At 69.7% G+C, this 109,313-nt stretch carries 116 protein-coding genes, 8 tRNA genes and 1 pseudogene (1 of these 125 only partly in view); 46 read left to right on the plus strand and 79 right to left on the minus strand.

Features of this window, described 5'->3' with window-relative positions:
* Positions 1-599, minus strand: partial view of a DNA-directed RNA polymerase subunit beta gene (locus C3K08_RS03440; protein ID WP_104990048.1) — the 5' end (the start) only. 2,860 nt of this gene lie to the left of the window's left edge; the window shows 599 of its 3,459 coding nt (coding positions 1-599); the start codon lies at positions 597-599; its stop codon lies off the left edge, out of view.
* Positions 600-849: 250 nt separating this feature from the next.
* On the opposite strand from C3K08_RS03440, the gene C3K08_RS03445 reads away from it, so the two are divergent.
* A complete protein-coding gene (locus tag C3K08_RS03445) occupies positions 850-1,644 on the plus strand; it encodes a hypothetical protein (protein WP_104990049.1) in 795 nt (264 codons plus the stop codon).
* A gap of 60 nt (positions 1,645-1,704) precedes the next feature.
* Here the strand turns inward: C3K08_RS03445 and C3K08_RS03450 are convergent, their stop codons facing one another.
* The 13 genes from C3K08_RS03450 to C3K08_RS03510 all read right to left on the minus strand — a co-directional run bounded on the left by C3K08_RS03450 (position 1,705) and on the right by C3K08_RS03510 (position 7,478).
* A complete protein-coding gene (locus C3K08_RS03450) occupies positions 1,705-1,968 on the minus strand; it encodes a cold-shock protein (protein ID WP_104990050.1) in 264 nt (87 codons plus the stop codon).
* 197 nt (positions 1,969-2,165) lie between these two features.
* On the minus strand, positions 2,166-2,531 hold the full coding sequence (rplL, locus tag C3K08_RS03455) for a 50S ribosomal protein L7/L12 (protein ID WP_104990051.1): 366 nt from the start codon (positions 2,529-2,531) through the stop codon (positions 2,166-2,168).
* A 54-nt stretch (positions 2,532-2,585) separates the two neighbouring features.
* Positions 2,586-3,098 (minus strand): 50S ribosomal protein L10, encoded by a 513-nt coding sequence (gene rplJ, locus C3K08_RS03460; RefSeq protein ID WP_104991888.1) that lies wholly within the window; start codon positions 3,096-3,098, stop codon positions 2,586-2,588.
* Positions 3,099-3,286: 188 nt separating this feature from the next.
* Positions 3,287-3,988: a 50S ribosomal protein L1 gene (gene rplA, locus C3K08_RS03465; RefSeq protein WP_104990052.1), complete on the minus strand. Its 702-nt coding sequence runs from the start codon at positions 3,986-3,988 to the stop codon at positions 3,287-3,289.
* The gene (gene rplK, locus C3K08_RS03470; protein WP_104990053.1) at positions 3,981-4,415 is read right to left on the minus strand and encodes a 50S ribosomal protein L11; all 435 of its coding nucleotides are present in this window, start codon (positions 4,413-4,415) and stop codon (positions 3,981-3,983) included. The genes rplA and rplK overlap by 8 nt, the downstream gene beginning before the upstream one ends.
* A gap of 145 nt (positions 4,416-4,560) precedes the next feature.
* Positions 4,561-5,133 carry a transcription termination/antitermination protein NusG gene (gene nusG / locus C3K08_RS03475; RefSeq protein WP_104990054.1) on the minus strand — a complete coding sequence of 191 codons (573 nt, stop codon included), beginning with the start codon at positions 5,131-5,133 and terminating at the stop codon, positions 4,561-4,563.
* Positions 5,130-5,309, minus strand: a complete 180-nt coding sequence (gene secE / locus C3K08_RS03480; protein WP_027459996.1) for a preprotein translocase subunit SecE — start codon at positions 5,307-5,309, stop codon at positions 5,130-5,132. Before secE ends, nusG begins: the two co-directional genes overlap by 4 nt.
* Before the next feature lie 89 nt (positions 5,310-5,398).
* Positions 5,399-5,566, minus strand: a complete 168-nt coding sequence (gene rpmG, locus C3K08_RS03485; RefSeq protein WP_012692576.1) for a 50S ribosomal protein L33 — start codon at positions 5,564-5,566, stop codon at positions 5,399-5,401.
* Positions 5,567-5,761: 195 nt separating this feature from the next.
* Positions 5,762-6,979, minus strand: a complete 1,218-nt coding sequence (gene tuf / locus C3K08_RS03490) for an elongation factor Tu (protein WP_104990055.1) — start codon at positions 6,977-6,979, stop codon at positions 5,762-5,764.
* A gap of 134 nt (positions 6,980-7,113) precedes the next feature.
* Positions 7,114-7,188, minus strand: a tRNA-Thr gene (locus tag C3K08_RS03495).
* Positions 7,189-7,198: 10 nt separating this feature from the next.
* Positions 7,199-7,271: transfer RNA gene (locus C3K08_RS03500), tRNA-Gly, on the minus strand.
* A 3-nt stretch (positions 7,272-7,274) separates the two neighbouring features.
* Positions 7,275-7,360: transfer RNA gene (locus C3K08_RS03505), tRNA-Tyr, on the minus strand.
* A 42-nt stretch (positions 7,361-7,402) separates the two neighbouring features.
* Positions 7,403-7,478 (minus strand) — tRNA-Thr (locus C3K08_RS03510).
* A 331-nt stretch (positions 7,479-7,809) separates the two neighbouring features.
* Here C3K08_RS03510 and C3K08_RS03515 point away from each other — a divergent pair.
* The 8 genes from C3K08_RS03515 (at position 7,810) to C3K08_RS03550 (ending at position 18,099) form a co-directional block, all read left to right on the plus strand.
* On the plus strand, positions 7,810-9,732 hold the full coding sequence (locus C3K08_RS03515; protein WP_104990056.1) for an ABC transporter ATP-binding protein: 1,923 nt from the start codon (positions 7,810-7,812) through the stop codon (positions 9,730-9,732).
* Positions 9,729-11,606: an ABC transporter ATP-binding protein gene (locus C3K08_RS03520; protein WP_104990057.1), complete on the plus strand. Its 1,878-nt coding sequence runs from the start codon at positions 9,729-9,731 to the stop codon at positions 11,604-11,606. The genes C3K08_RS03515 and C3K08_RS03520 overlap by 4 nt, the downstream gene beginning before the upstream one ends.
* Before the next feature lie 115 nt (positions 11,607-11,721).
* On the plus strand, positions 11,722-12,756 hold the full coding sequence (pstS, locus tag C3K08_RS03525; protein WP_104990058.1) for a phosphate ABC transporter substrate-binding protein PstS: 1,035 nt from the start codon (positions 11,722-11,724) through the stop codon (positions 12,754-12,756).
* A 120-nt stretch (positions 12,757-12,876) separates the two neighbouring features.
* Complete coding sequence (gene pstC / locus C3K08_RS03530; RefSeq protein ID WP_104990059.1) at positions 12,877-13,884, plus strand: phosphate ABC transporter permease subunit PstC; 1,008 nt, start codon at positions 12,877-12,879, stop codon at positions 13,882-13,884.
* Positions 13,881-14,747 (plus strand): phosphate ABC transporter permease PstA, encoded by an 867-nt coding sequence (gene pstA / locus C3K08_RS03535; RefSeq protein WP_104990060.1) that lies wholly within the window; start codon positions 13,881-13,883, stop codon positions 14,745-14,747. Before pstC ends, pstA begins: the two co-directional genes overlap by 4 nt.
* Before the next feature lie 37 nt (positions 14,748-14,784).
* Positions 14,785-15,546, plus strand: coding sequence for a phosphate ABC transporter ATP-binding protein PstB (pstB, locus tag C3K08_RS03540; RefSeq protein ID WP_104990061.1), 762 nt, complete (start codon positions 14,785-14,787; stop codon positions 15,544-15,546).
* 40 nt (positions 15,547-15,586) lie between these two features.
* Complete coding sequence (locus C3K08_RS03545; RefSeq protein ID WP_234009147.1) at positions 15,587-16,264, plus strand: PhoU domain-containing protein; 678 nt, start codon at positions 15,587-15,589, stop codon at positions 16,262-16,264.
* A gap of 50 nt (positions 16,265-16,314) precedes the next feature.
* Positions 16,315-18,099: a M3 family oligoendopeptidase gene (locus tag C3K08_RS03550; RefSeq protein ID WP_199776981.1), complete on the plus strand. Its 1,785-nt coding sequence runs from the start codon at positions 16,315-16,317 to the stop codon at positions 18,097-18,099.
* A gap of 68 nt (positions 18,100-18,167) precedes the next feature.
* Here the strand turns inward: C3K08_RS03550 and C3K08_RS03555 are convergent, their stop codons facing one another.
* The 4 genes from C3K08_RS03555 to C3K08_RS18235 form a co-directional block, all read right to left on the minus strand.
* Entirely contained in the window at positions 18,168-18,584 is a 417-nt protein-coding gene (locus C3K08_RS03555) for an OsmC family protein (protein ID WP_104990062.1), read from the minus strand.
* A gap of 19 nt (positions 18,585-18,603) precedes the next feature.
* Positions 18,604-20,211 carry a S49 family peptidase gene (locus tag C3K08_RS03560; protein WP_104990063.1) on the minus strand — a complete coding sequence of 536 codons (1,608 nt, stop codon included), beginning with the start codon at positions 20,209-20,211 and terminating at the stop codon, positions 18,604-18,606.
* A 5-nt stretch (positions 20,212-20,216) separates the two neighbouring features.
* Positions 20,217-21,026, minus strand: coding sequence for a group III truncated hemoglobin (locus C3K08_RS03565; RefSeq protein ID WP_104990064.1), 810 nt, complete (start codon positions 21,024-21,026; stop codon positions 20,217-20,219).
* 61 nt (positions 21,027-21,087) lie between these two features.
* Positions 21,088-21,717, minus strand: a complete 630-nt coding sequence (locus C3K08_RS18235; RefSeq protein WP_199776982.1) for a hypothetical protein — start codon at positions 21,715-21,717, stop codon at positions 21,088-21,090.
* Between the two features lie 153 nt (positions 21,718-21,870).
* Between C3K08_RS18235 and C3K08_RS03575 the strand changes: the two genes are divergently transcribed.
* The gene (locus tag C3K08_RS03575) at positions 21,871-22,698 is read left to right on the plus strand and encodes a helical backbone metal receptor (protein WP_104990065.1); all 828 of its coding nucleotides are present in this window, start codon (positions 21,871-21,873) and stop codon (positions 22,696-22,698) included.
* On the opposite strand, the gene C3K08_RS03580 is transcribed toward C3K08_RS03575, so the two are convergent.
* From C3K08_RS03580 to C3K08_RS03610, 7 genes are all read right to left on the minus strand, one after another.
* Positions 22,595-23,188, minus strand: a complete 594-nt coding sequence (locus C3K08_RS03580; RefSeq protein WP_104990066.1) for a TetR family transcriptional regulator C-terminal domain-containing protein — start codon at positions 23,186-23,188, stop codon at positions 22,595-22,597. The two genes, C3K08_RS03575 and C3K08_RS03580, sit on opposite strands and share 104 nt — an antisense overlap.
* Positions 23,189-23,232: 44 nt before the next feature.
* On the minus strand, positions 23,233-23,694 hold the full coding sequence (locus tag C3K08_RS03585) for a hypothetical protein (protein WP_104990067.1): 462 nt from the start codon (positions 23,692-23,694) through the stop codon (positions 23,233-23,235).
* A gap of 120 nt (positions 23,695-23,814) precedes the next feature.
* A complete protein-coding gene (locus C3K08_RS03590; RefSeq protein WP_104990068.1) occupies positions 23,815-24,423 on the minus strand; it encodes a GNAT family N-acetyltransferase in 609 nt (202 codons plus the stop codon).
* 74 nt (positions 24,424-24,497) lie between these two features.
* Complete coding sequence (recR, locus tag C3K08_RS03595) at positions 24,498-25,157, minus strand: recombination mediator RecR (RefSeq protein ID WP_104990069.1); 660 nt, start codon at positions 25,155-25,157, stop codon at positions 24,498-24,500.
* Positions 25,158-25,182: 25 nt separating this feature from the next.
* Positions 25,183-25,473, minus strand: a complete 291-nt coding sequence (locus tag C3K08_RS03600; RefSeq protein ID WP_104990070.1) for a YbaB/EbfC family nucleoid-associated protein — start codon at positions 25,471-25,473, stop codon at positions 25,183-25,185.
* A gap of 69 nt (positions 25,474-25,542) precedes the next feature.
* The gene (locus tag C3K08_RS03605; protein ID WP_104990071.1) at positions 25,543-26,220 is read right to left on the minus strand and encodes an NUDIX domain-containing protein; all 678 of its coding nucleotides are present in this window, start codon (positions 26,218-26,220) and stop codon (positions 25,543-25,545) included.
* A 96-nt stretch (positions 26,221-26,316) separates the two neighbouring features.
* Complete coding sequence (locus C3K08_RS03610) at positions 26,317-28,290, minus strand: amylo-alpha-1,6-glucosidase (protein WP_234009148.1); 1,974 nt, start codon at positions 28,288-28,290, stop codon at positions 26,317-26,319.
* 109 nt (positions 28,291-28,399) lie between these two features.
* Between C3K08_RS03610 and infC the strand changes: the two genes are divergently transcribed.
* From infC to C3K08_RS03635, 5 genes are all read left to right on the plus strand, one after another.
* Entirely contained in the window at positions 28,400-29,020 is a 621-nt protein-coding gene (gene infC, locus C3K08_RS03615; protein ID WP_104990073.1) for a translation initiation factor IF-3, read from the plus strand.
* 114 nt (positions 29,021-29,134) lie between these two features.
* Positions 29,135-29,380: a glutaredoxin domain-containing protein gene (locus C3K08_RS03620; RefSeq protein ID WP_104990074.1), complete on the plus strand. Its 246-nt coding sequence runs from the start codon at positions 29,135-29,137 to the stop codon at positions 29,378-29,380.
* A gap of 139 nt (positions 29,381-29,519) precedes the next feature.
* Positions 29,520-29,942, plus strand: a complete 423-nt coding sequence (locus C3K08_RS03625; protein WP_104990075.1) for a DUF805 domain-containing protein — start codon at positions 29,520-29,522, stop codon at positions 29,940-29,942.
* Positions 29,943-30,178: 236 nt separating this feature from the next.
* Positions 30,179-32,128 (plus strand): threonine--tRNA ligase, encoded by a 1,950-nt coding sequence (thrS, locus tag C3K08_RS03630; protein ID WP_104990076.1) that lies wholly within the window; start codon positions 30,179-30,181, stop codon positions 32,126-32,128.
* 128 nt (positions 32,129-32,256) lie between these two features.
* Positions 32,257-32,976, plus strand: coding sequence for a triacylglycerol lipase (locus tag C3K08_RS03635; RefSeq protein WP_104990077.1), 720 nt, complete (start codon positions 32,257-32,259; stop codon positions 32,974-32,976).
* A gap of 10 nt (positions 32,977-32,986) precedes the next feature.
* On the opposite strand, the gene C3K08_RS03640 is transcribed toward C3K08_RS03635, so the two are convergent.
* Positions 32,987-33,856, minus strand: coding sequence for a glycerophosphodiester phosphodiesterase (locus C3K08_RS03640; protein ID WP_104991891.1), 870 nt, complete (start codon positions 33,854-33,856; stop codon positions 32,987-32,989).
* Positions 33,857-33,960: 104 nt separating this feature from the next.
* Here C3K08_RS03640 and C3K08_RS03645 point away from each other — a divergent pair.
* Positions 33,961-34,034: transfer RNA gene (locus C3K08_RS03645), tRNA-Cys, on the plus strand.
* Positions 34,035-34,071: 37 nt separating this feature from the next.
* Positions 34,072-34,146: transfer RNA gene (locus tag C3K08_RS03650), tRNA-Val, on the plus strand.
* Between the two features lie 90 nt (positions 34,147-34,236).
* Here C3K08_RS03650 and C3K08_RS03655 read toward each other — a convergent pair.
* The 3 genes from C3K08_RS03655 to C3K08_RS03665 form a co-directional block, all read right to left on the minus strand.
* Positions 34,237-35,625 (minus strand): sugar ABC transporter permease, encoded by a 1,389-nt coding sequence (locus tag C3K08_RS03655; protein WP_104990078.1) that lies wholly within the window; start codon positions 35,623-35,625, stop codon positions 34,237-34,239.
* A complete protein-coding gene (locus C3K08_RS03660) occupies positions 35,622-37,028 on the minus strand; it encodes an ABC transporter permease subunit (RefSeq protein ID WP_104990079.1) in 1,407 nt (468 codons plus the stop codon). The genes C3K08_RS03655 and C3K08_RS03660 overlap by 4 nt, the downstream gene beginning before the upstream one ends.
* Before the next feature lie 187 nt (positions 37,029-37,215).
* On the minus strand, positions 37,216-38,397 hold the full coding sequence (locus C3K08_RS03665) for a maltose ABC transporter substrate-binding protein (protein ID WP_104990080.1): 1,182 nt from the start codon (positions 38,395-38,397) through the stop codon (positions 37,216-37,218).
* Positions 38,398-38,706: 309 nt separating this feature from the next.
* Here C3K08_RS03665 and C3K08_RS03670 point away from each other — a divergent pair, with 309 nt between their 5' ends.
* The 3 genes and pseudogenes from C3K08_RS03670 to C3K08_RS03680 all read left to right on the plus strand — a co-directional run bounded on the left by C3K08_RS03670 (position 38,707) and on the right by C3K08_RS03680 (position 42,098).
* Positions 38,707-39,951 carry an MFS transporter gene (locus tag C3K08_RS03670; protein ID WP_104990081.1) on the plus strand — a complete coding sequence of 415 codons (1,245 nt, stop codon included), beginning with the start codon at positions 38,707-38,709 and terminating at the stop codon, positions 39,949-39,951.
* 52 nt (positions 39,952-40,003) lie between these two features.
* Positions 40,004-41,281, plus strand: coding sequence for a transcription antitermination factor NusB (locus tag C3K08_RS03675; RefSeq protein WP_104990082.1), 1,278 nt, complete (start codon positions 40,004-40,006; stop codon positions 41,279-41,281).
* A gap of 43 nt (positions 41,282-41,324) precedes the next feature.
* Positions 41,325-42,098: pseudogene (locus tag C3K08_RS03680) on the plus strand (IS982 family transposase).
* A 74-nt stretch (positions 42,099-42,172) separates the two neighbouring features.
* On the opposite strand, the gene deoD reads toward C3K08_RS03680, so the two are convergent.
* The 8 genes from deoD to ftsE all read right to left on the minus strand — a co-directional run bounded on the left by deoD (position 42,173) and on the right by ftsE (position 49,725).
* Positions 42,173-42,880, minus strand: a complete 708-nt coding sequence (deoD, locus tag C3K08_RS03685; RefSeq protein ID WP_104990083.1) for a purine-nucleoside phosphorylase — start codon at positions 42,878-42,880, stop codon at positions 42,173-42,175.
* Positions 42,881-42,942: 62 nt separating this feature from the next.
* Positions 42,943-44,322 (minus strand): tRNA (N6-isopentenyl adenosine(37)-C2)-methylthiotransferase MiaB, encoded by a 1,380-nt coding sequence (gene miaB, locus C3K08_RS03690; RefSeq protein ID WP_104990084.1) that lies wholly within the window; start codon positions 44,320-44,322, stop codon positions 42,943-42,945.
* Between the two features lie 107 nt (positions 44,323-44,429).
* Entirely contained in the window at positions 44,430-45,233 is an 804-nt protein-coding gene (locus C3K08_RS03695; protein ID WP_104990085.1) for a hypothetical protein, read from the minus strand.
* Between the two features lie 23 nt (positions 45,234-45,256).
* Entirely contained in the window at positions 45,257-45,724 is a 468-nt protein-coding gene (locus C3K08_RS03700; RefSeq protein ID WP_104990086.1) for a hypothetical protein, read from the minus strand.
* Between the two features lie 96 nt (positions 45,725-45,820).
* Complete coding sequence (rpsP, locus tag C3K08_RS03705; protein ID WP_104990087.1) at positions 45,821-46,069, minus strand: 30S ribosomal protein S16; 249 nt, start codon at positions 46,067-46,069, stop codon at positions 45,821-45,823.
* A gap of 131 nt (positions 46,070-46,200) precedes the next feature.
* On the minus strand, positions 46,201-48,057 hold the full coding sequence (locus tag C3K08_RS03710) for a peptidoglycan DD-metalloendopeptidase family protein (protein WP_234009149.1): 1,857 nt from the start codon (positions 48,055-48,057) through the stop codon (positions 46,201-46,203).
* Positions 48,054-48,917 carry an ABC transporter permease gene (locus C3K08_RS03715; RefSeq protein ID WP_234009150.1) on the minus strand — a complete coding sequence of 288 codons (864 nt, stop codon included), beginning with the start codon at positions 48,915-48,917 and terminating at the stop codon, positions 48,054-48,056. Before C3K08_RS03715 ends, C3K08_RS03710 begins: the two co-directional genes overlap by 4 nt.
* 124 nt (positions 48,918-49,041) lie before the next feature.
* A complete protein-coding gene (gene ftsE / locus C3K08_RS03720; RefSeq protein WP_234009218.1) occupies positions 49,042-49,725 on the minus strand; it encodes a cell division ATP-binding protein FtsE in 684 nt (227 codons plus the stop codon).
* A gap of 158 nt (positions 49,726-49,883) precedes the next feature.
* Here ftsE and C3K08_RS03725 point away from each other — a divergent pair, with 158 nt between their 5' ends.
* Entirely contained in the window at positions 49,884-51,200 is a 1,317-nt protein-coding gene (locus C3K08_RS03725; RefSeq protein WP_234009151.1) for a S41 family peptidase, read from the plus strand.
* Positions 51,201-51,271: 71 nt separating this feature from the next.
* Here the strand turns inward: C3K08_RS03725 and C3K08_RS03730 are convergent, their stop codons facing one another.
* The 6 genes from C3K08_RS03730 to C3K08_RS17830 form a co-directional block, all read right to left on the minus strand.
* A complete protein-coding gene (locus C3K08_RS03730; protein WP_104990089.1) occupies positions 51,272-51,889 on the minus strand; it encodes a hypothetical protein in 618 nt (205 codons plus the stop codon).
* Between the two features lie 10 nt (positions 51,890-51,899).
* Entirely contained in the window at positions 51,900-52,457 is a 558-nt protein-coding gene (locus C3K08_RS03735) for a GNAT family N-acetyltransferase (RefSeq protein ID WP_104990090.1), read from the minus strand.
* Between the two features lie 26 nt (positions 52,458-52,483).
* Positions 52,484-53,047 carry a GNAT family N-acetyltransferase gene (locus tag C3K08_RS03740; RefSeq protein WP_104990091.1) on the minus strand — a complete coding sequence of 188 codons (564 nt, stop codon included), beginning with the start codon at positions 53,045-53,047 and terminating at the stop codon, positions 52,484-52,486.
* Between the two features lie 64 nt (positions 53,048-53,111).
* Positions 53,112-53,588: a GNAT family N-acetyltransferase gene (locus C3K08_RS03745; RefSeq protein ID WP_104990092.1), complete on the minus strand. Its 477-nt coding sequence runs from the start codon at positions 53,586-53,588 to the stop codon at positions 53,112-53,114.
* Positions 53,589-53,690: 102 nt separating this feature from the next.
* A complete protein-coding gene (yidD, locus tag C3K08_RS03750; protein ID WP_104990093.1) occupies positions 53,691-53,999 on the minus strand; it encodes a membrane protein insertion efficiency factor YidD in 309 nt (102 codons plus the stop codon).
* A 55-nt stretch (positions 54,000-54,054) separates the two neighbouring features.
* Positions 54,055-54,972 (minus strand): hypothetical protein, encoded by a 918-nt coding sequence (locus C3K08_RS17830; RefSeq protein ID WP_158679839.1) that lies wholly within the window; start codon positions 54,970-54,972, stop codon positions 54,055-54,057.
* Between the two features lie 43 nt (positions 54,973-55,015).
* Here C3K08_RS17830 and C3K08_RS03760 point away from each other — a divergent pair, with 43 nt between their 5' ends.
* Positions 55,016-56,242: an FAD-dependent oxidoreductase gene (locus tag C3K08_RS03760; protein WP_158679840.1), complete on the plus strand. Its 1,227-nt coding sequence runs from the start codon at positions 55,016-55,018 to the stop codon at positions 56,240-56,242.
* A gap of 8 nt (positions 56,243-56,250) precedes the next feature.
* Complete coding sequence (locus C3K08_RS03765) at positions 56,251-57,024, plus strand: hypothetical protein (protein ID WP_104990095.1); 774 nt, start codon at positions 56,251-56,253, stop codon at positions 57,022-57,024.
* Here C3K08_RS03765 and C3K08_RS03770 read toward each other — a convergent pair.
* The 4 genes from C3K08_RS03770 to C3K08_RS03785 all read right to left on the minus strand — a co-directional run bounded on the left by C3K08_RS03770 (position 57,011) and on the right by C3K08_RS03785 (position 61,107).
* Entirely contained in the window at positions 57,011-59,227 is a 2,217-nt protein-coding gene (locus C3K08_RS03770; RefSeq protein ID WP_104990096.1) for an AAA family ATPase, read from the minus strand. The two genes, C3K08_RS03765 and C3K08_RS03770, sit on opposite strands and share 14 nt — an antisense overlap.
* Before the next feature lie 100 nt (positions 59,228-59,327).
* Positions 59,328-59,657: an ATP-dependent Clp protease adapter ClpS gene (clpS, locus tag C3K08_RS03775; protein WP_104990097.1), complete on the minus strand. Its 330-nt coding sequence runs from the start codon at positions 59,655-59,657 to the stop codon at positions 59,328-59,330.
* A gap of 115 nt (positions 59,658-59,772) precedes the next feature.
* Positions 59,773-60,663 (minus strand): hypothetical protein, encoded by an 891-nt coding sequence (locus tag C3K08_RS03780; RefSeq protein WP_104990098.1) that lies wholly within the window; start codon positions 60,661-60,663, stop codon positions 59,773-59,775.
* A 57-nt stretch (positions 60,664-60,720) separates the two neighbouring features.
* On the minus strand, positions 60,721-61,107 hold the full coding sequence (locus C3K08_RS03785) for a hypothetical protein (RefSeq protein ID WP_104990099.1): 387 nt from the start codon (positions 61,105-61,107) through the stop codon (positions 60,721-60,723).
* 60 nt (positions 61,108-61,167) lie between these two features.
* Between C3K08_RS03785 and C3K08_RS03790 the strand changes: the two genes are divergently transcribed.
* The 4 genes from C3K08_RS03790 to C3K08_RS03805 all read left to right on the plus strand — a co-directional run bounded on the left by C3K08_RS03790 (position 61,168) and on the right by C3K08_RS03805 (position 64,129).
* Positions 61,168-62,163, plus strand: coding sequence for a DUF1517 domain-containing protein (locus tag C3K08_RS03790; RefSeq protein ID WP_104990100.1), 996 nt, complete (start codon positions 61,168-61,170; stop codon positions 62,161-62,163).
* A gap of 139 nt (positions 62,164-62,302) precedes the next feature.
* Complete coding sequence (locus C3K08_RS03795; RefSeq protein ID WP_199776983.1) at positions 62,303-62,629, plus strand: HNH endonuclease; 327 nt, start codon at positions 62,303-62,305, stop codon at positions 62,627-62,629.
* Positions 62,630-62,660: 31 nt separating this feature from the next.
* Complete coding sequence (locus C3K08_RS03800; protein ID WP_104990101.1) at positions 62,661-63,167, plus strand: PH domain-containing protein; 507 nt, start codon at positions 62,661-62,663, stop codon at positions 63,165-63,167.
* Positions 63,164-64,129, plus strand: a complete 966-nt coding sequence (locus tag C3K08_RS03805; RefSeq protein WP_104990102.1) for a hypothetical protein — start codon at positions 63,164-63,166, stop codon at positions 64,127-64,129. The genes C3K08_RS03800 and C3K08_RS03805 overlap by 4 nt, the downstream gene beginning before the upstream one ends.
* 65 nt (positions 64,130-64,194) lie before the next feature.
* Here the strand turns inward: C3K08_RS03805 and C3K08_RS03810 are convergent, their stop codons facing one another.
* The 4 genes from C3K08_RS03810 to C3K08_RS03825 all read right to left on the minus strand — a co-directional run bounded on the left by C3K08_RS03810 (position 64,195) and on the right by C3K08_RS03825 (position 67,976).
* Positions 64,195-65,829, minus strand: coding sequence for a HAMP domain-containing protein (locus C3K08_RS03810; RefSeq protein ID WP_104990103.1), 1,635 nt, complete (start codon positions 65,827-65,829; stop codon positions 64,195-64,197).
* Between the two features lie 94 nt (positions 65,830-65,923).
* A complete protein-coding gene (locus C3K08_RS03815; RefSeq protein ID WP_104991896.1) occupies positions 65,924-66,361 on the minus strand; it encodes a hypothetical protein in 438 nt (145 codons plus the stop codon).
* Entirely contained in the window at positions 66,358-67,176 is an 819-nt protein-coding gene (locus C3K08_RS03820) for a hypothetical protein (protein ID WP_104990104.1), read from the minus strand. Before C3K08_RS03820 ends, C3K08_RS03815 begins: the two co-directional genes overlap by 4 nt.
* 155 nt (positions 67,177-67,331) lie before the next feature.
* Entirely contained in the window at positions 67,332-67,976 is a 645-nt protein-coding gene (locus tag C3K08_RS03825) for a monothiol bacilliredoxin BrxC family protein (RefSeq protein ID WP_104990105.1), read from the minus strand.
* 73 nt (positions 67,977-68,049) lie between these two features.
* Here C3K08_RS03825 and C3K08_RS03830 point away from each other — a divergent pair, with 73 nt between their 5' ends.
* Positions 68,050-68,280, plus strand: coding sequence for a hypothetical protein (locus tag C3K08_RS03830; protein ID WP_104990106.1), 231 nt, complete (start codon positions 68,050-68,052; stop codon positions 68,278-68,280).
* Positions 68,281-68,283: 3 nt separating this feature from the next.
* On the opposite strand, the gene C3K08_RS03835 is transcribed toward C3K08_RS03830, so the two are convergent.
* The 7 genes from C3K08_RS03835 to C3K08_RS03865 all read right to left on the minus strand — a co-directional run bounded on the left by C3K08_RS03835 (position 68,284) and on the right by C3K08_RS03865 (position 74,885).
* Positions 68,284-69,228 carry a class I SAM-dependent rRNA methyltransferase gene (locus C3K08_RS03835; RefSeq protein ID WP_104991897.1) on the minus strand — a complete coding sequence of 315 codons (945 nt, stop codon included), beginning with the start codon at positions 69,226-69,228 and terminating at the stop codon, positions 68,284-68,286.
* A 79-nt stretch (positions 69,229-69,307) separates the two neighbouring features.
* Complete coding sequence (locus tag C3K08_RS03840; RefSeq protein WP_104990107.1) at positions 69,308-70,225, minus strand: phospho-N-acetylmuramoyl-pentapeptide-transferase; 918 nt, start codon at positions 70,223-70,225, stop codon at positions 69,308-69,310.
* A 468-nt stretch (positions 70,226-70,693) separates the two neighbouring features.
* Entirely contained in the window at positions 70,694-71,692 is a 999-nt protein-coding gene (locus C3K08_RS03845) for an isocitrate/isopropylmalate dehydrogenase family protein (RefSeq protein WP_104990108.1), read from the minus strand.
* A 35-nt stretch (positions 71,693-71,727) separates the two neighbouring features.
* A complete protein-coding gene (locus C3K08_RS03850) occupies positions 71,728-72,696 on the minus strand; it encodes an FAD-binding oxidoreductase (protein WP_104990109.1) in 969 nt (322 codons plus the stop codon).
* Positions 72,693-73,373, minus strand: a complete 681-nt coding sequence (gene mnmD / locus C3K08_RS03855) for a tRNA (5-methylaminomethyl-2-thiouridine)(34)-methyltransferase MnmD (RefSeq protein ID WP_104990110.1) — start codon at positions 73,371-73,373, stop codon at positions 72,693-72,695. The genes C3K08_RS03850 and mnmD overlap by 4 nt, the downstream gene beginning before the upstream one ends.
* A gap of 78 nt (positions 73,374-73,451) precedes the next feature.
* Positions 73,452-73,940 carry a YsnF/AvaK domain-containing protein gene (locus C3K08_RS03860; protein WP_104990111.1) on the minus strand — a complete coding sequence of 163 codons (489 nt, stop codon included), beginning with the start codon at positions 73,938-73,940 and terminating at the stop codon, positions 73,452-73,454.
* 102 nt (positions 73,941-74,042) lie between these two features.
* The gene (locus C3K08_RS03865) at positions 74,043-74,885 is read right to left on the minus strand and encodes a DUF2382 domain-containing protein (RefSeq protein WP_104990112.1); all 843 of its coding nucleotides are present in this window, start codon (positions 74,883-74,885) and stop codon (positions 74,043-74,045) included.
* A gap of 298 nt (positions 74,886-75,183) precedes the next feature.
* Here C3K08_RS03865 and C3K08_RS03870 point away from each other — a divergent pair, with 298 nt between their 5' ends.
* The 5 genes from C3K08_RS03870 to C3K08_RS03890 all read left to right on the plus strand — a co-directional run bounded on the left by C3K08_RS03870 (position 75,184) and on the right by C3K08_RS03890 (position 80,330).
* Entirely contained in the window at positions 75,184-77,187 is a 2,004-nt protein-coding gene (locus C3K08_RS03870; protein ID WP_104990113.1) for a translation factor GTPase family protein, read from the plus strand.
* A gap of 69 nt (positions 77,188-77,256) precedes the next feature.
* Positions 77,257-78,279: a low specificity L-threonine aldolase gene (locus C3K08_RS03875; RefSeq protein ID WP_104990114.1), complete on the plus strand. Its 1,023-nt coding sequence runs from the start codon at positions 77,257-77,259 to the stop codon at positions 78,277-78,279.
* A gap of 29 nt (positions 78,280-78,308) precedes the next feature.
* Positions 78,309-79,259 (plus strand): CPBP family intramembrane glutamic endopeptidase, encoded by a 951-nt coding sequence (locus tag C3K08_RS03880; protein ID WP_104990115.1) that lies wholly within the window; start codon positions 78,309-78,311, stop codon positions 79,257-79,259.
* A gap of 8 nt (positions 79,260-79,267) precedes the next feature.
* Positions 79,268-79,654: a YkvA family protein gene (locus C3K08_RS03885; protein ID WP_104991898.1), complete on the plus strand. Its 387-nt coding sequence runs from the start codon at positions 79,268-79,270 to the stop codon at positions 79,652-79,654.
* Positions 79,655-79,664: 10 nt separating this feature from the next.
* A complete protein-coding gene (locus C3K08_RS03890; protein ID WP_104990116.1) occupies positions 79,665-80,330 on the plus strand; it encodes a YIP1 family protein in 666 nt (221 codons plus the stop codon).
* Between the two features lie 53 nt (positions 80,331-80,383).
* Here the strand turns inward: C3K08_RS03890 and C3K08_RS03895 are convergent, their stop codons facing one another.
* A complete protein-coding gene (locus tag C3K08_RS03895; RefSeq protein WP_104990117.1) occupies positions 80,384-80,884 on the minus strand; it encodes a DUF456 domain-containing protein in 501 nt (166 codons plus the stop codon).
* Positions 80,885-80,942: 58 nt separating this feature from the next.
* On the opposite strand from C3K08_RS03895, the gene C3K08_RS03900 reads away from it, so the two are divergent.
* Both C3K08_RS03900 and C3K08_RS17835 read left to right on the plus strand, forming a co-directional pair.
* Complete coding sequence (locus tag C3K08_RS03900) at positions 80,943-81,533, plus strand: peroxidase-related enzyme (RefSeq protein WP_104990118.1); 591 nt, start codon at positions 80,943-80,945, stop codon at positions 81,531-81,533.
* 11 nt (positions 81,534-81,544) lie between these two features.
* The gene (locus C3K08_RS17835; RefSeq protein WP_158679841.1) at positions 81,545-81,715 is read left to right on the plus strand and encodes a hypothetical protein; all 171 of its coding nucleotides are present in this window, start codon (positions 81,545-81,547) and stop codon (positions 81,713-81,715) included.
* A gap of 57 nt (positions 81,716-81,772) precedes the next feature.
* On the opposite strand, the gene C3K08_RS03905 is transcribed toward C3K08_RS17835, so the two are convergent.
* The 5 genes from C3K08_RS03905 to C3K08_RS03925 all read right to left on the minus strand — a co-directional run bounded on the left by C3K08_RS03905 (position 81,773) and on the right by C3K08_RS03925 (position 85,405).
* Positions 81,773-82,609, minus strand: coding sequence for a 3-hydroxyacyl-CoA dehydrogenase family protein (locus tag C3K08_RS03905; RefSeq protein ID WP_104990119.1), 837 nt, complete (start codon positions 82,607-82,609; stop codon positions 81,773-81,775).
* A gap of 88 nt (positions 82,610-82,697) precedes the next feature.
* Entirely contained in the window at positions 82,698-83,021 is a 324-nt protein-coding gene (locus C3K08_RS03910; RefSeq protein WP_104990120.1) for a YciI family protein, read from the minus strand.
* A 10-nt stretch (positions 83,022-83,031) separates the two neighbouring features.
* Positions 83,032-84,213 (minus strand): acetyl-CoA C-acetyltransferase, encoded by a 1,182-nt coding sequence (locus C3K08_RS03915; RefSeq protein ID WP_104990121.1) that lies wholly within the window; start codon positions 84,211-84,213, stop codon positions 83,032-83,034.
* A gap of 24 nt (positions 84,214-84,237) precedes the next feature.
* Positions 84,238-85,059 (minus strand): hypothetical protein, encoded by an 822-nt coding sequence (locus C3K08_RS03920; protein WP_104990122.1) that lies wholly within the window; start codon positions 85,057-85,059, stop codon positions 84,238-84,240.
* A 37-nt stretch (positions 85,060-85,096) separates the two neighbouring features.
* Positions 85,097-85,405, minus strand: coding sequence for a nucleoside triphosphate pyrophosphohydrolase (locus C3K08_RS03925; protein ID WP_199776984.1), 309 nt, complete (start codon positions 85,403-85,405; stop codon positions 85,097-85,099).
* Between the two features lie 22 nt (positions 85,406-85,427).
* On the opposite strand from C3K08_RS03925, the gene ffh reads away from it, so the two are divergent.
* The gene (gene ffh, locus C3K08_RS03930; RefSeq protein ID WP_104990123.1) at positions 85,428-86,774 is read left to right on the plus strand and encodes a signal recognition particle protein; all 1,347 of its coding nucleotides are present in this window, start codon (positions 85,428-85,430) and stop codon (positions 86,772-86,774) included.
* A gap of 94 nt (positions 86,775-86,868) precedes the next feature.
* Positions 86,869-86,944 (plus strand) — tRNA-Lys (locus C3K08_RS03935).
* A gap of 52 nt (positions 86,945-86,996) precedes the next feature.
* On the opposite strand, the gene C3K08_RS03940 is transcribed toward C3K08_RS03935, so the two are convergent.
* The 5 genes from C3K08_RS03940 to C3K08_RS03960 all read right to left on the minus strand — a co-directional run bounded on the left by C3K08_RS03940 (position 86,997) and on the right by C3K08_RS03960 (position 90,613).
* Positions 86,997-87,899, minus strand: coding sequence for a hypothetical protein (locus C3K08_RS03940; protein WP_104990124.1), 903 nt, complete (start codon positions 87,897-87,899; stop codon positions 86,997-86,999).
* Positions 87,900-87,977: 78 nt separating this feature from the next.
* Positions 87,978-89,057: an LLM class flavin-dependent oxidoreductase gene (locus C3K08_RS03945; RefSeq protein WP_104990125.1), complete on the minus strand. Its 1,080-nt coding sequence runs from the start codon at positions 89,055-89,057 to the stop codon at positions 87,978-87,980.
* Between the two features lie 65 nt (positions 89,058-89,122).
* Positions 89,123-89,836 (minus strand): metallophosphoesterase, encoded by a 714-nt coding sequence (locus tag C3K08_RS03950; RefSeq protein WP_104990126.1) that lies wholly within the window; start codon positions 89,834-89,836, stop codon positions 89,123-89,125.
* An 87-nt stretch (positions 89,837-89,923) separates the two neighbouring features.
* Positions 89,924-90,000 (minus strand) — tRNA-Pro (locus C3K08_RS03955).
* Between the two features lie 103 nt (positions 90,001-90,103).
* On the minus strand, positions 90,104-90,613 hold the full coding sequence (locus C3K08_RS03960) for a RecX family transcriptional regulator (RefSeq protein WP_234009152.1): 510 nt from the start codon (positions 90,611-90,613) through the stop codon (positions 90,104-90,106).
* Positions 90,614-90,810: 197 nt separating this feature from the next.
* Between C3K08_RS03960 and rpsT the strand changes: the two genes are divergently transcribed.
* A complete protein-coding gene (gene rpsT / locus C3K08_RS03965) occupies positions 90,811-91,086 on the plus strand; it encodes a 30S ribosomal protein S20 (protein WP_104990128.1) in 276 nt (91 codons plus the stop codon).
* Between the two features lie 55 nt (positions 91,087-91,141).
* On the opposite strand, the gene C3K08_RS03970 is transcribed toward rpsT, so the two are convergent.
* The 3 genes from C3K08_RS03970 to C3K08_RS03980 are packed head-to-tail and all read right to left on the minus strand — an operon-like array spanning position 91,142 to position 93,313.
* Positions 91,142-91,519: a hypothetical protein gene (locus C3K08_RS03970; protein ID WP_104990129.1), complete on the minus strand. Its 378-nt coding sequence runs from the start codon at positions 91,517-91,519 to the stop codon at positions 91,142-91,144.
* Positions 91,520-91,538: 19 nt separating this feature from the next.
* Positions 91,539-93,002 (minus strand): PLP-dependent aminotransferase family protein, encoded by a 1,464-nt coding sequence (locus C3K08_RS03975; protein ID WP_234009153.1) that lies wholly within the window; start codon positions 93,000-93,002, stop codon positions 91,539-91,541.
* Complete coding sequence (locus C3K08_RS03980) at positions 92,999-93,313, minus strand: hypothetical protein (protein WP_104990130.1); 315 nt, start codon at positions 93,311-93,313, stop codon at positions 92,999-93,001. The genes C3K08_RS03975 and C3K08_RS03980 overlap by 4 nt, the downstream gene beginning before the upstream one ends.
* A 66-nt stretch (positions 93,314-93,379) precedes the next feature.
* Here C3K08_RS03980 and C3K08_RS03985 point away from each other — a divergent pair, with 66 nt between their 5' ends.
* Positions 93,380-94,453 carry a GTP pyrophosphokinase family protein gene (locus C3K08_RS03985; protein ID WP_104990131.1) on the plus strand — a complete coding sequence of 358 codons (1,074 nt, stop codon included), beginning with the start codon at positions 93,380-93,382 and terminating at the stop codon, positions 94,451-94,453.
* 9 nt (positions 94,454-94,462) lie between these two features.
* Here the strand turns inward: C3K08_RS03985 and pgi are convergent, their stop codons facing one another.
* Complete coding sequence (gene pgi / locus C3K08_RS03990; protein WP_104990132.1) at positions 94,463-96,130, minus strand: glucose-6-phosphate isomerase; 1,668 nt, start codon at positions 96,128-96,130, stop codon at positions 94,463-94,465.
* A 212-nt stretch (positions 96,131-96,342) separates the two neighbouring features.
* On the opposite strand from pgi, the gene C3K08_RS03995 reads away from it, so the two are divergent.
* Positions 96,343-97,629, plus strand: coding sequence for a thiolase family protein (locus C3K08_RS03995; RefSeq protein WP_199776986.1), 1,287 nt, complete (start codon positions 96,343-96,345; stop codon positions 97,627-97,629).
* Positions 97,626-98,984 carry a 3-oxoacid CoA-transferase gene (locus C3K08_RS04000; protein WP_104990134.1) on the plus strand — a complete coding sequence of 453 codons (1,359 nt, stop codon included), beginning with the start codon at positions 97,626-97,628 and terminating at the stop codon, positions 98,982-98,984. Before C3K08_RS03995 ends, C3K08_RS04000 begins: the two co-directional genes overlap by 4 nt.
* A 20-nt stretch (positions 98,985-99,004) precedes the next feature.
* On the opposite strand, the gene C3K08_RS04005 is transcribed toward C3K08_RS04000, so the two are convergent.
* Genes C3K08_RS04005 through C3K08_RS04015 form a run of 3 tightly spaced genes read right to left on the minus strand, consistent with a single transcriptional unit; the run spans position 99,005 to position 101,678 of the window.
* Positions 99,005-100,096 carry a transposase gene (locus C3K08_RS04005; protein ID WP_102128614.1) on the minus strand — a complete coding sequence of 364 codons (1,092 nt, stop codon included), beginning with the start codon at positions 100,094-100,096 and terminating at the stop codon, positions 99,005-99,007.
* Positions 100,047-100,976 carry a carboxylesterase gene (locus C3K08_RS04010; RefSeq protein WP_104990135.1) on the minus strand — a complete coding sequence of 310 codons (930 nt, stop codon included), beginning with the start codon at positions 100,974-100,976 and terminating at the stop codon, positions 100,047-100,049. The genes C3K08_RS04005 and C3K08_RS04010 overlap by 50 nt, the downstream gene beginning before the upstream one ends.
* Before the next feature lie 9 nt (positions 100,977-100,985).
* Positions 100,986-101,678: a TetR/AcrR family transcriptional regulator gene (locus C3K08_RS04015; RefSeq protein ID WP_104990136.1), complete on the minus strand. Its 693-nt coding sequence runs from the start codon at positions 101,676-101,678 to the stop codon at positions 100,986-100,988.
* A 228-nt stretch (positions 101,679-101,906) separates the two neighbouring features.
* Between C3K08_RS04015 and C3K08_RS04020 the strand changes: the two genes are divergently transcribed.
* Positions 101,907-104,177, plus strand: coding sequence for a bifunctional (p)ppGpp synthetase/guanosine-3',5'-bis(diphosphate) 3'-pyrophosphohydrolase (locus C3K08_RS04020; protein ID WP_104991901.1), 2,271 nt, complete (start codon positions 101,907-101,909; stop codon positions 104,175-104,177).
* Positions 104,178-104,281: 104 nt separating this feature from the next.
* Here the strand turns inward: C3K08_RS04020 and C3K08_RS04025 are convergent, their stop codons facing one another.
* Positions 104,282-105,070 carry a phosphatase PAP2 family protein gene (locus C3K08_RS04025; RefSeq protein WP_104990137.1) on the minus strand — a complete coding sequence of 263 codons (789 nt, stop codon included), beginning with the start codon at positions 105,068-105,070 and terminating at the stop codon, positions 104,282-104,284.
* A gap of 64 nt (positions 105,071-105,134) precedes the next feature.
* Between C3K08_RS04025 and C3K08_RS04030 the strand changes: the two genes are divergently transcribed.
* The gene (locus C3K08_RS04030) at positions 105,135-106,736 is read left to right on the plus strand and encodes an ABC transporter ATP-binding protein (RefSeq protein WP_104990138.1); all 1,602 of its coding nucleotides are present in this window, start codon (positions 105,135-105,137) and stop codon (positions 106,734-106,736) included.
* Positions 106,737-106,803: 67 nt separating this feature from the next.
* On the opposite strand, the gene C3K08_RS04035 is transcribed toward C3K08_RS04030, so the two are convergent.
* On the minus strand, positions 106,804-107,370 hold the full coding sequence (locus C3K08_RS04035; RefSeq protein WP_234009154.1) for a hypothetical protein: 567 nt from the start codon (positions 107,368-107,370) through the stop codon (positions 106,804-106,806).
* Between the two features lie 123 nt (positions 107,371-107,493).
* On the opposite strand from C3K08_RS04035, the gene C3K08_RS04040 reads away from it, so the two are divergent.
* From C3K08_RS04040 to C3K08_RS04050, 3 genes are all read left to right on the plus strand, one after another.
* Positions 107,494-108,492, plus strand: a complete 999-nt coding sequence (locus C3K08_RS04040) for an alpha/beta fold hydrolase (RefSeq protein WP_234009155.1) — start codon at positions 107,494-107,496, stop codon at positions 108,490-108,492.
* Between the two features lie 47 nt (positions 108,493-108,539).
* A complete protein-coding gene (locus C3K08_RS04045; protein WP_158679842.1) occupies positions 108,540-108,713 on the plus strand; it encodes a hypothetical protein in 174 nt (57 codons plus the stop codon).
* A gap of 77 nt (positions 108,714-108,790) precedes the next feature.
* The gene (locus tag C3K08_RS04050; protein WP_158679843.1) at positions 108,791-109,036 is read left to right on the plus strand and encodes a hypothetical protein; all 246 of its coding nucleotides are present in this window, start codon (positions 108,791-108,793) and stop codon (positions 109,034-109,036) included.
* A gap of 71 nt (positions 109,037-109,107) precedes the next feature.
* On the opposite strand, the gene C3K08_RS17840 is transcribed toward C3K08_RS04050, so the two are convergent.
* The gene (locus C3K08_RS17840; RefSeq protein WP_158679844.1) at positions 109,108-109,275 is read right to left on the minus strand and encodes a hypothetical protein; all 168 of its coding nucleotides are present in this window, start codon (positions 109,273-109,275) and stop codon (positions 109,108-109,110) included.
* Between the last annotated feature and the right edge of the window lie 38 nt (positions 109,276-109,313).

Raw genomic sequence — 109,313 nt, forward strand, 5'->3', positions numbered from 1 at the left:
GGGAACTTGCGCTTGTTGACCTTCATCTCCAGCACGCCGCCCGCGAACTCCAGCTCGATCCAGGGACCGCGCTTGGGCATGGGGATGATCGCCGCCGTGTACAGCTTCTTGATCCCCTTGTAGGAGGACGTGAAGTACACGCCGGGCGAGCGGTGAATCTGCGAGATCACCACGCGGTCGGCCCCGTTGATGACGAAGGAACCGTCGTCGGTCATCAGCGGCAGGTCGCCCAGGAACACCTGGTCTTCCTTGATCAGGCCGGAGTCCTTGTGGATCAGTTGCAGCTTGGCGTACATCGGGGCCTGATAGGTCAGGTCCTTCTCGCGGCACTCCTCCGGGGTATAGGGGGCCTCACCGAGGCGATACTCCAGGAAGTCCAGCACCAGCCCCGTCGAGCGGCCCTTCTCGGTCTCGTCGATAGGGAAGACCTCACGGAAGGCGCTTTGAAGCCCCGCGTTGTCGCGCTGGTCGGGGGCGCGGTCGTCTTGCAAGAAGGCCTTGAAGGAGTTGACCTGCACCTCGGTCAGTTCGGGAAGCGGGATCACTTCGGTGATCTCACCGAACCGCTCGATGCGCGGTTTCTGATTCGTCAGGGTCATTCACACCTCGCGCACCCTGGGCAGAACTGCGGCCTTCCGGGGCGGGAAAAAGGCGCAGCCGGGACCACAGCCTCTGTGTCGGCCGTGTCCCGCGTTGAAACTTCAGTTGTGGAGTCTGCTACGCGGCAAGTCGCTCCTGCCCGACCCATCGTGGTCGGCCACAGGCCAGTATAGAGGCCTGCGGCCGACCAGGTCAACAACCGTCTGGGCCGTTCCAGAGCGGCCGAAGCCCCTGCTCTAGGATGGAGGCGTGGACGCCCTGCAACCTTACCTCCCCCTGATCTTCAGCGTGATTCGTGGCCTGGCAGTGGTGGGCCTCGTCCACGCCATCATGACCCGGCAGCCGATTTTCTGGATGTTCCTGCTGGCATTCGGGGCGCTGTTTGGTCAAATCTATGGCCTGATTGGCGCCGTGCTGTACACCTTCCTGGTCTTCCTGCCGTGGCTGCGGGGTCGGGGCCGGGTGGCGGGGCAGGCGGTCGCCCGTGGGGTCGAGGCCATCAAGCCGCTGGACATCCGCATTCGTGAGGCGCGGGAACGGCTCTCGGAGAGTGACACGCTGGCCCACCGTACCGATCTCGCCGCGCTTCAGGCCCGCGCTGGGCGTCCCGACGAGGCCCAGGCGACGCTCGCACCTCTGCTGGGGGGGATCTATGCCGACGATCCGGTGGTGCTGCTGACGAGCGCTGAGCTGGAGCTGGCCCGCGAGAACCCCGGCGCCGCAGAGATCCTGCTGGAACGCGTCGACCTGCGGACCAGTGCGGCCACCCGCACCCGTACGCTCACCCTGCTCGCCCAGGCGCAGGCGGCCCAGGGGAAGAGGCCGGAGGCCGACACGACCTACCGCGAGGCTATGACCGCCGCGACCACCGAGGAACCCCGCGCCCGTTACGCCGCCTTTCTGCTGGGGCAGGGGAGACGTGACGAGGCGGCAGCTCTTCTGGAGGCGATGGAGAAGACCGAGCGCCGCGCCACTCCCCTCTACAAACGGCAGGAGCGCGAGTGGTTCCAGATGGCGGCAGGGTTGCGCCGGGAGTTGAGATAGCCCAATTTCGCAATGAAAACCCCCCGGCCCGGAGGCAGGGGGGTCAAGATTTGGGGAAAATTACCAGCGGTCGTCGCGGCGCTGGGGGCGGTCGCCGTAGGCGGGGGCCGGAGCGGCCTTCGTCACGACGATGTTCTTGGCCTGGGGACCCTTGCCGCGCTGGCCGGCTTCAATCTCGAACTCGACCTCATCGCCCTCGTTGAGCTTCTTGAAGCCCTGAGCCTGGATGGCGCTGAAGTGCGCGAACACGTCCTCGCTGCCTTCCGTCTCGATGAATCCGTAACCCTTTTCCGCGTTAAACCACTTCACTCTGCCTACTGCCATGGTGACTCCTGGCTGTTTTCTAACCGACAGAAACGGAAGCGCGCACTGTTTACCGCGCCCCGCTGAGGAATCTGCCTGGAAAACAACTCGGCTACTATGCCGCGGGACTTCGCCAGGAATCGTAATGCCCATCACGTAGAGACCAAAGGAAAACCCCCCGCTCTCGCAGGGGGCTGCACTCCCGGTGGGAAGGGGACTTACTTCAGTTCGACGCGGGCGCCAGCGGCCTCGAGCTGCGCCTTCATCTTCTCGGCGTCGTCCTTGCTAACGCCTTCCTTGAGGGCGCCGCCCTTCTCGCTGAGGTCCTTGGCTTCCTTCAGCCCCAGGCCGGTGATGGCGCGGATTTCCTTAATGACGTTGATCTTGCTCGAGCCGGCGTCGATCAGCACGACGTCGAACTCGGTCTTCTCCTCGACGGGCGCGGCGGCAGCGGCGCCGCCACCCGCGACGGCCACGGCGGCGGTCACGCCCCAGGTCTCCTTGAGACCGTCGATGAGGTCGGCGAGTTCCATGATGGTGAGGGTGCTGAGCTGGTCGATCAGAGCCTGCTTGTCGTAAGCCATGGTGATGTCCTCCGGTGGATGAATTGGTGAAAAGGGGTGGGAAAAGAAGGGGGTTTAGCCCTGGGCTTCGGCGTTGCCGCCGCCGCCCAGCTTCTCCTGGTAGGCTTCCAGGATGCCGACGAAGCTCGACAGGTGGCTGGAGAGCACACCCACGAACTCGCCCTGAAGGCTCTGCTTGCTGCCCAGGCTGGCCAGGCGCTCGATGACCGCCACGTCCACGCGGCGCCCCTCGACGAGGCCGCCCTTCATGGTCGGGATGCCGCGGTCATTGCTCTTGGCCGCGTCGCTCAGGGCCTTGGCAACCCCGGCGGGATCGTCCTGCGCGAGGACGAGGGCACTCGGCCCCCGCAGGGTCTCGCTGAAGTCCTGACCGCCGCCCTGCAGGGCGAGGTTGATCAGGGTGTTCTTGGCGACGATCAGTTGACCGCCGCGCTCGCGGATGTCCTTGCGCAGGCGGCTGAGCTGCCCGGCGGTCAGCCCCTGGTAATCGACGACGTAAAACGTCTCGATGCCGCTGAGGCTCTCCTGAAGGCTGCTCAGGTTCTGCTGATTGCGTGCGTTCGCCACGTGATGGACCTCCTTGGTGGTGAACAAGTCCAGGTGCGCTCCCTCGCGCCCTGACAACTCGGCGGGATGTTTAAACCTGGCAAGGGTCCCCGCTGTCTACGATGCCGGAATTGGAAAGGTGGGCCGTGGGGCGCACCGGGGTGCTGAAGTCAGGGGGGAGGAAGCGGTGCCCCCTCCCCGGAAGAAGCTCAGGCCTGGGCCTGGCTGCTCAGCGTGAGGGGAATGCTCGGCCCCATCGTGCTGGTCAGGTACGCGCTGCGCAGGTACACGCCCTTGGCGCTGCCCGGCTTGGCGGCTTCGAGGGCCGACACCAGCGCCTGGTAGTTGGCGCTGAGGTTGCCCGGCTCGAAGCTGGCCTTGCCGATGGGCGCGTGCACCACACCGGTCTTGTCGTTGCGGAACTCGATACGCCCAGCCTTGAGGCCGCGCACCATGCCCGCCACGTCGGGACCGACGGTGCCGCTCTTGGGGTTGGGCAGGAGGCCGCGCGGCCCGAGCAGACGCGCGAGCTTCTGGCCGACCTGCGCCATCATGTCGGGCGTCGCCACGACGGCGTCAAACTCCATGAAACCGCCCGCGATGCGCTCGATCAGCTCGTCGCTGCCGACCACGTCGGCGCCCGCAGCCTCGGCGGCAGCCACGTTGTCACCCTTGGTGATAACGGCCACGCGCACCGTCTTCCCGGTGCCGTGGGGCAGGGCCACCGTGCCGCGCACGTTCTGGTCGCTCTTGCGCGGGTCGATCCCGAGGCGGAAGTGAACCTCCACCGTCTCGTCGAACTTGGCGGTCGCCAGTTCCTTCACGAGCGCGGTGGCCTCGTCGATGGTGTACTGCTTGCTGCGGTCGACCTTGTCGGTCAGGGCGCGGTAACGCTTGCCATGCTTAGGCATTGGGAGCCCCCTCGATGGTCACGCCCATGGAACGGGCGGTCCCGGCCACGGTGTTGGCGGCGGCTTCGACGCTGCCGGCGTTCAGGTCGGGCATCTTGGTGCGGGCAATCTCCAGCACCTGATCCCAGTTCAGCTTGCCGACCTTGGCCTTGTTGGGGGTCGCGCTGCCCTTCTGGAGTCCCGCCGCCTTGCGGATCAGGTAGCTCATCGGGGGGGTCTTGGTGATGAAGGTAAACGAGCGGTCCGCGTAGATGGTGATCTCGACGGGGATGATCGCGTCACCCTTGTCGGCCGTCTGCGCGTTAAACGCCTTCGTGAACTCCATGATGTTCGCGCCGTACTGACCCAGCGCGGGACCAACGGGGGGCGCCGGAGTGGCCTTGCCCGCGGGCAGCTGGAGTTTGACCAGCCCTGTGACTTTCTTCATGTGTCCTCCTTAGCTCCCCCGGCTGGCCGCAGCGGGCAGCGGGGTGCTGGCGCTAAGTGCCGCTCCCGGCCACGGTGGGCCGGCGGGGCAGCAACTTTGGCAGTGTACAGGGCGCGGGCAAGTCTGCCAAGCCCACGCCCGGGGATTACTTGCTGACCTGCGCGAAGTCGAGTTCGACCGGAGTCTCGCGCCCGAAGATGCTGACCAGCACCTTGACCTTGGCCTGCGGGGCATTGACCTCGCTCACCACGCCGCTGAAGTCGGCGAAGGGACCACCAGTGACCCGGACCATATCGCCGGGCTTGAGGTCGACCTTGATGCGCGGGGCCGTTTCCTCGGGGGCCTGGGCCGCCACGCCGACCGAGGCCAGCAGGCGCTGCACCTCCTCGGGGGAGAGGGGCACCGGGCGGGTCGCCGTGCCGACAAAGCCAGTCACGCCGCTCGTGCCGCGCACGACCTCCCAGGACTCGCCGAGTTCGCCGGGCGCGTCGTCGTCCTCGACATCCATCTGCACGAAGACGTAACCGGGAAAGAGCTTGCGCTCGACCTCGACCTTCTTGCCGCCTTCCTGAAGCTCGACGGCCTTCTCGGTGGGTTGCAGCACCTGAAAAATCTTGGTGTGGTGCATGCCCAGCTTGCGGGCACGCTCCAGCAGGTGCTGCTGCACGCGGTCTTCCTGACCAACGTAGGTGTGAACGGCGTACCACTCGATGCTCATGGCAGCGCCGCCCGCACGAGAAAGCCGAACAGGGAGTCCATCGCGAACACGATCAGGGTCAGGGCCACCACAAAGATCAGCACGGCCTGCGTGCCCTCGATGACTCCCTGGCGGGTCGGCCAGGTGACCTTGGCGAGTTCGGCGCGGGAATCCCGCAAGTACTGCATCAGATTCATGCGCTCACCTTGCCCGTCATGACGTGGGGCGAAGGGTCAGAGCCGAAGCTGGGCGCCCGCCGGGGAGGCGGGCAAACCCAGCCCGAGACTCAGACCTTCTTTTCCTTGAACACGACGTGCTTTTTCGCCACGGGATCGTACTTGCGCAGTTCCATCTTGGCCTGCGTGTTGCGGCGGTTCTTGGTGGTCGTGTAGTAGAAGCCCGTGCCTGCGGTGCTTTCCATCTTCACGATGATGCGCGGTCCGTCTTTCGCCATGGTACTGCTCCTTTCGCGCGCCCCCAGGGGGGTTCTGCGCTCCCAGCCCTCCACCTCTCACGGGCGGCGCTGGTAAAAGCCCGCCTTGTGGCGGGCAACATTGGGATTATAGGCAGAGAGGCGGGCAGTGTCCACCCACAAGGCACAAAAGAAGGAGAAGGCCGCAGAGGGCCTTCTCCCCGGGGAGGCTGGACCTTACTCCAGGACCTTGGTGACGACGCCGGCGCCGACGGTGCGTCCGCCTTCACGGATGGCGAAGCGCAGACCTTCTTCCATGGCGATGGGCTTGATCAGGTCCACCGTGAAGGTCACGTTGTCCCCGGGCATCACCATCTCCACCCCTTCGGCCAGTTCCACCACGCCCGTCACGTCCGTCGTGCGGAAGTAGAACTGCGGGCGGTAGCCCCCGAAGAACGCGCTGTGACGCCCACCCTCGTCCTTGGACAGCACGTACACACTGGCCTCGAACTTGGTGTGCGGCTTGATCGACCCGGGCTTGGCCAGCACCTGGCCACGCTCCACGTCGTCGCGAGCGACGCCACGCAGCAGCACGCCCACGTTGTCGCCGGCCATCCCGGAGTCCAGCAGCTTGCGGTGCATTTCGATGCCGGTCACGGTGGTCTTCTTGGTGTCGCGCAGACCGATGATCTCGACTTCGTCCTGCACCTTGACCACACCGCGCTCCACACGGCCGGTGGCCACAGTGCCGCGACCGGTGATGGTGAACACGTCTTCGACGGGCATCAGGAAGGTCTTGTCGGTGTCGCGCTCGGGGGTGGGGATGTAGGAGTCGATGGCGTCGAGCAGTTCCCAGATGCGGTCGACCCACTGGTTCTCACCGCGGGCGGTCTTGGGGTTGGCCTGCAGGGCTTCCAGCGCCTGAAGGGCGCTGCCCTTGACGACGGGGAGGTCATCGCCGGGGAACTCGTACTTGCTGAGCAGCTCGCGCACTTCCATCTCGACGAGTTCGAGCAGTTCTTCGTCGTCGACCATGTCGACCTTGTTCATGAACACGACGATGTAGGGCACGCCGACCTGACGGGCGAGCAGGATGTGCTCGCGGGTCTGGGGCATGGGGCCGTCAGCGGAGCTGACGACCAGGATCGCGCCGTCCATCTGAGCGGCACCGGTGATCATGTTCTTGACGTAGTCGGCGTGGCCGGGGCAGTCGACGTGCGAGTAGTGGCGGGTGGGGGTGTTGTACTCGACGTGGGAGGTGTTGATGGTGATGCCGCGGGCCTTTTCTTCGGGGGCCTTGTCGATCTGGTCGTAGGCCAGGGTTTCGATGGTGGGGTCCATCGCGGCGGCGGTGAAGGTGATGGCCGCGGTCAGGGTGGTCTTGCCGTGGTCCACGTGCCCGATGGTGCCCACGTTCACGTGGGGCTTGGTCCGCTCAAACGTTCCTTTTGCCATGATTCTTTCCTCCTGAAAGGGGGTGTCTCTGGGACAAGCCAGCCTGCACAGCATACCGGCCGGAGCCGGGGGCATGTAACCCGGAGGGCGTAAGGAAATGCGGCCCGCTTGAGTAAGCAGGCCGCGTTCCCGGCTGGAGCTCTTGGTCGGGATTGAACCGACGACCTCTCCCTTACCAAGGGAGTGCTCTACCACTGAGCTACAAGAGCGGAGTAAAAAAGCGGGAAACGAGACTCGAACTCGCGACTTTCAGCTTGGGAAGCTGACGCTCTACCAACTGAGCTATTCCCGCGTGTGGTGGGCAGGGGCGGATTCGAACCGCCGTACACTTTCGTGAACAGATTTACAGTCTGTCGCCTTTAACCACTCGGCCACCTACCCGTCCTGCTCGTCCCGGCCCGGATTGTCACGGCGAGGGCCGTGTGGAGCCACCCAGGAGAATCGAACTCCCAACCTTCCGATTACAAGTCGGGTGCTCTACCAGTTGAGCTAGGGTGGCACCGTTCCCAAACCTGAGGGCTGAATTTCCTGCCCTGGGTGCGAAAGTTTCGCGCTTGCCGCGCTGACTTCCGGCTGTGAATAGTAGCACCGGCCCCAGGGGGTGTCAACACGGCCGCGCCGCGCTGTCGGGGGTGGAGTTTGGGAAGCATTCGGCGGCGGCCCCTCTGATGAAGCCGGACTGAAGGCAGCTCCCGCCCCACCTCCGCCATATCGCGCATTTGCCGCCCAGCCCATCAGCGTAGACTGACGGCTCTCCGGCCTGCTGAGCTGCCGAAATCTGCCCACCCCCGGCTGTCTTCGCCCTCTTTCCCCCTTGAGGTACCTCTTCCTTGGACAGTTTGCGAACCCTCTGGCCCTACCTGCGGCTGCACCGCCGCCAGTACGTGATCGGGTTGATCGCGGTGGTGATCGCCAACAGCGTGAACCTGCTGCCGTACTACTTCATTCGCCTCACCATCGACGGGGTGACCGGCCAGACCGACGCGGACGCGGCGACGGCGGGCATTACTGCCACCCAGGTGCTGCTGTACGCGTTGGGCATCGTGGCGGCGTCCGCGACGGCGGGCTTGTTCATGCTGGTGATGCGCCGGATGATCGTGATCGCCTCACGCCAGACCGAGTACGAGATTCGCCGCGACATCTTCGGCCACCTTCAGACCCTCGACAAACCCTACTACGACCGTGCCCGCACCGGGGACCTGATGAACCGCCTGACCGGGGACCTCGGGGCCGTGCGGGAAATGTTGGGTTTCGGGGCGTGGCAGATCGTCAATATCGTATCGGGGTTCATCACGGCCTTTGCGGTGATGTTCAGCCTGAGCTGGCAGCTCACCTTGATCGTGCTGGCGCTGCTGCCCATCATCGTGGGGCTGCTGACCTACATGGCGCGGCAGATCAACAAGCGGCACACTTTCGTGCAGGAGCAGAACAGCCTGATCGCCGCCAAGGCGCAGGAGAACTTCAGTGGGGCGCGGGTGGTCAAGGGCTACGCGATTGAGGACCGCGAGATCGAGGACTACCGTGCGATGAACCTCGAACTGCTGCGGCGCAACATCTCGCTGATCAAGGTGGACGGGCCGCTCAGATCGGTGATGAATCTGCTGCTGGGCCTTGCCTTCGGGTTGATCCTTCTCGTCGGCGGGCGGCTGATCCTCAGCGGCGACGAGACCTTCACCATTGGGATGTTCACCCAGTTCGTCGGGACGCTCGAACGCCTCGCCTTCCCCATGCTGATGGTGGGATGGATCACCGGGATCACCCAACGGGGCCTGTCGTCATGGCTGCGCCTGCGTGAGCTGTTCGACGCCCGTGCCCTGGTGCGCGACGAGCGGGGCCGGGTGAACGCTGGCCTCCAGACCCTGCGCGGCGACGTGGAGTTCGACCACGTGACCCTGCGCTACGGCGAGCGCACCGTGCTGGAGGACGTGAGTCTGAAGGTTCCTGCTGGGACGTTCCTGGGCATCACCGGGCCGACGGGCAGCGGCAAGACCGTGCTGGGCCAACTGCTGACCCGTTCGATGGATCCCACGGCGGGTGTAGTGCGGGTGGACGGGCACGATGTACGGACGATCCCGCTGCGGGTGCTGCGCGACCACATCAGCGTGGTGCCGCAAGAACCCTTCCTGTTCAGCGACTCCATCGCCAACAACATCGGCTTCGGGCTGGGCAACCGTGACCTGCCGGAGGTGCCCACCGGGGTCAGCGTGGTGGGGGCGCCGCCTCCCCCCGACATTCCCCCGAACCCCGACATGAGCCGGGTGCAGGAAGCGGCGCGGCTGGCGGGCCTCGCCGGGGACGTGGAGGACTTCCCGCAGGGCTACGACACGGTGCTGGGCGAGCGCGGGGTGACCCTCTCGGGTGGGCAGCGGCAACGCACGGCGATCGCGCGGGCCATCGTGCGTGACCCGGCCATCCTGATTCTCGACGACAGCCTCTCGGCGGTGGACACAGAAACCGAGCGGCGCATCCTCGACGGGCTGCGGGAGGTCGCTCAGGGGCGCACGGTGATTCTGATCGGGCACCGCATCAGCACCCTGCGCCACGCCGATCAGATCGTGGTGCTGGAGGAAGGCCGCCTCGTCGAGCAGGGCACCCACGACGACCTCGTCGCCGCCGGGGGCCACTACGCCGAAATCGAGCGGCTTCAGCGCCTCGCCTCCGACCTCGACGCCGACGACGAACCGATCCGCGACGCGGAGGTCGCCGCCGACGTGCTTGAACACCAGCCCAGACCTCAGGAGGCCGTGAAGTGACCGCAGGTGCTCCCCTTCCCCCCGAACCCAGCAAGGCGGGCTTTGACGCCCAGCTCACCCGGCGCATCTTCCGGTACCTGCGGCCGTATCTGGCGCTGGTGGTGGGCGCAGTACTGCTCTCGCTGGCCTTTTCGGGCATCCAGCCGCTGTTCGGACTCATTCAGCGCTATGCCATCGACAACGCGCTGACGCCCTTCGTCAATGGGGTGACCGCTGACCGCGAGCCGCTGCTGCGGACGCTGACGGTGGCTGCGCTGACCTACATGGGCCTGAAGGTGCTGGAGTTTGCCGTGCAATACGGCTCGATCATGACCATCGGCTACCTGGGGCAGAACGTGCTGCGCGACATCCGGGCGGACGTGTTCACCAAGCTCCAGCGGCTGCACCTCGCCTTTTTCGACCAGAACCCGGTGGGGCGCCTGATCACCCGCGTGACGAGCGACGTGGACGCGATCAACCAGTTCCTGACGGGCGGGCTGGTCAGCCTGATTCAGAGTGCCTTCCTGATCGTGGCCTACGCCGTGATCATGCTCAGCGTGGACTGGCGGCTGGGGCTGGTGAGCTTCAGCGTGCTGCCCTTCATGTACTTCGCGTCCAACTACTTCCGGGGGCACCTGCGCGACGCCTTCCGCAGCAACCGTTTCCAGCAGGCGGTCGTGAACTCCAAGCTCAACGAGAACATCACCGGGATGACGACCGTGCAACTGTTCGGGCGGCAGCGGCGCATGGCGCTGGACTTCGACCACGCGAACCGGGCACTCCTGACCGCCAACGAGAACTCGGTGAAGTGGTTTTCCCTCTTTATGCCCGTGATGGCGGTGCTGGGGCAGATCGGCATTGCGCTGGTGCTGTACTTCGCGGCCACCCGGCTGCTGGGGCAGGACGCCGCCGGGGTCGCCGCCGCGACGGGCGTGACGGTGGGCACGCTGGTCGCCTTTATCGGCTGGACGACGAACCTGTTCCAGCCGATTCAGGACCTCGCGGACGTGTTCAACAACCTGCAAGCGGCGATGGCGAGCAGCGAGCGCATCTTCGAGGTGCTGGACACCGAGGAGAAGATCCAGGACAAGCCGGGCGCGGGGACGCTGGAGCCTTTCGAGGGCCGGGTGACCTTCGACGGCGTGTGGTTCGCCTACGACCAGGACGTGACGGCGAACACGCCCGACAATGACGACCGCTGGATTCTGCGCGGCATCAACCTCGACATTCAGCCCGGCGAGAGTGTGGCACTCGTCGGTGCAACTGGGGCGGGCAAGACAAGCGTGACCGCGCTGGTGAGCCGCTTCTATGACGTGCAGCGCGGGGCGGTGCGGGTGGACGGCCACGACGTGCGCGATCTGGAACAGCACGACCTGCGGCGGCACGTGGGCGTGGTCTTGCAGGACGTGTTCCTGTTCGCCGGGACCATCGAGAGCAACCTGACGCTGAACAACCCGGCCATCTCGCACGAGCGGGTGGTCGAGGCGTGCAAGTACGTGGGCGTCCACGACTACATCGTCTCGCTGCCCGAGGGCTACCAGACCGAGGTGCGCGAGCGCGGCGCGACCCTCTCGACCGGGCAGAAGCAACTGCTGGCCTTCGCCCGTGCGCTGATCCAGAATCCCGACATCCTGCTCGTGCTTGACGAGGCGACCGCCAACGTGGACACCGAGACCGAGCTGCGGATTCAGCAGGCGCTGCTGAAGGTGATGGAAGGCCGCACCTCCATCATCATCGCCCACCGCCTCAGCACCATCGAGCACTGCGACCGCATCGTGGTGATGCGCAAGGGCCGCATCGTGGAGCAGGGCAGCCACCGGGCACTGCTGGACAAGGGCGGCTATTACGCCCGGCTGCACCGCCTGCAATACGCGCAGGGGGACGCGGCGGACTGAGGTTGAGGAGCAAGTCGGGCGGTGGGGGAGACCTCGCCGCCCGACTTGCTTTGGGCTGACCTTCCGCTGACACGGCGGTGACGCCGCCCTGACGTGGGGGGGGCACCCTGGGGCCATGCAGAAGACCTTCCTCCTGGGCCTCGCCCTGGTCACGACCGCCACCGCCTCGCAGGCCGCCGCGCAGACGATCACCGGGGCGGGGGCCTCCTTTCCCTACCCCCTCTACTCCAAGATGTTCGCGGAGTACCGCAAGGACACGGGCGTCAGCGTGAACTACCAGTCGGTGGGCAGCGGCGCAGGCCAGAAGCAGATCACCGAGCGCACCGTGGACTTCGCGGGGTCGGACAACCCCATGAGCGACGAGGCGATGAAGGCCGCGCCCGCGAGGCTGCTGCATGTTCCCACCGCCATCGGCGCGGTCGTGCCCGCCTACAACGTGCCCGGCGTGACGCAGCCGCTCAAGTTCACCGGCCGGGTGCTCGCCGACATCTACCTGGGCAAGATTCGCACCTGGAATGACAAGGCGATCACCGCGCTGAACCCCGGCGTCACGCTGCCCGGCCTGCCCATCACCGCCGTGCGCCGCAGCGACGGCTCGGGCACGACCTACGTGTTCGCGGATTATCTGAGCAAGGTCAGCAACGAGTGGAAGACCAAGGTGGGCGTGGGCAACAGCCTTCAGTGGCCCACCGGCACGGGCGCCAAGGGCAACGACGGCGTGGCGGGCGTGGTCAAGAGCACCCCCGGCGCGATCGGCTACGTGGAACTGGTGTACGCCAAGCAGAACAAGCTGCCCTTCGGGAGCGTGCGCAACCGCGCCGGGAAGGACGTGCTGGCTGACAACGGCCCTGCCTCCGCCGCCGCGCAGGGCGTGGTGATTCCCGCCGACACCCGCGTTAGCCTGACGAACAGCGCGAACCCGGACGCCTACCCCATCACCAGCTTCACCTACGTGATCTTCTACGGGGAACAGAAGTACGGGAACCGCACCCAGGCGCAGGCCAAGGCCCTCAAGAATCTGCTGTCTTGGATGGTCGGCAGCGGGCAGGCCTACAACGAGGGGCTGGACTACGCGAAGTTGCCCTCCACGGTGGCGAGCAAGGCGCGGAACATCATCAATTCCATGACCTACGGCGGCAAGAAGCTCTGATCGCCTGACTCTCCTGCGCAGGGCGGCTCTCCGGGGTGGGGGCCGCCCGGCTTGCTGCGCCCGCCCCCTGACGTGGCCCTGACGCCGCCGCGCTGAACTGTCTCCAGAGGTCATGATCCCATGAGTGAACCTGTGCGACCCCGTCCATCGACCCGCGCCGCCCTGTCGGGCCGGAGCGACCGGACCTTTCAGGGCCTGATTCTCGCGCTCGCCTCGGTGATCGTGCTGGTGTTCGTGCTGAGCGTCTACCAGCTCGGGCGCGAGGCGTGGCCCGCCCTGCGCGAGTTCGGCCTGAGCTTCTATACCGAGCGCACCTGGAACCCGGTGACGGGCCAGTTCGGGGCGGCGACGATGGTGGTCGGCACCCTGGTGACCAGCCTCGCCGCGCTCGTGCTGAGCGTGCCGCTCGCGGTGGCGAGTGCCCTCTTTGTGGCCGAGTACGCGCCGAAGTGGCTGGCGAACCCGGTGGGCTACCTGATCGAACTGCTCGCCGCCGTCCCCAGCGTGGTCTATGGCCTGTGGGCCTTGTTCGTGATCGCGCCCATCCTGGGCCGCTGGCAGCAGGGCTTTTTCGCGGACCCGGCGAACGTCGCCCTGTACACCCGCTGTCAGGACCTGTGGAACAGCGGGCAGACCACCCTGCAATGCTTCTTCGTGCCCAGCGCCTTCGATGGACGGGGGCTGGCACTCGCCATCCTGATCCTGACGGTGATGATCCTGCCCTACACAGCGTCGGTCGCGCGGGACGTGATTCGGCTGGTGCCGCAGGACCAGCGTGAGGCGATGTACGCGCTGGGCGCGACGAAGTGGGAGGTCATCTCGCGGGCCATCCTGCCCTATGCCCGCGCAGGCATCCTGGGCGGCGTGATTCTGGCGCTGGGCCGGGCGCTGGGCGAGACGCTGGCGGTGGCGATGGTGATCGGGGACAGCCAGGACATCATCAAGAGCCTGTGGGGCGGGGCCAGCACGATGGCTTCGGTGATCGCCAACCAGTTCGGGGACGCGCAGGAGAGGCTGCACCGCTCCAGTGTAGTGGCGCTGGGCCTGGGCCTGTTCTTCCTGAGCGTGGCCGTGAACTTTCTCGCCCGTGTGGTGATCGCGCGGCTGACGCCCAAGGGGATTCAATGACCGCCCGCTCGGCCCCCCTCCCCGCCCGCTCCCGGCCCCGCCTCAGCCCGGCCCGCCGTGCCCGTAACCTGATCATGGGCGGCCTGATCGGCCTCTCGACCGTCATCGTGGTCATGCCCCTGATCCTGATTTTCGCCTACCTGCTGCGCGAGGGGCTGGGGGCAATGAACCTCGAATTCTTCACCAAGACGCCCGCGCCGGAAGGGGAGACGGGCGGCGGCCTCCTCAACGCGATTCTGGGCAGCCTCCAGATGCTGGCGATGGCGAGCGTGTTGGGTGTCGGGGTGGGTGTGGCGGGCGGCATCTTCCTGGCGGAGTACCCCCGGCACCGGCTGATGCCCACCGTGCGGATGCTCAGCGACGTGCTGGCGGGCATCCCGGCCATCGTGATGGGGCTGGTGGCCTACGGGCTGATCGTCCTCCAGTTCGGCTTTTCCGGGCTGGCGGGGGCCATCGCGCTGGGCTTCCTGATGATTCCCATCGTGGTTCGCACGACCGAGGAAGTCCTCAAGCTCGTTCCCGTCACCGTGCGCGAGGCGGGCCTGAGCCTGGGGCTCCCGCAGTGGCTGGTCATCCTGCGAATCGTGCTGCCCGCCGCTGCCGGGGGCATTGTGACCGGCGTGATGCTCGCGCTGGCGCGGGTGGCCGGGGAAGCCGCGCCGCTGCTGTTCACAGCCTTCGGGAACCCGCTCGTCAACCTCGATCCCACCAAGCCCATGAGCGCCCTGCCGCTGGAAATCTACCGGGGGGCGACGAGCGCCTACGACGAGAACCAGCGTCTTGCCAAGGCCGGAGCGCTTCTGCTGATCCTGATCATCTTCGCCACCAGCCTGCTGGCCCGCCGGGCGAGTCGGCGGCGCTAAGCCCTTCTCCTCTGCACCCTCCAAGGAGTCCCGACCCATGACCATCCCCCTCCTCACCGCCCAGGATGTCAGCATCTTCTACGGCGACAAGCAGGCCGTGCGCGGTGTGAACCTCAATGTGCAGCGCGGCACCGTGAATGCCCTGATCGGCCCTTCCGGGTGCGGCAAGACCACCTTTCTGCGGGCGATCAACCGGATGCACGACCTGACGCCGGGTGCCCGCGTGACGGGCCGCATCGTGCTCGACGGCGAAGACGTGTATGCCCCCGGCGTGGACGCCGTCGCCATGCGCCGCCGCGTCGGGATGGTCTTTCAGAAGCCCAACCCCTTTCCCACCATGAGCGTCTTCGACAACGTGGTGAGCGGTCTGAAGCTGACCGGCGTGCGCGACCGTGCCCGGCTGATGGAAGTGGCCGAACGCTCGCTGCGCGGGGCGGCTCTCTGGGACGAGGTGAAGGACCGCCTCAAGACTCCAGCGACGGGCCTCTCGGGGGGACAGCAGCAGCGCCTGTGCATCGCCCGTGCCCTCGCCGTCGAGCCCGAACTGCTGCTGATGGACGAGCCGACCTCGGCCCTCGACCCCGCGAGTACGGCCCGCATCGAGGACCTGATGACCGGCCTCAAGCAGGTCACCACCATCCTGATCGTGACGCACAACATGCACCAGGCGGCCCGCGTCTCGGACACGACCTCCTTTTTCCTGAACGGCGACCTTGTGGAGCATGGCGTGACCGATCAGGTCTTTACCAGCCCGCGCGACGAGCGCACCGAGGCGTACGTGACGGGTCGCTTTGGCTGAGCTTGACTCCCCCGTCACCCGGCGGGCCGATACTGTCGTCATGACATTTGATGCGGGGAGGGCAGACGGGGTGGGCACGGTGACCGCCCGCTTCCTGCGGATGCTGAGCCTCGCCCTGGAGGAGCTGGAGGCCGTGCGCGACGCCGCCCGCCGTGCCGAGTACGCCGGACTGACCGCCCGCGCCGGAGAGCTGGAGCGAGAGACGAATGCGCTGGAGCGCGAGCTGGAGGACGCCTGCCTCGCCGCCTTTGCCCGCCCGCTGACCCCAGACGACCTCGCCTTTCACTTGCTGGTCTTTCGCAGCCTGACCAACCTGGAACGGGTGGGCGACTACGCCTTTGGGGTAGCCCGCGACCTGGAGCGGCTGGCCCCGCGCACCCGCTCGGCCACCCTGCAAGACGTGCTGCCGCTGGTAGGCCTCCTGACCACCATGCTCGACCGCCTCGCCTACGCCTTTGCCGAGCGCGACGCGGCGGCGGCCCGCGAGGTCATCCGTCTGGACGAGGAGGAGGTGGACGTGCTGTACGAGCAGATGCTGCGGGCCAGCCTGACCCGCCTCCACGAGCGCCCCGACGACGTGGACATCGCGCTGGCCGCCAACCGCATGGCCCGCAGCCTGGAGCGCCTGGGGGATCATCTGGTCAATGTGGCTGAGCGGGTACTGGCGCTGGTGGAGGGACAGGGGGCCGGGAGAGCGACGGCGGGGCAGCCTTCCTAAGCCATCTGGCCGAGGCCCGGTCCCGGCTCCTCGCCTGCTAGCCTCCCCGCATGACCACAACCGAATCCCGCGAGCTTCCGCGCTGGCGTACCGACGACCTCTACGCGAGCCTGCAAGACCCCCGCTTGGGCGCGGACCTCGCTGCCGTGCGGGACGAGGTGGCCGCACTGGAAGCGACCTTTGACCGCTATGGCGTCCGCAAGGAGGGCGCCGCCGCCACCCCGGAGAGCCTGGAAGCCGTGCTGGGGGGCTTGAATGCGCTCTCGACCCGCCTGACCGCGCTGCGGGGCTTTATCTCCGCCTTCGTGACGACCGACAGCCGTGACGCCCTCGCGCAGCAGAAGATGGGCGAACTGACCACCCTGACCCTCCCGCTGGGGCCGTTGCGCTCACGCCTGACCGCGTGGCTGGGCGGCCAGGACGTGGAAGCGCTGCTGGCCGGGTCCGAGGTCGCCCGCGAGCACGAGCACCTGATTCGCCGCAGTGCGGAGCGGGCGCGGTACCAGATGACCCCGGAGGAAGAAGACCTCGCCGCTCGGTTGCGGCCCAGCGGGGCGGGCGGCTGGTCGAAGCTGCACGGCAACGTCTCCAGCCAGCTTCGCGGCGAGTTCCGGGGCGAGTCGCTGCCCGTGACCGCCCTGCGTGCCCTGGCGACCGACCCCGACGAGAGTGTGCGCCGCGATGCTTACGAGGCCGAGCTGAAGGTCTGGGAAAATGCGGAAGTCGTCCTGGCCGCCGCCCTCAACGGCGTCAAGGGCGAGGAAGGCACCCTCGCCGCCCGCCGGGGCTTCCCCGACGCGGTGGCCCCCAGCCTGCTGACCCACGGCATCGACCGAGAGACGCTGGAGGCCATGCAGGGCGCGGTCGTGCGCTCCTTTCCCGACTTCCGGCGTTACTTCGCGGCGAAGGCGCAGGCGCTGGGCAAGGAACGGTTGGACTGGTGGGACCTCTTCGCGCCCGTGGGCCGCTCGCAGACCGAGTGGACGTACGAGGCTGGGACCCGCTTCGTGCAGGAACAGTTCCGCTCCTACTCCGACAAGCTTGGCGACTACGCCGCCCGCGCCTTTGCCGAGAGCTGGATCGACGCCGGGCCGCGCGACGGCAAGCGGGGCGGGGCCTTTTGCATGGGCTGGCAGGGCGACGAGAGCCGCATCCTGATGAACCACGACCCCAGCCTCGACAGCGTGTCTACCCTCGCGCACGAGCTGGGGCACGGCTACCACAACCTCCTCAAGGCGCCGCGCACGCCCCTGCAACGCGAGACGCCGATGACCCTGGCCGAAACGGCGTCGATCTTCTGCGAGACGATCATCCAGAACGCGGCGCTGGAGCGGGCGACCGGCGAGGAGCGCCTCTACGTGCTGGAGACGCAACTGCTGGGGCACGCGCAGGTCGTCGTGGACATCCACTCGCGCTTCCTCTTCGAGCGGGCCGTGTTCGAGAAGCGGGCGCAGCGTGACCTGACGCCGCAGGAAATCAATGACCTGATGACCTGGGCGCAGCGCGAGACGTACGGGGACGCGCTGGCGAGCACCCACCCCTACATGTGGGCCGTCAAGCCGCACTACTACAGCCTCAGCTTTTACAACTACCCCTACACCTTCGGGCTGCTGTTCGGCCTGGGCCTGTACGCCCAGTACCAGGCGGCGAAGGAGCGCGGCGAGGCCGCCGACTTCCAGCGCCGTTACGACGAGCTGCTGTCGGGTACCGGCCTGGCCGACGCCCGCACCCTGGCCGCCGGATTCGGCATCGACCTGCACGCGCCGGACTTCTGGGAGGGCAGCCTGAACGTGATTCGGGAGCAGATCGCGGCGTACGAGGCGGCGACGGGCTGACATTCGGCCAGGAACGGGAAGGGGAGAGGCGGCCATTCCAAGCTGCCTCTCCCCACTGCTTCTTCCGACTAACTAGGCTCGACCTGCACGTCCGTCAGCGTCACGGGTACCCCGGCCCGGAGGGTGTTCTGAATCTCAGCGACCTGGTCGGTGTGTAGGAGCAGCTCCCGTACCTCGGCCTCGTCGTGCGGCGTGGTGACTCGGACGCGGTAGGTCACGTTCCGGGCCGGTTCACCCTCGCTCCCGAAGTCGCCCGAGACTTCCACCTCCACCCGACCCACCGTCAGGCCGCGCCTGGCTGCCTCCCGGTACACGTCGTTGCAGTAGCAGGTCGCCAGGGCGAGAAACAGCAGCTCGCCGCCATTGACCGCCGAGCCGAAGCCGCTGGGCCGGGGCGGGACGGCCAGGGACTGAACATGCCCCTCCGTCCGCAGGGTGACCTCATGGTGGCCTGCGCTGTTCTGCACCAGGGCGCTGATGTGCATGTCGCACCTCGGGCGCGGATTACCGCACCTTCACTTCCTGATCGAACCACGTCAGCACCCGCTCGCGGCCGAAGGGCCACACGGACACGCGGGCGGCGTCGGCGGCCTCCTGCGCAAACTCGGGGAAGGGGCCGGTCTTGGCGGGGGCGGCGTTCCAGACGGGGGCGTCGTAGGGCAGGCCCGCCAGCTCGCGGGCGCGGGCAAGTCCGGTCTGAAGGTCGCCCAGCTCGTCGATCAGGCCCAGCTCCAGTGCGTCCAGTCCGCTCCAGATGCGGCCCCGGCCGATCTCGTTGACCTGCTCGGTCGTCATCTTCCGGCCCTCGGCCACCCGGCTGATAAAGCGGTCGTAGACCTCCGAGATGCCGCGCTTGACGTGCTCGCGCTCATCCTCCGAAAAGGGGCGCGAGGCCGTGTACATCAGTGCCCGCTCGCGGCCCACCGCCTCGGGCCTGAGGCCGTGGCGGGCATTGAAGTCGCGCAGGACGGGCTTGCCGCTCACCACGCCGATGCTGCCCGTGAGGGTGTACGGGCTGGCGACCACGTGCTTGGCGTGCGTCAGCACGTAATAGCCGCCGCTCGCCGCGTACTCGCCCATCACGGCGACGACGGGCTTGTCGGAGGTTGCCACCTCGCGCCAGATCAGGTCGGAGGCCAGGGCCGAGCCGCCGCCGCTGTCCACGTACAGGACGATGGCCTTGGTCGTCTTGTCCTTCTTGGCGTGCCGCAGCGCCGCGACCACGGTGTCGGACCCCGCCTGCGGGCCGCCCAGCAGCGGCAGAGGGAGGGGATTGTTCTTGCTCTTGCCGGTGACGATGGTGCCCACCAGCGACACGACGGCGACCCGCCCGGCCTTGGGGTTGCTCGGCTTCTTGGGCATCAGCAGGTCGAGGACCGCCGCCATCGGCCGGGTGCCGGGGCCGATCAGGTCGTCTTCGTAGGCCACGCGGTCGATCAGGCCCGCCTCCCGTGCCCCGTGGGCGCTCGTCAGGTCGCCGGTCAGCCACGTGCGGGCCACGTCCTCGCTGACCCCACGGGCCGCCGCGAGGTCACGCGCCCAGGCCGATTCCAGCCCGTGCAGGTACGCCGTGAGCTGCTCGCGGTTGGCGTCGTCCATGTGGTCCTGCGAGTAGCGGGTCAGGGCCGCCTTGTACTCGCGGATGCGCAGGTTCTCGAACTCGATGCCGCTCTTGCGCAGGAACTCGCCCAGGAAGGTCTGCTCCAGTCCGAAGCCCGGCACCATCACGTCCGCCGACTCGGGCGAGACGACTTCACGGGCGCCGCTCGCCGCGATCAGCCCAGTCATGGTGAGCTGCGGCAGGAAGGCCACGACCCGCTTTTCCCCCGCCAGCCGCGAGAGGATGCCCCGAATCGCGTGCGCGGTCGCAGGCGAGGCCGTGAACTCGGAGAAGCGCACGAGGACGCCGTGCAGCCACTCGGCGCCGCGCAGCTTCTCGGCGCGGGCTTCCAGCGCCTCCAGCGTCTCGGTGCGGTTGAGCAGCGCCTGGATGGGGTTACTCGGTTGCCGCGCCGGGTAGCTTCCGTGCAGGTCGAGAATCACCCAGGTCGGCCGGGTCACGCCGTCCGGCAGCGGATCGCCGGACCGGGGCAGAAAGGGAATGTTGACCATACCCCCTAGCCTACGCGCCCCGGCCGGGGACGGTTCCCCAGCCGCGCCCCCATCGCCCCGGCGCGGGTTAAGAGAAGGTCGGTCGCTTCGGGCGGCAGGTGCGCCCGCGCCGCCTCCCCGAACAGGGCCAGCCAGCGCTCCAGATGGGCTCCCCGGATGCCCAGCCCCGCGTGGACATGGTTGAGGTTCCCCCGCCACGCTGGACCGCCCCCCAGCATCGTGACCCAGAAGGCCGTCACGCGCTCCAGGTGGGCGTCCCAGTCGGTGACGTGCGCGGCGAAGATCGGCCCCAGCAGCTCGTCCACCCGTGCCCGTGCGTAGAAGTCGGCCAGCAGGGGCCGCAGCGCCGCCTCGCCGCCGACCGCCTCCAACGGGGTGGCCGGAAGGCGGGGGGAGGCCTCGTCCAACGCCGCCAGAAACGCCGCCTTGCGTTCGGGCGGGAGGGTCGGCCCGGCCCAGGCGGTGAGGGCGCCGTGGGTCCAGTGGAGGGGCAGTTCTCCCTCCCAGGCGTGGACGACTGCCCCGCGCGGTGCCCCCGCCCATTCCCCGGCGGGGCTACCAGGCCACACCCGTGTCCCCAGAACCCGGCCTGCGAGCGCCGCCCCAGTTCCCCAGGCGAGGGTGGGCACGCCCCGGCGCCGGGCCTCCGACGCCAGCGCCAGCAGCGCCCAGCGGTCGGGCCTCTCCCGCACGTCGGCCACCGGCTCACCGTCGTGCGGGAGCAGCAGACCCGCCGCACCCGGCAGCGCCTCCGGGGTGGCGGGCTCGGTGGGCCAGTCCGGCAGTGGGAGGGAAGAGAGCAGGGCACCGGGCATGGGGCCAGGATAGGGAAGACCCCCGGCGCACAGGGTCCGGGGGTCACCTTCGGGGGATGGGTTACTCGTTGGTGTCGGTCGGGGGGGTCGGTGTGCCCTCGTCCGCGCCCCCACCCTCGCCCTGCTGCCCGCCGGTCTGCTGCCGGGGCGGGGCCTCGTTGTCGTCGCGGTTCTCGCCGCCCAGCGTGTCGGCGATGTCGGCGGCTTCCGAATCCTCGATGGTGGGGTTGGCCGCGCTGGACTTTTCGACGTTCGAGGCGCCGGTCTGGCCCACCTCGGTCTGCTCGTCGCCGCCCTCGGGGGCGGTGGGCGAGGGCACGCCGCTCGTCTCTTCCTGGCCGCCCACGCCGTCGCCCTCGGGGGTGGACTCCTCGGTGCCGCCGCTCTGCTGCCCGGCGGGGGCCGCCACCGCGCCGTTCTCGCCGGACTGCTCGCCGCCCAGCGTCTCGGGGCGGGTGTCGCCCTGCGGCTGGGTAAGCTGGTCGGAGCCCTGGGTCGCGGCGCTCTTGGGCGAGGGCGCGTCCTCGCTCTTCACGTCCTGCGTGGTGGGGTCACCGATGCCCTCGGCGCCCGCCTTGGCTTCCTCCTCCTCGGCGTTGTGCGGGGTGGTCGCGATGCGGTACCCGGCATACGAGCCGCCCAGCGTGAGCGCCAGCAGCAGCGTCATGGTGACGGCAAAGGTGTTCTTCATAACGCCCCAGCCTACCATGCGGTCAGGGGCCTTTGGCCCGCGCTCAGCGGGAAAGCGGTGAGGGTTGACCCGCGCCGCCTTTACCCTTTTCGGGCGCGGCCCTCCCGCCACCTCAAGGTGCAGGGTGGGGCTTCCCCTGGGCTACCCTGGGGCGTGCGCCTCGCCTCCCTGACCGCCTCCAACTCGGACATTCTCGCGGCCCTGGGCGCGGCGGGACAGGTCGTCGCCGTGGACAGCCACAGCGACGCGCCCGGCTTGCAGGCGGCCGTCCGGGTCGGCCCCGACCTCGACATCGACGTGGGGGCGGTCGCGGCGGCGCGGCCCGACCTCGTGCTCGCCAGCCTCAGCGTGCCGGGGATGGAGCGGGTGGTCGCGGAGCTGGAGCGGGAGGGGCTGCCCACCCTGGTCCTCGACCCCGTGAGTGTCGGGGATACTCTGGCCGACATCCGGACCATCGCGGCGGCCATCGGCTGCCCGGAGCGGGGCGCGGCGGTCGCGGATGCACTGAGGGACGAACTCTCCCGCCTCATCCGACCCTTCTCCCGGCCTCCCCGCGTGCTCGTGGAGTGGTGGCCCCGGCCCATCATCGCGGCGACCCGCGAGTCGTGGGTGACGGACCTGCTCGCCGGGCTGGGCGCCGTGAACGCCCTGGGGGACCGGGCGGGCCGCAGTTCACCCCTCACGCTGGAGGAGGTGCGGGCGGCGCAGCCCGACCTGATCGTCTGCTCGTGGTGCGGGGCGAAAAAGCTCCGCCCGGAGGTGATCGAGGCGCGGGGGCTGGGGGTGCCGGTGGTCGCGGTGCCGGAGAGTGGGTTGGGTCGCCCCGGTCCCCGGCTGGTGGAGGGAGCGCGGCAGATCGCGGCGGCGCTCGCGGCCTTTAGCGAGCGGGAAGCCAGCCCAGCAGCGCCCGCAACCCCCGCAGGCACTCAGCCCGGTACGCCTCCAGGTCCGGCTCCGGGTCGGCCAGAAAGCGCACGCTGAGGCCCTCGACAAGCGCCCGCAGCAGCCGCGCTCGCTCCCCGGCCCCTTCCTCGCCGCCCAGCCGCGCGAGTTCGAGGTCGAGGGCCAGCGTCTCGCGCAGAAAGTCGCGCTGCACGGCCATCAGCTCGGGGTCGCGGGTGGCGGCGGCCAGAAAATCGAGGGACACCGTGTAGAAGCGCCGGGTGTTCTCCACCCCGTAGAACTGGTTGTCCACGTAAGCCCGCAGCTTGGCCTCGGGGGAGGGGGCCTGACGCAGCGCCCGGCGGGTGGCGACCGTGACCGTGCGGGTAAAGCGGCGCATGACGGCGGCGAGCAGCCCCGCGCGGCTCCCGAAGTGGTAAGCCAGCGTGCCCTTGCTGACCCCCGCGTGCCGGGCGATGTCGGCCAGCGTCACGTCCGCGTAGCCGCGCTCGTAGATCGCAAAATACGCGGCCCGTTCCAGGGCGGCGCGGCGGGCGCGGTCCTGAATCGGGTTGACGCGGCGGGCCATGAGGGGCAGGGTAGCGGGTCCGGCGGGGCGCACGCCTCTGCCCGCTACTTCGCCCCGTGCCGCAGGAACTCGCGCATCTCGTTCACGCAGGGGCTGGCCTCGTGCTGGGCGCTGCTGCCCGTCACGGTCCGCAGCAGGCCCGCGTCGCTGAGGTAAAGCTGGCTGATGCGGTACGCCACCCCGTTCGCCTCGTGGGTGTAGGCGGCAAGGACCCCCCAGGTGCCCCCGCGTTCCACAGGTTGCGTCACGACCTCGGCCACGGTCTTCTGGCCGCCCAGCGTGCGCTGAAGCCGCACGGCGAAGGTCCGCGCCGAGGCCTGGGTGCGGAAGGTCGGCAGCGCCTGCCCGTGCCGCTCCTCACGGATCAGGCACGCGCCCGAGGCGTCGGCCCAGACGGCGGCGTTGCCGTTCACCGGGGTCCAGCCCTTCATGGGGACCACCAGGGCCAGGGCGGAGGGGGCGCTCAGGGCAAAGACCGCGCCGAGCACGCGCAGAGGGGCAGACATGCGGCCAGTGTACTCACAGCGGTGGCCCCTCATGTGGCCCGAGCGGAGCGAGCAACCGTGAGCGAGAGGGGTCCCTTCCTCCACTCGACGGAACGGAGCACCGCGCTCAGGCGGCGGCCCTCACCGCGAGGCCAGCCGCGCCTCTAACCCCGCCCGCACCCCCGGCCACTCCGCCCTCAGCACGCTGAACACCACGCTGTCGCGGGCAAATCCATCGGGTCGCACCTGGTACTGCCGCAAGGTGCCCTCGCGCACCGCGCCCAGTTTCTCCAGCGCTCGCAGGCTGCGGGTATTGCGGGCGTCCACCTTGAACTGCACCCGGTTCGCGCCCAGCTCCCCGAACGCGCGGGCCATCAGCAGCAGCTTGGCCTCCGGGTTGGCGGCGGTGCCTTGCGCGGCGGGGACCAGCATGGTGCCGATCTCGACCCAGCGGTCGGCGGGCCGGACCTCGCTGTAGCTGATGCGGCCTGCGGCCCGTCCGTTCATCAAGACCGCCCAGTTCAGGCGGGCGGGCAAGGCGTTGAGCCGGGTGATGTACTCGGCCCACCCCTCCACCGTCTGCGGTTCCGGCCCACCCCGCGAGAGCAGCGCGTAGGTCCCCTCGTCCGCCCCCGCGTGGAGGTCGGCGGCGTGCGCTTCCGTCAGCGGCACCAGCGTGACGTGCCGTCCAGAGAGGGGCACGGGCCGGAACCACTCGTCGGTCGGGGCGGGCGTCACCGGGGCGTTCATCCCCCCACCGTACCCGGTCCAGAAGCAGAAGAAGCCCCGCCGGGGAGATCCAGGCGGGGCAGGGCAGAGGTGGGTCAGAACGGGGCGGAGGTCGGCTCGGGTCCCTCGTCTTCCGGCTTGCGGAGCGGGGGCGCGGTGGCCTCGCTGACCCGGCGCCGTCCGCTGAGTGCCCGGCCCAGCGTCACCTCGTCGGCGTATTCCAGCGCCCCGCCCACCGGGAGGCCGTAGGCGATGCGGCTCACGACCGCGCCCAGCGGTTCAAGCAGCCGCTGAAGGTAGAGCGCGGTGGCGTCCCCCTCCACGGTGGTCCCGGTCGCCAGGATGACCTCCATGCCCTGCTGCACGCGTGGCAGCAGGGGCCGGATATGCAGCCGCTCGGGGCCGACGCCGTTCATCGGGCTCAGGACCCCGTGCAGCACGTGGTAGAGGCCCCGGTACTCGCCGCTGCGCTCGATGGCGATCACGTCGCCGGGTTCCTCGACCACGCAGATCACGCTCTGGTCGCGGGAGGGGTCGCTGCACACGTCGCAGCGCTCGGCGTCGGTGATGTTGAAGCAGACCGGGCAGGTGTGCAGTTCGCGCTTGGCCGAGAGCAGCGCCCCGGCCAGCCGCTCGATGTCCTCGCGCGGCTGCTCGAACAGGTGAAAGGCCAGCCGCTGGGCACTCTTGGGGCCGATCCCCGGCAGGCGCGACAGCTCGCGGATCAGGGCGACCAGACTGGGTGGGTACTTCATGCGTCACCCCACTGAGGGCTCTCCATCAGAAGCCGGGCAGCCCCAGCCCGCGCGTCGCCTCCTGCTGGAGGGCGTCCGCCTTGGCCGAGGCGTCCTGCAGGGCCACGAGGAGCAGGTCCTCGAGGGCCTCCACGTCGTCCGCGTCCACCGCTTCGGGCTTGATTTTCAGGGCCGTCACCTTGCCGTGCCCGTTCATGGTGACGGTCACCAGCCCGCTCGCCGTGCCCTCCACCGACTGCGCGGCGAGGTTTTCCTGAATCTTGGCGGCGGCGACCTGCGCCTGCTGCATCTGCTTCATGAGCTTCTTCATGTCCATAGCTGCCCCATTCTACCGAGGGGGACTGCCCTGGACCGTGCCCGGTACGGGGATGCCCCAGCCCGTTTGCTACAGCGCCGCCGCCCGCGCTCCCTTTGCCCGGCGGTAGAGCTGCGCGGGGCGGCCCGGCCCGCTGCGCCGCTCGCCGCTGGGAACGAGGAGGCCCTGCGCGAGTAGCCGCTTGCGGAAATTGCGCTTGTCGAGGGGCCGGTCGAGGATCGCCTCGTGGACGCGCTGGAGTTCCGGCAGGGTAAAGGTGTCGGGCAGGAATTCCAGCGCGAGGTGGGCGTATTCCAGCCGCACCCGCAGCCGTCCCAGCGCCCGCGTCAGGATCGCGGCGTGGTCGAAGGCGAGTGCGGGCGGGCGGTGCGCCGGAAACCACCCCGCCCCTAACGTGTGCCCCCCACCTGTCACGTCCACCGTGCCGTGCGCGAGGACCGCGAGGTGCGCGACCGACACGATGCGCCCACGCGGGTCCCGGCCCGGTGCCCCGAAGGTATAGAACTGCTCGAGGTGCCGGGGTTCCAGCGTCACCGAGGTTTCCGTCCGCAATTCGCGTAAGGCCGCCTCGTGCAGGTCCTCGCCGGGGTGCACGAAACCGCCGGGCAGCGCCCAGTCGCGGGCATGGGGCAACTCGCCGCGGTGCACCAGCAGCACCTGCAACTCGCCCTCGTGCATGGCGAAGGCCGCCACGTCTACCGCCAGGCCGACCTGGGTCGCCTGGGGCGGCAGAGCAAGTGTCTCCATGACACGAACTGTAGGCCCCGTGCGGGGGAGCGTCAAGGACATAAGTGTGGGGACGTGGCCCGGCTTGGCGTGCGCCACACGCGGTTCCCGCCCCAGTTAGGGGTCGGGTACTCCCCGCTCTGCCCGCGCCACGGCCACATGTGCCCGCAGCAGTTCGGCCACGCTCCACGCCTGAAAGGGACACCCACCGGGCCGCAGGTTCCCGCCTGCGAACACCTCGCTGACATGCCCCACGCCTGCCTCCCCCACATGGCCGGTCAGCCCCCGCAGCGCGGCGCGGGCACGGTCCACCTCGCCCCGCGAAAGCAGCAGGTCGATGTACGCACCCAGCGGCCACGGCCACACGGTGCCCTGGTGGTAAGCGGCGTCGCGCACGAGCTGGTCGCCGCCGTAGTTACCTCGGAAGCGCGGGTCCAGGGGGCTCAAGGTATGCAGCCCCAGGGGGGTGAGCAGCTCGGCCTCGGCCCGCCGTACAGCCACTTCCACCTGCGCGGGGGTAGCAGGCATGTCTGGCAACGCCAGCGCGATCAGGGCATTCGGTCGAATACTGGGGTCGGCCTCGCCATTCTGGGAGAGAGTATCGGCGGGGAAGTCACCGGCCAGGAACGCCGCGAAGCTGGCCTGCGCCTGGGTGAGCCGTTCGCCATATTGCGGCTGTTCTCCCAGCAGGCGCGAGAGCCGTCCCTCCGCTGCCAACGCCGAGAGCCACAGCCCCTGAATCTCGATCGGCTTGCCGTGGCGGGGGGTGACCACCCAGTCCGCGATCTTCACGTCCATCCAGGTGAGCTGCACGCCCGGCTCCCCGGCGAGGAGCAGCCCGCCTTGCGGGTCCACCCGGATGCCGTGGTCCGTGCCGCGCACGTGCCAGTCCAACAATTCGCGCAGCCGGGGCAGCGCCTCCCGCGCGAAGGCGAGGTCGCCCGTCGCCCCTACGTACCGCTCCAGCGCCACCGCCAGCCACAGCGCCCCGTCCACCGTGTTGTACCCGGCGCCCGTACCGTCTTCCAGAAAGTTGTTGGGAATCAGGCCCCGGCGCAGGGTGGTCAGGAAGGTCTCCAGTAGGGCGCGGGCCTCGGCGTGCCGCCCGGTCGTGAGGGTCAGGCCGGTCAGCGCGATCATGGTGTCGCGCCCCCAGTCCGCGAACCACGGATAGCCCGCGATCACGCTCAGCCCCGCCTCGCCCCGCCGCACGAGGTAGGCGTCAGCAGCCACAGCGAGGGTGGCGACGAGGTTGTCGCCGGGCAGCCCGGTCGCCTCCCACGCCTGCTCCACGAGTGCCCGGCGCCGCGCCGCCTCCGCGTCGTAGGCGGCCCAGGGGTCGGGCACGTCTCCTTCCAAACCACCCACCACCAGCGCCACCTGCCCCCCACCCGGCGGCAGCGTGACCTTCCACAGCGCCGCGCCCACGACCCGCTCGTGCTCTGGCTCGCCCCGCGCCTCGTCGTGGCGGAAGTAGACGCGCTGGGTGAATGGTTGGGGCGTCAGCCCTTCCACCGCCGCACCGGGGGCGTGCAGATTGACCCGTGTTTCCCGCGTCCCGCGCACCTCGGCCCGCGTCCCTTCTCCTCTGAAGGTCAGCTCTGGCGCCCGCTCGTGCGTATGGTGCATGTCGCGGTCGGCGAAAAAGCCGCCCAGGGTCAGCGTAACGGCCTCCCGCGCCTCCACCTCGTACAGAAAGACCACCGCGCCCGAGTGCCGGGGCATGAAGGTCCGTCGCCTCACCCGCACCCCGCCCACAAGCTGCTCGCGCTCGGGCAGCAGGTCGCGCAGCGTCACCCCCGCGAGCCAGGTCAGGCCGTCGCCCTCAAAGACGTTGGGGGCCAGTTCCAGCGCGTGCAGGGTGATTTCGCCCTGGCCCGTGCCGACCCTCTCCAACGGCGAGACGAGGTGCTGCCAGCGGCCCACCGGAGGCTGGTGGCTGACCGCCAGCCCCGAGTAGCAGCGGGTGGGCACCCCGGCGAGGCTGCTCAGCGCGAAGCCGCCCAGCCCGTCGGTGAGCAGCACTTCGGGGTCGGGGTCGCGGGCCTGAAGGGGACCATAAGACCGGAGCACGGCGGGATCGGGCGTCATGTGTTCCAGCATGCCGGGCGCGGGGGGCCGCGTGGTAAACTGACCTGTCACGTCGGGACTCCGGTGGACACAGCCGCTTTCCGGCCAGCGTGCAGGAAGGCGTGCGGAGGTGATTGCAATAGCGAAAGAACACAAGGTCAACGAGCAGATTCGCGTCCGTCAGATTCGTCTGATCGGCGCGGAGGGCGAGCAGGTGGGGATCATTGACACGCGCGACGCGATGGCGATGGCGCGCGAAAAGGGCCTCGACCTCGTGATGGTCAGCCCGCAGGCCGTGCCGCCCGTCTGCCGCCTCCTCGATTATGGCCGCTTCCGCTACGAGCAGCAGCAAAACGAGAAGGAAAACCGCAAGCGTGCCCGTGCCCAGGAAGTCAAGGCGATCAAGTTCCGCGTCAAGATCGACGACCACGACTTCAACACCAAGGCCGGACACGTGCGCCGCTTCCTCGAAGAAGGCCACAAGGTCAAGGTCACCATCATGTTCCGTGGCCGCGAGCGCACCCACCCCGAACTCGGGGAGCGCATCCTGCACCGCGTGGCCGACACGCTGGCCGATATCGGCGCCCCCGAGGGCATGCCCTCCATGATGGGTATGGACATGAACATGATCATGGTCCCCAAGGCTCCCCCCAAGGCCAAGCCCAGCGAGGCCCGCGCCGACGACACCCCGGCCGCCGATGCTTCGGCCCCCGCCGGGGAAGCGCCGGTCAGCCCGATTCCGAGCGCCTAACCTTTTTTGCCCGTCCAGCGGCCTGCCTTCCGGGGCGGGCCGCTGTTCTTTTTGCTCCTCGGGTTGAGGGCCGGTCCACCTTCTCCCGGCTTCAAACGGGCTAGGCTGCGCCCCATGATCAAGATGTACACGACGAGCTGGTGCCCCGACTGCGTGGCCGCCAAGCGGGCACTGACCCAGAAGGGCCTCGCCTTCGAGGAAATCAACATCGAGCAGGACGACGGGGCGGCCGAGTACGTCATGAGCGTGAACGGCGGCAAGCGCAGCGTGCCCACCCTCGTCAGCGGCGACGTAGCCCGCAGTCTCAGCGGGTTCCGGCCCCAGAAGCTTGACGCGTTTCTGGCCGAAGCCGGGCTGTAAACCTGGGGACCAGGGGGCAGTTCCGGCTGGAGCTGCCCTGTTCGGTGTTCCGCGCATGTGCGGCGCCTGTCATTCAGCCAGCGCTTATGATCCTCTCACCCGGTCGCAGCTCTGACCTGATCCGGGCTGAGGAGGCCGCATGAACGACTACCTGAATGTCATCCGGAACCATTACGCCGATTTCCGGGGCCGGGCGAGGCGCCGGGAATACTGGATGTTCTACCTGATCAATACGCTGATCAGCGTCCTGCTGTACCTTCCATTCTTCCTGCAAACCGTGACCGCGCCCGATCCGGAGGCGGTGACGCCCAGTGGACTGGCCCTGCTCAGCCTCATCGCGGGGGGGCTCTACAGCCTGTTCATCCTGATTCCGTCCCTGGCCGTGAGTGTCCGGCGGCTGCACGACACGGGCCGCAGCGGCTGGTGGTACCTGATCAACTTCGTGCCTCTTGTCGGTGGCCTGATCTTCCTGATCTTCATGGTTCTTGGCAGCCAGCCCGGCCCCAACCGCTGGGGGCCGAATCCCAAAGGGCAGACCGCGAACGTGGCGGCCGACTGGTAGGGGAGACCGGGTGGGGGGCGCGGTTGCTCCCAGCCTGCCCCGCCCGCTATCCTGCCTCCCATGAGCCTCCTTGCCCATCACTCCGGTCTGGTGATGAGGGCGGGAGCGTCCCGGCGACCGCCGATGCCCGGCCCAGTCACGCGAACTCCCAGCGCCTGAGAACCCACGCGGCTCTCAGGCGTTCTGCTGGATTTGCGGCCAGACCGGGTCTTTTCTTGCCTTCTCAAGGAGTTTCCATGCACGTCACCCTGCCCGACGGAAAACAACTCGACCTGCCCCAGGGCGCGACCGCCCTCGACGCCGCCCGCGCCATCGGCCCCCGCCTCGCGCAGGATGCCCTGGCCGCGACCGCCAATGGCGACCTCGTCGACCTGATGTCCCCGCTCCCCGACGGCGCGAGCATCACCCTGATCACCAAGAAAAATCCCGCCGAGGCCGCCCCCCTCTTCCGGCACTCGCTGGGGCACGTGATGAGCCAGGCGGTGGGCGAGTTCTACAGGGCGAAAGGCTATGGCCCGCAAGACATCAAGCGCGGCGTCGGTCCCGCCATCGAGAACGGCTGGTATCAGGACTTTGACCTGCCCGAGCCGCTGCGGGAAGAGGACCTGCCGGAAATCGAGCGCCTCATGCGCGACATCCTCTCGCGCGGGCTGGACTTTTCCCGCCGCGAGGTCAGCAAGGACGAGGCCCTGGCGCAGTTCCCCCACGACCCCTATAAGGAAGAACTGATCCGCGAACTGCCGGACGGTGAGGCGATCACCCTCTACCAGCAGGGCGACTACGTGGACCTCTGCCGGGGGCCGCACTTCCCCAACACGGGCAAGCTTCCCGCCGCCTTCAAGCTGATGAGCACCTCGGGCGCGTACTGGCGCGGCAACGAGAAGAACCCGATCCTCCAGCGGGTCTACGGGGTGGCGTTCGCCACGCAAAAAGAGCTGGACGAGTATCTGGAGCGGCTGGAAGAGGCCAAGCGGCGTGACCACCGTAAGCTCGGCCGCGAGCTGGAGCTGTTCACCATCGACCCGATGGTGGGCAAGGGCCTCCCGCTGTGGCTGCCCAACGGCACCGTGCTGCGCGACGAGCTGAGCCGCTTTCTGCGCGAGCAGCAGTTCCAGCGCGACTACCAGGGTGTGGTGACGCCGAACATCGGCAACCTCGACCTGTTCCGCACCTCGGGGCACTACCCCTACTACGCCGACAGCCAGTTCAACCCCATCGACGTGGACGACGAGCAGTACATGCTCAAGCCGATGAACTGCCCCTTCCACGTGCGGATCTACGCCAGCAAGCCCCGCAGCTACCGCGACCTCCCGGTGCGGCTGGCCGAGTTCGGCACGGTGTACCGCTACGAGATGAGCGGCGAACTCAACGGCCTGACCCGCGTGCGCGGCTTTACCCAGGACGACGCGCACATCTTCGCCCGGCCGGACCAGCTCAAGAAGGAATTCCTCGACGTGCTCGACCTCACGGTGCTTGTCCTGAAGACCTTCGGCATGGAGGACGTGCGTTTCCGGGTGGGCGTGCGCGACCCCGAGTCCGACAAGTACGTGGGCGACCCCGCCCAGTGGGACCGGGCCGAGGCGCAGATCATGGAAGCGGTGGAGGAGGTCGGCCTGCCCTACACGGTCGAACCCGGCGACGCCGCCTTCTACGGCCCCAAGCTCGACTTCGTGGTCAAGGACGTGCTGGGCCGCGAGTGGCAGCTCGGGACCATTCAGGTGGACTACAACCTGCCCGAACGCTTCGACATCTCCTACACCGGGGAAGACGGCCAGGACCACCGCCCGGTGATGATCCACCGCGCCCCCTTCGGCAGCCTGGAGCGCTTCGTGGGCATCCTGATCGAGCACTACGGCGGCGACTTCCCGCTGTGGCTCGCGCCCCGGCAGGTCATGATCATCCCCATCGCCGACCGCCACGTTCCTTACGCCGAGACGCTGGCGAACGAGTTCAAGGCCGCCGGAATGCGGGCCGAGGTCGACGACTCCGCCAACCGCATGAACGCCAAGGTCCGCACGGCCGAACTCTCCAAGATTCCCGTGATGCTGATCGTCGGCGATCAGGAGGAGGCGCGGCGCGAGGTCAGCGTGCGAGAGCGGACCCCGGAAGGCCACAAGGAACGCAAGGGCGTGGACTTCGCGGCCCTGCTCGCCGAGTTGCAGGAGCGCGTCCGCACCCGCGCCTGAGTTCAAGCTGTCTGGGCCGTCCCCGAGAGGTGGGGGCGGCCCCTCGCTGTTCCGCCTTGCATCCGCTGCCTCTGGCCGCTACGCTGGGCCATCTTCAAAATCCAGCGCAGTCCTGCAAGGAGTCTTTGATGATCCGATTCTGGAAGGTGGCGGCCCTGATGGCCGGTTCGGCGGCGCTCCTCACGGCGTGTGGGGGTACGGCCCCGCCCGGCCCAGCGGCGGGCTTGCAGGCCCAGGCCCGCAAAGCCCCGGCCCCGGCGCCCACGCGCGACCCCATTCTGTTCGTGCACGGCTACAACTCCAGCGGCTCGGTCTGGAGCACGATGGTCGGCAACTTCAAGCGCGACGGCTGGACCGATGCGGGGCTCTTCGCCTGGAGCTACGACACCCGGCAGTCCAACACGGTGACCGCCGACCTGATCCGGCAGAAGGTCGACGACATCCTGATCCAGACCGGGGCTGCCCGCGTCGACGTGATCACCCACTCGATGGGCGGGCTGTCCTCGCGCTATTACCTCAAGAACCTCGGCGGGGACGTGAAGGTGGACGCCTGGGTCTCGCTGGGCGGCCCCAACCACGGGACCGACTTCGCCCTCGCCTGCTTCGACGCCTCCTGCGTGGAGATGCGCCAGGGGTCCAGCTTCCTGACCGCGCTGAACAGCACCGACGAGACGCCCGGCGTGTCCCGCTACGGCACCTGGTGGTCGCCCTGCGACGAGATCATCAACCCCGACCAGAGCGTGCTCCTCAGCGGCGCCGCAAACACCCAGACTGCCTGCTTGACCCACAGCCAGCTCTACCAGAGCAGCACGGTCTATGCCCAGGTCCGCGACTTCGTGAACCGCTGAGGCTGCCGGGCTACCGCCTCTGGCCTTCTTCCGCCAACACCGTCCCCAGCAGGTCGGGCCGGTCGGTGATGATCCCGTCCACGCCCATCCGGATCAGGCGGCGCATCTCGGCGGGGTCGTTGATCGTCCAGACCTGCACGGCCACCCCCCGCGCGTGCATGGCCCGGATGAAGGCGGGCGTGACGACCTCAATATTTCCTGCTCGTACGGGCACCTGCGCGACTCGGCCCGGTAGCGGCGCCAGCCCAGCCAGTCCCACCTTGCCGAGCAGCACGGGCAGGCGCAGCTCGCGCTCGGTCATGCTCGTCATCACCTCGGGGCAGGCGGCGCGGAACTCGTTCAGGGCGCGGTCGCTGAAGCTCGCGGCGATCACCCGCCCGGTCGCGCCCGCGTCGCGCAACGCCTTGCAAAAGGGCGCGGCGATGCTCGGCGACTCCTGCTTCAGCTCAATGATCATGGGCAGATTCGGAAACTCGGTAAGCACCTCCGAGAGCAGTGCCACCTGCACGCCTTGGCCCCGGTAGGGGAAGGTCTGGCCCCCGTCGGGCGAGAAGGCGTACCCGGCGTCGGCGGCCCGCACCTCCGCCAGCGTGAGGTCCGCAATCCGGCCCCGTGTGTTCGTCAGCCGGTCGAGCGCCGCGTCGTGCGAGAGCACCAGCACGCCGTCGCGGGTGGCGTGCATGTCCATTTCCAGCATATCTACGCCCAGCTCGGCGGCGTGGCGGTAGGCGGGCAGTGTGTTGCTGGGGCGCAGGAGTTCGCCCCCCTGGTGGGCGATATTGAGGGTGCGGCCCTGCACGTAGGGGTTGGCGGGCGGGGTGCTGGGAGCGCAGCCGACGAGAAGCGCGGCCAGCAGGCCGACGGGCAGCAGTTTGGGCATGGTGCCTTCCACTGTAGCCTGCGCCGCCGTGCGCTTTACAGCCTGGGGGGGCCGTGCTAACATTCCTTCCGCTGGGAGAGGAGTGCCCTCCAGCCCCGCCCCAAGGCGCTGTAGCCAAGTGGTAAGGCAGAGGTCTGCAAAACCTCCACCACCGGTTCGAGTCCGGTCAGCGCCTCCAAGATTTACCCCGCAGCCTCAGCGCTGCAACCCGGTATAGAACCGTAGCTCAGGGGTAGAGCACTACCTTGACACGGTAGGGGTCAGGGGTTCAAATCCCCTCGGTTCTACCAGATGGCCTCCGCTTCGGCGGGGGTTTTCCCTTTGGTTGGCGCAAGACAAGACCCCCGGCACGCGTCCGGGGGCCTCCACGTTGAAGCGGCTTATTCCTTGACACCTCCCGCTACCGTTCCTCCCACGAAGTAGCGCTGGAAACCGTAGAACAGGGCCACGATGGGCAGTGCCCCCAGGGTCGCGGCGGCGGCGAACACGCCCCACTGGGTCGAGAACTGGCCCTGGGTGAAGCTCAGCAGCATCACGCCAACGGTCCATTTCTCCACGCCGGTCAGCAGCACGTTCGCCAGGATGAACTCGGCGTAGGTGCCGATGAACTGGTTCAGGAAGATAAAGGCCAGCATCCCGCCCGAAAGGGGCAGCACCACCCGCAGGAAGCTCTGCCAGCGGGTCGCGCCGTCCACCATCGCCGCTTCCTCCAGCGATTCGGGCAGGCTCTCGACATAGCCCTTAAAAATCCAGGTGTTAAAGGCGATGGCGCCGCCCGAGTAGGCCAGAATCAGCCCGGTGAAGGTGTTCGTCAGGCCCAGGGTCACCATCAGCGCGTAGACGGCGACGAGCGCCAGGAACACCGGGAACATCTGGATAAAGATGTAGAACAGCAGCATCTGGAAGCGGCCCGGAAAGCGCAGCCGCGCCATCGCGTACCCGGAGGTGGTCGAGAGCAGAATCGCCAGCACCCCGGTCAGGCCCGAGACCAGCAGCGTGTTGCGGACCGACAGCACGAAGCGGCTCTCGTTGTCAGGCCCCGTGAACTGCGCCGGGGTCATGAAAATCACCAGCAGCGCGAGTGCCCCGATCAGCAGGTACAGCGCCCAGGAGCGGGCACGGGCCAGGCCCTCGCTGTCGCGGCCCAGGCGCCCGACCAGCGCGAACAGCAGCACCGCCGCCAGCGCCGCCCCGCCGACACCCGCCAGCAGCAGTTGCCAGCCCGGCAGCGTGATGCCGTTGAAGAGCCGGGTGAAGTTCTCCAGGCTCAGCACGTCCAGATTGGGCAGCAGGCCGGAGCGGTAGAGGATATTCGGGTTCTCGAAGTCGGGGAAGGCGAAGAGGCTGTTGCGCGGGTCGAACGCCGCCAGCAGCACGTAGAAGAGGGGATAGATCGCTACCAGCACGACCAGAATCAGGAACAGGTGTGTGAGCTGATCGCCCAGCACGGCGAGGTAGCTGATTCGGCGCCCGGTGCGGGCCTGCCCGATGCGCTGCCCGATCAGGCTGGTGAGCGCCAGCACGCCGCTCGCCGCCAGCAGGAACAGCAGGAAGCGCAGCCAGCCGTTTTCCACGAAGTAGATGGAGAAGCTGCGCTGACGGCCCTCCATGCTCTGCATGAGGTAGTAGGCCAGCACGCCAAAGGCCACGAGCAGTGCCCCCAGCGCCAGCCAGGGCAGGGCGCGGCGCAGGAGGCCGGGTTCCTGGTGGACGTAGCCGCCGGGCGGCAGCGTGCGGTCACGGTCACGGTCACGGGGGGCGGTGGTCATCGCCGGGCCTCCTCGAAGACGCCAGCCGCCTTGAAGTTCACCAGGCTGATGGCGAGGGTCAGGAAGAAAATGATCAGCGCGATGGCGCTGGCGAGGGCGTAATTTTGCCCGCCGCTGGCGGCAAAGGCCGTGTTGTACCCCCAGGAGAGCAGAATGTCGGTGCTGCCCGCCGTGGCGTCGCGGCCTGCCAGCGGCGGCCCACCCTGGGTCAGCAGGTAGATGATGCCGAAGTTGTTGAAGTTAAAGGCGAAGCCCGAAAGCAAAATGGGCGTAAACGAGGTTCGCAGCAGCGGCAGCGTGATGTTCTGGATCTGCTGCCAGCGGCTCGCCCCGTCGATGCTGGCGGCCTCGTACAGGTCGTCGTTGATGGTCGCCAACGCGCTGATGGTCGCCGTCATCATGTAGGGAAAGCCCAGCCACAGGTTGACCAGAATCACGCTGATCTTGGCCCACAGGGGGTCGCCCAGCCAGGGAATCGCCGCGATGCCCAGCAGGCCCAGCGACTTGTTCACGATGCCGAACTGCTGGTTGAGCAGCGCCTTCCACATCTGCACACTGATGACGGCTGGAATCGCCCACGGCAGGAAGAGCAGCGTGCGGTAGATGTTGCGGCCCTTGAGCCGCTTATTGTACAGCAGGATGCCCAGGATCAGCCCCGCGATGGCATTGATGACCACGGTGGCAAAGGCGAACGTCACCGTCCACAGGAAGACCGGCCACAGCGCACTGCTCGCCCGCGCGAAGATCTCGCGGAAGTTGGCGAGCCCCACGTTCTCATAGCGGTTGATGCGCGTCACGCTGACGGGCTGAAAGGTCTCCGGCACGGGGGCGGCCAGGGTGATGTTCCGGCCCTCCACCGAGGCGATCTGTGCCCGCACGGGCGTGGAGGCGTCCTCGTCGTACAGCACCGCCGTGTCGCCCACGCAATTGGGGGTGGTGCAGCGCAGGAACTCGGCCAACGAGTTGCCCTCGGGAATCTCCGCCAGCGTGAGTGTTCGGCGGTCCGGCGAGAGCGCCGCTTCCGTCCGCACGCCCGTGTCGGGGTTGCCGCTGTTTTGCCCGCTGTAGTTGGTAAAGGCGTAGTTCACCGTCAGCACGATGGGCAGCACGGTAAATGCGGCCAGGAACACCAGCGACGGCACCAGGTAGTACCAGCTCATCATCCAGGGAAAGAGCCGCGCAACCACCGGCATTCCCAGCAGCAGCGCCCCCAGGGTGTAGACCAGAATCAGGTAGGGGGGCGCTTCCGGGAAGAAGCGGGCGGTCAGGCCCGAGAGTAGCCAGCCGACCAGCACGGCGCCGCCCAGCAGCACGGCCAGAATCAGGATCGCCAGCAAAAAACCGCGCACGCCGTCCGGGGGAGCGGCGCTGCGCGGGCGGGAAGAAGCAGCGGTCAAGGTCATAGGGGTAGGAGGCCTCCTCGCAAACAGGGGTGGGGTGGGTCAGAACCGCAGGCGGCGCAGCAGGCAGGTGGTTCCCACCATACTCCTCCACGCGAGCGGCGGACGAGCCCGCTGCCCGTCCGCCGAAGTCCAGCAAAAGAGGAGAGGCCCGAGAGGCCCGGTGCGGCTGGCCTCTCCTCCCACAGGATTACTTGATGTTCTTGTTGATTTCCTGCACGGCCCGGTCGTTGATCTGGCTGTAGTTCTGGTTGGGGCGCTGCACGCTCTGCGCGACCGCGTTGCTCCAGGGAGCCCAGACCGCGCCCATCTCCACGACGTTGGGCATGGGGGTGCCCAGGCTGATGGTGCGGCCGAAGCCCGCGACCACCGGGTCACTCTTGAGCTTGGTGCGGGCCGAGAGGCTCACCGGGATGCGCCCGCCCGCCTTGTTAAAGGACACCTGCGCGTCGCTCTTGACGATCTCGCGGGCAAACTGCGCGGCCACCGCCTTGTTCTTGCTGTAGGCGTTGAGCATCGCGCCCTGCACGCCCACGAAGGGGCTCCACTTGCCGCTCGCGCCGGGAGGGGTGGGGAAGGCAGCGATCCCGTAGTTGATGCCCGCCTTCTTGAAGTCGTCCATGTCCCAGGGACCGGTCAGGACCATCGCGGCCCGGCCATCCACGAAGGCACTCTTGGCGGCGCTGCCGTCCACGCCCTCAGGCACGAGGTTGTACTTGTAGCGCAGGTCATTCAGGAACGCCCCCGCCTTGTCGGCGCCCGCGTTGGCGAGGCCCACGTCCTTGGTGTTCAGCGTGCCGCCGCTGTTCCTGAACACGTAGCCGCCGTAGGCGCTGATCACGCCGTAGTTCATGTACGCGTTGCTGAGGTCGACCAGGAAGCCGAAGCGGCCGTTCCCAGTATTCTTCTGCGCGGCGCTGAGGAACTGCGACCAGGTGGTCGGCGCAGTGGGCACCAGCTTCTTGTTGTAAACCAGCGCCACGGACTCGGCGAACATGGGCAGCCCGAACAGCTTGCCCTTGTAGGTCATGGCCGAGAGAGCGGTCTTGTCGAGGTCACTGCGGCTGGTCACGTAGCGGTCCATTGAGTCGATCACGCCCGCCGCCGCGAGCTGCCCCAGGCGGTCTTGCGGCAGGGTCAGCACGAGGTCCGGCCCCTGACCCTTGGGGGCGCTCTGGATCAGCTTGTCGGGAATCTGGTCGAAGGGCACGCTCACCAGCTGGACATTGTGGCCGGTCTTGTTCTTGAAAGCGGTCGCCTGAGCGCGGAGCCAGGTCAGCTCACCCTCACCGAAGTGGGTCCAGACCGTGATGTTGGCCGCGCTGGCACTTCCCAGCAGGGCGAGGGACAGAACCGTCAGAGCTTTCTTCATGACATCTCCTTGGGGAAGCGAGCCTTGTGAAACCGCTTCCAGCGAGGGAACAGATCTTCGGGGCCACCTGGGAGCCGTGCTGACCCCGAGCGGGTCTGGCAGAAGAGGGTATGCAGTCGCTCCGGTGGCTGAGAGTCAGTATAGGCAACAATGCCTAACTTGACAAGGGTAGACTCAAGGCGCCATTTTTACGTCCCTGTCATCAAAAGCCGCCTTTTTTGCACCCACTTCAACGTGTGATGGAGGTGTGCGGGCGGGTGGGGTCCCTTTATCCTGACCGCTCGGTCAGTGCAGTGCTAGAGTGAGCCCATGACCGCCGCCCCCGCCCGCCCGCGCGGCCCCCTCTCGCCCAAGCTGGTCCTGTTTCTGACCATCTTCATCGCCATGCTGGGCCTGAGCGTGCTGTTTCCCATCATCGCGCCGCTGGGGCGAGAACTGGGCCTCTCGGAGACGCAGATCGGCTGGTTCTCGACCGCCTACAGCCTCGCGCAGTTCGTCTTCTCGCCCATCTGGGGCAGCCGCAGCGAGCGGGTGGGGCGCAAACCGGTGCTGATCCTAGGACTGATCGGCTTCTCGCTGAGCTTCGGGCTGTTCGGGGTGCTGGCGGCGCTGGGGGCACAGGGCGTGCTGGCTGGTGGCCTGCTGTTTGCGCTGCTGGTGGCCTCCCGCGTGGTGGGCGGCGTGCTGTCGAGCGCGACCCTCCCTACCGCCCAGGCGATGATGGCCGACCTCAGCAGCGAGAAGGACCGCGCCGCCGCGATGGGCCTGATCGGCGCGGCCTTCGGGCTGGGCGTGGTGTTCGGGCCTGCGCTGGGAGCCGCGCTCTCGGGTTTCGGGCTTACTGCGCCCATCTTCTTCAGTGCGGGGCTGGGGCTGCTCACCGCGCTGGCTGCGTGGCGCACCCTGCCCGAAACGCGCCGGGCGGACGCGGCGCCTGCTCCCGCCGGGGAACGCCGTGCCCTGCTGCGGCAGCCGGGCATCCTGCTTTTCCTGGCCGTGAGTGCCCTGTACACCCTGGCGAGCGTGGGCATGGAGCAGACCATCGCCTTTTACGTGCAGGACACCCTGCGCCTCACCCCGGAGGGCACGGCGCGGACGGTGGGGCTGATGCTGGCGGTGTTCGGGCTGCTGGCGGCGGCGGTGCAGGGCGGGGCGATGCGGCCGCTGAGCCGCAAGTTCGCGCCGGGACCGCTGATCTCATGGGGGTTGCTGGTGATGGGGGCGGGGATGTTCCTGCTTCCGCTGGGGCAGAGCTTCTGGCCCATCACGGCGGCGCTGGCGGTGATCGGGGTGGGCAGCGCGGTCCTCGGCCCCAGCCTCAGCGCGGCCCTCTCGCTGAGTGCGGGGGCGGGGCAGCAGGGCGCGGTCGCAGGCCTGAACAGCAGCGCCCTGGCCCTGGGCCGGATGACGGGACCCCTGATCGGCACCGGGATGTACCAGGGCGTCGGCCACGCGGCCCCCTATTTCCTGAGCGGTGGGATTCTCTTCGCCCTGCTCCTCTGGACCCTGATCGCCCGGCCCCAGGTCCGCCCGGCCCAGGGGGCGAAAGTCTGACTCTTCCGGCCGGGACAGAGCACAGACCGTCACCCGCTCTATGCTGCCCCCCATGACGGCTCCGCGCCCCACCTTTAACCCGGCCCGTGCGCTGGCCGTTCGCGTCTTGCTGCGCGTGCTGGCGGGCGAGACCTTCGCGGCCCCGGCGCTGGACAGTGCGCTGGCCTCCGCCCGGCTCCCCACCCGCGACGCGGGCCTCGCCACCCATATCGTGTACGGCACCCTGCGCCACGCCCCCACGCTGGACGCCGCGCTGACGCCCCTGCTGCGCGGCGAAACTCACCCCAAGACGCGGGCGCTGCTGCTGGCGGGGGCCTTCGAAAAGCTGGTGCTGGGCACGCCGCCCCACGCGGTCGTCAGCGAGTACGTGGGGCTGGCGCGGGGGGCACGGCTGGCTCCGTCCGGGCTGGTGAACGCGGTGCTGCGGCGGGTGGAGTTGCCTTCCCCAACGGATGAAACGCGCTTCGCCCTGCCCGGCTGGCTGACCGAAGTATTCCGGTCGGCCTACGGCGAGCGGGCCGAGGCGGTGATGGCTGACCTGCTCACCCCGCAGCCGCTGTGGTTGAGCCTCTCGGAAGAGGGGGTTGAGGCCTTGGAAGCCGAGGGCAGCGTCGTGGAGCCGGGGCCGAACGGGGTGGACCGGGTCACGCTGGCGCGGCCCCTGCGGGAGAGTGCCGCCTACCGCCGGGGACAGGCGCAGCCCATCAACCCGGCCAGCCTCGCGGTCGTGGATGCATTGGGGGAGGTGGCCGGAGTGCCCGTGCTGGACCTTGCGGGAGGAGCGGGGATCAAGGCCGCCATGCTCGCGGCGCGGGGAGCGCAGGTCACCAGTGTGGACGTGGCGGAACGCAAGCACGCCGCCGCCCGACAGAATCTGGCGCGGCTGGGGCTGAGCGCCGACTTCGTGACGCATGACCTGACCGGGCCGCTGGACCTACCGCCCGCGCCCCTCGTGCTGCTGGACGCGCCTTGCACGGGGACAGGGACCCTCCGCGCCCATCCCGAGATCAAGCTGCGGCTGACCCCGGAGGCGGTGCGAGAAATGGCAGCCCTCCAGCGCCGGATGCTGCCGAACGCTGCCGCGCTGGTCGCGCCGGGTGGCCTGCTGGTCTATAGCGTGTGCAGTATTGCGCCGCCGGAGGGGGCGGAGGTCGTGGCCGACTTTCTCGCCGCGCACCCGGAGTTCTCGCCGGAGCCGCTGCCCGACCTGGACTTGCCCACTGTCCCGGCGGGAGACGGGGTGCTGACTGTTATGGAAAGAGGCATAGACGGCTTTTTCATCGCCCGCTTGCGGCGGAAGGTAGAGGAACCCCGTTTAGGGCTTGAGTGAAACGGCCTCGGGCAGCGCGGAGACGAGAAAAAATGGAGACGGTATGGCTAGATACCGTCTCCACCACAGTTTAGGTCGGCGGACTGTCATTCGTCAGCTTCACCGCTGGGCCAAACGGCATTTCAGCGACCAGAAGCGCTGCAAACACCAGAAGCTCAGCGATGCGCTGCTGGTGGCCTTGTTGCTCAGCCGTCTTGTCTTCAAGCATCCGTTTCCGTCGATTTGGTGGCAGATACTGAGGGAAGATCGGAGCGGTCTTCCCTCGTACACCCAGGCTTACACCCGTGGCCTCCGTCTCCTGGAGCGCCTCGAAGCCATCGTCAGCCCTCCCAAATGGTGCGGAGAGGTCATCATCGACTCCATGCCACTGCCCGTCTGCCGACCCAAACGAGGGAAACGCTGCGCGTTTCCTGGCGCTCGGTGGGGCTTTGGGACGCAGGGTGACGTGTACGGCTACAAGCTCCACGCCTAGGTGACGCCGGAGGGTGAAATCGTCCAGTACCTGCTGAAACCCGCCAACCTCCACGACACTACGGTCAGCTACGAGCTGAACCGCAGATGGCCGGAGTTCGGCGGGCCAAAGATTATCGGGGATAAGGGCTACTGCTGCCTGGGATACGTGTTCCCACCCAAGAAAAACTCCCGGTACGACACCGGGTGGCGGGAAGACCGCCACCCGAAGTTACGCAAGCGCATTGAAACCGTCTTCTCCCAATTGGTGGAGGCCCAAATCCGCTCCGTTCAGACGAAGACGCTCGCCTCCCTTCGCTTCCGTGTCGTCCTAGCCGTCCTCGCGCACAACCTTGCTCAGCCCTAAACGGCGTAGAGGAATAGGAAGGGAGGCGAGTGCCGACGCGCTCGCTTCCCTTCCTCACTGGGTTAACCCCCCTTTTACAGCCCCAGCGCCGCGTCCAGCGCAACTTCGATCATCCCGTTGAAGGTGGTCTGGCGCTCCTCGGCGGTCGTCTCCTCGCGTGTGACGAGGTGGTCGGAGACGGTCAGGATGGTCAGCGCCCGGACCCCGTGCTTGGCGGCGAGGGTGTACAGCCCGGCCGCCTCCATCTCCACAGCGAGCACGCCGAAGTCGGCCCAGAGTTTGTACTGGTCGAAATCGTCGTGGTAGAAGGTGTCCGAAGACATGATGTTGCCGACGTGCGAGGTAAAGCCCCGCTCCTGCGCGATCTGATAGGCCCGCAGCAGCAGCTCGAAGTCGGCGATGGGCGCGAAGTTCTTGGCCCCGAAGCGGATGTTGTTGATGTTGGAATCGGTGCAGGCCGCCTGTGCCAGCACGAGGTCGCGCACATGGACGTGCGGCTGGTACGACCCACAGGTGCCCACCCGGATCAGGTTCTTGCAGCCGTAGCCGGTGATCAGCTCGCTGACATAGATCATTGAGGACGCGATGCCCATGCCGGTGCCCTGCACGCTGACGCGCTGGCCCTTGTAAGTGCCGGTGTACCCGTGCATGCCGCGCACGGTGTTGTGCAGCTCGGGGTTCTCGAAAAACGTTTCCGCGATGTGCTGGGCACGGAGGGGGTCGCCGGGCAGCAGCACGGTCTCGGCGATCTGGCCTTCTTTGGCGTTCAGGTGAACCGTCATCGGGGACAGGGTAACAGGGAAGAGGGCCGGGGCGGCTGTGCCCCGGCCCCCTCCCCCCACCCTCATACCATCTGCAACGGGCTGCTCAGCGCCGCCGCTTCGGGATTGAAGCGGGGCAGCTCAGGTAGGTCCTGACCGTCTTCCCCGATCAAGCGGCCATACAGCATGTGCGGCGTGGCGTGCTCGATGCGGGCGCGGTAGAGGCCCGCCCCGGTCGCGCCGAGCGCTTTGGGCACCACCGTCGGGTGGTTGCCGCGCGTGTGGCCCTCCAAGAAACCGGTGTCGTGGGCGTCGCCGCGCAGCAGGAGTTCCTGAACCGTGCCCACCTTCTCCGCGTTCTTGCGGGCGCTCCATTCCTTTTGCCGCACGATCAGGCGCTGGAGCCGCTCGGTCTTCAGCTCGCGCGGCAGATCCTGAAAGTGCTTGTAGCTCGGCGTGCCGGGGCGCGGTGAGTAGATGAACATGTAGGCCGAGTCGTAACCCACCTCGTCGTAGAGGCTCAGCGTCTCCTGGAAATCCTCCTCGGTCTCGCCGGGAAACCCCACGATGATGTCGGTCGCCAGGACCACGTTCGGCAGATGCTTCTTAATCTCCGCGATGTGCGAGAGGTACTTCTCGCGGGTGTACTCGCGGGCCATGCGGCGCAGCACCCGGTTGGAGCCGCTCTGCACGGGCAGGTGCACGAACTCGCACACGGCGGGCGTCTCGGCCATTGCAGCGGCCACATCCTCCGTGAAGTTCATGGGGTGGCTGGTCGTGAACTTGACCCGCCGCACGCCCGAGCGCCCCACCAACCGCAGGAGGTCCGCAAAGGAGGGGTATCCGGCGAGCTTGGCCCCCTGGTCTACCCCGTAGGCGTTCACGTTCTGGCCCAGCAGCGTGACCTCCTGTACCCCGGCGGCGAGTTGCAGGTCGAGTTCACGCAGGATGTCGTCGGGGTGGCGGCTGACCTGCGGACCGCGCGTGGTGGGCACGATGCAGTAGGTGCAGTGGTGGTCGCAGCCGCGCATGATCGTGAGGTGCGCTTGCAGCTTGCCCGTGGGGGGCGGGGGGATATGCCCGTGCAGCTCGTCCTTGAATTGCAGGCCCCAGAAGCGCTCGTTGCTCTCCAGCGCCTTGCCGATGTCGAGCAGGCTGCCCGGCCCCAGCAGCACGTCCACCTCGAACTTGCGGGCGATCTGCTGGCCCTCTTCGAGCTGCGCGAGGCAGCCCATCATCCCGACCACGAGTGGGCGCTGCTGCTTTTGCTTGCGCAGGTCGCCCAGCAGCGAGCGGACCTTGTCCACGGGCTTGCCACGCACCGCGCAGGTGTTCACGAGGACGAAATCGGCCTCGTCCACGCTCTGGACCATGTCTGCGCCAAACGAGACGAGTTGCGACTCGACCAGATGGGTGTCGTACTCGTTCATCTGGCAGCCGTAGGTGATCAGGTGTGCCTTCACGTTCTTCTCCTCGGCCTGACGGAGGGATTCCGGGGCCTTCTGTGTACGCCACGCTGCGCTGAGCGCGGGCCGGGCGCGAGTCTAGCAGGGGCGGCTGTGCCCGTAGCTCAGGGCTGCCCCGGCTCCTTCAGCGGGTAGGTCGTGCTCCCCGCCACCCGCACGCGGCCCTCGGCGGGGGCGTAGGTGGCGTCGATCAGGCCAGGGCGGTGCAGGCGAAACCAGTCGCGCAGGGCGGGGGACTTGGCGAAGACCTGCGTCCGCAGCACCTCCTCAGCCTGGGCACCCTGTCCGGCGAGGACCATGTTGGCGTAGTAGCCGCCCAGCCGCGCCTTCAGGTTGGTGAGGTCAGCGTCCTTGCTCAACCCGGCCAGCAGGTCGCGCAGGTTGCGGGCGGCCTCCTGCGCGGGGACGTAGGCATAGGCGCGGGTGCGGTCAGCCAGCTGCACGCCGTCCCAGGCCAGCACGGTCAGCAGCGCCGGGCTGACGGCATAGGGCCAGTCGTAGTAGGCGAGGCGGTCGCTGGCAAGCAGCAGTTCCTTCGTCCCGTCGCCGCTGAGGTCCACGAACCGCAGCCCATAGTTGCCCCCGTCGATGACGGCGAGGTTCTCCACCCGGCCCGCGTCCTGGGTAAAGGCGTAGTACACCGAGCAGCAGTGCGCCCCGCCGGAGAAGGTGGTCAGCACCAGCTCGGGCAGGCCACCGGGCCGCAGGGGTTGCAGCTCGGCGGCGACGTTCCAGCCGCTGACGGTCAGGACGGTGTGGTTGCCATTTTTCACCACCGCCCGCGCCTCCTCGGTGCTCCCCTCCGGCCGGGGCGTGACCGTCACGGTCAGGGTGCCCCAGCGCAGGACTTCCGCGTAGGCGGGGGGGAGCAGTGTCAGCAATCCGGCCAGTGCGAGGCACTTCTTCATGCCCCAGGCTACTCTGGCGGGGTTCAGGGACTCTTGGGGGAGGTGGGGGTGGTCGCGGCCCCAGCCTCCTGCTTGTCAAGGGTGATGTTATAGGTGAGCAGTTCGCGCCCCAGCAGCACGGTGCGTAGGGTCCCGCTGACCTTGCCCGCCCCGATCTCGGCCCGCAGGGCGCCGCGCAGATTGTCGCCGCTCTCGTACAGGTCGACCTCGATGCTGCCGCCCGCCGTGCCCACCCGTTGAAAGCTGCCGCTCAGGGCATAGGCCTTGCGGCTTTCCAGGTTGGTCAGCACGCCCGTGGCGCGGCCCTCGCGCTCCTGCACGCTCAGGAGCAGGCGGTAGGGCACGCGGCCGGTCAGGCCACTGCCCACGCCCTCGTAGACGCCGCTCACCGCCCGCTCCAGCGCCGTGCTCGCGGCGATATTCGCCCCTAGCGCACAGCCGGGAAGGAGCAAGGGGGCGGCCAGCAGCGGCAGGAGGAAGGAGGCACGCATACCGGCGAGCTTAGGCCGCACTCATGAAGGGGAACTGATGGAGCGGCATGAAAAAAGCTCCCGCGAGGGGAGCCTTTCTCGTGTTGCGGGGTGGCCTCAGGCGACCTTGACGCCCTGGCTCTTGAGCAGGCGGCGGGCGGTCTGGGTGGGCTGGGCGCCGACCGAGAGCCAGTAGGCGGCCCGCTCCGCGTTGACCTTGAGGTAGGTCTCGCTGGTCTTGCGGGGGTCGTAGTGGCCCAGGTTCTCGATGTAGCCGCCGTCGCGGGGGCGGCGGGAGTCGGTCACCACGATGCGGTAGTGGGGGTTGTGGGCAGAGCCGAAACGGGACAGGCGAATCTTGACCATATTGGAAACCTCGGGTTGGGATATTGAGGGTGGGGCGCCCGCCTAGGTCGCGGGATTCATGCGCCCGCAGCAGCCAACCGGAAGCGCACCGAAGGAGAGTAGCAGAGGTCGGGGGGCGGTGGGAAGGGGGGTCAGAACGGCGGCGGCACGGGCCGACGCGACGCGCCCGACACCTCGTTGAGCTGGAAGGCCATCCGGCCGGGGCCGAAGATGGGGCTGCCGCCCACGGTGCCCAGGGGCGTGCCCGCGCCCACCCGCGCCCCGACCTCCACGGCGGCGTCTTGCAGGCCGAAGTAGGCGGTGACCTTGGCCCCGTGGTCGAGCAGGACCACCCAGCCCAGGCTGGCGTAGTAGGTCGTGGCGATCACGTTGCCCGGCAGCGAGGCGACGGCCTGGGTGCCCTCGGCGGCTTCCAGCACGCTCCACTGGGCGCCGTTCGACCCGTAGGGCTGGCTGACCCGGCCTCCCGGCAGCGGGAAGCCCAGCGGGCCGGGCGAGGCGGGCAGCGGGGCGAGGGCCTGGGTGGTGGCCGCCACCGCCTGCTGGGTCTGCCCCTGACGCTCGCGCAGGGCGGCCTGTTCCTGGGCAACCCGCTGTTCGCGTTCGCGCTGAGCGGCCAGGGCGGCCTCGCGCTCGGCCTGCTCGCGGGCGTTCTGCTCGGCCTCGCGGGCACGGGCCTCGGCTTGAGCGCGGGCGATGGCGTCGGCCTGCTGGCGGGCGCGGGCGGCAGCTTCGGCCCGCGTGCGGGCTTCGGCGGCGGCCCTGGCCTGGGCCTCGGCGCGGGCCTTGGCTTCGGCCTCGGCCCTGGCCCTCGCGCGGGCTTCCGCTTCGGCCTTGGCGCGAGCAGCCGCAGCGGCCTTCGCCTGGGCTTCGGCCCTGGCTTTTGCCTCAGCCCTCGCGCGGGCGCGAGCAGCAGCCTCAGCCCTGGCACGGGCTTCGGCCTCGGCTTTGGCGCGGGCGGCGGCTTCGGCGCGGGCCTTCGCCTCCGCACGGGCGCGGGCTTCGGCCCGGGCCTTCGCTCTGGCCTCGGCTTCCGCTCGGGCCTTCGCCTCGGCCTCGGCGCGTTCGCGGGCGAGGCGGGCCTGCCGCTCCTGCTCGGCACGGATGCGGGCGAGGCGCTCGGCCTCCCGACGGGCGCGTTCCCGTTCCTCGCGGATGCGGCGCAGCTCGGCCTCGCGGCGGCGGCGTTCCTCCTCTAGGCGGCGCTGGCGTTCGGCTTCCAGCCGGGCCTTTTCCTTCACGACCGCGCCCACAAGTTCGTCAATCGTGCGGGCGGTCTCGGCCTGCTCGGCGCGGGTGCGGGCGGCCAGGGTGCGCTGCCCCTGCTCGTCTCGGCGCAGCTCGGCCAGCAGGCGGCCCGTCTCGGCGCGGCTTTCCCGCAGCTCCTCCAGCCGGGCGAGCTGGCGGGCTTGCAGGCCCTCCAGGGTGGCCTTTTGCGCGGCCTGCCGCTCGCGCTGCGTCTCCAGGGTGCGGACCTCGCCCCGCAGTTCTTCGAGCACCGCGACATGCTGCTCGCCCGAGAGGTTCGCGTAGCGCAGCCGAATCAGCAGGTCCGACAGACTGCCCGATTGCGACAGCAGCCGCAGGTACTGCCCGCTGCGCTCGCGGTAGAGGGCCTGAAGCAGCTCGCGCAAGTCGGCCTGAAGACGGGTCACGCGGGCCTGGGTGACTGCCCCCGCTGCCGTCGTCTCGGCCAGCGCCCGCTCGGCCCCCTGCACCTGCCGGGCGAGGTCGGCCGTCTCGTTTTCCAGCTCGGCCACCCGCCCGGACAGGGTCTCCAGCCGCTCCAGCGTCTCACGGCCCTGCGCGGAGAGGCGGGCAATGTTGCGGCGCAGGTCTGCCAGCTCGCGGCCCTGCTGAACACTGAGCCGCCGCTGCTGCGAGAGTTCGCGCTGAAGCTGCTGGAGCCGCTCGCTGGTCTCCTGCGCCCCAGCGAGCAGCGCCGCCGACAGCAGGACGAGGACGGGCCAGCGCGGGTTTCTCTTCACTCCAGCTCCCGCAGGTAGCGCCGGGTGGCAAACAGGCTCCCGGCCAGCCCGGTCAGGATGCCCAGCATCGCCACCGCGCCCAGGAGGGGCAGCAGCGTGTCGAGGTCTTGCACGACCGGAAAGACGGGCGCGAAGGTCGCCACCCGCTCGGCCAGCGCGAGATACCCAGGAGCCAGCACCGCGAGCGCGAGCGCCGAGGAGAGGGTGCCCAGCAGCACGCCTTCAATCACGTGCGGGGTGCGGATAAAGCCGCGTGTGGCCCCCAGCAACCGCATCACGCTGATCTCCTTGCGCCGGGCATACATGGCGACCCGCACGGCGTTGAGGATGCTCAGCAGCGTGCCCGCGAACAGCAGCGCGACCAGGCCGTACCCCGCCGCCCGCACGGTGGTCAGCGTCCGCACCGCCTGATCCACGTACCCCGCCCCGTATTCCACGTCGTCCACGCCGGGCAGTTTCGCCACCGCCTCGGCCACCGGGCGCGAGTCCTCCACCCGGCCCACCCGCACCCGCAGCGTGTCGGGAAAGGGGTTGCCGACCAGCCCCGCCGCCTCGGCGGTGGAGGGGTAGTCACGCGTCATCTCCGCGAGGACCTCCTCGCTGGACACCAGCCGGGCCTCGCGCACGCCGGGAAGAACCTCGACCCGCCCCAGCAGCGCCGCCCCGTCCGCGTCCCCTTCCAGAAAGGCCGCCACCTCCACCTGCGATTCCAGCCCCTCCAGGGTGCGGTTCACGTTCAGCGTGAGGAGCAGCACCCCGCCCAGCATCAGCAGGGTCAGCGTCATGGTGGTCAGTGTGCCCAGCGTGGCGGTGAGGTTGCCGCGCATGGCGAGGAGGGCCTGACGGAAGTGGTAGGTCACCGGACCCTCCGGGGGGCGGGGAGGGAGGGGCTGTCTGCGGCTCCGGGCCTCGGGATGCCCGGCCCGCTCACCCCCACCCGGCCTCCCCCCTGAAGGGGGAGGGGCAATGCTGCGCCAGCACCCCTCACAGCGCGTACCCCCCCGCCGGATCGTCCCGCACCAGCCGCCCCTGGCGCAGGGTCAGGGTGCGGTGGCGGAAGGTCTGCACGAGGTCGCGGGCGTGGGTGGCGAGGACCACCGTGGTGCCGCGCAGGTTGACGTGTTGCAGCACCCGCAGCACCTCGCGGGCGTGGTCGGGGTCGAGGTTGCCCGTCGGCTCGTCGGCCAGCAGCAGCGGCGGATCGGCCACGATGGCGCGGGCGATGGCGACCCGCTGCTGCTCGCCCTGCGAGAGCTGCACCGGGCGGGCGTCGGCGCGGCCCTCCAGCCCCACCGTCCGCAGCGCCGTTCCCACGCGGGCAGGCCACTCGCGGGCGGGCACCCCCGTCACCCGCAGGGTAAAGGCCACGTTGTCGTAGGCGCTGAGGTGCTCAAGCAGCAGGTTGTCCTGAAAGACGGTCCCGATGCGGCGGCGCAGCAGGGCGGTGCGGCGGCCCCGGTAGCGCGAGAGCGGCTCCCCGGCGACCTGCACCTCGCCCCGGCTGGGCAGCGCCCGTTTGAGCACCAGATTCATAAAGCTGCTCTTGCCCGCGCCCGAATGCCCCACCAGGTACACGAATTCGCCCTTGTGAATCCGGACATTCAGGTCGTCGAGGGCCAGCGCCCCGCTCGCCGGGTACGCGAGGCTCACGTTGCGAAAGACGATCACGCGCTCCCGCCTCCGGGAGGGCAGCCGCACGGGCCAGACAGGGAACTTGGCATGCTCGCGGCCCAGCATAGCCCAGCCCTTCATGGAGGGGGAGTCCGGTGGGGAGGGGTGAAACGCCTCCCACAGTCTCTTAACCGGTTCGCCCTATCCTGCGGGGCGTGAACCGGAAACGCATGATGCTGGTGGCGGGGTCCCTCGCCGCGACCGCTGCCGTCGGCTACGCGCAGCTCGGCGGCTACACCCAGGCCGACCTGACCCGCACCGACACGGGCCGGGCCTTCTTGCAGGTGCTGGGCGAACTCCAGCGCTCGTACCTCTACCCCATCGACCAGGACAAGGTGCTGCGCGGCGCGATCAACGGGGCGCTCGGCAGCCTCGACGACGAGTTCACCTACTACTCCGAACCCGCCGATACCGCCATCGATACCCAGAACCTGCAGGGCGAGTTCGGCGGCATCGGCGTCACGCTGGTGGCCGCCAACCCCGACGGCACGGGCGGCAAGATCGACAACGTGTACAAGGGCGGAGCCGCCGCCGACAACGGGGTGCAGATCGGCGACGTGTTCGTGAAAATCGGCGACACGGACGTGATGACCTCCAAACTTGACGAGATCGTGCGGCTGGTGCGCGGTCCCAAGGGCAGCACGGTCAACGTGACCTTTGCCCGGAACGGCAAGCCCTACACCGTGAAGATGGAGCGGCGTCAGGTCACCATCGTGAGCGTGGAGCAGACGGTGCTGCCCGGAAATGTCGGCTACATCGCGCTGAACACCTTTTACAACGAGAAGGCCAGCGAGCAGTTCCGCGCGGCGGTCGCCTCCATGAAGCAGAAGGGCGTGCAGAAGCTGATTCTGGACCTGCGCGACAATGGCGGCGGCCTGCTGAACGCGGGCGTGGACGTGGCCGACCAGTTCCTGGGGTCGGGCAACATCGTGAGCCTCAAGGACCGCACGGGCCGCGCTCAGGTGTATGGGCGTGCCAGCACCCGCCCCACCGACTACACGGGCAAGCTGGTCGTGCTCGTCAACAAGAACAGTGCGAGCGCGAGCGAGGTCGTGGCCGGGGCGCTGCAGGACCTGAAGCGGGCGACCGTGATCGGGGAGCAGACCTTCGGCAAGGGCGTCGCGCAGATTCCGGTGAACACGGTGGACGGCGGCAAGGTCGCCATCGTGAACAGCGCGTGGCTGACGCCCCAGGGCCGCGAGATTCACAAGAAGGGCATCAAGCCCGACGTGACGGTGGCCGATACCCGCTCTACCACCCCGTTCAACTTCAGCGGCAGTGGCCTGACGCCGAACGCCAAGGTCACCCTGACCGTGGAAGGCAAGCCCGTGACCGTCACCGCCGACAAGGAAGGCAAGTTCACCTATACGGCCGAGGTCAAACGCCCCGTGCGCTCGACCACCCAGGGCGAGGCGACGGTGGACCTCGCCGGGGACGCGATCCTGCGGCGGGCCGTGGAGACGCTGAAGTAAACAGTCCGCAGGACCAGAGCCTCAGCCCCGGCTGGGGCTTTTTTTGTTGTTTGCTGGAAGCTGTCTGCCCTTCAGTCCCACTCCCACTCGCGCCAGTCGCTGGGCTTCGCCTCGCGGCTGGCCGACTGTGCCTTCTTCTCCTGCGGGGCCGGATACCAGGGATAGGCGGCGGCGAGGGCCGTATGCAGCCGCTCCAGCAGACGGGCGCGGAGTTCGGCTTCCTCGCGGGGGGTCACTTTCTCGATCTCCCGCACCAGGCGCGAGAGGGTGTCTTCCAACCCCGGCAGATACGGCTCGCGGGCCTTGCGGACCGAGCCTTTCCGCAGCGGCTCGGGGTGAATGACGGGGACGTAACTTTCGGCGGCGGCATCCAGCAGGGCAGCCCGTTTCGCCGCCCGTTCCTCGCGGGCGCGTTCGGCGCGGGCGCGAGCGTCGGCGGCGCGGGCCTGACCGACCAGGAAGGCTTCCTCGCGCTCGGCGTCCAGCACCCGTTCCTCGCGGTAGAGCTTGACGGGGGGGAGGCGGCGGCGGCCCATCTTCAGGCCGTTGGGGCGGGTGTCGTCGTGCTCGCCCAGGAACTTGCGAATCAGGCCCGGCGTCCAGCCGCGTTCCTTGAGGTCCTGGGTCGCCAGAAAGCCGGGCGGCGTCAGTGGTTTCTCGCGGGTGGGGCGGGGGTGCTTCTTGGTCATGGCCGGGGACTCATGGTCGGGGCAGGCCGCGCCACTCCCCGCGCAGCAGGTCCATCTGAACGCTGTCGTACCGCACGCCCCCCCACAGCCGCGCCTGTCGCACGCGGGCACACTCGCGGAAGCCGAGCCGGGCGCCGAGGCGCAGCATCCGCTCGTTGCCGCTCCAGGTGGTCACGGTCAGGACGTGCGCGTCGGTCCAGTTCAGCGTGTCCTGCACCCACAGGCTCAACGCCCGCGTGCCCACACCGCCCCCCCAGTACGCCGGGTCGTAGATCAGGATGCCGAGGTCCCACCAGCCGCCGCCCTCCGGCTCCTCCTCCGAGCGGTTGACCATCCCGACCACCACGCCGTCCACGTCGATGACCTGCTCGTCGGCGTCGGGGCCGTGTGCTGCCAGGTATTCGGCATACGCCTCCATCGTGCGGGTGGTACCCGCCGCCGGGAAGTAGGGCGCGTCCCAGCGCCGCCACTCGGCCCCTGGGTCGGTGAGCCAGCGGGTCAGGGTGGGCAGGTCGTCCGGTCGGCGGTCGCGCAGCGTGACCGGGAGGGAAGGCAGGGCAGGGGTCACGGCGCGGAGTATAGGCTCCGGCCCCGTCAGACGTCAGGCTGCCGGGCGAGGCGCGTGTACGCGTGCCCCGCGAGGTCCTGCCGTCCCACCGCCACGAAGCCGCTGCGGGCGTAGAGCCGCGCCGCCGGGTTGCCGTCCTCCACCAGCAGGGTCAGGGGGAGGCCGAGTGCCCGTGCCCGTTCCGCACAGGCCTCAATCAGTGCCCGACCCACGCCCCGCCCCCGCGCCTCCGCAACCGTGGCGAGAGTGTCGAGGTACAGCTCGCCCGCCTCCGCCTCGCTGGGAATGGCAGGGTCCAGCCCCAGCGAGCGGCGGTGCTCGCGAAAGGGCGCGTCGAGGGCCTGCGCGAACTCGCCGGGATACAGCACAGCGAGGCCCACCGGACGGCCATCCTCGCCCTCGGCAATCAGCGTGTGCGTGAAGCTCAGGCGGTTGCCCCGCGCCACGAAAAACTCGGCGATGACGTGCGCGGCGTCCTCGTCGCTCGTGGTGCCCGTCAGGTGCTGGCCCACCCGCCGGGTGGCCTCCTGAATCAGCGGAGCGGCAAAGGCCGCGTCAAAGGTCTGGGCCGGGCGAATGCGGGGGGTCATGCCGCCCAGTCTCCCATTCCCGCCGCAACCGGGCGAGCCGCACGCTGTCCCAGCGCTGGCCGTTCTACGCCCGCGCCTCCGGCACCCGGCCGCATTCGCGGTAGCCCACCCGTGCGGCGGCCCGGACCATGCGTTCGTTGCCGCCCCAGGTCGTGAGCGTCAGGACGTGCGCCTCCGTCTCGCGGAAGGTGGCGTCCGTCCACAGCCCCAGCGCCCGCGTCCCCAGTCCGCCGCCCCAGTGGGCCGGGTCGTAGATCAGCACGCCGAGGTCCCACCAGCCGCCGCCCGCTGGGGCCTCCTCCCAGCGGGTCACCATGCCGATGCACATCCCGTCCAAGGCGATGACCCGACGGTGCGGCGAGGGCGGTTCGGCCTGTGCTCGCTCGGTGTAGTCGGCCAGCGACAGGGGAGAGGGGCAGCGGGCGGCGTGGAAGTACGGCGCGTCCCACCGCTTCCACTCCGGGTCCGTCTCGGCGTGCAGCCAGCGGTGGAGGATGGGGAGGTCGCCGGGCTGGCGCTCGCGCAGGGTGAGGGTGGGCATCCGCCCCAGGCTGCCAGGCGGCCCCCACGCGAACATCGGCCGAATGGCGGGGTGACTTATCTGTGATCGCAAAGGGGCGGCAGGGATGCTCCGAGATCCCTGTCACCCGCAGCGGAAGGGAATCGGGATCGGCCCAATGCAGCACACCCCGCGTGTCTCCACGCTGGACCCCAGTGCGAATGGGGAGCCGCCGTGGATGGCGTTATGGGCCTCCCGGCACGCTCCGAACCGGGCGGCAATCCGGGCGCGGCCCCGCACCAGCCCGTCTTCCCGCACGATGCGGGCCACCGCCGCCGAGCACGACTCGCCGCCGTGCAGCGCGGTGTGGGCGCAGCGAAACCCCTTGCGCGGCGAGAGATGCCGCTGGTAGAGGCGAATGCCGGAGAGGGTCAGGCGGTCAATTCGGGTCATGGGGGGAGCGTAGGAGGTGGGGGCAGGCTGTACGCCCGAGTCCCCTGAAGACGGCTCAATGCTTGATCAGCCATACGTTCGCCGTTCGGAACCCTGCCGCTTCCAGCACGGTCCGGCGCTGGGGCCAGTCAGCGGGGCAGATCGCCTGCACGGTGCGGACTCCCCGCGCGGCAAGCGTGTGGTGCGCCGCCTCCAGCAGCGGGCCGAAGGTCGCCCAGTCGTCCGCCGCGAGGTCGTCCAGCGTCCCCACTTGGGCAGCATCGTGCGCTGGGGGAAGCCCCGTGGGCTGCGGCACGACGAAGCCGTTCACGCCGCCCGGCCCCTCGTGGACCAGCACGTCCCGGTCGGGCAGGGTCCGCGAGTGCCGCATCCAGCCCTCAAAGCGGGCGGGGGCCTCCGGGTGCGGGGTCCAGAAGCGCGGGTTCGCGCGGCGTCTACCCTCCTGCGCGGCAGCATTCAGGCGCACCAGCGCGGGGAGGTCGGCCTCGGTCGCGGGGCGCACCGCCGGGGGCCGGGTCGCCTGCGGGTCCACCGGGCGCGTCATCCAGAGGGTGAGGGGCTGGTACCCCCGCGCCGTGAGGTGGGCCAGACGTTTGGAGGCACGGGCGGGACAGGTTGTTACGAAGACCGCTGCGCCACGCTCCCGCAGGAAAGTTTCGGCCTCGTCCAGCAGCGCGGCGAGGACTTCCGAATCTGCGGCATACAGCTCATCCCCACTCAGCCCCGCGAGCAGACTCTGATACACGGGCGGCGCAGGAAAGAGGCCCGCCGACACGACGCCCACCGCCTCCCCACCCCGCTCGGCCAGGAACCACGCGAAGCGTTCCGGTTGCGCCAGCTCGCGCTCCAGCCGTGCCCGCACCCGCGCTTCCGCCTCGGGGTGCGGCGGCCAGAGGTCCGGTGCCAGGCCCTCCCTGCCCGCCGACTTGTGAGTGCATTCACGGAAGCAGCGTACCCACTTCACCCGCAGCATTCCTTACAACCTGACCCCAGCCCACCGAACCAGAATGCCCGCCATGTTGCCGGGGCCGCAGGACGTGTGCATCGTGGGGGGAGGCCCGGCGGGGATGATCTTGGCGTTGCTGCTGGCCCGGCAGGGCATCCCGGTGACAGTGCTGGAGGCAGCGGGCGACTTTCAGCGCAACTTCCGGGGCGACACCCTACATCCCGCGATCATGGAACTGCTCGCCGGACTGGGGCTGGCCGGCCCTGTTCTGGGACTGCCGCACACGCGCGCGCACCGGGCACGCCTCGTGCTGGCGGAAGGTACACAAGTCATCGCGGACTTCTCGCGGCTGCGGACGCCCTACCCCTATCTCACGGTGATGGCCCAGTCGCGCTTTCTGACCTTCCTCGCTGCCGAACTGGAGCGCTTTCCCCATGCGAGGGTGGTCATGGGCGCCCGGGTGGAGGGACTGCTGGAGGAGGGCGGCGAGGTCCGGGGCGTGCGCTACCGCCGGGCTGGGGTCCTGCACGACCTTTCCGCCACGCTGACCGTGGGGGCGGACGGCCGCTTTTCCAGGGTGCGCGACCTCGCCGGGTTGGAGTTGCGGCGGCTCTCGCCGGGGCAGGACGTGCTGTGGTTCTCGCTCCCCCGGCACGCGGACGACCCTGGCGGCAGCATCGACCTGCACCTGCGCGGCCCGCACTGCATCGTGACCACCGACCACGGCGAGCGCTGGCAGGTGGGGTATTCCATCCGCAAGGGGAGTTACGCGGCGGCGCGGGCGGCGGGCGTGGCCCCCATTCGCGAGGCGGTGGCCGATACAGTGCCCTGGCTGGCCGGGCGGTTGCAGGCCCTGACCGAGTGGCGCGACCTGCACCTGCTCGCCGTGGAGGTCGCCCGCGTGCGGCGTTGGTGGCGCCCCGGCCTGCTCCTGATCGGGGACGCGGCCCATCCCATCTCGCCGGTCGGTGGCATGGGCATCAACATGGCCGTGCAGGATGCGGTGGCCGCCGCCAACGTGCTGTGCGGCCCCCTGCGCTCGGGGCGGCTGCGGCCCCGGCACCTCGCCCGCGTGCAGCGCCAGCGTGCCTGGCAGATCGTCGCCTTGCAAGCCCAGCAGGTGATCGAGGAGCGGGAGGTCGAGGGCCTGGACGGTGCCCAGCCGCTGCACGTGCCCAGCCTGCTGCTGCGGATGCTTCAGGGGGTGCCGGGCCTCCAGGGGGTGCCGGGGTATGTGACCGCCTACGGCCTGCGCCCCGAGCGGTTGCGGGCGCAGTGGCGGACGGCGCGGCTGTAGCCTGCGCCATGGCCCGACATGCCCGCTATGCCCAGGCAAGCTTCGCCCTCTGGCCCGACGAGGGGTTGTTGGAAGCCGTCGCCTCGTTTCCCGGCGACTGGATTAACATCCTTCGCACCGATCTGAACCATGCCCGAGGGGCGCTGACCGTGGACCTTGCGGACGAGTTCTACCGGGCTTCGGAAGCGGACGGCTGGCAGGTGGGACCGGACGGGCAGCCCGACCCTCGGCATCACAGCCGCCTGCTGCGCCTGACCTGGGAAAGCCGCTGGGAGGGTCACACCCACTTCCCTAATCAGGTCTTCGCCCTGGAAAGCTACGACGAGTTCTACGCGGGGCCGTATGGCACCTTCCACCCGGTGCGGCAGGGCCTTCCGCAGTCCTGGCTGTACGAGGTGGTCAACGACCCCAGCCCCTGGATCACGGAGATGCTGGAGGAGAACGGGACCGGCGTGTTTCCCACCTCCGGGGTGCCGGTCGCCGTGAGCGAGCGCGAGCGACTGCTCAACCCTCACCTGAAGCCGACCGGACGTTTCTTCCCCGAGGACGCGACGCCCGAGGACACCGGCCGGGGCACGGATTTCGTTCTGCTTCGTCCGCAACCCCCTACCCCGGAAGAGTTGGCTGAGGCGCAGGCACAGTTCAGGCAGGTTCAGCGGGCGCAATGGGAGGCCACCCGCCGCCGCCCGCGCTACCGCCACCTCCTGATCGCGTCCAACAGCCACATTCTGGAAGTGCTGTGCGAGGCCCTCCCCACCTGGGAGTGGGTCAACGGAAACTGAAGCCCTCGCCGTCCGCGTCCACCGTCACCGCGCCGCCGCCGCTGAGCCGCCCGAACAGCAGCTCGTCGGCCAGCGGGCGCTTGACCCGTTCCTCGATGACGCGGGCCAGGGGCCGCGCCCCCATCTGCGGGTCGTAGCCCAGCAGCGCGAGCCGGGCGCGGGCGGCGGGCGTGACCGTCAGCGAGACGCCGCGCTCGGCCAGTTGCCCCTCCAGTTGCCGCAAGAACTTGTCCACCACGTTCCCCATGACCTCCCGCGACAGGGGCCGGAAGTGGATCACGGCGTCGAGGCGGTTGCGGAACTCGGGGGTAAAGGTGCGCTTGACCGCCTCGGCCTCCTCGCCCGAGCGGCCCTCTCGCGAGAAGCCCAGGGCGGGGCGGCTGGCGTCGGCGGCGCCCGCGTTCGTGGTGTAGACGATCAGCAGGCCGCGTCCGTCCACCTTCTTGCCGGTGTGGTCGGTCAGGGTACCGTGGTCCATCAGTTGCAGGAAGAGGTTGTACACGTCGGGGTGCGCCTTCTCGATCTCGTCGAGCAGCAGGACGGCGTGGGGGTTTTTCGCCACCGCGTCGGTGAGCAGGCCGCCCTGGTCGAAGCCCACGTAGCCGGGAGGGGCGCCCACCAGCCGCGCCACCGTATGCGCCTCCTGGTACTCGCTCATGTCGAAGCGCAGCAGCTCCACCCCCAGGCGCTCCGCCAGCGCCCGCGCCAGCTCAGTCTTGCCCACCCCGGTCGGCCCCGCGAAGAGGAAGGCCCCCTGCGGCTTCTGCGGGTCGCGCAGCCCGGCGCGGGCCAGCTTGACGGCGCTGGCGACGGCCTCCACCGCCGCGTCCTGCCCGAAGACACGGGCCTTCAGGTCGGCATCCAGCGTGGCGAGCGAGCGCACCTCCTCGGCCTTCACCGCGCCGACGGGCACGCGGGCCATCCGCGCGACGGTCGCCTCGATGTCCGCCTCCCCGATCTCGCCGCCCCGCCCCGCCGAGGACCGGGCCGCCCCCGCCTCGTCCAGCACGTCGATCGCCTTGTCGGGCAGGAAGCGGTCGCGCAGGTGCCGGGCCGAGAGCCGGACAGCGGCCGAGAGCGCCGCGTCGGTGTACGTGACCCCGTGGTGCGCCGCGTAGCCCGGCGCCAGCCCGCGCAGGATGGCGAGGGCATCCTCCTCGGACGGCTCGGGCACCTCCACCGTCTGGAAACGCCGCCACAGCGCCCGGTCGCGTTCGAGGTGGCGCAGCTCGGCGGGCGTGGTGGCCCCCAGCACCCGCAGCTTGCCCCGCGCCAGTGCGGGTTTGAGGAGGTTCGCCGCGTCCACGCTGCCCCCCTCGGTCGCCCCGGCGCCGACCAGTGTGTGCAGCTCGTCAATAAAGAGAACCGCGTTCTGCCCGTCCAGCGCGGCGAGGACCGCCTTGAGCCGCTGCTCGAAGTCGCCCCGGTACCGGGTTCCGGCGAGCAGCGCCCCCAGGTCGAGGGCGTACACGCTCGCCCCTCGCAGGAAGCCGGGGGCCTCCCCATCGGCCACCCGCTGCGCCAGCCCCTCGGCCAGCGCCGTTTTGCCCACGCCGGGTTCACCGACCAGAACGGGATTGTTCTTGGAGCGCCGCGCCAGGATATGCACGGTACGCTCCAGCTCGGCCTCGCGCCCGATCACCGGGTCGAACTCCCCGGCCCGCGCCTGCGCGGTGAGGTCGGTGGCGTAGGCTTCCAGCGGGTTCTGCTCGGCGGTGCCTTCTTCCGGCGCCTCGCCGTCCACCCCGGTCACTCGGCGCTCGCGCTCGCGTCCGGCGACCTTCGCGGCCCCGTGGGACACGTAGGCGAGTACGTCCAGCCGGGTCACCCCCTGCGCCTCCAGCGCGGCGCGGGCGGGCGAGTCGTCCTCCTCCAGCAGCTCGGCCAGCACGCGGGCGCCGTCGGCCTGCTCGTGGCCCTTGCCGCTGGCGTGCAGTTGCAGCACCGCGCCCTGCACCACTCGGTGAACCCCGAGGGTGAAGTCGGGCTCGGCGTCCTCCACGCTCTCGAAGCCGTCCAGCAGTTCACTCAGCTCGTCGCGCAGCCGCTCCACGTCGGCGCCGACGGCCAGCAGCGCTTCCCTCGCCTCCGGGTCGTGAGTCAGGGCCAGCAGCAGATGCTCCAGCGTGACGTATTCGTGCCCGGCCTCCCGCGCGTAGTCGGCGGCGCGGCCCAGGGTGACTTGCAGGTGGTCGCCGATCATGGGCGGACCCCCGCGCTGGGGGTCGAGGGGTCGAGGAGTCGAGAGGTCGAGAAGCAACCCCGCCCGACCTCTTGACTTTTTGACTTCTCGACTGTCCCACTCATTCGCTCGCCTCCGGCTCGGCCACCAGCCGCAGCGGATAGCCGTACTGCCGGGCCTCGGCGGTCACCTGGGCGACCTTCGTCTCGGCCACGTCGCGGGTATAGACCCCGGCGACGCCCTGCCCCTTGTGGTGGACCGCCAACATGATGAGCTGCGCCTCCTGCTCGGACTTGCGGAAGTGGCGCTCCAGCACCATCACCACGAAGTCCATCGGCGTGTAGTCGTCGTTGAGCAGCAGCACCCGGTAGAGCCGGGGCCGCTGGGTCTGCGTGCGCTCCAGCGTCTGCGTGCGCCCCTGCGTGGTGGGGTCGGCGTCCCTGCGCGTCATGGGGCCGAGTCTAGCGGGGGCAGGGGAGGGGAGCCGGGGCAGGGCTCACGGTCAGGTGGAGAAAAAAGAAGACCTCCCCACGCGGGGAGGCTTCTCGGGGTCCCAGGGGGACGAATTACATCTTGCGGTTGGCGTCTTTCACGTCGCTGCGGACCTCGTCGGAGGCCTTCTTCGTCTCGTTGAGGGCCTGCTGCACGAGGCGCTGCATATCGCTGGCGCCCTCCTGAGCGTCGGCCTTGGCCTGGGCTCCGGCCTGCCCGGCGCCCGCGCCCCGGTCGGCGGCGGCGTCACGCACCTCGGCCTTCATCTGTTCGGCGCCCTGCTGCGCGTCGCGCTTCACGTCCTGGGCCTTGTCCCGCGCCTGCTCGGCGGCGTTCTGGGCACCCTGCTTGACCTCCTGGGCCGTGCCCTTCATCTGGTCCGCGGCCTGGTTGGCTCCGGCCTTCACGTCGGCGGCGGCGTCCTTGGCGTCGGCCTTCACCTGGTGCGCGGTCTGCTGTGCGTCGCGCTTCAGTTCCTGGGCCTTGTCCTGGGCGGCCTCTTTGGCCTGATTCACGGCCTGCTTGGCGTCGCGCTGGGCGTCCTGGGCCGCGTCTTTCAGCTCGCCGCCCACGTCCTGGCCCTCGCGCCCCACGGTCTGGGCCACGTCACGGGCGGCGTCCCCAGCCTCGGCGGCGGCGCCCTTCACGGCGACCCCGGCCTCGCCCGCGACTTCCTTGGCCTTGTCCACGGCAGCTTGCACGCCGCCCTGCTGCGCGGCGTCCCTGACCTCCCCGGCCTTGTCCGCAATCACGGCTCCGGCGCTCGCAGCGGCGTCCTTGGTCTTCTCCCAGCCCTGGCTGACCTTCTCGCCGACATTCTCGGCGGCGTCCTTGAGGCCAAGTTCGGCCAGCTTGGCGTCCAGTGCCTTGCGGTTTTGTTCGCGGCTGAGGTAGTAGGCCCCAGCGCCAATCAGGGCTCCGAGCAGCAGGAGACGTTTGGTGGGAAAGTGACTGTTCTGCGACATGAGATCAGCCTAGGCCGCCTTCTCTCATGAGCGGATGAGGGGGGCCTCAGCCCGGATTCACCCCGCCGCGCTGCTGAGCAGCCCCAGCCGCCGCGCCAGGCCTTCTTCCAGCAGCCATTCCTCGGGTTCCTCGGTGCCGGTCACGCGCACGAGCACGCACCCCCGGTCGAGGTAGAAGGCGACGATCTTGGCCCAGGCCTCCTCCTCGTCTCCCGCCGTTTCCTCGATGTCCTCCAGAGTGCCCCACACGTCGCCGTCCACCTCGGCGCTGCGCAGGGCCTCGGCGTGGGCGCTCAGGACGTAGGCGTCCACGTCTTCCTCGGGGGGGTAGGGTTCGCCGGGGGTGCGCAGGTCCAGCCGCTCGCCCCGCTCGTAGAGGCGGGCCAGGAAAGCGTCCCAGTCGTCGGGGGACAGGGTGAGGATGGGTGGGGGAGCGGCGTTCATGGGCGCAGTGTAAGGGGGAGGCTGGCGCGGGGGGCGGGCGGGTCGGCCTAGACTGCGCCCATGCCGAAAGAAGCTGGGCCGAACCACGCTGGTCTGTCACCTGCCAGAAGTCCCCTGCGGGCGGCGTTCCTCCTTGCCGCGCTGCTGCTCCTCGCGGTCGCCGCCCTGACGTTGCTGGGGGAGGCGGCGGCCCAGTCGGGTGGCGGCTTTGGCGGCAGCAGCAGCGGCGGGGGCTTTGGTGGGGGCAGCAGCGGCGGTGGGGGCGGCTTCGGCGGCGGGTTCGGGGGTGGCTACGGCGGCGGGTACTCCGGCCCGATCATCATCGGCGGGGGCGGCTTCGGGCCGGGGTATATCGGGGGAGGCGGGGGCTTCGGGATCATCGGGCTGCTGCTCTTCGGGTTCGTGATCATGAGCGTGCTGGGCTTCATGCGCCGCAGCGTGGGCGGCGGGGCGCGGGGCCTGGGCGGCGCGGGCAGCCTCAGCGGGACCGCGCAGGCGGTCAGCGTCCAGCTCCTGCTCGCCGAGGGCGACGAAGTCAAGCGCGACCTTCAGCGGGTGGCCCGCTCCGGCGACCCCGACTCCAACGAGGGCCTGGCCCGGATGCTTCAGGAAGCGGCCCTGGTCCTGTTGCGCCACCCCGAACGCTGGGTCTACGGCGAGGTGCAGCGGGCGCAGGGGTCGGTAGGCGCCGCCGACAGCCAGGTGGGCGCCTGGGCGACCGAGGCCCGCGCCGCCTTTACCGTGCAGACCACCAGCAACTACCAGAACCGGGACGTGAACACGGGCTTCGAGCAGCGGGGCGACTACACCTTTGAGCGCGACGGCACCGACCTCTACCTCGCCGTGACCATCGCGGTGGCCGCCCACGCCCTGGGCAACCTGCCCCCGGCGGGCGTGACCACCGCGCAGGAGGCCCGCGCGGCGCTGGCCGCCATCAGCTCGGTCGCCCCCGGCGACCTGATTCGCGCCGAGGTGGTCTGGAGCCCCGACGCGGAGGGCGAGTTCCTCTCGGAGGACGAGGCGATCCGCAAGTATCCGGGGTTGACCAAGCTGTAAGTGGGCAATGGGGAGTAGGAAGTGGAGAGTGGGGCAACCGCTTCTGCTCCTTGTTCCACTTCCCACTGATCACTCCCCACTCCCCGCCCTCGTAACGCCCCACCCGGTCCCCCGCCGCCAGGGACGGCATCATCGCCCGGTGGCCCGCCGCCGTCCCGAGTCCAACTGGCCCCCGCCGCCCCGCGCCCCCGAGGTCTGTGCCCTGTGCGGTCGGGGGACCCCGGTGCTCACCGAACACCACCTCGTGCCCCGGTCGCAGGGGCGGCGGCAGGGGGTCAAGATTCACGAGCTGCCCACCGTGATGCTGTGTCCGGCCTGCCACAAGTTCCTGCACCGGACCTTCAGCAACGCGGAGCTGGCGGGCGAGTATTCCAGCGTCGAGGCCCTGCTGGGACACGAGGACGTGCGCCGCTTCGTGGCCTGGGTGCGGGGGCAGCCCGCGAGCAAGGCCGTGCGGGTGCGGTAGCGGGCAGGCTCCCGCGGCCTAGACTGCCCCCATGCCCACCCCCGTGCCCCTCGCCCCCCCGGAGGCGCCGCCCGCTCTGCGCCTCGTGACGCTGGGCGTGCCGCTGCTGCTGGCCGGAGCCGCCTTCCTGCCCGACGAGGGCCGCCCGCCGCCCCACCCTGAACTCCTCGCCGTGGCCCTGCTGACGGGCCTGGGCTTCTGGCTCGCGCCGCGCCGGTTGGGGTATGAGCTGACGGGCGACGGCCTCGTTATCCGGACGTTGCTGGGCCGCACCGTGTTGCCCTACGCCGGACTGCGGGCGCGGCGCTCGGCGGGGCGGCTGGGGCTGCGGACCTTCGGCACCGGGCTGCCGGGCTACCTCACCGGGCACTTCACCTTCGGGCCGGACCCGGCGCTGCGGAGCGTGCGGGCGGCGGCCACCCGCACCGGCGGTGGGGTGCTGCTGGAATCGGGCGGGCAGGTCTACTTCCTGACACCCGCGGACCCTGGCGGCTTCCTGGAAGCCCTGGCCCGGCGCGGGTCACGGGTGGAGGAATGAGCCTCGTCCTGCTGCCTGATCTGGGCGACCTGCTGCGGCTGCATCCCCAGCTCAACGCGGGCACGCTCGCAGAGGCCCTGCGCTTTCTGGGATTGCGCGAGGTGCTGTGGGCCAGCGGCCCGGACCCCGACCACCCCCTGCGCGACGCGCTGCCCGCCGCCGGGATCGCGGTGGAGGACCTGCCCCTCCCCGACCCCGCCCCAGCCGCCGCCGAGCACGAGCAGCTTACGGGCTTCCTGAACCAGTATCCCCAGGGCCGCGAGCGCTTGCGGGCGGCGGGCCGCGCCGAGGCCGAGTTCACGGCGGTGCTGACCGCGCCCCTGACGTTGCCGGGTGTGCTGGCCCAGGAGATGGAGGAGGCCGTCACCCGCTACCACGCCGCCGTCCGTGACGCGCTGGATGAGGGACCGGGGACCCGCTGGCGCGAGCGGCGGCTGGGGGAGATGGCACAGCTTCTGGCGGGCCGCTCCGGGGCCGTTCTGGTGCCGCTGGACGACCTCTTCGCGCTGCGGGACCGGGTGCCGGGGGCCGCCCTGCCCGACCTCACCGGCTTCGTGCCCGGTGAAATGTCGCGGCGGCGGGCGCTGGCCGACCGGGCCTGGCAACTGCGCGAGGAGGACGATCTGGAGGCCCTGCTCGCGGCCCTCGACCGCGAGGAAGGCGACGCGGTCACGCCGGGGGCCGAACTGCTCGCGGCGGGCGCGGGGCTGTGCCTCGCGGTAGGAGACCTGGACGCCGCCCGCACCCGGCTGGAGCGGGCCGCCCACGCCCTGCGCGGGGACGAACCCCGCAGCCTGCCGGGGCTGGTCCTCGCCCGACTGGGGCAGGTCCGCGACGCCCAGGGCGACCGCGAGCTGGCCGAGCGCACCTACCGCGCCGTGCTGGCCCTCGGCTACGCGCCCGCCGTGGCCCGCGAGACGGCGGCGGCAGGGCTGCGCGACCCCTTCCACATCGAGGTGTAGCTCAAGGGGGTGGGCCGGGAGGGCAACCCCGCGCCCCTCCCGGCCCACCCTTCCCCACCGTCGGGTTACGCCCGCTTGCGCCGCCGCAGGCGCTCCATGGCCGATTCCAGGCTCAGGCGCATGCGCTCCAGGGCCTGCGCGAGGTCGCCGATCTCGTCGTTGCGGTCGGCCCGCACCGGCTGGGCGAGGTCGCCCATGCTGATGGCCTCGGCGGACTTCACGAGGCGCTCGATGGGCTGCACGATCCGGCGGGTGGCCCGCAGGGTCAGCAGGGCGGCGGCCAGCGCGGCGAGCAGCGAGATCCCCAGCACCAGCAGCAGGGTGGTCCGCAATCGGCGGGTGGCGTCGGTGCTGTCCACGCCCACCGCGATGCGGTAAAGCAGGTCGCCCGAGCGCTCGGAGGCGTCCACCGGGGTGCGGACCCCGTCACGGCCCTCGACCACGCCCAGGCGGCTCACGATGAAGGTCTGGTTGCCGCCGCGCTGGTTCTCCTTGTCCTCGGCCAGGGCACGCAACTCGCGGGCCTGGGCCGACTCGCCCGCGCCGACCTCCTCGAGCTGCGCGAGCTGCTCGCGGTAGGCGTCGGCAGGGGTGCCCCGGTTCACAAAGGTGCCCGTCTCGGGGTTGGCCTTCACGAAGTCGGCCACCTGGCCCTGCAGGCTGCCGTCTAGGCCCGGAGTCTGGCTGCGGAAGTAGACGGTGCCGTCGGGCAGTTCCACCTCCACGAAGCCCACCGCCGAGCGCTTCAGCAGGGCGTCGAGCTGGGCATTCACGGTTTCCTGGTCACGGGTGTCGAGACTGGTGCCCACCGCGACCGCGACCGCCTCGGCGTTCTGACGGATCAGCCGCTGCTGCGCGTTGGGGAGCAGCACCGCCAGCGAGAGCAGCGACAGCCCCGCCGCCACGCCCAGCGGCGCGACCGACGCCACGATAAGCTGCTGCGCCAGGCTGCGCCGCCGCCCCGCCGGGGCCGCGCTGCCCTCGGCCGCCACCGCGCTCAGGAAGCGGTCGGCCTCCGCTCCGGTGCCCGCCGCCGGGGTGTCCGTGGCGGGGGCCGCCGGAGTCCCGCCCACCGTGAGCGCCCCGGTGAAATCCGACCACGAGTCGTCTCCGGCCGGGACGGACGTGGATGCAGGTGTGGACTCCTCTCCCGTCACGCGGGGGGCAGGCGGGTCGGGCGAGAAGACGGTGGTGCTGCCGCCCAATCCGCCCAGGCCTGTGCCCCCCAGCGCTCCGGCGGCGGCCAGCCCGGCCGCCGCCAGCACCGGCTCGCGGGCCGCCTCGGCGCCGACGGGCACGGGCATGGCGAAGGGATCGGCGTCGAGGCCGGGAATGCCGCCCAGCCCGCCGAAGGGGTCGGCCGCTCCGCCCAGGGGCGCGGCGGGGGCGAGTTCCACGTCGTCCGGCGCCCCGACGCGGGGAGCAGGGGTCAGCGGGGCTGCTCCCTCGAAGGGACTCACGTCCAGCCGCGTCTCGTCGCGCACCTCTTCAAGGGCGACGGCGGCGCCGACTTCCTCGAAGACGCGCAGCAGCAGCTCGGCGCGGGGGCGCCCGCTGGGCTTCATCAGGCGGCCCGAGCGCCGCGAGGCCAGTCGGGCGGCCTGCTCGGGCGAGAGGCCGAAGCGGGAGACGAGTTGCGCTTCGAGTTCGGGGCGCACCCCATCGGGAACAGGCTGGCGAATCACGACCGTGTACTTCATGGGAGTTCCTTCCGGGCCACGCGCCGAGCGGGCCAGCCGTCAGTGGGCAGAGGAGTGGGGGAGGTGGGGCCGCGTGTGGGCAGAGGAGGGAGGGTCACGCGAGGTCCCGCGCCCGCAGCTGGCGCACGAAGACCGGCACCTGCGCCTCGCCGAGTTGCCGGGCGAGGGCGGAAAGCAGGGCGCTGAGGGTGGGGCTGTCACCCAGTTCGTCCAATACGTCGTCCACCACGAATTCGCCCATCGGCCCGACGGCCGCGATCACGCAGGCGGTCACGGCGCCGAGCACCTCGTCGGTGACGGGCTGGGTGCGTTGCGCGGCCCGGCGCACCCAGGCGTCGGCCTGCGTGACGGCAGTCGCCACATCGGGCGCGTTCACGCGGGCCAGGGCGGCAACCTCGGCCGCCGTGCGGACTCCGTCGATGTGGTGCAGCACCCGCCACAGCACGAAGGGCAGCGGCAGCTCGTCGCGCAGGCCCGCGGGCCAGGTGGGGACGCCCGCCGGGGCGCCGCCCGCCAGAGAAGCGGCGGTCATGCGGCCCCCAGCCCGGCGGCCTGCCACTCGGGGCGGTCCGGCAGGGTGCCCAGCGGAAGGTCGGCCAGCGGCTGCCCCAGCCGCGCGAGGCTGGCGTGGAAGGCGGCCAGCAGGGCCGGGTGCAGTTCATGGGCGGGCACGCCGGGGTCGGCCGTCAGGTGGCCTCCCTGCACCGTGACCTCGCGGGCAAACGGGTCGAGACAGGGATGTTCCCCGGCCAGGCCCACGCAGACGCTGCGCCAGGCCTCGTCCAGCGGCGCGTGGTTGTGGGCTGCCGCGATCAGGTCCTTCCAGAAGACCAGCATCGCCGCTTCGGAGGGTGCCTGCATCAGTTCGCCCAGCAGCTCGCACGTGGCGCCCGGCTGCGGCACCTGCCCGCCAAGGAGTTGCCCGTCCTGCCAGTAGCTGCACGCCTCACCCGCGAGCAGCACGCCGGAAAAGCGGCTGCCCTCCAGCCGCGCCCGGCCCTGCGGCCAGCCTTCTTCCAGCGGTTGCGGGCTGTGGGTGCGGGCAGCCCAGACCGTCTCGGCGACGGCCGGGGGCAGCGGCGTCAGGCTGACCTGGGCGCGGGGCAGTCCGGCCATCGCCTGCGGCCAGCCCACCTCGCCACGGGCCGTAAACCCCCCCTGCAGCGCCCCGCCCACCCACACGAAGCGTGCCCAGTGCGGCCCCTGCTGCGCGTCGAACACGGCGCTCAGGCCCTGGCCCTGGCGGGTCAGCAGATCGCTCGTGACCTCGGTCCAGGGGTAGTGGTCGGTGTGCAGGCCGCGGTACACGGCCGGTTCAGGCGGAAGGGGGAGGCGGGGCTGGGGCATGGAAGTCACCTCGGAGACGGGAGAAGGACACGTGGAAGGTCACGCTTGTGCCCCATCACACCTCAGTCCCTCTTACCGTTCGCTTACACCCCCCTCATCCGGAGAGCACGGCAAACCCGCCCGGCGTGGCGACCGGGCGGGCAGGACGGGACAGCTTAACCGAGTTCGTTCAGCAGCTCCTGAACGCGCCCGCGCAGGTCACCGCGCTCCTGGGGGGCGCCGAGCTGGTGCAGGCCGCCGTGGTAGGCGTCGGGGTCCCCGAACAGACGCGAGAGCAGCTCGAACTCGCGCTGGCTGCGCAGGCTGGCGTCGTCGCGGAAGAGGGTCACGTACTGGTCCTGAAAGGCCCACTCGTTCAGTTCGCCGTTCAGGAAGGCCCGCATCAGGCGGCGGTAGGGCTCCACGTTGTCGTCGGTCGCCACCGTGCCCGTTCCCTCACGGGCAGGCACCTGCGCGGCGAACACCGGCCCCAGGGCCTCCGGGGTGATGTCCCAGTTGTTCACCTCGAACTGCGGCTGGCCCTCCCGGAACAGGATGAACTGCGGGCTGTGGTGCGTGATGCCGGTCAGTTCGGCCACGTGGTTGCTCGCCGGGCGCCAGTCCACCACCCGGATAAAGCCCACGGGCAGCTCGTGGCGCTGGAGGAAAGTCTCCAGGACCCCGAAGCCCTGCATGGTCTTGTGGCAGGTTCCGGCCTTGAACACGGCGGCCAGCGGGTACTCCCGCAGGAACTGGTCCACCTCTTCGGGCGTCGTCAGGGGCACAAGCACCTGGGTCTGTTCGGTCGCGTTCGCGGTCATGGTCACAGCATACCCCCCGCTTTGAAAAACGAAGTGACCCGGTCCACAAGGGGCGGGAAAGGTAGGCTGGGGCATGGACGAGGCCACCGAGTTCGTCAGCTTCACCTTCGGCAACGTGACCCTCAGCGGCTTCGTGACGCCGGGCGAACTCGCCCGCATCGAGGCGGGGGAGGTGGTGGACGTGCTCCTGCGTGGGGTCATCGCGGTTCATGGGGACGTGGGCGAGGACGTGCCATTGGGGGACGTGGCCTGCACCTTTATCGGCGGCGAGCTGTCGCCTTTCGCTCCACCGCGCGGGGGGTGACGCTCAATTCAGCGCCCACACTCCGGCTTTGAGGTGGGTTGCGCCAGGGTAGTCCTCGCCCGCCCCCAGCCGGGTGAGGAGCTGGCCCCGCCGCTCGGCCTCCGTCAGCCCGGCTGCAACCATTCGCTCGAAGGCCGCGCCCGTCAGTCCTGCGTGGTTCGTCACGGCCAGGACCCGGCCCCCCGGCGCGGTCACGTCGGCCGCCAGCGCCGCCAGCCGCGCGTAGTCGCGCTCGGCCCGCCATATCCCCGTTTTCCCCCGCGCGAAGGAGGGCGGGTCGAGCACCACGAGGTCGAAGCGGTCGCCCCGCTTGCGCAACCTGCCGAGCCACTCGAACACGTCCCCATACAAGAAGTCCGCGTCGGGGGCTGGAAGGCCGCTCAGCGCGTAATTCTCCTGTCCCCAGCTCAACACCTTGCGCGAGAGGTCCACGTTCTTGACAGTGCCCGCGCCCCCCAGCGCCGCGCTGAGGCCGAAGCCACAGGTGTAGGCGAAGGTGTTCAGCACCCGTCCTCCCTCCGGCGCATGTGCCCGCACCCAGGCCCGCAGTGGCCGGGCGTCCGTGAACAGGCCGATGCTGAGGTCCCCGCCCGGCCGGATCAGGAAGGTCACCCCCGCCTCCAGCGCGGTCACCTCGGGCCGTGCCTCGCCCCAGACTGGCCCCGGCGGCGAGAGCTGCTCGCGGGCCACGTTCGCCGCGTGCCGGGCCTCCACCGGGCGGCGTTTGAGGTACACCCCCGCCACACCGGGCAGGGCACCGCACGCCGCCGCCAGCCTCGCCTCCTCCCCCGACGACAGGTCCGCGTACAGGCTCAGCACCGCCGCGTCACCCGCGAGGTCCAGCGCGAAGAAACCTCCCGTCTCGGTGGTGTGCGCCGCCCGGTAGACGGTCGTGCCCCCCGCGGGCAGGTGGGCACGGCGGGCGAGGAGGGCCGGGAGGTCGGGCAACTTCACCCGGCAAGTGTAGGGTCACCAGCGCAAAGGGGCGGAAGCCGTCGCCACCGCCCCTCCGGGTTCTGCCTCCTCCTTACGGCCTGCCGCCCAGAATCCACCACACCAATGCGGTCGCCACCGCCGTGATGACCCAGAAGCGGGTAGTGACGTGCGTCTCGGGCCAGCCGCTCAGCTCGAAGTGGTGCTGAATCGGACTCATCTTGAAGACGCGCTTGCCCCGCGTCTTGAACGAGATCACCTGAATCGCCACGCTCAGCACGGCGACCACCGGGATGATCGCCGCGAGCGGCAGCAGCCACACATCGGCGTACAGCACGTAAGCCCCCGCCGCGACCGCCCCGATCGCGTGACTGCCCATGTCGCCCATGAAGACCCGCGCCGGATGCGCGTTGAACCACAGGAAGCCCAGCAGCACGGCCACCATCAGCGCCGAGACAGGTGAGACCGCCAGCAGCGGCAGCAGCACGATCATCGCGACCCCCGCCAGCAGCCCGTCCAGCCCATCGGTAAAGTTGAAGGCGTTCACCGCCCCCACCATCACCAGCGTCAGCAGAATCACGTCGAGGACCGGTCCCAGGCTGGGGAAAACCTCGTGCGAGGCCAGCGGTGCGGCGAAGAGGGCGAAGACCAGCCCGACCAGGAATTGCAGCGGGAACTTCTCGCGGGCCAGCAGTTCCTTCTTGCCCTTGCCGCGCATCCGCGAAACGATCTTGAGCAGGTCGTCAATCCCGCCAATCACGCCCATCGCCAGCGCCGCGAGCATGATCAGCAGTTCGCGCTCGCCCCCCGCGTTCCCGGTCAGGTACAGCGGGAAGAACACCAGCGCGAGCGCCAGCACGAAAGCCACGCCGCCCGCCGTGGGCGTCCCCTCCTTTTTCAGGTGTGTCTGCGGCCCGTCCGCCCGGATGGGCTGGCCCCAGCCCCGCGCCCGGCTGACGCGGATAAAGAGTCCCACAAGAAACCACGAGAGGAGGGCTGCCACGACCATCATGGGCGGCTCCGGCGGAGGGCGGGGGACAGGCAGGGGCGCGGCATCTCAACCGGGGAGGGTAGCACGGAGGGGCGCGGCGCCCGGCCGCCGGGGGGAGGCACACCTCCAGCAAGAGCCGTTTGGCTCCCTTTGAGGGGACTCGGAGAGCTGCTTGCAGAGCTGGCCGCGAAGCGGACTGAGGGGTGCTTTTCATAGGCGGGTAGACCTCTCCGCACTTAGCCCCCCGTAAACGTCTGGTGTGTCATGCAGGCTGGGCGGACGGGGCACGTAGAGCCGTGTTCCTCGTCTGGTATGAGGGCGAGCTTCGCCCGCCACCCCCCTCCCCAACCCTCTGCAAGCAGCTCTGCGAGTCCCCCACAAGGAGGAAGGGGGGAAAAAGCCCGTCTGAGCTGTTGGTCGTTCTATTGCACATCAAGCGTCATGAGAGGGCCGGACCCGTCCTGGCATCCGGCCCCTTTCCCCGCAGGCTTAAAGCCGAGCGATCACCGCGTCGGTGAATTCCTTCGTTCCGGCGGTGCCGCCGAGGTCGCGGGTGCGCGGTCCCTCGGTGAGCACCGTGTTCACGGCCTCGTCGATGCGGCGGGCCACGTCGTGTGCCCCGATGTGGTCGAGCATCAGCACCGAGGCCAGCATGGTCGCGGTGGGGTTGGAGATGCCCTGCCCCGCGATGTCAGGCGCCGAGCCGTGCACGCTCTCGAAGATGCCGAACTGGTCGCCCACGTTCCCGCTCGCGGCGATGCCCAGCCCCCCCACCAGCCCGGCGGCGAGGTCGGAGAGGATGTCCCCGAACATGTTCGTCATGACCATCACGTCGAACTGCGAGGGGTTGCGCACGAGCTGCATGGCCGCGTTGTCCACGATCATGGTGTTGGTGGTCAGGCCGTCCACGCCCTGCGCCTGCTCCAGCACGCTGTCCATAAAGAGGCCCTGGGTGACGGGCAGCACGTTGGCCTTGTGCACCACGGTGAGCTTGCCCCGGCGCTTCAGGGCGAGGTCGGCGGCGAACTTGCCGATGCGGTCGCTGGCTTCCTTGGTGATCACGGTGTCGGCGATCGCGGTGTCGCCGTAGCGCCGCTCCTGCTCGACATACAGGCCCTGGGTGTTCTCGCGCACGATCACGAGGTCCACGTTCTCGTAAGCGCCGGGGACCGGGCGGGTGCGGGTGGGGCGCACGTTGGCGTACAGGTTGTACTTGCGCCGCAGGTGACGAATCGCGCCGAAGAACCCGTCGGGCTTCTCGCCACTCGGGCTGGTCGCCGCGCCGAAGAGGGTCGCGTCGGTATTCTCCACGGCCTCGTAGGTGGCTTGCGGCACGCTGGTGCCGTGGTCGAGAAAGTACTCGTAGCCCGCCTCGGCGGTCACGTACTCGGCGTCGAGGCCAGCGGCTTCCAGCACGCGGCGGGCGGCGGGGATGACTTCGTGGCCGATGCCGTCTCCCTCAATCAAACAGATGCGGTACTTCGCCATAACCCCGCCAGTGTAAGCGGTGCCTGTACCCGGCGTTACGTTGCGGTCTCCCGCAGCACGTCACCCGCAACGTGACGCGCGAGCAGCGGCCCCAGCAAAAAGCCCTTGCTGCTCAGCCCGGAGAGCCGCCACACGCCGTCCGTCTGCCGTCCGGCCACCAGCCCGGAGAGTCGGGTGCCGCTCCAGCGTCCGGTCACCCGCACGCCGCGCAGGTCAGCCAGTGCATCCCCCCGGTTCAGCAGCCAGCGCAGCGAGGGGGTGGGGAAGGTCGGCTCCTGCCAGGTCGGCGTCAGGGCCTCGAACGTCGCCCCCAGGACCCCCGTTCCCCCGGCCCCCGGCGCGAGGTAGGCCCCGAAGCTTACGGGCAGGGTGGTCGCTGGACGGTCCAGTGTGAGCAACGTGCCTGCCCGGTGGGTGCCCGCTTCGCTCGCCCAGCCCGACCCCACCGCGCCGCCGCACCAGACCACCGCGTCGCCCTGGAGCCGGGGACCTTCCTCCAGTGTGATCGAGTGGGCATCCCAGGCGACCGCCCGACCCCGCACGACCTCCGCCCCGCTCGCGCCCAGCAGCCCCGCGCAGAAGGCCGCGCCCTCCAGCCAGCCCCCCTCCGGGATCAGCAGGGCGTGCGGCCAGCCTGGGGAGAGGGGCACGGGGAACTCTCCCGGCATCAGCCAGCGGTGGGGGAGAGCCGGGGGGAGGTTCCGCGCGAACTTGGCCCGCGTGCGCTCGTCGGGCACCGGGCGCAGCACGCCCTCCTGGCCGTGGGGAATGGACCAGCCCGCCGCCTCCAGCTCGCGCACCAGTGCCCAGGTCAGCGAGATACCCTCTAATGCCCGCCCGTCCACTTGCCCCGACTGTCCGCGCACCGGGTTAAGCAGGGCGGAAGGCACGTGGCTCGCCGCGTGAACCCCAGCGTCCACCACCGTCACCTGCGCCCCCCCCTGCGCCGCGAAGTACGCCACCGCCGCGCCCGCGACGCCGCCGCCCACGACGAGCACCTTCACTGCCGCACCGCCCGCAGATGCTCGCGCTTGCCGGGGGGACCAGGGCGGCGCTCGACCTGCAAACTCGTCGCCGCCAGCGCCCGGCGCACGTGCCCAGCCGCGCTGTAGGTCGTCAGCACGCCCCCCGGCGCGAGGGCCGAGGCCAGCCGCCCCACCACCTCCGGCGTCCAGACCTCCGGGTTGCAGGCGGGCGAGAAGCCGTCGAGGTAGAGGGCCGTGGCCCAGTCCTGCGGAAGCTGCGCCGTCCGGATGTCCTCGAACCGGACGGTGAGGGAGACGCCGGGCACCCGAACGGTCAGAGGGTCCGGTCCGCCCCACCCCGCCAGCAGCTCCTCCCAGGCGGGGTGCTCTGAGCCTTCCCCGCCTTCAGCCACCTCCCGCAGCACGGCCACGGGCGCGGGGTCGAACTCGTAGGCCACGTACTCGAGCGAGGCGCCGCGCCGCGCACACTCCGCCAGGGTCGCCCGGAAGTTGACGCCCAGCCCGAAGCCCACCTCCAGCACACGGGGGCGGGGGTGCTTGTGGGTGCCGCTTCCTTCCACAAACACATGCCGGGCCTGCGCTGCCGCGCCGTGCCGCGAGCCGTACGCCTCGCCGTAGCGGGCGCTCAGGGCGGTACGTGAGCCGTCGGGCGTGAGCAGGATGGCTCCGGCGGGCGAAGGGTCGGCGTCGGTCATCGGCCCGCAGGATAGGGCCTGTCCCCACGGCAAACCGCCCCCGGTAAAGTCCGGCGGGCGGTGGGGAGACAGCGGGAGTTAAAGGGTCGGGTCGGGGTCGAGGGGGTTGGGCATCGTCCGCTCGCGCACCAGGCCCTGCGGGTCTTCCACGGCGAGTTCCTCGCGGCGCAGGGTGATCTCCTGGGTCTGGGTGTAGACGCGGGCTTCTTTGGCGATGGTCACGTCGTTGAGGGGGTAGACCTGCTTTTCGATCAGCGCCCGTTCCTCGTACAGCGGGACCTCGTAGACGCGGCCCACTTCGAGTTCCTCGCCGTTGAGGGTCGCCTGGCCCCCGGTGTGCTCGCGCACGGTGATCTCGAGGTGCTCGCGGCGCAGGGTGATGGGCACGTTCTCCTGCCGCTCGGTCACGACCCGGCGGATGGTGACGGCGCCGACCGTCTCGGGCACGACTTCCACGAGGGCACGTTCCTCGTACAGCCGCAGGCGCTCGATCAGTTCGCGGCGCTCCTCACGCTCGCGCAGGGCCGCGTCGGTCAGGGGAGCTTGGTCGGGTCTGTGGTCGTCCATGAGGGGTCCTTTCCGGCCTGGGAGCCTGGGGATGAGCCAAGAAGAAGGCGGGGTTGCCCCCGCCTCCGCCCCCGCACCTGAGTGGCGGAGGGTTGTGCCTGATCAGCGGCGACCGTTGTTGCGGTCGGTGTCGGTCAGGGTCGTGCTGGTGGTGGTGTCGCCGTCCTGCAGGCGCACTTCACCCGTCTTGTTGACGTCCAGCACTTCGCGGCCCACCGTCTCGGTCACGGTCTGGGTGTCGGTCACGGTGCGCTTGCCGATCTCGACTTCCTCGACCACGTAGGCCTGCTTGCCGACATTGGCCCGCTCGGCTTCGAGGTCCACGCGCACCGTCTCGCTTGCCGCGCCCAGCACCGCGCCCTCGACGGGGCGGGCCTCGGTCACGGGGTGACGCTCGATGACCACTTCCTCGCGCTGCAAGCCCACGTTGACCTGCTCCTGACGGGTCTCGACGTGCTTGCCGATCTCGACGGCCCCAGCGCGGAAGCGCTCCTTGTTGACGATCAGGCGCTCTTCCAGAAGCTGGAGACGGTCCGGCGTGCGGTAGGCCCGCTCGCGGTAGGTGGTCTCGTCGGTATCGGCGGCCCGCAGCACGCGCTCGTTGGTCTGCTGGAAGTTGGTGTCGGTGTAGGTCTGGTCGTAGCGGTACTCTTCGAGGTCACGGACCTGGTCCTTGGTCAGGCTGTCGAAGTACACGCCGTTGTCGTCGAAGCGGGCGTCGCCGACGGGCACGACGACTTCCTTGGAGGAGAACCAGCCGCCCACGTCGAGGATCAGGTAGCGAATGCGGCCGCTGCCAGGGTCCACCAGCGCGTCGCGGACGGTGCCGATCTTCTCGTTGTTGTACCCGTAGGCGGTGTTGCCGCTGGGGTTGTAGACGCCCGCGTTGTCGTACATGTTGTCGCGGCTCAGGTCGGACAGGCGCATCAGGTTCATCTGGGTCATGGGATTCCTCCGGAAGTGAGATGGTGCTTCTTGGCGTGCAGGGCGAGGCGTTCGCCCTTACCCGTAGCAGTTTCGCTGCCGCCCTCCCCATCTGGCTGAGGCCCGTCTAAAGCCTGCCCTGGGCAGACCTTGAGCAGAACGTTATGTTCGTCACGCTGCGGGTGTATGCTCGGCCTACACAAGCTTGACGAGGCTGCGGTGGCCGTTCGCCCGCCTGTTCGTGCGCTCCTTCTGCTCGCCGGAACGCGCCCCAGAACAAAGGTCAGGTGGTTTGTCCGTGCAAGACGGGAGACAGGACATGCCGGTCCGTGTGGTCAGCCTGGTGGGCCACAGCGGATCGGGCAAGACGACGCTTTCCGAAGCCCTGCTGGTGCGCAGCGGGGCTTTGCCGCGTGCGGGCCGGGTGGAGGACGGCACCACCCAGAGTGACCACACCGACGCCGAGAAAGCCCACGGCTTTTCCATCACGACCGGGGTGCTGCGCCTGACCCACGCGGGCACCGACCTCACGCTGCTGGACACGCCGGGCTACGCCGACTTCGTGCGCGAGATCCGGGGAGCGATCCGGGCTGCCGACTCCGCCCTGGTGCTGGTGAGTGCAGTGAGCGGCGTGGAGGTCGGCACCGAGCGGGTGTGGGCCACCGCCGACCGCTTTGCCATGCCCCGGATCGTGCTGATGTCCAAGATGGACCGCGAGCGGGCGAACTTCTCGGCGGTGCTGGCCGATATCCGCGCGACCCTGAAGGGGAACGTGGCAGCGGCCTGCCTCCCCGTGGGCGAGGGACCGGGGTTCCGGGGCGTGGTGGACGTGCTGGGCACCGACCCCGCCGACCCTGACCTCCCCGCCGAGGTCCGCAGCGCCCTCCCCGAAGCCCGCGAAGCGCTGATCGAAGCCATCGCGGACACCGATGACGAGTTGATGACCCGCTACCTCGAAGGAGAGGAGCTGTCCGCGGAGGAACTGCGCTCGGCCTTCCTGCGGGCCGTCCATGCCGGGACCCTCTTCCCGGTGCTGCCCGTCTCGGCGGCGACGGGGGGCGGGCTGGACGAACTGCTGGACCTGATGGTTCGCGGCCTGCGGAGTGCCCAGGAGCGCGGCGTGCTCACCGGGGTGGACGGCCAGACCCGCGAGCCGACGCCGGACGCGCCCTTCAGTGCCCGCGTGTGGCGGGTCAGCGTGGACCCCTTCGTGGGCAAGCTCGCGCATATCCGGGTGTGGAGCGGCACGCTGCGCCCCGGCGACACCCTGCGCAACACCACGCGCGGGGCGGACGTGAAGCCTGCCCACCTGTACGTGATGAGCGGCCACGACCTCACCGAAGTGCCCGAGCTGCGGGCCGGGATGCTCGGCGTGCTCACCAAGCTGCCCGAACTGCACACTGGAGACACCCTGGCCGACCCCGCTCAGCCCATCGAATACGACCCGCTGGTGCTCCCCGACCCGGCCCACACGGTTGCCCTCGTTCCGCGCACCCGGCAGGATGAGGACCGCCTTGGCGCGGCGATGGCCCGGCTGCTGGACGAGGACCCGACCCTGCGCTTCTCTCGCGAGGAGCAGACGGGCGAACTACTGCTGGCCGGAATGGGCGACATGCACACGTCCATCGCGGTCGAGCGCCTCGCCGCGCTGGGCGTCAACGTGGACACCCACCTCCCGCAGATTCCTTACCGGGAGACCATCCGGGCCTCGGCCCAGGCGCAGGGCAAGCACAAGAAGCAGTCGGGCGGGCACGGGCAATACGGCGACTGCCACCTTCGCCTCTCGCCGGGACCGGGCTTTGCCTTCCGCTCCGAAGTCGTGGGCGGTGCAATTCCGGGTAAGTACCTCCCCAGCATCGAGAAGGGCGTGGTGGACGCGATGGAGAAGGGGCCGCTGGCGGGCTACCCCATGCAGGACGTGCAGGTGGCGGTGACCCACGGCTCATATCACGACGTGGATTCCAGCGACCTCGCCTTCCGCACCGCCGGGGCGCTCGCCTTCCGCAACGCGGTGGAGGGAGCGCGGCCCACCCTGCTGGAACCCGTGGTGCTGCTGCGGGTGCGGGCTCCGGCGCAGTTCACGGGGGACCTCGTGGGTGACCTCCAGACCCGCCGCGCCCGCGTGCAGGGCATGGAGCCCGAAGGCACCGTCATCACGATCACGGCAGTCGTGCCCCAGGCCGAACTCCAGACCTACAGCGCCGACCTGCGCTCCCTGACCGGCGACCGGGGGGCCTTCAGCGTCAAGCCCCAGGGCTATCAGGACGTGCCTGAGCACTTGGCGAAGAAGATCGTGGAGGCGCGGAAGACGGCGGCCGGGTAGGGGGAGGGGAGGCCGGAAAGGAACCTGCCACCGCGCACCGCGCCCGGCCTCCCGCGTACCATTCTCTCCATGACCGTCGCCCCTCCCCGCGTCCTGGCCGACCTCCGCTCCGATACCGTCACCACGCCCACCCCCGAGATGCGGGAGGCGATGGCGCAGGCCCCGGTGGGCGACGACGTGTACGGCGAGGACCCCACCGTCAACGCGCTTCAGAGCGAACTCGCCCGCCTCGCCGGATTCGAGGCGGGCCTCTTCATGCCGTCGGGCACGATGACCAATCAGGTCGCCATCGCCCTGCACACCCGCCGGGGCGAGGAAGTGATCTGCGCGGAGGGGTCACACATCTACGAGTGGGAACTGGGCATGATGGCGACCTTTTCCGGCGTGGTGCCCCGCTTCGTGCCCGCGCCGCTGGGCGTGCCCGACCCGGAGGCGGTGCGCCTCGCCGTGCGGCGCAGCGTCCACCAGTCGCCCACGGGGATGATCAGCCTGGAAAACACCCACAACAAGGCAGGCGGGACGGTGCTGCCGCTGAAGGTGCTGGCCGCCATCCGCGGCGTGGCCGACGAGGAGGGGCTGCCCCTGCACCTCGACGGGGCGCGGGTCTTCAACGCGGCGGCGGCGCTGGACGTTCCCCTCTCCGAGATCACCCGCCACTTCGACACCGTGAGCATCTGCCTGAGCAAAGGGCTGGGTGCCCCAGTCGGCAGCGTGCTGCTGGGCAGCGCCGCCGCCATGAAGCAGGCCCACCGCTACCGCAAGATGATGGGCGGAGGGATGCGTCAGGCCGGGGTCCTCGCCGCCGCCGCGTTGGTCGCCGTGCGGGACGGCCCCGCCCGCCTGAAGGAAGACCACCGCCGCACCCGCCGCCTCGCCGAAGCGCTGCTGGAAGCCGGGTACAGCGTGAATATGGCCGCCGTGCAGACCAACATCATCTACGTGACCCTGCCCGACGCGGCGGCGCAGGTGGCCCGCTGGGCTTCAGAAGGGGTGCTGGCGAGTGCGCTGGGGCCGGACTCCGTGCGCTTCGTGCTGCACCACCAGGTCGGAGACGAGGCGTTGGAGGAAGCGATCCGGGTGCTGACCGCCTGAACCTGCTCGGGGGCGGCATACTGCCTTCCATGACCGCCCCGGACCAGCCCGTTTCCCCCAGCATCCCCCAGGCTCCGGGCATCCGCGCCGTGGACGGCAACCGCGCGGCTCTAACCCTGCTGATCGCGCAGAATGTTCTTTCGGCGATTGCCATCGGGGCGGGGGTCCCGCTGGGCACGGCACTGCTGCTGTCCTTCGTGGGGAATGCGGTGCTGGCCCTGACCGTCTTTCGGCGGCCTATGCAGGCCCTCTTCCGCGATTCGCGCTGGCGCACGCCGCCGTCGTGGGGACTGTCGCTGGCGGCCTTCGTGCTGGCGTTTCTGGCGTCGCGGGCCTTTGTCCTCGTGTACGTGACCCTCTTTCCGCAATCGGCGGACGCCATTCCGCAGTTCGTGAGCCAGGGGCCGGACCTGTGGGTGCTGCTGCTGGCCGCCGGGCTGCTGATCCCCTTCGCGGAGGAGGTCGCCTTCCGGGGCCTGATGTTGCGTGGGCACGAACGGGCGGCGGGCTTCACGGTGGCGGCAGTGACAACCTCGCTCGCCTTCGGGGTCGCGCACGGGGTTCCGGCGAGCGTGGTGGGCATCATTCCGCTGGCCTACGCGCTGGCCCGGCTGACCCAGCACAGCGGCAGCCTGTGGAACGCGGTGATCGTCCACGCGCTGAACAACACGCTGGCGGTGGCGCTGGGCAGCGTGCTCGCCGGACGGCTTCCTGACAACACCGAACAGGCGGGCGAACTGCTGAAAAATCCGGCGCTGGCGGTGCCCGTGGCGATTGGGGCGGCCCTATTTGGCGTCGCGGTGCTGACGGTGCTGCACCTCTGGCTGACCCCCAGGGCCGATCCCCAGGAGCGGCAGGCGCCCGGTCCGTGGCTCAGCGCGGCGTATGTCGGCGTGGTGCTGTTCGGGGTGGTCGCGGCGGCCCTGACCCTGCCCGCCGTGCAGCAGACCCTGACCGATCTGCGCGGGGTGATGCGGTAGGCACGGCGCTGAACCGCTTGCGGGCTTTCGCCCGGCGGCTGAAGGCCGACCTGCTGGCCCTCAGCCTCGCCGCCCGTGACCCCCGCACCCCGTGGCTGGCCCGCGCCCTGGCCCTGCTCGTCCTGGCCTATGCGCTCAGCCCCATCGACCTGATTCCGGACTTCATCCCGGTACTGGGGCAGCTCGACGACCTGCTGCTCGTTCCCGCTGGGCTGTGGCTGGTGCTGCGCCTCGTGCCGCCCGCCGTGCTGGAGGACGCCCGTGCCGAGGCCGCCCGTCATCCCGCGCGGCTGGCCCGCTCCGGCTGGGGGCTGGTGCCCATGCTGGGGCTGTACGCCCTCGCGCTGTGGGGGCTGTGGCACCTGTGGGTCACCCGCTCCGGCTCGGGGGGCTAGAGTGCCCCCGATGGCCCGCCCGCGCCCCACGCCTGCCCCGCCCCCCACCGCGCCCCTCGCCGCCGAACTGCTGAGCGGCCCGGCGGCCTTTTTCGAGCGGTTGCGCCAGGTGCCGCCCCTGCCCTGGCGGTACGCCCTCCCGCCCGTGCTCGCAGCCCTGCTCGCGGGGGTGGTGTACGCCCTGCTGCTGCGCCCGGTCGTGGGGGCGACGGCCCAGGGTGCGGCGGCGTTCGCCTCTTACGCGGTCAACGTCTTCGGCACCTTCTTCCTGACGGTGGTGGGCGCGGCGCTGATGGCGGGGCTGGGCTGGTTGGGAGCCGGACGCGAGGGCCGTGCCCCGGAGGTCTACGGGGCAACCTTTGTGCTGCTGCCACCGCTGTATCTGACGCTGTCGGTGCTGGTCCTCCTGTCGGGAACGGACTTGGGCCTGATCCGTGTGGACGGGGCCGCGCTTTCTCAGCGTGAGTTGCTGGAGGCGGTGATGCAGGGCGGCCTCGCCCGCGTGACCGTGCTCCTGCTGCTGCTCGCGCCCCTCGCGCAGTTCGCGCTGGCCTACCGGGGCTTCCTGACCCTGACGGGGGACCGCCGCCGGGCGCTCCTCGGCACGCTCCTTCCCCTCCTTCCCGTGCTGGCGGTGACGGCGTTGGGCCTGGCCCCGCTCTTGGCGGCCTGGTAAAGCGGCCAGCAGAAAGGGCCGGAGCCTCGGCCCCGACCCTCCCGAACCCCCGTTCAGCCGAAGATGCTTTTGCTGGGGTCCCAGAGGCGCCACAGCTCGTAAATCCCGATCAGCAGGTGCAGCACCAGCTTGGCGGCGATGCCGGTCAGTAGTCCCAGCAGGGTGCCCCAGGCGGCGCGAATGGCGTCGGGCGCGGGCTTTCGCACGATCAGGAGTTCCGCCGCCAACGCCCCGGCGAGCGGTCCCACGATCAGCCCGAAGGGAATGAAGATGCCCACCAGCCCGCCGACCAAGGCTCCCCACCCGGCCTGCTTGCTGCCCCCATACCGCCGCGCCCCCCACGCCGAGGCGAAGTTGTCGATCATGGAAATCAGGAACGTGATGACCGCGAAGGTGAGCAGAAAGGGCAGGTCCGGCCACACCTGAAACCCGTCGATGAAGGTGGCGGCGACCGTGCCCGCGAAGATGATCAGCGTGGCGGGCAGCGCGGGCACGAAGGTGCCGACCATGCCGACGACCCAGGCGACCAGAAAGACCAGAAAGGCGAGACTCATACGCTGGTGAGATACGCGGGGCGGAGGAAGGGAGTTCCGGGGCGGGTAAGCTGTCCCCATGACCACAACCCAGCCGCCCACCGACGAGCGCCGTCTCTCCTACCTGCCCGTCCCCGACGCCTCCGGGGTGCCCGAGGGCGTGAGCAAACTGTGGGCCAAGGCCGAGGCGAACATGGGCTTCGTGCCCAACGTGTTCCGCGCCCAGGCGGTCAACGGCGAGCAGTTCCTGGCGTGGTGGAACTACTTCAACCTGCTGCTGAACAAGGAGGGGTACCTGAGCAACGCCGAGCGCGAACTTGTCGCCGTGGTGGTAAGTAGTGTCAACCGCTGCCTGTACTGCGCCGTGTCGCACGGGGCGGCCCTGCGCCACTTTGACGGTGATCCCCAGAAGGCCGACGCGGTGGCGGTGAACTGGCGCCACGCCACCCTGACCGAGCGCGAGCGCGTGCTGTGCGAGTACGCCGAGAAGCTGACCCTGCGCCCCGCCGAGGTGACCGAAGCCGACCTCCAGCCCCTGCGTGGGGTGGGGCTGGACGACCACCAGATCATGGAACTCGTGCAGGTGATCGGCATGTTCAACATGACCAACCGCGTATCGAGCGCCCTGGGATTCCAGCCCAACGCCGAATACTACGTCCAGAGCCGCTAAGGAGACCCACCATGACGAAGAACGACGAAGGCCGCGACCGCACGCCCCAGCCGCACGACGCGAAACATGTTCAGCTTTCCGAGTCGGCTCAAGACACGGCGCAGCCTTCCCCGGAGGATGAGGTGAGCGGCGACGGCAAGCATGGCCGTCCCAGCGACGATTCGGACCCTGGCCACAGCTAGGGCGCAAAGAGAGGAGGAGCGGGGCCTGGGCCTTCGCTCCTCCTTTCCGGTCGGGTGTCAGTAGCTGTAGAAGCCCCGCCCACTCTTGCGGCCCAGCAGCCCGGCCTGCACCATCTTGCGCAGCAGCGGCGAGGGCCGGTACTTGTCGTCGCCCAGCCCCTGGTGCAGCACCTCCATGATGGCGAGGCAGGTGTCCAGCCCGATGAAGTCCGCCAGCGTCAGCGGCCCCATCGGGTGGTTCATGCCCAGCTTCATGATCTGGTCGATGGCTTCCGGCTCGGCCACGCCCTCCATCACGCACTGGATGGCCTCGTTCAGCATGGGCATCAGGATGCGGTTGGACACGAAGCCGGGGAAGTCGTTGCACTCCACGGGCGTCTTGCCCATCTGCCGCGCCGCTTCGGTGACCTTCTGGGCCGTCTCGTCGCTGGTGGAGTAGCCGCGAATCACTTCCACAAGCTGCATCAGCGGCACCGGGTTCATGAAGTGCATCCCGATAAAGCGCTCGGGCCGCCCGCTCGCCGTGGCGAGGCTGGTGATCGGGATGGAACTGGTGTTGCTCGCCAGGATGCCGTCCGGCTTGACGATCTCACCCAGTTGCCGGAAGAGTTGCGCCTTGATCGGCTCGTTTTCCACGATGGCTTCCACCACGAGGTCACAGTCGGCGAAGTCGCTCAGTTCGGTCGTGAATTTGATGCGGCCCAGCACCTCTTCCGGCGTGCCCGTCAGCCGCCCCTTCTCGTGCAGCTTGGCGAGGCTCTTTTCGATAACCGTCCGGCCCCGGTCCAGAAACTCCTGCTTCACGTCCTGCACGACGACGCTGAACCCACTCTGCGCGGCGACCTGCGCGATGCCGCCGCCCATCTGTCCTGCTCCGATGACTCCGAAATTCATGGGTTCTCCTTTTTAGAGCTTTCAGCCGCCAGCAACCAGCTTCCTCCACAAGAAGCTGACGGCCGGCGTATGTGAAGTCGGTTGCTGCTTATTCCACCAGCGGCACGCCGTCCAACATCACCGCCCGCCCCCGCTTGACGGGCGTAAACGGCGTGTAGGTGTACTCCGAGCACCCCTCCAGCACGAAGGGATCGTCTTTGAAGACTTCCTCCAACTGCTCCTGGCTCTCCGCCTGCGCGATCAGTACGCCGCCCGTGCCGTCCACCTTGCGGCCCGAGGTCAGGAAGAGGCCCGAGCGGTAGTGCTGGTCCAGCCACTCCCGGTGCCGGGGTGTGACGGCGGCGAGGTCGTCCCCGCTCTTGAGGTAACGGCTCTGAATCACCCACAGGGTCGGCGTGCTGCTTTGCGTCATGGGCGTCAGCTTACGAGAGCCGCTTGACGGACAGCGCGAGGCCGTTGCCGCCCCCCATGCACAGGGTCGCCACGCCCGTCTCCTTGTCCTGCTGCCGCAGCGCGTGCAGCAGCGTGACGAGGATGCGGGCGCCCGACGCCCCGATGGGGTGCCCCAGCGCGACCGCGCCGCCGTTCACGTTCACCCGCTCCGGGTCCAGCCCCAGCTCGCGCTGCACGGCGAGGCTCTGAACGCTGAAGGCCTCGTTCAGTTCCCACAGGTCCACGTCGCCCACGCTCAGGCCGCTCTTGTCCAGCAGCTTCCGCGTGGCGGGCACGGGCGTCATCATCACCCACTCGGGAGCGAGGCCGCCCGTCGCGTAGGAGGTGATCTCGGCCATCGGGGTCAGCCCGTGCGCCTGCGCCGCTTCCTCGGACATGATCAGCAGGCTCGACGCCCCGTCGTTCAGGCCGGGCGCGTTGCCCGCCGTGACGGTGCCGTCCTTTTTGAAGGCGGGCTTGAGGCGCCCCAGCGTCTCCGGGCTGGTGTCCGCACGCGGCCCCTCGTCGGTGTCCACGATCACGTCGCCCTTGCGCCCCTTGACAGTCACGGGGGCGATCTCGTCGCGGAAGCGTCCGGCCTCGGTTGCGGCGATGGCCTTCTGGTGGCTGCCCGTCGCATAGGCGTCCTGCGCTTCCCGCCCGATCTCGTACTTCTCCGCCACGCGCTCGCCCGTCAGACCCATACCCTCGTCGTTGATGGAGCACCAGAGGCCGTCGTGCGTGTTGGCGTCCAACACCTGCGCGTGCCCCAGGCGGTAACCCTTGCGGGCGCCGGGGAGCAGGTGCGGCGCGTTGCTCATGGACTCCATGCCGCCCGCCAGCATGATCGTCTGGTCGCCCGCGCGAATCGCTTGCGCCGCCAGGATCACGGCCTTGAGGCCCGAGCCGCAGACCTTGTTCACGGTCAGGGCGCCGACCTCGTGCGAGAGACCTGCCTTGAGGCCCGCCTGCCGCGCCGGGTTCTGCCCGCTGCCCGCCTGCACGACCTGCCCCATGATGACTTCCTCCACCAGCTCGGCGGGAATCCCGCTGCGGCGCAGGGTCTCGCGCAGGGTGATGGCCCCCAGCTCCACGGCGGTCACGTCCTGCAAGGCTCCCAGAAATTTGCCCGTCGGCGTGCGCGACGCCGAGACGATCACAGCTTTGGTCATGGGGGAGAGGATAGCGCGGGGCAGCTAACGGGCGTTAGGTGCTTCCACCGTGATCGGGAGGTCGGGGAGGGTGAAAGTTAGGGGAGGCGCGTCGCCCACACGCGGACCGTTGATCCGGACCCGCAGGTGGTAACGGCCCGACGGTAGGGAATCGCCAGTGCCGTAGTGGGTGAGAGGCAAAGAGAGTCGCAGGCTGCCGGTGCACGGCTGGTGGGCGGGGCAGGACGCCCCGATGCCTGCGAGTCCATAGCTGTAGGGATGGTCCCAGGTCACGACTTCTTCCTCGTCGTTGAGCAAGACAGCGCTGAGCACGTTCATGCCCCACGAGAGATTCAGCGGCTGCGCGGAGGGATTGTTCAGGGTGACCTGAAGGTAGAGGGGTTGCCCCGCGAACTGCACATATCGGAGGGTGGGGGCCACGTGCAGGGGTAAGGAGGGTGGCAGAGCGGCAGCGGGCGCGATCTCTGGCGGCCCTAGCACCGCAGTGGTGCCGAGTACGACATAACCTGCCTGTCGCAGCGCGGCTTCAACCTCGGTCACCGGCACCGCGCCACTGAGCCGCAGGTCCCGCAAGGTGCAGCGCCCACCGTCGGACGGGCAGTGCAAGCCCCCGGAATGGAAGCGGACCCCGATTCGGCTCAGCACCTCCTGCAATGCGAACGAGGGGTGCGTGAGCGTGCGGCGTAGCAATTCCAACCGCTGCTCCTGCTCGGGCGTGCGCGAGGGCAGGACCTCCAGCGCCCGCACCTGCTCCTGCAGGGAGTCATTTCGGAACAGGTCGGCAGCTCCCGCCCCACCCAGCAGCAAGCTCAGCCCCAGGAGGACGGTCCGCGCCACTCGTGTCATTCGGCCACTGTACCCGCCGCGAAGCCACGCCTCGCCCTCACATCTCCAACCACACCCGCCCGGCGAAACCTCCACGTTCCGCCGCCTTCTGCGCCCGCAGCCGCTCTAGGTCCTCCAGCGTCAGCCCATGCCGGGCCGCCAGGGCGTGCAGCACCTCCAGCACGTCGGCCAACTCCTCCGGGGTGCCGTCCGCCAGGTATTCCCCGACCTCCTCGGTCAGCTTGGCTCGCAGGGCCACCTCATATTCGGACTCGTCCAGCACGCGGTACCGGCTCGCCGGAAAGTGCTCGGGAATCCGGTCGCGCACCAGTTTGCTGATGGAGGCGCGGTCTACGGAGCCGTTCACGCCCGCATGGTAGCCTCGCGGCATGTTTGAGGCCCTCGGGAACAAGTTGCAGGACATCCTCGACCGGGTCGGCCGCGAGAGCAAGCTGACCGAGAAACAGGTCAAGGAGGCCATGCGCGAGATTCGCATGGCCCTGCTGGAAGCCGACGTGAACTTCACCGTCGCCAAGGACTTCGTGGCCCGCGTGACCGAAAAGGCGGTGGGCCAGGAGGTGCAAGGCTCACTGACCGGCGGGCAGACGGTCGTCAAGCTCGTCCACGACGAACTGATTCAGACCCTCGGCGGCGAAACCCACCAGCCTACCCTCAAGAACGAGGGCAACGTCTGGTTCATGGTCGGCCTCCAGGGGGCTGGGAAGACCACCAGCACGGGCAAGCTCGCCGCCTTCTACAAGGGCAAGGGCCGCCGCGTCCTGCTCGTCGCCGCCGACACCCAGCGCCCTGCTGCCCGCGACCAGCTTGAAGTGCTCGCCAATCAGGTGGGCGTGCCGGTGCTAAAAGTCGCCGACGGCGAGACGCCCCAGGAAACCAAGCGCCGCCTTGACGAGTACCTGAAGACCGACTTCCGTGACCTCGTGATCGTGGACACGGCGGGCCGCCTCCAGATCGACGAGGCGCTGATGGATCAGCTCGCCAACCTCCAAGCCGAACTCCAGCCCACCGAGACGCTCCTGGTCGTGGATGCGATGACCGGGCAGGAGGCGCTGAACGTCGCCCGCGTGTTCGACGAGCGAGTACACCTCTCCGGCCTGATCATCACCAAGATGGACGGCGACGCCCGCGGCGGGGCGGCCCTCAGCGCCCGCAGCGTGACGGGCAAGCCGATCTACTTCGCGGGGGTCAGCGAGAAAATCAGCGGCCTCGAGCCCTTCTACCCCGACCGGGTGGCGGGCCGCATCCTGGGCATGGGCGACGTGCTGGGGCTGATTGAGCGGGCACAGCAGGCCGACCTCAAGGCGATGGAGGTCAAGAAGCCGGGCGACTTCGACCTCGAAGACCTGCTCTTGCAACTGCGTCAGATTCGCAAGATGGGGCCGCTGGGCGACCTCCTGAAGCTGATTCCGGGCATGAGCCGGGCGCTGCCGGAGGGCTTCAACGTGGACGAGAAGCAGATTCAGCGCATCGACGCGATGATCTCGTCGATGACGGTCAAGGAGCGGCGCAATCCCAAGATCATCGACGGGCGCCGCCGCAAGCGCATCGCGGCGGGCAGCGGCTCGACCGTGCAGGACATCAACCGCCTGCTGAAGATGCACGAGCAGATGAAGGAGATGATGAAGGTCCTGCAGCGCTTGAGCGGCCCCGGCGGCATGGGCAAGGGCATGAAGCCGCCCCGTATGCCCCCGATGCCGCCCGGCATGAAGCGCTGACCCGCGCCTCGTCCGGGTACCTGCCGTTGACGTGGGTGGGGGGGCTGCCTATACTCAGGCCCGCTGCGAGACCCGCAGCTCCCCGCCCAGGCGCGGGTCGTTAGCTCAATCGGTAGAGCAGCTGACTTTTAATCAGCGGGTTGTAGGTTCAAGTCCTACACGACCCACCAGGAAAAAGCCCCGCCAAGCGCGGGGTTTTCTCGTTGCCCGTTCTGGCGGGCGTCAGCGGCCTTCCCGCGCGTCTTGCAGCACTTCGCTCGCCAGGGTCAGGGCCGCCGGGCCGAGGGGACTGCGGGTCACGCCCAGCAGGGTGCCGAGCTTGTCCCGGCGCGGACTGCTGAGGTAGCTCCAGCGCTCCAAATCCGTGCGGTGCAGCCGGGCCGCCTCGTCGCGCAGCAGCCGCACCGCGCCGTCGTAGTAGCCCGCTTGGAAGGCGGCGCGGGCACGCTTCTCGTGCTCGACCATGCCCAGGCCGCGGGTGGCGAGCAGCACCCGGCGGGCTTCCTCCTCGCCGCCGAACCCGTAGAGGCTGTCGAGGTGATAGATCGCTTTTGGGAAGCGCAGGCCCGCCGCTGCCCGCCACGCGTGGGGCAGCCGCAGGGCGAACTCGGGCCAGCCGTGGATATGGGTGAGCAGCGCGGGGTACAGCAGCTCCACCGCCACCGTCCGGGCCTCGGCCAGCGCGAGCAGTTGCTCCTGCACGCCGTGGCCGGGACCCGTCAGGGTGCGGCGGGCCGTGTCCAGCCGCTCGGCGGCGCGGCCCAGCAGGTCCTCGCGGTGCCCGGCGAGGCGCTCCTCGTTGAGGGTCCACAGGGTGCGCTGAATGCGGCCGTAGTGCCCGGTGGGGTCGTACACCACCCGGCTGGTCGCCAGCAGCGCGACCGGGGCTTCCTCGCGGGCCACGTCCCAGGCGCGCCACGCTTCCAGTTTCTCGTAGGGGTAGCGGTGAACGGTCACGCCCGCCCGCGTCTCGGACTGCGCCGAGAGCAGGCCGCGCTCAAAGGCGACCAGCGTGGGCTGGCTTCCGGCCCAGGCGTCGTCGGTGCCGTAGCTGCCCGCCTGGGCGACCGCCCGCACCGAGCGGGTGGCGACCAGGCGGTCCTGAACTTTCTCGAACTCCAGCAAACATGCCTCCAGGGCCAGCATAGCGGCCTGGAGGGGCCAGCGCCGGGACGGGGCCGCGCCCAGGCCGTTCCAGCGGCGTCAGCGGGTGGCGGCGGGGAGCGGCAGCGCCGCCTCGGTGCCCCTCAGGCCAAAGGCCCCGGCCACCAGCGCGTAGGAGCGCCGCCGCGCCGCCGGGTCGTGCAGCAGGGTGGTGAGCATCAGTTCGTCGGTGCCGGTCTGCTCGGCCAGGGTCAGCAGGGCGGCCCGGACCTGCGCCGGATCGCCTACGATCACCCGCGAGCGGGAGGCGGCCACCTGTGCGCGCTCGTGCGGGGTGTAGGGATAGGCCCGGGCCTCCGCGACGCTGGGAAACGGCGCGGCCTCGCCCCGGATCAGCCGCAGGAACATCAGCCCCAGCGGGGCGGCGAGGTCCTCGGCCTCCTCGGCGGTGGGGGCACAGACCACGCTCGCCGCGACCAGGCTCCGCGCCTGCGGAAAGGTGGCCGAGGGCCGGAAGGCCGCCCGGTAGGTGCGGATGGCCGCCGCCGCGTCCGGCACGCTGGGGTTGATGTGCGAGGCGAAGGCCAGCCCCGCGCCGACCTGCGCCGCGACCCGCGCCCCGTACCCGCTGCTGCTCAGAATCCACAGCGGCGGAAAGAGGCCCGGTCCCCCCGCCGCGTCCGCCGGGGCGGCGGTGATGCCCGCAAAGGGATGGCCCGCCGGGAAGTCGCCGCTGCCGTAGGCGATCAGGTCCGCGAGCTGGGCCTCGAAGGGGGCTTCATGCAGTCCGCCCGCTCCGCGCAGGGCTGCCGCGGTGCGGCCGTCGGTGCCGGGGGCGCGGCCCAGACCGAGGTCCACCCGGCCCGGAGCCAGCGCCGAGAGCAGGCGGTAGCTCTCGGCCACCGCGAGCGGCGCGTGGTTGGGCAGCATCACGCCGCCTGCCCCGAGCCGCAGGGTGGAGGTCACCTGCGACAGCGCTGCCAGCACCACGGCGGGCACGCTGGCGGCCAGCGCCCGGATGTTGTGGTGCTCGGCCACCCAGAAGCGCGCATAGCCCAGGCGTTCGGCGTCCTGGGCCAGCCGGGCCGTCTCGCGCAGGGCCGTGGGCGCGTCCGAGCCGCTGGGCACCGGCACGAGGTCCAGCACCGAGAGGGGCAGGGAAGTGGAGTCAGGGGTCATGCGGGGCAGTCTGCGGCGAGCGGCGGCTCCGGAAGCGGGAGCCGGTCACGTTGGCGTACTCGGGGTCAGCCCGGCGCCTTGCCGGTGTCCAGCAGCAGCCGGGGCCGGAACCGCAGCCCATCGGCGGCCACCAGATGCGCCGGAATCCCCGCCCAGTGCCGCAGCGCCCGCTCGGGCGGCACGCCGTGCAGGTGGCCGTACACGATCAGGTCGGGCCGCGCGGCCTCGATCACCTCGGTCAGGGGATTGGGGGGGTAGGGTGGGCTGGCGGGGGGGTAGTGCAGCATCAGGATGAGGGTGTCGCCGGGCTGCCGCAGCCGCGCCGCCGCTGCTGTACTCAGGCGCAGGCGTTCGGCCTCGCGTCTCAGGAGACGGTCGTCGTCGGCTCCCAGCCCCTCGTAGCCTGGCGTGAGCCAGCCGCGTGTGCCGCACACGACCACCCGGCCCACCCGCAGGGCGTCGTTTTGCAGGGCCAGCATGCCGGGGGGGAGGGCCGAGCGCAGCCTCGCAAGCCCCGGCCACCAGTAGTCGTGGTTGCCGCGCAGCAGCACCTTGGTCCCCGGCAACTCGGCCACCGGGGCGAGGTCGGTCAGGGCGTCGGGCAGCCGCATCGCCCACGAGAGGTCGCCCGGCAGCAGCACGAGGTCCCCTTCGCGCACCACCTCGCGCCACTGCGTGAAGATCGCCTCCGGGTGCCCCGCCCAGTTCGGCCCGAAGACCGTCATCGGCTTGGGCGTGACGGAAGCGAGGTGCAGGTCGGCGATGGCGTACACGCGCATGGGGACTCCGGGACGGGGAGGAAGGGAGGCGAGTGGCGAGAGGGAGACAACAAAAAAGGAGCCTCCCGGTGGGGAGGCCCTTCAGCGTGGTCGGGGCGAGAGGATTCGAACCTCCGACCCCGTCGTCCCGAACGACGTGCGCTACCAGGCTGCGCTACGCCCCGCCGAACCACGGCACCTGGGGCCTAAAAAAAGCCCGCTTTCGGTGCGCCCGGTAGTCTACGCGGGGGGTCAGGGGGTGTCAAGCGAGGCGGGAGCCGCCCGGAGCTACTCGGCGCCCTCGTCCTCCGGCGGGTTCTGCTGCGCCACCTCGCGGATGACGGTCCAGATCGCCGCGCTCCCGAAGCCCCGGCGGGCCAGGAAGGCATAAGCACTCGCGCGGGGGTCGCGTTTGCGGGCCAGGGCGGGCCAGCGCCGTTCCAACAGCTCGCGGGCTTCCTCGGCTTCCCGGTCGGGGTCGCGAGCGGCGAGCGTCTCCTCGATCAGCCCCTCGGGCACGCCCCGGCGCTTGAGGGTCTGGCGCACTCGGAAGCCGCCTACGCCCCGGCGGGCGTTTTCTGCGCGGGCGACCCCGGCGTCGTTCTGGTAGCCCAGCTCCTGCACACGGGCGAGCACCTCGGCGGCCAGCACGGGGTCGTCTGTGCGGCGGGCGAGGCGGGTTCGCAGCTCGGCCTCCGTGAGTGCCCGGCCCGCGAGCGCCCGGAAGGCGTAGGCGAGGAGGTCGTCTCTGGCCTTCTGCCGCTCGGGGTCGGGGGGGAGTGCTGCCTCGTCGGTCACGCCCGTCAGTATGGCGCTTGCGCCGGGGTGCCGGGGGGCGCTAAGCTTCCGAGGTTGCCCCCATCCCCAGGGGTGGGGCGGCCCCGGCCCCGTCATCGGCGGCGGCCGGGAGCGCCGAGGCCCGGCGCGTCGAGTTCCCCGCGCCAGAGGGCGTGTGGGGACCGCCCCGCGAGAGCGGGAGAACAAGGAGAATCCTCATGGCCCTACGTCACAAGTCCGCCCAGAAGCGTCACCGCCAGAGCCTCAAGCGCCGCCTGATCAACCGCAGCCGCAAGAGCACCATCAAGACCTTCACCAAGAAGGCCATTGCCGCCGTGACGGCTGGCGAGGACGTGGCCGCCGCCCAGAGCAAGGCCGAGAGCCTGATCGACAAGGCCGCCAAGGGCAGCACCCTGCACAAGAACGCCGCGGCCCGCAAGAAGAGCCGCCTCGCCAAGGCCATCAACCGGGCCAAGGCCGCGCAGCAGGCTTAAGCTTCACCCGTCCACAGCCGCCTCCCGTGTGGGGGCGGTTTTGTCGTGGGCGGCGCTAGTCCCGCGTCTCGGAGAGGTCGAGCAGACCGGTATACGCGTCGAAATCCACCACGAGTTGATAGCGCCCCGGCTGCCTGCCGCCCACGAGGTGCAGGGTCCAGTCGCCCCGGTCACCCACCTTCTGACAGGTGCGCCCGACGATCTGGCGGCCGTCGGGCGCGAGGAGCCGCAGCACCGCTTGCCCACTCTGCACTTCGCAGCGGCCCCGGTAGCCCACCCGCTGCCCCTCCTCGTAGACCTCCAGCGTGTAGCGATTCTGGCCCTGGGCATTGACCAGCCAAGTGGGGGTAAGGGTCACGTACCCGAAACGCAGACCCAGGGTGACGTACAGCAGTGCCAGGGCAGCAACCAGGGCAATCAGCAGGAGGCGCACCCGCGTAGTGTAATCCGGCTCACGCGGAGACGGAGGTGGATTTCTTCGCGTCGGGGGGGAAGGCCAGGGCGTGGGCCAGCCGCGCCACGCCCGCCCGCAGCCGCTCGGGGGAAAGATGGGCGAAGGCGAGCAGCACGGCGGGTGGACGTGGAAGCTGCGCGAGTGGCCCGGCCGGAGTCAGTGCGATGCCAGCGGCAGCAGCCCGCTGAACGGCCTCGGCTTCGCTCAGGCCCGGCGGCAGGGTGAGGTGGACGTGCAGTCCTGCCCGTGCCGGGGTGACGGTCCAACCGGGCAAGCCAGCTTCCAGGGCCGCGAGCAGTACCTCATGGCGGTGGCGAATCGCCTGCCGCGCTCCCCGCAGGTGCCGGGCATAGGCCCCCGAGGCCAACACGTCGGCCAGGGCGCGGGCGTCCAGCGTGGCGGGAGCGCGGTCGGTCAGCGGCCGGGTGCCTGCCAGCACGCGGATGACCTCGCGCGGGGCCACGAGATACCCGCTGCGGGTCACGGGGGCGAGGCTTTTACTGAAACTCCCCAGCAGAATCACCCGCTCCGGCGCCAGCCCCTGCAGCGCCGCCGGGGGACGCCCGCCGTGGTGCAGGTCGGCGGCGTAGTCGTCCTCCAGCACGAAGGCCCCGGTCCGGGCCGCCCAGGCCACCACCTCCGCCTGCCGCGCGGCGGGCAGCAGCGCCGTGGTGGGATACTGCGCCCCCGGCGTGAGGTAGAGCAGGGTGGCCTGCGGGGGCAGCGCGGCGGGGTCGAGGCCCTGCCCGTCGACCGGGACCGGGCAGAGGGTCGCCCCCGTCGCCCCCAGCGCGGCGCGGGCACCGGGGTAGGTGGGGTCTTCGAGCGCGGCCACCCGCCCTTCTTCCAGAAAGACGCGGGCCAGGGCGTCCAGCGAGGCCTGGGTGCCCCCCGTCAGCATCACCATGTCGGGGGTCACGCGGGCGCCGCGCTCGGCATTCAGGTAGGCGGCGAGCGCCCGGCGCGTCTCCAGCGGGCCGAGTTCGGTGTCAGGGTCAGGGGGAAAGGCGTGTTCGGCGGCGCGGGCCTGACGGGCCAGAGCCTGTGCCCACGCCCCCGCCGGGTACAGTTCCGGCACCGGCTGCCCGACCCGGAAGTCCACCGCGTAGTCGCCGCCCACGTCGGGCACGGCCCCCGCGAGGGCGCGGCTGGCCCACGCGCTGAGGGGGAGCGGCGCAGGCGCGGCGTCCGTCGGGGGCGGCGCGGGCACCGCCACGCGGGTGCCGCTGCGGGGGCGGGTCTGGAGGTAGCCCTCGGCCTCCAACTGCTCCAGCGCGTCCACCACGGTGTTGCGCGACACCCCCAGCCGCCCGGCGAGGGCGCGGTGGCCCGGCAGCCGGGTGCCCTGCGGCAAGGTGCCCGCCACGATCGCCCCCCGCAGGGTGCGGGCCACCCGCGCGTGCAGCGCCTCGCCGGGCAGAGGTGGGGGCAACCCGGCGGGCAGCCCGGCGTCGCCCCTCACGGCCGGGAGAACTCCCGCTCCAGCCACGCCGGGTCGCCCCCCTCGGCGGCGAGGGCCTGCCCTGCCAGGGTGAGAAAGCGGCCCACGGCCTCCTCCGCTTCCTGGGGCGTCACCCCGTGCGCGGCGGGATCGGCCAGCACCTCGCGCAGCAGCTCAAAGACGGGCGTGTCGGGGTGCAACGTACCCGCGACCGTCACGTCGGTCCGCCACTTCAAGAGGTAATCCAGCGCGTAGGGGCCGGGTTCCAGCACGCAGCCGCCGGGGTAGGGGATGCGGCCGGGAGCGCGGAAGGCGATGGCGGGGGAGGTCATGGCTGCATGATGCACCCCTCATGTCAGCCCCCGCCGTGATGCCCGCCGCCTATCATGACCCCCATCATGGACAGCGACCTGCTGCGGGCCTACGAGGCCGCCCTGCCGCATTACGAGCAGTTGCGGGACGCGGTGGTGGCCCACACGACCCGGCTGCTCTCGGAACAGGGCCTCAAGATCCACCACGTGACCGGGCGAGTGAAAAAGCCCGGCAGCCTCGCGGACAAGCTGCGGCGCAAGCCGGGGCGTTACCGCACGCTCGCGGACGTGACCGACCTCGTGGGGGTGCGGGTGATCACCTACTTCGCCAGCGACGTGGACGTGGTGGCCCGGCTGATGGAGGAGCACCACATCGTCGACTGGCACAACTCCAACGACAAGTCGCGCATGCACGACCCCGACCGCTTTGGGTACCTCGGCGTGCATTACGTGCTGCGGGCCGAACCCGACCTCGTGCCCGAGCTGCCCGGCCTGACCTACGAGGTGCAGATTCGCTCCATCCTCCAGCACGCCTGGGCCGAGATCGAGCACGACCTGGGCTACAAGAGCCGCGAGGCCGTGCCGCGCGAGGTCCGCCGCCGTTTCTACCGCCTCGCCGGGCTGCTGGAGATGGCCGACGAGGAGTTCATGGCGCTCGACCGCCTCAGCCGCGACTACGCCGCCACCCTGCCGCGCCGGGTTGAGGAGGCCCCCGACAGCGTGTTTATCGACGCGCCCAGTATGACCTACCTGCTGAGCGCGTCGCCCATCCGCGACCTCGACACGCGCATCGCCGCCCAACTCGGTGTGCCGCTGCTCTCGGGCTGGCCTGACCCCGAGCGCCCGCAGCGGCTGGCGAGCCTGCTGCACCATGTCGGGGTGCATTCGGTGGGCCTGCTCCAGAAGGAGCTGACGCGCGGTGGGGACGACGTGGTGCGTTTCGCCACTGCTCTACTGCCGCACCTGCGCGAGCTGTGGCGTCCGGCGGGCGGCCTGCGCCCCGGCAGCAGCGTGGTGAACTACGGCCTGCTGCGGGCCTGCGCCAACCCCGACACCGACGCCACCGAGGTCGTGAACCTGCTGGACCTCAGCGGCTCGGCGGCGCAGATGGCGGACACGGTGCGGGCGGTGTACGCGCGGGAGATGACCCCTGGGGACTGAGGACCTTCCCTAGCTCCCGGCCCGACGCTCGCGGTACCACCGAATCAGCGCGTTCGTGCTCGAATCGTGCCGCAGTTCCGGCTCCGAGTCGGCCGTCAGTTCCGGCACGATCTGACCGGCAAGCACCTTGCCAAGCTCCACGCCCCACTGGTCGAAGGAATTCACGTCCCAGACCACGCCCTGCACGAAGACCTTGTGCTCGTAGAGGGCGATCAGTGCGCCCAGCACACGAGGGGTGAGCCGCTCGGCGAGCAGGGTATTTGTGGGGCGGTTGCCCTCAAACACGCGGTGGGGAGCCAGTTCCGGCGAGACGCCCCCGGCCAGCACCTCCTCTCGCGTCTTGCCAAAGGCGAGCGCCTCGGTCTGCGCGAACACGTTGGCGGTCAGGAGGTCGTGGTGCGTCGGCCCCTGCGCCGTGGGGAGGGGATTGAGGCTCTGCGCGAAGGCGAGGAAATCGCAGGGAATCAGCGTGGTGCCCTGGTGAATGAGCTGATAAAAGGCGTGCTGCCCGTTCGTGCCCGGCTGCCCCCACACGACCGGGCCGGTGTCGTAGTCCACCTCCCGGCCTCCCAGCGTGACGTGCTTGCCGTTGCTTTCCATGTCGAGCTGCTGGAGGTAGGCGGGGAAGTACGCGAGGTACTGGTCGTAGGGCAGCACCGCGTGCGTCTGGGCGCCGAAGAAGTTGCGGTACCACACCCCCAGCAGCCCCAGCAGCACGGGCAGGTTGGCTTTCAGCGGCGCGGAGCGGAAATGCTCGTCCATGTCGTGGAAGCCCGCCAGCAGCTCGCGGAACCCGTCCGGACCGATGGCGATCATCAGCGAGAGGCCGATGGCGCTGTCGAGGCTGTAGCGCCCGCCCACCCAGTCCCAGAAGCCGAACATGTTGGCGGGGTCGATGCCGAACCCCTGCACCGCTTCGGCGTTGGTCGAGACGGCGACGAAGTGCCGCGCCACTGCGCTTTCATCTCCCAATCCATCAACCAGCCACACCCGCGCACTCGCCGCGTTCGCCATCGTCTCCTGGGTGGTGAAGGTCTTGGAGGAGACGATAAACAGCGTCTCGGCGGGGTCGAGGTCGCGCGTCTTCTCCACGAGGTCGGTGCCGTCCACGTTGGACACGAAGCGCAGGGTGAGGCCCCGGTCGGCGTAGTGCTTGAGCGCCTCATACGCCATCACCGGGCCGAGGTCCGAGCCGCCGATGCCGATGTTCACGATGTTTCGGATGGGCTTCCCCGTCGCCCCACGCCATTCGCCGGAGCGCACCGCGTCGGCGAAGGCGGCCATGCGGTCCAGCACCTCGTGGACGGCGGGCACCACGTTCTCGCCGTCCACCCTCACCACCGCGCCCTCGGGTGCCCGCAGCGCGGTATGCAACACGGCGCGGCCCTCGGTCACGTTGAGGCGCTCGCCCGCGAACATCGCGTCCCGCCTCTGCTCCACGCCGACCTCCCGCGCGAGGTCCAGCAGCAGGCGCAGCGTCTCGTCCGTCACCCGGTTCTTGGAGTAGTCGAGGTAAAGCCCCGCCCCCTCAGCCGTCAGGCGCTCGCCCCGTTCTGGGTCGGCGGCGAAGAGGTCGCGCAGGTGCAGGCCCGCGACCTCGGCGTGGTGGGCCGCGAGCGCCTGCCACGCGGGAAGTTGCGTTCTGGAGGGAGCCGGGCGGGGGGCAGGGTTGCTCATGGCGGGAGCATACCAGCGGCCCCCGACAGCCGGAAAAGCGGCTGTTGGGCGAAGGTTGGGGCTGGGGAGTTGTGGGCTGACCTGGCAAGTGGCAAGCGGCTTGCATGCCAACTCGTCTCTCCCAGCTGGAAATCCGCCCGGCATCCGCGCTTGAATGGCGGGCGATTCGTCCGCTGCTCCCCCTGCTCCTCTGCGAAAGGAAGTGCCCCCGCATGTCCCAATCCTCCCCAGCCCAGCCCCTGCAAGACCACGACGTAGTCATCGTTTCCGCCGTCCGCACGCCCATCGGGGCGATTCGCGGCAGCCTCAGCACCGTCCGCCCCGACGACCTCGCCGCCCAGGTGATCCGGGAGGCGGTGGCGCGGGCAGGCGTGTCCCCGGACCTGATTGAAGAAGTGATTCTGGGCTGCGCGAACCAGGCGGGCGAGGACAACCGCAACGTGGCGCGGATGGCCGCCCTGCTCGCCGGGCTGCCCGACACGGTGGCGGGGCTGACCGTCAATCGGCTGTGCGCCTCGGGCCTGTCGGCGATCAACACGGCGGCCCGCGCGATCCGCAACGGCGACGGGGACGTGTACGTGGCGGGCGGTGTGGAGAGCATGACCCGCGCTCCCCTCGTGATGGGCAAGGGCACCCAGCCCTTTGCCAACGGTAACGTGACCGCTTTTGATACGACCCTGGGCTGGCGCTTTCCGAATCCCGCGATGGAGGCCCTCTTCCCGTTGGAGGCGATGGGAGAGACCGCCGAGAACATCGTGGAGCGCAGCCGCGCCGGGGGCATTGCAGGCGGCGAGATCACCCGCGAGGAACAGGACGCCTTCGCGCTGGAGTCGCAGCGCCGGGCAGTCGCGGCCCTGAATGCGGGCACCTTCCGCGAGGAGATCGTGCCGGTGGAGGTGAAGGGGCGGAAGGGCGTGACCGTTTTTGATACTGACGAACACCCTCGCGCTAAGCGCGACGGCGACACCTTCTCCCTCGCCACCGACGAGGCGACGCTGGCCGGGCTGAAACCTGCCTTCCGCAAGGGCGGCAGCGTGACCGCCGGGAACGCGTCCGGCCTGAACGACGGCGCGGCGGCCCTCGTCCTGATGAGTGCGGGGAAGGCCCGTGAACTGGGACTGGCGCCGCTCGCCCGCTGGGTGGGCGCGGCGTCGGCGGGGGTGGACCCCCGCGTGATGGGCCTCGGCCCGGTGCCCGCCACCCGCAAGCTGATGGAGCGGCTGGGTGTGAACCTGGGTGACGTGGACCTCGTGGAACTCAACGAGGCGTTCGCGGCCCAGGCCCTGGGCTGCATCCGCGAGCTGGGGTTGGATTCCGAGCGAGTCAACGTCAATGGCGGGGCCATCGCCTTGGGCCACCCCCTGGGCATGAGCGGGGCGCGGCTGGTCACCACGCTGACGCACGAGCTGCGGCGCCGGGGCGGACGCTATGGGCTGGCGACCCTCTGTGTGGGTGTAGGCCAGGGCGAGGCCGCGTTGATTGAGCGGGTGGAGGCGTGAAAACGGTCCCGGTCCTCTCGCTGGAGGAAGCCGCCCGCCTCGTCCAACCCGGCCAGACCCTCCTCGTCGGCGGCTTCGGGATGACGGGCAACCCGGTTCACCTGATGCACGCGCTGGCCGAGGCGGGGACAGGGGACCTCACCTACGTCGCCAACAACGTCTCCGAACCCGGCCTCAGCGGGGGGCGTCTGCTGAGAAACGGGCAAATCAGGAAGGCCGTCGGTTCCTACTTCACCTCCAACCCGGAAGCGGTGAAGGCGTATCAGGCGGGCGAGCTGGAGGTCGAGCTGCTCCCCCAGGGCACCCTCGCCGAGGCGCTGCGGGCGGGCGGGGCTGGGATCGGCGGCTTCTACACGCCGACGGCGGCGGGCACGGTGATTGCCGAAGGGGCCGACGTTCGCGTGCTCAACGGCCGCGAGATGGTCTTCGTGCCTGCCCTGCGTGGCGACGTGGCGCTGCTGCGGGCGTGGCGGGCGGACCGGGCGGGGAACCTCCAGTACCGGCTGACCGAGCAGAACTTCAACCCGCTGATGGCGACCGCCGCCGACCTCGTGATCGTGGAGGTTGAAGAGATCGTGGAGGTCGGGGAGATCGCGCCCGAGCATGTGCACACGCCGGGGCTGTACGTGGATTACCTCGTGCAGGCCAGCCTCACCCCGGACGACCTGGGCAGCAGCGCCGACGTGAAGGGCGGGGCGAAGAAGGTGGACGACTCGCGGCTGCATATGGCCCGGCGTGCTCTCGCCGAGCTGCGCCCCGGCGACGTGGTGAACCTCGGCATCGGGATTCCCACGCTGGTGGCCGACCTGATTACGCCCGAGCACGGGGTCATCCTCCACACCGAGAACGGCATGCTGGGCGTCGGCCCGGCCCCCAAGGGCGGCGGCGCGATGGAGTACCCCGTCAACGCGGGCAAGATTCCGGTGACGGCCCTGCCCGGCGCGAGCTACTTCGACTCGGCGGCCTCCTTCGGCATGATCCGGGGCGGACATGTGGACGTGGCCGTGATGGGCGGCTTGCAGGTGGACGAGGCTGGAAATCTGGCGAACTGGGCCGTGCCCGGCAAGCCGCTGCTGGGCGTGGGCGGCGCGATGGACCTCGCGAGCGGTGCTCGCCGCCTGATCGTCACCATGACCCACACCGAGCCGGGGGGCGCTCCCAAGCTGGTGCCCGAATGCACCCTGCCGCTCACCGCGCGGGGGCGGGTGGAGATGGTGATTACCGACAAGGCCGTGTTCGAGTTCGTGGACGGGGCGCTCACCCTGACCGGGCTGATGCCGGGGGCCACGCTGGAAGAGGTACGGGCGACGACGGCGGCGCGGTTTGTGGAGCGGGTGGCCGAGCTGGCGCGTTAGCGCATGGAGGAGGGAAGACCTCAGGAGTTGCACCTCGCATAGCGCAGTGAATAGCCGTGCTGGCGGAGAAATTCCGAGTTTCTGCTGAACGTCAGGAGCAGGCGGTTCAAATGAACGTCTGGCATGACCGTCATCAGTGCCAGAGCAGCACACGCCTCCAGGGTCATCCCGGTCTCTCGGTGCAGGATGGCCAGTGTCCAGGCCAGGAACACCAGCAGGACCCAGCGATCCAGGCCCACAGCAGTTCGCAATGCGAACTGCGCCAGACCAAACTGGTGCTTGCCCTCCTTGAAGAACGATTCCTCACTCCACCGCTTTGCCCCCTCGGCGACCACCTCGTCGCCTTCCATCAGTTCCGAAGAAACCGCGTGAAACACCCGGTCTCCACGGTCGACGCGACCCAGCACCAGCGGGTCATGCGGCCAGTTCTTCAATTCGATGTAGCCTCCATGCGGACAGTCAGCCACCGTGACCTCGCCTGGGTGCATCGTCCGCCGGGTTGACCGAACGCCCACCACAAACTCGAAGCCCAGCTGCCTGACTTCATCCAGGAAGACAGCGGATTCGAATCCGCTGTCTGCTAACACGCGAATCCGGAATCGACGACGGATCGCGTCTGGGACGGTTCGCAGAAGTTCTCGTGCCAGAGTCACTGGGGTCGCTGTCCCCTTGCCCCGGTAGACCCGGTACCCCACGGGAAACTTCACCGCTCCGTATTCGGCGAACAACACGACCAGATGGATGCCGTGAACCTCGTTGTAGACGCGAACGAAGGGCAGCGTGCTGCCCTTTTTTTCGATGCTGGTCAGGTCGACACTCAGCCGCAGGAGTGGGCGGTGTTTTCGTCGGGCCGCGACAAGCAGCGCGTCCCACTGGGCGCGCTGCAAGATGGCCCAACCCTGTGCCGTATCCCAGGGGTACTCGTTCAGGAGGCGGCTCAGCGCACTTTTGCTGACCAACTCAGCGCGGTGCAACGCCGTTTTGGTGGCAGTGTCCAGGAACATCGACAGCGCAGCCTCCAGGCTGCGCTGTTGGTAGGACGTGGTTGGAACGGCCAGGAACTCATCTGCCAGAATGCGGACGCGCTCCCCCAGAATCTGTGACGTAGACACTCCCAGATTTTCTCGGCTGGGAGCGCTTCCCCGTCGTTATGCAGGTGCAACTCCTGAGAAGACCCCTCACCCTGTTGCTTCGCAACGCCCCTCTCCCCTGGGAGAGGGGAACAGACAAAACCCTCTCCCTTGGGGAGAGGGCCTCGCGCAGCGAGGGGTCCTTACCTCCCAACTGCCCCGCCAGCCACTCGGCCCCCTCGTCCACCGCCCCGGACGGCACCGCGTGGCCGCCGTCCCACCAGCGCAGGTCCTTGGGGCCAGGGGCGGCGGCATACAGCCGCTCGGCCTGCTCGGGCCGGATTACCGGATCGTGCCGCCCGTTCAGCATCAGCAGCGGGCGCGGTCCTAACTTGCGGGCCGCCCGCAGCGGATCGGCCACCGTCCGCGCTACCGCTGTGAGGGGCGTCCCACCCGGCAGATCGCCGCCCGCCGCGAGGACCAGCGCCGCGACCTCCGGGCGTCCGGACGCCAGCACGACCGACAGGAACGACCCCAGCGAGTACCCGACCACGCCCACCCGCCCGGCCTCGCCCCGCAGGAAGTCCACGCCCGCTCCCGCCTCCTGTAGGGCAAGCCGCCACAGCCGCGCGAGTTCCAGCGGGTTACGCAGGGCCTGAAGCTCCAGCGGGTTTCCGCGCGTGCCGTGCAGCGGCAGGTCGGGGGAGAGGGACGCTACCCCCCGGCGCAGCAGTGCCCGGCCCACCGTGTCGGCCATCACGTCCCCGCGCGACGAAAAGCCGTGCAGCAGCAGGGCGGCGGGCTGGCCGGGGGCCGGGGCCTCGGGCCGCAACCAGACGGCGGGCACCCCCTCCCCCCCGGCGGGGAAGGTCAGGCGGGTGCGGGTGCCGTGGGGAATGGACGCAGTGGCGGCGGCAGTCACCCGCCGAGGCTAAGGCCCCGGCCGCCGCGTGTCCGTGACCGGGTTGCCCGAGTGCGCGGGAGGCGCGAGCACGTCCCCGGCGCTGACGCCCGGCGCGAGTGCCCCGTGCAGGATCAGGCTGAAGCGGTCCTGCCAGTCGCGCAGCACCTCGCGCTGGTCGCGGTGTCCGCCGTGCAGCAGCGCGAGCAGGCAGGCGTCCACGAGGAGCGCCCCCGCCATCCGGGTATCTATCCCGTCGCGCAGCACGCCCCGGTCGCGCATGGCGATCAGCACCGGCTCGACGAGGGCCACCAGCGTGACGGCCGTCGTCATCGCGTCCCGGTCGGCCTCCGCCTGACTGCCCCCGGGTTGTCGCGCTCCCAGCACCGCCTGTCCCACCGCCCCGACGAGGTGGCGGTAGCGCACCCCCAAGTCGGCCATCCGCGCGGTGACCTGCGCCCACACCTGCTGTGGATTGGCCCCGGCCCGCAGGCGGGCGACCGCGTCGTCGCGGCTGGCCTGCACGGCCTTCTCGAAGTGGGCGAGCAGCATATGCACCTTGGACGGGAAATAGCGATAGAGGTTGGTGCGGCTGACATACGCGGCGCGGGCGATGTCCTGGGCACTGACCTCGTCCAGCCCTCCCCGCGCGAACAGCTCGAAGGCCACCCGCGCGATGCGCTCGCGCCGGGCCTCGTCCTGTTCGTGGCGGTCGACTTTCACGTTCTTCAGGGTACCGCGCTCAACGTGACCGCAGGGTAGCCGGGCGTACCCCCGCGCTGAGGGGGCCTTCATGTGCCTGGGGTCGCCCGGCCTCCATTGTGCCGGGGCCAATGCACTATCTTGCCGGGCGTGCAGGTCCCCCCCGACAGCGGCCGCGACGACCCCAGCCCGGACGAGCAACGTCCGGTGCCTCCCAGCCTGCCCACCCCCGACCCCGATGACCACGGCATGTCCGAACTGCGGTCCCTCATCGCCGACCGGCCCGAGGCCGAGCGGGGGGCGGTCGAGCGGGCCTACGTCTTCGCGCGGGACGCCCACGCTGGAGTCTCCCGCAAGAGCGGCGAGCCGTACATCACCCACCCGGTCGCGGTCGCGGTGATCCTGGCCCGGCTGGGGATGGACACCGAATCGCTCATGGCCGGGCTGCTGCACGACACCGTCGAGGACGTGGACGGGGTGACCTTCGAGATCATCGAGCGCGAGTTCGGCGAAGGGGTGCGCCGCATCGTGGAGGGCGAGACGAAGGTCTCCAAGCTCTCCAAGCAGGGCAGCCAGCAGGCCGAGGTGCGCGATACGGGCCGCGACATGCAGGCCGAGAACCTGCGCCAGATGCTCGTGGCGATGACCGGCGACATCCGCATCATCGTGGTGAAGCTGGCCGACCGCCTGCACAACATGCGGACCCTCGGCTCCATGAAGCCCGAAAAGCAGATTCGCATCGCCCGCGAGACGATGGAAATTTTCGCCCCGCTCGCGCACCGCCTCGGCATCGGGCAGATCAAGTGGGAACTCGAAGACCTCGCCTTCCAGTATCTCCAGCCCGACGCCTATGCCTACCTCCAGACCCGGCTGCGGACCCGGCAGGAGGAGCGCCAGCAACTCATCGAGCAGGCGGTCGCGGGGCTTCAGGCGGCCCTGGAAGACGATCTCGAACTCCCCGAATGGGTCAGCGACATCGACATCGCGGGCCGCTCCAAGCACCTCTGGAGCATCCACAACAAGATGCAGAAGGAGGGCAAGGCGCTGGAGCAGATTTTTGACCTCCTCGCCATCCGGGTGATCCTGACCCCGCGCGAGCTATCTGTGCCCCCCGGCACCGACGAGAAGCGCCGCGAGCGGGCCGAGGAGACGCGCGAGAAGCGCATCTGCTACCACACGGTGTCCATCGTGCACTCCATGTGGACGCCGCTGCCGGGGCGTTTCAAGGACTACATCGCGGTGCCCAAACCCAACGGGTACCAGAGCCTGCACACGACCGTGATCAGCCAGAGCGGGCAGCCTATCGAGGTACAGATTCGCTCGCGGCGGATGCACGAGGTGGCCGAGTACGGGGTCGCCGCCCACTGGATGTACAAGCAGGGCGGTGCCCTCGCGCAGCGCGACCGCGAGAACTGGATCGCGCAACTCCGCGAACTGCAAAACGAGATCAACGATGCGTCGGACTACATGGACGCGGTCAAGACCGACATCCTCTCGCAGCGGGTGCGGGTCTTCACGCCCAAGGGCCTCGCGATCAGTCTCCCGGCAGGGAGCACCCCGGTGGACTTCGCCTACCACATCCACACCCGCATCGGGGAGACGACGGTGGGGGCGCGGGTGAACGGCTCCATCGTGCCGCTGTCGCACCGGCTGCAAAACGGCGACATGGTCGAGATCGTGACCTCGAAAAGCAGCAAACCGAACCTGGGCTGGCTGAACTTCGTGGTGACGCGCTCGGCCCGCGCCAAGATTCGCCATTACTTCCGGCAGCAGGAACGCGACGAGGCCCTCCAGCGCGGCCACGACCTGCTGGAGCGCTACCTGCGCAAGCGGCACCTGCCCGTGCGCCAACTGATGCGGACCAAGCTGCTGGAGGACGCCGCGCAAAAGCTGCTGGGCACCCGCAACCCCGACGACCTGTACCTCGCCCTGCACGCGGGCAAGCTGACCCCCAGCGTGGTGGGACGGCTGCTCTCGCCCAGCCTCGCGCAGGAGCAGGCCGACGCGGTGGCCCGCCGCGCCGCGCCCGCGCCCCGGCCCCCCACCCCCGGCGGCGTCTACGTGGAGGGCCTGAGCACGACCACCAAGCTCGCCAACTGCTGCAACCCGATCCGGGGCGACCAGATCATGGGCTACCTCACGCGGGGACGGGGCGTCAGCATCCACCGGATCGACTGCCCCAACATGATCCGGCTGCTCAAGGACGAGCCCGAGCGCTGCGTCGCCGCCTCCTGGGATTCGGGCACGCCGGGCGGCACCATCGTGGACCTCGACGTGGTGGCCCCCGACCGTCAGGGCCTGCTGGCCGACGTGCTGGGAGCCCTGAGTGCCGAGAAGCGCAGCCCGATGAAGATCGAGGCGGGAGTGGGGGCCGATGGGGTGGCCCACATCGGGCTGCGGCTGGCCGTGACTGGGCAGGCCGACCTGGAGACGGTGCGGGAAGCGATTCGGCGGGTGCCGGGCATCACCGACGTGGTGCGGTTGGGCAAGAACGGGGGACGTGGACGGGCGAGTGCCTGAGGGGAGCTGGAGGCCTGGGAGCCCCAGACCCCCTTCCCCAGTTCTGAAAGCAGCACAGCAAGGGGGGCGTGTCACCCACGCCCCCTTCGGCTTTTCCTGCTTGCCTACCCCCGCCGCAGCCAGCGCCCCAGCAGCAGCGGCGCTCCTTCCGCCGCGACCCACACCAGCACCGCGTAGCGCAGCGCCCGCACCAGCGGGAGGTCGCTCAGCCCCCCCAGCACCGCCGCCAGCCCGAAATACACGGCGAAGACGATCAGCAGGCCGAGCAGGGCGACGATAGCTCGCCCGGTCCAGTCACGCGGCGGCTGGTAGTTCGGGCGCACGAGCCAGAACCCCGACGTCAGCCCCAGGGCGACCGCGTACTCGCGCGGCGTTCCGGCGGGCAGAAAGGCCGTGAGCGCCAGGAACAGCGCCGGAATCAGCCAGCGGGCCGCCCCCGGCTGCGCGAAGTGGCCCCGTGCCGCGAGGGCCGCGAACGCCGCCCCCAGTCCCAGGCCCACGATCACGTCGCTGGGATAGTGGACGTTCAGCGCGAGCCGCGAGGTGGCGATCAGGCCGATCAGGACCAGGGCGACCACCCAGGCCCCGACCCGGCCCGTCTGCGCGGCGATGCCGCCCCACAGGGTCGCGCTCATCTGGGTGTGGCCGCTGGGCAGGCCCGGCCCGAGTCCGGTCTGCTGCGCCGCCGCACTCGCCACCGCCGAGCCGTCCTGATACGGGCGGGGCAGGTCGAAGCCGAACTTCAGGGCCGTATTGACCAGATACGACAGGGCGAAGGCGACGCCCAGATTGCGCCCACCCCAGGGATTGACCAGCCAGGTGTAGAGGGCGAGGACGACGATAAAAACCTCGTCACGGCCGAGGTTCGTGATAGCCAACCAGAATGCTTCCATGCCCGCCTATTGTGACGGGTCTCGCGTTCCAGGGGGGCGGGGTCCAGGCCGCTACACTGGGGATATGACGGTCTCCACCCCCGACGTGCTGCACGCCGCGCCGCACCGCTCCGAGTCCGCGCTGGAGCTGCGCGGGATCACCAAACGCTTTCCCCTCGTGCTCGCCAACGACAACATCTCCATGATTGTGAAGTGGGGCAGCGTCCACGCCCTGTGCGGCGAGAACGGCGCGGGCAAGAGCACCCTGATGAAGATCGTCTACGGCGCCCAGCCCCCCACCTCCGGCGAGATCGTCGTGGACGGCGAGGTCGTGAACTTCACCGACCCCTCGCAGGCCATCGCGCGGGGCATCGGCATGGTGTTTCAGCACTTCATGCTGGTGGACACCCTGACCGTCACCGAGAACGTGATTCTGGGCGCCGAGCCCACGGCGGGCGGGGCCATCGACTACGCCTCGGCGCGGCGGCGGGTCGCGGAGCTGATCGCGCAGTTCGGCTTCGCCCTCAATCCCGACGCCCTCGTGGGGGACCTCCCGGTGGGTCTCCAGCAGAAGGTCGAGATTCTCAAGACGCTGTACCGGGGCGCCCGCATCCTGATTCTGGACGAGCCGACCGCCGTGCTGACCCCCAGCGAGACGGACGAGCTGTTCGACTTCCTGAAAAATCAGTACGCGGCGAGCGGCAACGCCGTCATTTTCATCAGCCACAAGCTGCACGAGGTGCTGCACATCTCGGACACCATCTCGGTGATTCGCGACGGCAAGATGATCGGCACCATTCCTGCTGCGGGCGCCACCACCGAGGCGCTCGCGCAGATGATGGTGGGCCGCGAGGTCAGTCTGCGGGTGCAGAAGGCCCCCGCCCAGCCCGGCGAGGTCGCGCTGGACGTGCGCGGGGTCAGCGTGGCGGGTGAGCACGGGTACGCCGTGAAGAACGTGTCCTTCCAGGTTCGCGCGGGCGAGATCGTCGGGATAGCGGGCGTGGAGGGCAACGGCCAGAGCGAACTCGTGGAGGCGATCACCGGCCTGACCCCGGTCGCGGGCGGCGAGATCACCTACCTGGGCCGCCGGGCACAGGGCGTGCGCGAGGTCGAGGCCTCGGGCCTCTCGCACATCCCCGAAGACCGCAACGAGCGCGGGCTGGTGCTGGACATGACCACCGCCGAAAACTACATCCTGGGCGAGCACGACCGCGCCCCCTTCGCCGGGCCGATGGGTTTCCTGCGGCTGGACGTGATCGAGCAAAATGCCAAGCGCCTGAGCGAGCAGTACGACGTGCGCCCCCGCAGCCCCCACCTGCGGGCCGGGCAGTATTCCGGCGGCAACGCCCAGAAGCTGATCGTGGCCCGCGAGATGCGAAAAGGTCCCAAGATTCTGGTCGCCTCGCAGCCCACGCGCGGGGTGGACATCGGCGCCATCGAGTTCATCCACGCCCGCATCGTGGAGGCGCGGGACCAGGGCCTCGCCGTGCTGCTCGTCAGCGCCGATCTGGGCGAGGTGATGAACCTCTCCGACCGCATCCTGGTGATGTACGAGGGCGAGGTCGTGGGCGAGGTCCCCGCCAGCGAGGCCACCGAGACGGGCCTGGGATTGCTGATGACCGGCAGCGGCGGCACGAGTGGGCGCAGCGGGGAGATCAGCGAGACGTTGCAAACCGGCGAACGCTGAGGCGCACAGGGGACGAAGGAGAGGGGCCGCCTCCGGGATGGGGGCGGCCCTTGATGCTGAGGTAGGGTTACACGTCCTCGGTGGTGGTACTCACGATGGTGCAGCTCGTATATACCTCCACGTTGCCGTTGGTGGGGAGAGCGCGGCTGGTGAAGGCGTAGTTCGACGTCCCCGTATTCACCGTCAGGGCCGCGTGGAAGCTGCCCGCCCGGCCGGTCGCGGTGACGACCTTGACCTTACCCTGGGTGGGCGTGACGATGATGGCCTGGGGCAGGAGGCCGCCCGTCGTGGGGTTGGCATTGAAGGTCAGGCGGTAGCTGCCGTTGCCGATGGCGGCGAGCTGCTGCCCGGTCGCCGTCGCGCTGTAGTTGTTGTCGTACTGGGACGTGGTGTTGCCGCGCAGACCCACTGTGACGTTCTGGACGGCCCCAGCCACCTGGAAGTACACCGACACCTGGGTGGAGGCGGTCGCGTTGTTGACGTTGTCGCAGGCCACGAACTGCCCCGAAGCGAGGCGGTACTCCGTCCTGACCTGACTGACCCTCCCGGTTCCACTTCCGTCCGGCGCTCCCCCGACTCCGCAACTCGCCAGCACCGCGCTCAGGCCGACCGCTCCCAGCAGCATCTTTTTCATGGCTCTCACTCTGGGCTCTCAAACTGACGTGGGGGTGACTTTCCCTTGAGGGAACGTGAGGGGAGTGCAAATCTTGGCGTGCGGGGTGACAGACGCTTCCGCTCAGGCCGTCAGGATGAGTGCATGAGCGATCTCATCCGTCCGCTGACCACCGCCCTCGCTGCCGCTGCCCTGCTGGCTGGGGGGGCGATGGCCCAGACTGAACCGGCCCAGGCGGCCCCGTCACAGCCCGCTCAGGTCACGGCCGCCCCGGCCCCCACGCTGAGCCCCGCCCTGTCCGGCGAGCGGCGGTTCCTGACCCTGCCGGGCTTCGGGCGCGTAGCCTATTACGCCGACCCGCGCGGCACGGGGCGCCCGCTGATCCTGACCCACTCCGTCAACGCGGCGGCGAGCGCCTACGAGATGAAGCCGCTGTGGGACGCCTACGCGGGCACCCGCCCCCTGTATGCGTTGGAGTGGCCCGGCTTCGGGAGCAGCGACCGCCCCGATATTCGCTATACGCCCGAGCTGATGGCCCAGGCCCTGACCGCGCTGGTGGCCGAACTCGGGGGGGAGGTGGACGTGGTGGGCCTGAGCCTGGGCAGCGAGTTCGCGGCGCGGGCGGCCCTCGCGGAGCCGCGCATCCGCACCCTGGCCCTGATCAGCCCCAGCGGGCTGGGCGAGCCACGCAACGGCACCCAGCAGGCCAGCGAGCGCGACGGCGGCACCCGTCTCTACCGCACCCTGGACGCGGTGGGCACGCCCCTGTATGCCGTGCTGCGGACCCGCCCCAGCATCGAATACTTCCTGAGCCGCTCCTTCCGGGGGCCGGTGAACGAGGGGCTGATCGCCTACAGCCTGGAAACGACCCGGCAGCCGGGGGCCAAGAACGCGCCCCTCTTCTTTATCAGCGGGGTGCTGTTCACGCCCGACGCCTACCGCGACCTCTACAGCAAGCTCCAGGTGCCCGTGACCGTGCTGTACGACCGCGACGGCTTCGTGAGCTTCGACCGCCTGCCCCTCTTCGACGCGCAGCCGAACGTGACGGCGGTGCGGATCGAGGGCACCGACGGCCTGCCGCACTTCGAGAAGCTGCCCGAGGTGCGGGCGGCGCTGGACGCCTTCTGGGCTGCCACCCGCTGAGGGGCAGACGGCAAATGCGCCTGCGGGTCCTGCGGGGACGTGTCACCATGACCCGCGTGACCGACGACGCCCACGCCCAGGCCAACGCCGATCAGGTCCGCCTGCTGCGCGAGGCTCTGGCGGTGGAGCTTCCCCCCAGCGCCGAGGGCACCGTGTCCGAGGAGGTCGCCCCCACGCCCGAGACGCCTGCCCCAGTCGTGGCCGCTGAAGTCTCGCCTTAAGCAACCCGTTAGGGGCGAAACCTGCCTCCCGCCGGGGCCGTATGCTGCCGGGCAAATCCACCCCAGGAGGCGCCAGCATGACCCAGGACGAGCGCAACGACGAGAGCGGCACCAAGCAGAACGCGACCGGGGATATCCAGCCCGATACCGGCACGGACCTCACCGATCAGGAAGCCGCCAAGCTGAACGCCAACCCCGGCCGGGGAGCGCGGCAGGAACCCGGTGCCCAGGCGTCCGACGAGTACGTGGATGACCACATCGAGGGTACGGCGAGCGCCACGCCCAACATTCCGGACATCGACCCCAACACCGGCAAGTCCTGAGTCCGGGCTGCCCGTAAAGCCGAGGTCCCACCCCGCCAGACGGCACGGGTGGGACCCCTCGCTTTGCAGGGTCAGGCTTCTGCTTGTCCATCCAGAATCAGGGCATTCTTGACCGCGAAGAGGTAGTCCTCCTCCGAAAGCTCGTCCTTCCGCCCCTCGTCAATGATCTGCCGCAGCCGGGCTTTCCTCACTTCGAGGTCTTCATTGGTCTGCGGCGCAGCCTGGTGCTGGGTGTCCATACGGGCATTGCAGCAACGGCAGGTGAGGCGGGGGCAGC

The sequence above is a fragment of the Deinococcus sp. NW-56 genome, assembly GCF_002953415.1.
In the GTDB taxonomy this organism is placed as follows: Bacteria; Deinococcota; Deinococci; order Deinococcales; family Deinococcaceae; genus Deinococcus.

Coding starts and splice junctions, on each gene's coding strand:
- pgi (WP_104990132.1), bottom strand. CDS start 96,130: ATGAGCAACCCTGCCCCCCGCCCGGCTCCCTCCAGAACGCAACTTCCC.
- C3K08_RS04030 (WP_104990138.1), top strand. CDS start 105,135: ATGACGGTCTCCACCCCCGACGTGCTGCACGCCGCGCCGCACCGCTCC.
- C3K08_RS17840 (WP_158679844.1), bottom strand. CDS start 109,275: ATGGACACCCAGCACCAGGCTGCGCCGCAGACCAATGAAGACCTCGAA.
- C3K08_RS03840 (WP_104990107.1), bottom strand. CDS start 70,225: ATGATGGTCGTGGCAGCCCTCCTCTCGTGGTTTCTTGTGGGACTCTTT.
- rpsT (WP_104990128.1), top strand. CDS start 90,811: ATGGCCCTACGTCACAAGTCCGCCCAGAAGCGTCACCGCCAGAGCCTC.
- C3K08_RS03560 (WP_104990063.1), bottom strand. CDS start 20,211: ATGGTCAACATTCCCTTTCTGCCCCGGTCCGGCGATCCGCTGCCGGAC.
- C3K08_RS03810 (WP_104990103.1), bottom strand. CDS start 65,829: ATGAAGTACACGGTCGTGATTCGCCAGCCTGTTCCCGATGGGGTGCGC.
- pstC (WP_104990059.1), top strand. CDS start 12,877: ATGAGTGAACCTGTGCGACCCCGTCCATCGACCCGCGCCGCCCTGTCG.
- C3K08_RS17830 (WP_158679839.1), bottom strand. CDS start 54,972: ATGCTGCGGGTGAAGTGGGTACGCTGCTTCCGTGAATGCACTCACAAG.
- C3K08_RS03920 (WP_104990122.1), bottom strand. CDS start 85,059: ATGACACGAGTGGCGCGGACCGTCCTCCTGGGGCTGAGCTTGCTGCTG.
- C3K08_RS03820 (WP_104990104.1), bottom strand. CDS start 67,176: ATGCCCCAGCCCCGCCTCCCCCTTCCGCCTGAACCGGCCGTGTACCGC.
- C3K08_RS03550 (WP_199776981.1), top strand. CDS start 16,315: ATGACCACAACCGAATCCCGCGAGCTTCCGCGCTGGCGTACCGACGAC.
- C3K08_RS03915 (WP_104990121.1), bottom strand. CDS start 84,213: ATGACCAAAGCTGTGATCGTCTCGGCGTCGCGCACGCCGACGGGCAAA.
- C3K08_RS03675 (WP_104990082.1), top strand. CDS start 40,004: ATGACGGCTCCGCGCCCCACCTTTAACCCGGCCCGTGCGCTGGCCGTT.
- recR (WP_104990069.1), bottom strand. CDS start 25,157: ATGAAGTACCCACCCAGTCTGGTCGCCCTGATCCGCGAGCTGTCGCGC.
- C3K08_RS03640 (WP_104991891.1), bottom strand. CDS start 33,856: ATGCCCAAACTGCTGCCCGTCGGCCTGCTGGCCGCGCTTCTCGTCGGC.
- C3K08_RS03600 (WP_104990070.1), bottom strand. CDS start 25,473: ATGGACATGAAGAAGCTCATGAAGCAGATGCAGCAGGCGCAGGTCGCC.
- rplL (WP_104990051.1), bottom strand. CDS start 2,531: ATGGCTTACGACAAGCAGGCTCTGATCGACCAGCTCAGCACCCTCACC.
- C3K08_RS04045 (WP_158679842.1), top strand. CDS start 108,540: ATGACCCGCGTGACCGACGACGCCCACGCCCAGGCCAACGCCGATCAG.
- C3K08_RS03620 (WP_104990074.1), top strand. CDS start 29,135: ATGATCAAGATGTACACGACGAGCTGGTGCCCCGACTGCGTGGCCGCC.
- C3K08_RS03945 (WP_104990125.1), bottom strand. CDS start 89,057: ATGACCCCTGACTCCACTTCCCTGCCCCTCTCGGTGCTGGACCTCGTG.
- C3K08_RS03665 (WP_104990080.1), bottom strand. CDS start 38,397: ATGAAGAAAGCTCTGACGGTTCTGTCCCTCGCCCTGCTGGGAAGTGCC.
- rpmG (WP_012692576.1), bottom strand. CDS start 5,566: ATGGCGAAAGACGGACCGCGCATCATCGTGAAGATGGAAAGCACCGCA.
- pstB (WP_104990061.1), top strand. CDS start 14,785: ATGACCATCCCCCTCCTCACCGCCCAGGATGTCAGCATCTTCTACGGC.
- C3K08_RS03590 (WP_104990068.1), bottom strand. CDS start 24,423: ATGAACGCCCCGGTGACGCCCGCCCCGACCGACGAGTGGTTCCGGCCC.
- C3K08_RS03790 (WP_104990100.1), top strand. CDS start 61,168: ATGCCGAAAGAAGCTGGGCCGAACCACGCTGGTCTGTCACCTGCCAGA.
- ffh (WP_104990123.1), top strand. CDS start 85,428: ATGTTTGAGGCCCTCGGGAACAAGTTGCAGGACATCCTCGACCGGGTC.
- C3K08_RS03985 (WP_104990131.1), top strand. CDS start 93,380: ATGGACAGCGACCTGCTGCGGGCCTACGAGGCCGCCCTGCCGCATTAC.
- C3K08_RS03875 (WP_104990114.1), top strand. CDS start 77,257: ATGACCGTCGCCCCTCCCCGCGTCCTGGCCGACCTCCGCTCCGATACC.
- C3K08_RS03555 (WP_104990062.1), bottom strand. CDS start 18,584: ATGCACATCAGCGCCCTGGTGCAGAACAGCGCAGGCCACCATGAGGTC.
- C3K08_RS03585 (WP_104990067.1), bottom strand. CDS start 23,694: ATGTCTGCCCCTCTGCGCGTGCTCGGCGCGGTCTTTGCCCTGAGCGCC.
- deoD (WP_104990083.1), bottom strand. CDS start 42,880: ATGACGGTTCACCTGAACGCCAAAGAAGGCCAGATCGCCGAGACCGTG.
- C3K08_RS03695 (WP_104990085.1), bottom strand. CDS start 45,233: ATGAAGAAGTGCCTCGCACTGGCCGGATTGCTGACACTGCTCCCCCCC.
- C3K08_RS03660 (WP_104990079.1), bottom strand. CDS start 37,028: ATGACCTTGACCGCTGCTTCTTCCCGCCCGCGCAGCGCCGCTCCCCCG.
- C3K08_RS03865 (WP_104990112.1), bottom strand. CDS start 74,885: ATGACCCAGATGAACCTGATGCGCCTGTCCGACCTGAGCCGCGACAAC.
- C3K08_RS03625 (WP_104990075.1), top strand. CDS start 29,520: ATGAACGACTACCTGAATGTCATCCGGAACCATTACGCCGATTTCCGG.
- C3K08_RS04040 (WP_234009155.1), top strand. CDS start 107,494: ATGAGCGATCTCATCCGTCCGCTGACCACCGCCCTCGCTGCCGCTGCC.
- C3K08_RS04035 (WP_234009154.1), bottom strand. CDS start 107,370: ATGAAAAAGATGCTGCTGGGAGCGGTCGGCCTGAGCGCGGTGCTGGCG.
- C3K08_RS03565 (WP_104990064.1), bottom strand. CDS start 21,026: ATGCCCGGTGCCCTGCTCTCTTCCCTCCCACTGCCGGACTGGCCCACC.
- C3K08_RS03830 (WP_104990106.1), top strand. CDS start 68,050: ATGGACGAGGCCACCGAGTTCGTCAGCTTCACCTTCGGCAACGTGACC.
- C3K08_RS03845 (WP_104990108.1), bottom strand. CDS start 71,692: ATGGCGAAGTACCGCATCTGTTTGATTGAGGGAGACGGCATCGGCCAC.
- C3K08_RS03895 (WP_104990117.1), bottom strand. CDS start 80,884: ATGAGTCTCGCCTTTCTGGTCTTTCTGGTCGCCTGGGTCGTCGGCATG.
- C3K08_RS03580 (WP_104990066.1), bottom strand. CDS start 23,188: ATGGCCCGCCGCGTCAACCCGATTCAGGACCGCGCCCGCCGCGCCGCC.
- C3K08_RS03900 (WP_104990118.1), top strand. CDS start 80,943: ATGACCACAACCCAGCCGCCCACCGACGAGCGCCGTCTCTCCTACCTG.
- C3K08_RS03770 (WP_104990096.1), bottom strand. CDS start 59,227: ATGATCGGCGACCACCTGCAAGTCACCCTGGGCCGCGCCGCCGACTAC.
- C3K08_RS03860 (WP_104990111.1), bottom strand. CDS start 73,940: ATGGACGACCACAGACCCGACCAAGCTCCCCTGACCGACGCGGCCCTG.
- yidD (WP_104990093.1), bottom strand. CDS start 53,999: ATGACCCGAATTGACCGCCTGACCCTCTCCGGCATTCGCCTCTACCAG.
- C3K08_RS03995 (WP_199776986.1), top strand. CDS start 96,343: ATGTCCCAATCCTCCCCAGCCCAGCCCCTGCAAGACCACGACGTAGTC.
- thrS (WP_104990076.1), top strand. CDS start 30,179: ATGCACGTCACCCTGCCCGACGGAAAACAACTCGACCTGCCCCAGGGC.
- C3K08_RS03815 (WP_104991896.1), bottom strand. CDS start 66,361: ATGACCGCCGCTTCTCTGGCGGGCGGCGCCCCGGCGGGCGTCCCCACC.
- C3K08_RS03700 (WP_104990086.1), bottom strand. CDS start 45,724: ATGCGTGCCTCCTTCCTCCTGCCGCTGCTGGCCGCCCCCTTGCTCCTT.
- C3K08_RS03780 (WP_104990098.1), bottom strand. CDS start 60,663: ATGTCGCAGAACAGTCACTTTCCCACCAAACGTCTCCTGCTGCTCGGA.
- C3K08_RS03655 (WP_104990078.1), bottom strand. CDS start 35,625: ATGACCACCGCCCCCCGTGACCGTGACCGTGACCGCACGCTGCCGCCC.
- C3K08_RS03760 (WP_158679840.1), top strand. CDS start 55,016: ATGTTGCCGGGGCCGCAGGACGTGTGCATCGTGGGGGGAGGCCCGGCG.
- rplK (WP_104990053.1), bottom strand. CDS start 4,415: ATGAAGAAAGTCACAGGGCTGGTCAAACTCCAGCTGCCCGCGGGCAAG.
- C3K08_RS03450 (WP_104990050.1), bottom strand. CDS start 1,968: ATGGCAGTAGGCAGAGTGAAGTGGTTTAACGCGGAAAAGGGTTACGGA.
- C3K08_RS03905 (WP_104990119.1), bottom strand. CDS start 82,609: ATGAATTTCGGAGTCATCGGAGCAGGACAGATGGGCGGCGGCATCGCG.
- C3K08_RS03545 (WP_234009147.1), top strand. CDS start 15,587: ATGACATTTGATGCGGGGAGGGCAGACGGGGTGGGCACGGTGACCGCC.
- C3K08_RS03670 (WP_104990081.1), top strand. CDS start 38,707: ATGACCGCCGCCCCCGCCCGCCCGCGCGGCCCCCTCTCGCCCAAGCTG.
- C3K08_RS03880 (WP_104990115.1), top strand. CDS start 78,309: ATGACCGCCCCGGACCAGCCCGTTTCCCCCAGCATCCCCCAGGCTCCG.
- rpsP (WP_104990087.1), bottom strand. CDS start 46,069: ATGGTCAAGATTCGCCTGTCCCGTTTCGGCTCTGCCCACAACCCCCAC.
- pstS (WP_104990058.1), top strand. CDS start 11,722: ATGCAGAAGACCTTCCTCCTGGGCCTCGCCCTGGTCACGACCGCCACC.
- C3K08_RS03730 (WP_104990089.1), bottom strand. CDS start 51,889: ATGACCAAGAAGCACCCCCGCCCCACCCGCGAGAAACCACTGACGCCG.
- C3K08_RS17835 (WP_158679841.1), top strand. CDS start 81,545: ATGACGAAGAACGACGAAGGCCGCGACCGCACGCCCCAGCCGCACGAC.
- C3K08_RS03635 (WP_104990077.1), top strand. CDS start 32,257: ATGATCCGATTCTGGAAGGTGGCGGCCCTGATGGCCGGTTCGGCGGCG.
- C3K08_RS03745 (WP_104990092.1), bottom strand. CDS start 53,588: ATGCCCACCCTCACCCTGCGCGAGCGCCAGCCCGGCGACCTCCCCATC.
- nusG (WP_104990054.1), bottom strand. CDS start 5,133: ATGAGCATCGAGTGGTACGCCGTTCACACCTACGTTGGTCAGGAAGAC.
- C3K08_RS03785 (WP_104990099.1), bottom strand. CDS start 61,107: ATGAACGCCGCTCCCCCACCCATCCTCACCCTGTCCCCCGACGACTGG.
- C3K08_RS03890 (WP_104990116.1), top strand. CDS start 79,665: ATGGCCCGCCCGCGCCCCACGCCTGCCCCGCCCCCCACCGCGCCCCTC.
- C3K08_RS03605 (WP_104990071.1), bottom strand. CDS start 26,220: ATGGAGACACTTGCTCTGCCGCCCCAGGCGACCCAGGTCGGCCTGGCG.
- C3K08_RS03805 (WP_104990102.1), top strand. CDS start 63,164: ATGAGCCTCGTCCTGCTGCCTGATCTGGGCGACCTGCTGCGGCTGCAT.
- C3K08_RS04020 (WP_104991901.1), top strand. CDS start 101,907: ATGTCCGAACTGCGGTCCCTCATCGCCGACCGGCCCGAGGCCGAGCGG.
- C3K08_RS03950 (WP_104990126.1), bottom strand. CDS start 89,836: ATGCGCGTGTACGCCATCGCCGACCTGCACCTCGCTTCCGTCACGCCC.
- rplA (WP_104990052.1), bottom strand. CDS start 3,988: ATGCCTAAGCATGGCAAGCGTTACCGCGCCCTGACCGACAAGGTCGAC.
- C3K08_RS03610 (WP_234009148.1), bottom strand. CDS start 28,290: ATGACGCCCGATCCCGCCGTGCTCCGGTCTTATGGTCCCCTTCAGGCC.
- secE (WP_027459996.1), bottom strand. CDS start 5,309: ATGAATCTGATGCAGTACTTGCGGGATTCCCGCGCCGAACTCGCCAAG.
- C3K08_RS04025 (WP_104990137.1), bottom strand. CDS start 105,070: ATGGAAGCATTCTGGTTGGCTATCACGAACCTCGGCCGTGACGAGGTT.
- C3K08_RS03800 (WP_104990101.1), top strand. CDS start 62,661: ATGCCCACCCCCGTGCCCCTCGCCCCCCCGGAGGCGCCGCCCGCTCTG.
- C3K08_RS03765 (WP_104990095.1), top strand. CDS start 56,251: ATGGCCCGACATGCCCGCTATGCCCAGGCAAGCTTCGCCCTCTGGCCC.
- C3K08_RS03870 (WP_104990113.1), top strand. CDS start 75,184: ATGCCGGTCCGTGTGGTCAGCCTGGTGGGCCACAGCGGATCGGGCAAG.
- C3K08_RS03910 (WP_104990120.1), bottom strand. CDS start 83,021: ATGACGCAAAGCAGCACGCCGACCCTGTGGGTGATTCAGAGCCGTTAC.
- C3K08_RS03825 (WP_104990105.1), bottom strand. CDS start 67,976: ATGACCGCGAACGCGACCGAACAGACCCAGGTGCTTGTGCCCCTGACG.
- tuf (WP_104990055.1), bottom strand. CDS start 6,979: ATGGCAAAAGGAACGTTTGAGCGGACCAAGCCCCACGTGAACGTGGGC.
- C3K08_RS04050 (WP_158679843.1), top strand. CDS start 108,791: ATGACCCAGGACGAGCGCAACGACGAGAGCGGCACCAAGCAGAACGCG.
- C3K08_RS18235 (WP_199776982.1), bottom strand. CDS start 21,717: ATGAAGAACACCTTTGCCGTCACCATGACGCTGCTGCTGGCGCTCACG.
- pstA (WP_104990060.1), top strand. CDS start 13,881: ATGACCGCCCGCTCGGCCCCCCTCCCCGCCCGCTCCCGGCCCCGCCTC.
- clpS (WP_104990097.1), bottom strand. CDS start 59,657: ATGACGCGCAGGGACGCCGACCCCACCACGCAGGGGCGCACGCAGACG.
- mnmD (WP_104990110.1), bottom strand. CDS start 73,373: ATGACCGACGCCGACCCTTCGCCCGCCGGAGCCATCCTGCTCACGCCC.
- C3K08_RS03740 (WP_104990091.1), bottom strand. CDS start 53,047: ATGACCCCCCGCATTCGCCCGGCCCAGACCTTTGACGCGGCCTTTGCC.
- C3K08_RS03980 (WP_104990130.1), bottom strand. CDS start 93,313: ATGACCTCCCCCGCCATCGCCTTCCGCGCTCCCGGCCGCATCCCCTAC.